Here is a 107714-nt window from a genome sequence, read left to right on the forward strand (position 1 = left end):
TGTTTGGTATAAAACTTTTGCCTTAATTGGCCTTCGTCAAGGTGGTCGGGATTAACTTGAATCTCGGCTTGATTACCTAATAGCTGTAATAGCATGCCTTTTGATATTAAATAATTGCCTAAACTTGATTTTACAATGACTTCTTTGCCTATGGCTTCTTGTAAGCGTGGCATAGGGAGGCTCGGATGGCTAATTGGTTTTAAGCCCTCAGCTGAGGTAAATAAGTTTATGCAATGCTCTTTAGCGGCAACAATACTTTCGTTTTTACTTTTAATTACATCAACATTATTTAAAAAATGAATTAGTGCTTGGTTAGCCCGATCAAACTCTGCTGATACGTCATCTATATTGCGGGCGGTTGCCCATTTGCGCACAACTATATATTCGTTTTTTTTAACACGAATTAAGCTTATTGAAGCTCCGGTCATTCTGCTATTCCACTCAATGCGGTAGCAATCAGTTCCTAAGCTGTGAAGCAACACGCTCATGCTTCCAAAATCCTTTGTACTTTCATCAATCAAGCTCATTTTCGATCCCTCACTTGCAAGTTACAAGGAGTGTATAAACGATTACTTAAGTAATAAATCATCCATATTCTTAATCGCTCTAGGAAAATGGCTTATATAAATTTTGGATTTAGTGGCTTGCAAGTTAATAACTAATATTACAAACAAAAAATCGAGTGGTTTAGCTAACTGCTAATAATTAATTTGTAAGTGATTTATAGCTTATTTATAAGCCCAGGCATCGGTTATTGTTACTTGGCAATTGTTATAACTAGCCGCTTGTTTTTGCGCAATACCTCTTACTCTAAAGTTTGTTGAGTCATTAGGAAGTATAATTAGGTCTTCGTCGGTTATTGATAGCGTATCGACTAGCGTGTTTTGATCTGTTAGAAAATCGACCTTAAACTTTATATTTTTAAACGAAAAGTTTGACTCGTTTTTTACCTGCCCTATGCATGCAACATACAATGCATCGTTTTCATTTTTAGTATGAATTTGGCTAACATTAGCGATTAAGTTTTTTTGTGCTTGATCTTCAAGCCCTGCTACATAAATATTTTGATAAAAAATAAACCCAAAAATACCAACAATACTAAGCGCTAATGCACCAATAATAATGGGGTTGTTTTCTAAGTTAGAGTATTTGGCTTGAAGTGAGGTGCATTGCGGACATTTTTTAGCCCGTGAATCTATAGTGCTAAAGCACATAATGCATTCTTTAGTGTGTTGCACCTTTTCCATTACAATAAGCATCCTTGTTAAGTATTAAATGTTAAGTATTGCTGGCTTTAAAGTATTTTACTTTACTCGTACCTAGTAACCCCGTAAACACATATAGCTTAAAAAAGTAACTATTTTATAAAGCAACGCAAATAACTGTATATAAACACAGTGTTTGCAGTTTTGGTATTTAAACCCGCATATGCAGCCGATACTAAATTAAAAAGTGCTTATGAAAAAATAGCCCGCATAAAATTATGCGGGCTATTTAATTTAGGGTTAAATACGTTTATTTAAATATATTATTGTTCTAGTAATGTTAGTGATACATCGTCCACATAAAAGTCAGCTGTGATCTCGTTTGATTCAACATAAAGTAAAGCGACACTTTCTTGTGTTGTGATTGAATGCGTGTAGGTACCTGACAACTGTACCCAACTACCCGCGCTTACTGTTGTAACGGGCGTGAGTTCAAGATACTCAGTGCTAGCGTGCTCTATTTGTAGGGTTAGTTTTACCCCTGGTGAAACAGTGCTGGTATCGTCAGATAACTTAATCCATGCAGACACATTATATGTTTCATCTGCTGTAAATAAGCCTTTAACATCTTTTTGAATACCATTCCAAGTTTCAGTTCGCCCTTGTACTAAAGCACTATTACTGCCAGTGTGAGCTTGGGTTGCATCTAGGGTTATGCTTGCACTTCCGCGCGCTTGCCATGAATCAAGCCCAGCTTCAAAGTCACCATTGGTGAGCAGTTCTGATGAAGGTGTTGGCTCTACTACTTCAATTAGCTCTTTTAATGCATTTGCAAAACCTTGTAACGCTGGCTTAGCTGTATAGTCGTTAAAAAATAAAAGTGGCCATTCTGTAGTAGGCTCTGGCCAGTTTTGTAACCAGCTATCTTCGTCAATTACACCCCAAATAGTTATGCCGCCGCGTTGATCTTCAGGGACAGTTTCTAAATAGGTTTTAACAATATTGTAGTAGTACTGCTTTTGTTCATCCGCTCTTTCACTTGTTAGGTAAGTTAAAGGAATGCCACCTTCGTTGTTCATTCGAACATCTAATTCGGTAATTTTAACTTTAATTTTAGGGCGAATATCGACCACTTTTTGAAGATGAGCTTGTATTGTAGAAATATCAGGGCTGTTGAGTGAAATATGAGATTGAAAACCTATGCCATCAATAGGCACGCCATTATTTTGAAAATCGTTAACCATAGATATAACGGCATCTAATTTGTCGGCGTTCCAAATCAGGTTGTAATCGTTGTAGTATAAATCTGCATCGGGATCGGCAGCTCTTGCGGCTTTATAGGCTAGCGGTAAAAATTCAGCACCTATGTTTTCAAACCACACCGATTCATCGGCACTGTCACTTGTGGTTTTTTCGCCACGGTATTTACCATTTTCCATAAACGCTTCGTTAACTACATCCCAACTCACTACGGTATCGTTAGTGCCTTCTTCTTCAAAATGAGTGGCTATTTGTGTTATGTGATCTTCCATCATTGTTATCCAGGCGGCTTTATCCCCTTGAAAACTTTGCATCCACGGTGCTATTTGTGAGTGCCACACAAAAACATGGCCATGCACGGTGAGTGAGTTGTCTTTTGCGTAGTTTACAAGCTCATCAGAATCATCATAAAAAAATTCGCCTTGGGTAGGTTGTAAATAGGTAGGCTTCATAATGTTTTCGGCAGATAGTTGATTAAAGTGTTGTTCAATAATCGTTTTAATTTCTGGTCTATCTATTATGCTGTTACCAAAATCGCCCGCTGGCACAGCAACACCTATGTTAAAGTTAGGTGCTAAAGCTTTTAAACTTTGTGCTGTTACTTCGCTGTATTGCACATCAGGTATTTCTTCTGCTGGTACATCGTCTAAAATAAAGCCTGAAAATTCGTCTAGGTAAATAGACTTGTTAATGTTTTCTTCTTTTGAAAAGTGAATTGCTAATCTAACTAATGAGTCAGCTTCGGCAGTAGCAGCTGTTAATGTTATTTTTTGCCACTCGCCTGTTAGCGTTTCTTTTACTAGGCTAAGCTGGCCATAATCTGGAGCGGGTGTTTGTATCCAAAAATCGGCACTGGTTCCCTCTTCCCCTTTGGCCCAAACACTAAACTCGTAATTTTTACCGCCAGTGACAGGAATGTCCTCATAAGCTATTTCAATACCCCAAGGGTTATCACCTAATGTATTAACAGTAACCTGAACCGCTTTAGTGCCTTTGTAAGCATTAACGCCTTCTTCTGATTCGATTACTTCTATTGTTGAAGAAGCACTTGATTCTTGATCGGGCCTAAATACCCAATTTCCAACTGGTGTTGTTTGCCCTGCCGCGTCTTCTTCAAAGCTACCATTTATTATTTCAGCCGCTTCTGGGGCGTCAGGTAATGGCGTTTCTGGCACTACAACTTCAGGTGTTTGTACTTCTGGCACCTCGGCGTCGTTATTATTCCCTCCGCACGCCATTAATAGTGACACTAAGGTCACTAACCCGGTGTTACGAAAAATCGATTTTTTCATTTTTTATTCCTTAGACTAAAGCAATAAATGAGTCGTTTAGCAAAATGTTATAATCGTCATCTCAGTGAGTAAAAATGATGGAATATTTTACATCACTTCAAATATACTTTTATCCACAATGACTACAACTAATTTAATTAAACAAATACTCATCTATTTTTATTATTGTAATATCTCATCAAATTTTAATGTCTCTCTTGTGATAAACCACAAAGATAAATTAAAAACCAATGAGTTATAGTTAAGGTTTAAATTAAATTTTTACTGTTCAATATTGTGTGTGTGAATATATCATCATTAAATTAACCTAAAACCAACATTGTTATAGTCTAATTTACAATAACTATCAAGGTTAAAATTCACTCAGTTTTTTATTAGATATAATGGCTTAATAGTAAAATGGATACTTTTACTGAGGTGCTTAGTGGGCTTTGTTATGTAAGCTAATAATAAATCAGAAGGTAAATACAATAAAAAATAAAAGGGGTTACCGCTTAGCTAAACCATGCAATTTATAGCTTTAATGATATGAATATAAGCGAATTGGTATAAAACAAAAAGCCAGCGATTAAGCTGGCTTATAGGTTTGCTAATTACGTTATTTAGCTAATTATTTACGTAGTGCGTCGATTCGTGCATCAAGCGGCGGGTGCGATGAAAACAATTCAGCCATGCCTTTGCCACTTGCAATACCAAAGGCCATCATTGAGCCTTCTAATTGCGAAGGATGGTTTTGCTTTAATCGCTCAAGGGCTGATCGCATTTTGTCAGCACCAACTAGTTTTGCTGCGCCGCTGTCGGCTGCAAACTCACGTTTACGGCTGTAACTTGCAACTACTATGCTTGCTAGTACACCAAATAATACTTGGAATAACATATCGAATAAGAAGTATGTCCAGCTACTGCCACCCTCTTCTTCATCGCTATTAATAAAGTTATCTACTATGCCTGCCAGTACTTTTGCGGCAAATATTACAAAGGTGTTTACCACGCCTTGTATTAGCGTAAGCGTTACCATGTCGCCGTTAGCAATATGCGATACTTCGTGGGCAAGTACGGCTTCGGCTTGATCTTTGGTCATGTTGTGCATTAAGCCTGTGCTTACTGCCACTAACGAGTTGTTTTTACTTGGACCTGTTGCAAATGCGTTCATTTCTGGGCTGTCGTAAATAGCCACTTCTGGCATTTTAATACCTGCTTTTTGTGCTTGCGCAGATACCGTTTGTACAAGCCAATGTTCGGTTTCGTTTCGAGGCTGCGTAATTACATGCGCGCCTGTTGATTTTTTAGCGATCCATTTCGACATAAATAACGAAATAAACGATCCACCAAAACCAAATACGGTGGCTATAAGTAAAATTCCGCCTAGGCTACGATGGCTTAAGCCCAGCGCGCTCATGATTATTGAAAGCACTACACCTAATACCAACATAACCGCTAGGTTAGTTAATAAAAACAAAAATACACGTTTCATATTGTCCTCACAAAAATAGGTTTGATCACCGAACATAAAATTAAATTAGGTTAAAGCAATCACTGCGTTATGACACACTATGTCATAACGTTAGCGCTATTTTGTGACAAACTATGTCATAACACAAGTGTTATTTATGTGTTTATTGATAATTTTTTTAGGAAGAGTTTTACAGCAAATTTAAATATGAAGTTTCTTTATAAATCAGCTTATTACAAGCTATGATTTAGCTCTGCCATATCAATTGGAAATCCACGCTCGTGTGCCAATATGCGTGCAACTTTGCCAATTTTGTCGCTGCTATTATGTTTAAGGTACGACCATTGATGGGTACTGCGGTGATGATTTACAGCAGTATCGCTGCTTATTATTCCCAATTTTATAAATTCACCCACTATCTGATCTGCCGCTATTAACGTTGACGATGCTTTAACATTTTCGGCCCGCGCATAATTAATATGCGAATATAAACTTACATCGGCTACGCGCAAAGTGTCGTCATCACCTGGGATTTGTTGCCCGCCAAACAAGGCATTATTTTGTTTATTAGCAGTTTTAAACGCAGGTACAAACTCGGCTACATAATCAATTGCTGTTTGGGTACGTGTTTGCAATGCTGCTTTGTCCCACCCATCTTTAATATAATGCAGGTATTTATTGGGGAGTTTAGGTTGTGCGCTCATTGGCGTTGCATCAGCTAACCCATCATTAAACAATGTAATGTTGTTAGTCATGCCATGTATTTGAAAATATCCGTTAGGGTAAGGCGTCAGCTGCGCCATACCTTCTGGCGTACCACGGTTACCATAAATAATTATTTCGGGTATTTGCCCACCAGCACCTTGCCAATGAGTAATGTAAGAGGCTTTAAATTCGACCATGCGTTTTACATCTACCCCAACCAGGTCGTCAATAATACCGGTTTGAAAACCACACGCATTAATAAGGTAATCTACCTCAATGGTTTGTGTATCGACTTGTGTATCGGTTTGAGTATCAGGTTGTTCATCAAGGCTTGGCTCTGATTGGTATTCAATGCGCCACTTAAGTGTTTGCTTATCATTATTGGTATTTATAACTGGCGATACATTTTTAACACTGGTGCTTGTTAAAACGTGAGCGTGTTTGTACTGTGCAAGTGCTAGTTGTGCACTGGCCGATAAACGAAATATATTCCAACCATATTCTTGTGCAACAATAAGCGGAAACTTTAGCTTATTTAAATCTAAATGCTTAGCCACGGGTATCATCCACTCATCTAACGACGTGGGCTTCGCTACTTGTTTTTGCTTAGCAAGCTTTAGCATTTGCTCATAACTATATAACTGATAATAATGCTCTGGCTCGCCTAATACTTTGTTAGCGCTGTCTTGCTCTACAAGCTCGCTATAGGCTTTTACTAATTTATTTAAACGCGGAAATAAGTCCTCGGGTGAGTCGTCATCGCGCTTAGGCACTGCAAATACTGTAGGGCGAACATCGATGGTGTGAGGATAAAGGCGAGCAATATCTATACATTGCTTAAGTAAATCTATGCAGTCTTCGTCGGGTATTTCACGGTATAAGTTGCCACCTGCATGCAAATGGCACATTGGAGGGCCATCAATTAACGACTTTTTCTTTTCAAGTACATAAGTTTCTAACCCTAACGCAGCAAGTCTAATGGCTATTGTGGCGCCAGCTGTGCCTCCACCTATTATACCTACGCGTTTTTTAGGTAAGCCATAGTTTAGTGCTTTTGGCTCAGCGCTTACGTGCGCATCTGGGGCGTAGTTTTCAATAAATGGGTGCGTCATATAGTCGTTATGTCCTTAGTAACATTGTCTTTAAGCAAGCTATGTATTTATAAACGTTTATATGTGTACTAAGGCTGACTATTTCAAGATTTACCTAACAAAGTAGCTTTTTTAAAACCGCTTAAGTGTTTATAGATAACGCACTAAGCAAGCTTTTGTATATTTGTAACTTAGGAGTTTGCTCGCTGTATGGGCTTATGGCAAGTATTGGAAACGGTAAACGTGCTTTAAGTGAATCAAGGTTTGCTTGGTACTCGTCCATGTTTTTATCGACTTGGTTTGCAATCCAACCAACGCAGTTTATTCCCATACTTTGCATATGCGCAGCGGTTAGTAACGCATGATTTAAGCAACCTAGCTTCATACCAACAACCAGTATTACCGGTAGTTGCTCTGCTTTAACCCAGTCGTATAAATACTCCGTATTGTTAATAGGTAACGCCCAGCCACCAGCACCTTCGGTAAGTATGTAATTAGCGCCCTGCTGTTTTACATCATTATAAGCATCACTTAGTTTATCAATAGTAATACTAACCCCAACTTGCTCAGCGGCTATGTGCGGCGCAATAGGTGGCGCAAACGCAAACGGATTTACTACGTCGTATTTAGCGCTGACTGTTGCGCTTTCCATTAGTATTAGAGCATCAGCATTTACTAGTTGATCGAATGCCATTTCGCAGCCAGCAGCAAGGGGTTTAAAGCCAATGGCTTGTTTTTTGTGTTGGGCAAGTAACTTTAATAGCAAACTGGTAACGTGGGTTTTTCCGGCATCGGTGTCGGTGCCTGTTATAAAAAATTCTTTCATGCGTTGCCTTTAATGTCTTTGGGCTTATTTAGTGTTTTTCTAATGATAACAGCACCACATGATAAGACACACATGCTTTGTTATTTATAAGCGGATACGCACTGCATACTTTTTGTAGCGCCGATTTAGTAAGTAACCCCTGGCGTGTATTGGTATGATTTTGCGTAGTTGCACCTATAGCTTTAATTGAGGCAATAGCTTTTAAAGGTGTTGTGTATTCATCGGTGTAAATACGTTTTTGAGCGCTGTTAATAGTAAACCCTGCTTTTTGGACTGATTGGTTTATATGCAACTCACTATTAAAGGTATTTATGTGGCTGTTAGAATCAAGCGCTGCAAAGGCTGTTTTTATTTCGTTAAGTGAGCCCTCTACCACAGTGCTTATATACGCCTGCCCGCCTGGTTTTAATATGTTGTAAAGTGATTGCATTAAAGCCGAAAAATTAGCAGACCACTGCACTGCAAAGTTACTGTAAATAACATCAACACTGTTTGCTTGTAGCGGTAAGTTATCCATATCGGCGCATATTTTTGGTGCGGTTAAATTACTACTTTGCAGCATGCTTATGCTCAAATCCATGGCAATAACGCTTGCAAACATACTTTGTAAGGTATGTGTATTAACAAGCGGGCCTGCGCCTAAATCAACACAAAGCTTATTTTTATTAAAGCCTGGTTTTATGAGTGAAAATAGATCGCTCGCAGCATGTTTTTGTACATTTGCATGGGTGTTATAACGCGCTGCCGCTTTTGAAAACTTACTTTGGGTGGACTTTTTAAGCTCCTTGCTTAAATCCTTGTTTAACTCTATATCCAATTCGCTACTTACTAGGCACGGTTTTACAAGTTGTGTTTGCACTAGATCTGTTTTTAATACTGGCTGAGCAGTCATGCTATTGCACCTACTAAATGCTTAACTAAGTGCGTTATGTCTTGCTCGGTATGTGCGGCGGTTAAAGTAATGCGTAAACGTGAGGTGTTATTTGCAACCGTCGGCGGCCTAATTGCAGTAAGCCAAATACCCTGTTGTTTAAGTTTATCTGCCGCTTGCAACGTTTGCTCAGCACAGCCTAATACTATGGGTTGTATGGCGGTGTTTGATTCCATTACAGCAATATTGTGAGTTTTAGCGAGTTGCTTAAATAATGCAATATTGGCATTTAGCTTATCGCGTTTATAATCAGCTGTTTTTATGCTTTTAATACGCGCAAGTGTGTGACTTGCCATAAGCGGCGACATAGCGGTTGAATACGTGTAATCGCGATTAAATTGCAGCATGTAATCAATAAACTGTTTACTGCCTAATACACAGGCGCCACTACTAGCCACTGCTTTACCAAAGGTAATGACTAATATATCTGGCAGCGTTTGAGTAATAAACGCTTCGCAACTGCCCAAACCGGTTTTGCCTAATGCACCAAAGCCGTGTGCGTCGTCAATCATTAGCCATGCGTTGTGCTGTTTTGCAAGTGCGAGTAATTCTTTAAGAGGCGCGGTATCGCCATCCATCGAAAATACGCCTTCGCTTATAATTAGCTTGTTTTGCGCTTTTGATTTTTCGAGCCGTGAACGTAAATGGTTCATGTCGTTGTGATTAAAACGCACTAATGCCGCGTTAGAGTGCATAGCCCCGTCAATCAAGCTTGCATGATTTAACTTATCTTGAAAAATAGCGCTGTTTTGCGCAGCCGCTTTATCTTGAAACAACGCTTTAATTACGCTGCTATTAGCGCTAAATCCTGAGTTAAATAGCATGCCTGCACCATAACCAAGTTGCTCACACATATAGTGTTCAAGCGCTTTTTGCTGCGCCTGATAACCTGTCACTAATGCGGAGCTGTGGCTGCCTAATGCTTGGGAGTCATTAATATTAACAGCCACATCTCCAAAGCCTAAGTAATCATTACTGGCAAAATTAAGATAGGTTTTATTATTAACCGTTATGGTGCGCGCTGTTGCATGTTGCACTACGTGGCGCTTACGAAGTAACGCATCTTGCAGGCGAGCCTGCAGATGCGCATTTATAAAATCAAAAGGCATTGATATAAGCCTACGCTTCGTAAAACAATTCAGAGGTTGCTTTGTCGGCTACTTGCGATGAAAGCGAGGCTTCTACTGCTTCGTCTGAATAGTCATGACGCGTTTCGGGGTTCATGCCTAGTTTTTTGATGAGGTTCATATCGGCATCAGCGTCTGGGTTTTCGGTGGTAAGAAGTTTGTCGCCATAAAATATTGAGTTAGCGCCTGCAAAAAAGCACATTGACTGCATTTGCTCGTTCATGGCATTACGCCCTGCCGATAAACGCACATAGCTGTGTGGCATCATAATACGTGCTGTTGCTATGGTACGTATAAATTCAAAGTGATCTAAATCTTCTGCGTTTTCAAGCGGTGTGCCTTTAACTTTAACCAGCATATTAATAGGTACGCTTTCTGGTTGTTGTGGCAAGTTAGCTAGTTGCATAAGTAACCCATAACGGTCGCTTGCTTGTTCGCCCATACCGACTATTCCGCCTGAGCATACTTTCATACCGGCATCGCGTACGTGGTCAATGGTATTTAATCTATCTTGAAAAGTACGGGTTGATATAATTTGCTCGTAATACTCAGGTGACGTGTCGAGATTGTGATTGTAGTAATCAAGCCCAGCGTCGCGAAGTTCATGAGCTTTTTCGTTTGTGAGTTTACCCAGCGTCATACAGGTTTCTAACCCTAGCTCTTTTACTTCTTTAACCATTTGCGAAATGTATGGCATGTCTCTGTCTTTTGGATCTGACCATGCAGCGCCCATACAAAAACGGGTAGCGCCTTTTTGTTTTGCAAGGCGTGCTTGCTCTACTACTTTTTCTACTTCTATTAAGCGCTCACGTTCTAGATCGGTTCGGTAATGGCCCGACTGCGGGCAGTACTTACAATCTTCTGGGCAAGCGCCTGTTTTAATTGATAACAACGTAGAAATTTGCACTTCATTTGGGTTGAAGTTAGCACGGTGAACCGATGCGGCTTTAAAAAGTAAATCGTTAAATGGCATTTCAAATAATGCTTTAACTTCAGCGTGGGTCCAATCGTGACGAACAGGTGCAAGTTCCATAATACTCTCTTATTTTTTCTCAGTGGTGATATTGGCTTAGTCTACGAGTTGAAGTAACATTGTCAACGAAGCCCACCAAGTTAAAGTTTACATATGATTAAAAAGAATACGATTGACCTTGATTTTGATCGTGACCACATTTGGCATCCATATACATCTATGACTAAGCCAATTCCGGTATACCCCGTTACACATGCTAATCACAATATTATTCACCTAGAAACTGGCGAGCAATTAATCGATGGCATGGCCTCGTGGTGGAGCGCAATACATGGCTATAATCACCCTGTTATAAATAGCGCCATGATTGAGCAAATTAATAATATGAGCCACATTATGTTTGGCGGTATTACGCATAACAGCGCGGTAGAGCTTTGCAAAAAAATAGTAAATATAACGCCGCCTAGTTTAACTAAAGTGTTTTTAGCCGACAGCGGATCGGTAAGTGTTGAAGTAGCAATAAAAATGGCGCTGCAATATTGGTTGAGCCAAGGTATTACTACAAAACAAAAATTAATGACGCCTTACAAGGGCTACCATGGCGACACCTTTGCAGCCATGAGCGTATGCGACCCCGTTAACTCAATGCATAGTTTATATTCAGGCTTTTTACCTGAGCATGTATTTGTACCCGCACCGGTTAGTAAATTTGATAGCGAGTTTAACCAAGCTGAAGCCCAAGAGCTTAAGGAATACTTTAAAGCAAACCACAGCCAAGTAGCCGCCTTTATAATTGAGCCTATTGTACAAAACGCGGGGGGGATGAACTTTTATCACCCCGATTATTTAGCCTGCGTGCGTAAATTTTGCACCCAATATAACGTACTGCTAATTTGCGACGAAATAGCCACAGGCTTTGGCCGTACAGGTAAATTATTTGCTGTAGAGCACGCCAATATAGAGCCCGATATAATGTGTATTGGTAAAGCATTAACTGGCGGCTCAATGACGCTATCGGCCACTATAACAAGTGATAAAATAGCCATTGGCATAAGCGAAGGCGAAGCAGGTGTTTTAATGCACGGCCCCACTTTTATGGGTAACCCGCTTGCCTGTGCTGCGGCCTGCGCAAGTATTGATTTATTACTTGAGCAAAACTGGCAACATCGAATAAAGCAAATAAACACCCAGCTACAACAACTTAATAAATGCAGTGAACTAGATGCGGTTGCCAATGTGCGTACCTTAGGTGCAATAGGCGTTGTTGAACTAAACGAGGCTGCTGGCAATGTTGATGTTGCTAAAATTCAGGCTTATTTTGTAGAGCAAGGTGTATGGATACGTCCATTCGGTAAACTAATTTACCTTATGCCACCGTATATAAGTGACGATGCAAGTATAAAAACACTGTGTGATGCCATTTATAATGCCATTAAAGGCAAGCATTACGCTTAATAGTCGGTCTCAATAACTAATCCTAATACAGGTTATAGCGCTATTTACTGTAACCTACCGCTACATTTAGTGTTTTTATCTATTAAGCGAGTTTGTGGTTATTGATCTCGTTAACTATTAGCTATATGATAATGTCTATCATTTACAATTACCTTTTTGGACTTCTTTGCTATGAAATTACTATTTAAACCAGCCAAAACTTTAGGTGCAAGCCTTTTACTAGCCTCGGCGTTTATGGCTCAACCAGTATTAGCTAACGGCCCTATTGGCGAGCATGTTAATCATCTTCAAGCTAACCTTAAAAGTTACGCAGAAGAAGTAGAATGGATGGTAGGCAAAGTTGATACCATGGTAAGCGACTACGACACTAAAGGCGCAAAAGCTGTAAAAACTGATGATTTAATTGAATACTGGGAGTCAGTTAAGTTTCACAGCGCAATAGAAACTAACTTCGTACCGGTATACGCTTCTATTTGGCAGGGTCTTTATGGCGTAAAAATGGCCATTGATAATAAACAGCCTGCTGAGGAAGTTCGTAAACAACAAAAAGCGATGAACATAGCCTTGTGGCAAGGCCTTGGGGCTGTTAAGCTTGCTGCAAAATTCCAGCAAAAAGGCTTGTTAGACACTGTAAAAGCAACCGCTACGAAAGAAATGACACAAAGTGCCACAATTGATGAAATTAAGCACAAATTAGACCGTGTAGTAGCTAAATTTGCTGAGCGTTTACAAGACGAAGCAACTGAAATTGTTCACGATACTTATCTACACCTGTTTGAAGGCGTTGAAGGTACACTTATTGAGCAAGACGCTAACCTAGTTGAAGTGCTGGAAAAAGACTTTAACGTAACACTGCCACTAGCAATTAAAAACAGCAAAAGCGTAGATGAAGTACGCGATGTGATCAGTGATATGCAAACAAAATTAGACCGCGCTAAGGTTTTAATAGAAAAAGCCGAAAAAGCCCGTAAGGATGTATTTTAAGTGAAGCGTAGGACCTTTATTCAAGGCCTAGCTGCGTTAGGGGTGGTTGGCTCATTGCCACTGTCTCTTTCTCGTGCGCTAGCCGCTGATATAGCAAACCCAGTTTCTGTTGACGATTTACCAAAGCTTAAAGGCGAGTTAACCCTTTATTTAGGCCGAGGCGAAGGTGGTTTGTATGAAAACGTATTGCAAGCAATCCAGAAAAAAAATCCAGACTTTAAACTCGGTATACGCCGAGGTCCTACTGCTGCTTTAGCAAATACGATTGTTGCAGAAGCTAAAGCCGGCGTTCGCCGCGCTGATTTATTTTGGGCGGTTGATTCAGGCGCAATTGGTTTAGTAACCGATGCAGGCCTTGCACAACCTATCCCAGGTGATTTATCTGCTCAGTTACAACCACAGTTTAGATATAAAGAGTGGGCTCCAGTAACTGGCCGTATTCGTACATTGCCATATAACACGTCGCGTTTAACTAAAGATCAAATTCCAACAAGTATTATGGAAATTGCCGACAGCGATTTAAGTATTGGCTGGGCACCCGCCTACGCTTCTTTTCAATCGTTTGTAACCGCAATGCGAATTTTAGAAGGCGATGACAAAACCGCTAAGTGGCTTAAAAAGATTCAAAAACGTGCTAAAACATACGCCGGCGAGCTAGGTGTTGTTATGGGCGTTGAGCGCGGTGAAGTTGATATTGGTTTTGCAAATCACTATTACACTTTGCGTTTAAAATCAGGTAAGCCTGATGCCAAGCTAGATTTAGCATTTACACAAAATGATGCGGGCTGTTTAGTAAATGCGTCGGGTGTATTAGCGCTTAACGACGATCCGCTTGCTACTAACTTTATGCGTTACTTACTAAGTAAAGAAGTACAAGGTTACTTAGCCAGTGAAGCGTACGAAATTCCGTTAGTAAATGGTATTACCCAACCTGAGGGTTTACCGTCACTTGCTAATATTTCCCCACCTAAAGTAGATTTAACACAGCTTGCTGATTTACGCCCTACTATAGATTTGATGCGTAGCAGCGGCGTATTGTAATGAGAATACCTGCCTCTTATCCAATGGCGCTGCTTGCAGCGCTTGTTGCGCTAACCCCTGTTTATGTATTAATTGTGCTTGCAAGTGATGCAAGCTCAGTGTTTGACACCCACAATCTTCAAATTTTAGGTAACACGTTATCGTTAATGGGTTTAACGGTACTCGGATCTATTTTAATTGGTGTGCCACTGGCGTTTATTAGCGCGTATGTGCATTTGCCATTTAAAAAACTCTGGCTAGTTGTATTTGCGGCGCCGCTGGCAATCCCCAGTTATATTGGCGCGTTTACACTTTATGCTGCTTTTGGCCCCGGTGGCGAAATAAACACCTTAACAGGAATAGAAACACCATCAATGTATGGCCTAACAGGCGCTGCAATTGTGATGACGCTTTATACTTTCCCGTTTGTAATGATGACAACTCGCTCATCCCTACTAAGCCTTGATGCAAGCATGGTTAATGCTGCACGAACGCTGGGTATGTCGATGACGCAAAGTATATTTAAAGTTATATTACCGCGCGTAGTTAACGGTATTGCAGCAGGCTCTTTGTTAGTCGCCCTTTATACATTATCAGACTTTGGCACGCCCGCAATGATGCGCTTAGATACGTTTACCCGCGTAATTTACGTTGAATACAACGCTTTTGCGTTAGGGCGCGCAGCCATGCTTTCGCTTCAGCTAATGGTTATTGTTGGCTTTTTACTTTTAGTTGAATCACAAATAAAAACAGCCCCTGAGCGCCAAGGTCGCCCGTTAATTTTATTCCCAAGCAGACTACAGTTAAGTGCAATATTTATTACGTTTGCACCTGTTTTACTACTCGCTATTGGCTTGCCTTTGGCTATATTTTCGCTTTGGTTAGCTCGTGATGGTTTTAGCTCATTTGATTTTAATATTGCGTGGAACTCTACGTATGCATCGGGTATTGCGGCAATTGTAGCCGTTATCGTTGCGATCCCCGTTGCACATGCCGCACTGAGTGGAAAAGCGGGTCGTATAATGGAGCGTGTTACTTACTTTGGTTTTGGTATTCCGGGTATAGTAATGGGCACAGCGCTTGTTTACGGTGGATTGCAGTTGCCGTTTTTATACCAAACACTAGGACTGCTTATTATTGCTTATATGCTGCGGTTTTTACCACTTGCTGTAGGCTCTGTTAGAACAAGCACCGAACACTTAGATCCAAGCTTAGTAAAGTCTGCGCGCGTATTAGGGGCAAGCCCACGTGAAGTATTTACTCGTATAACACTGCCTTTAACTATGCGCGGTATTATCGCCGGTGCAGCACTGGTATTTTTAGAGTCAATGCGCGAACTCGAAGCCACGCTACTACTTGGCCCAACAGGGTTTGAAACCCTCTCTACATATTTATGGCGTGTATACGAAGCGGGCTATTTTGGTCGCGCTGCTATTCCTGGATTATTGTTAGTAGTGATATCTGCCTGCGGGTTAGCTATTATGATGTCTGGCGAAAAACGCAACCAGTTTGAACATTAAGGATTTAAGAAACAATGCTATCTGTAAGTCAGTTGTCTATAGATTATGGCAGTAACCGCGTAGTAAGCGATTTAAACTTATCGCTGGGTGAAAACGAAATCCTTATGCTTGTAGGGCCAACAGGTTGCGGTAAAAGTACAATTTTACAAGCCCTTGCTGGCCTTATACCTATTAGCGAAGGCGAAATAAACACGGGTAAATGGCGCGCTACACCCAAATTAACAATACCTCCTGAAAAACGCAGTGTAGGTATGGTATTTCAAGATTTTGCGTTATTTCCGCACTTAACCGTACAGCAAAACATTTGCTTTAGATTAAAAGATACAGCCCCTGCTGAGTATTGGATAAACCTACTTGGACTGAGCGATTTTAGAGATAAAAAACCAGCTACGCTTTCTGGCGGACAAAAGCAACGTGTTGCACTTGCGCGCACCCTTGCCCACCAACCTGATTTTGTATTGCTTGATGAGCCGCTTTCAAACTTAGATGCCGCCCTTAAAGACATGCTTCGTTGGGATATTAGAAACGCACTTAAAGCAGCTGGCGTACCGGCGATTTGGGTAACACACGACCAAGAAGAAGCACTCTCAGTTGGCGATCGTGTTGGTGTACTTAAAGGCGGCAAAATTCAGCAAATCGATACACCCGAGCGCTGCTTTAGTACCCCAAATAATCGCTTTGTGGCACGCTTTTTAGGTGAAGCCAGCTTTATTAGCGGCCAATTTAGCCAAGGACAAGCCACTACCTCAATTGGTAATGCTCCCGCTCATGGCGTTGACTGTGAAAGTGGCGACGTTGATGTACTACTTCGACCAGACGATGTGTTACTTGTACAAAGCAGTGTTGGCAATAACGGCGAAGTAATTTGGGTACGTTTTGAAGGTGGCAGCCGCTTGTGTGCTGTAAAACTTGCGTGCTCTACGGTTGTAACTAGCCGAGTAAGCCATGAAGTTGTTGTAAACCCTGGCGACGAAGTGCATGTATCACTAAGTACCTCGCACCCATTAGCGGTTTATAAATCTATAGACTGATTAAAATATTGATGTAGGCATTAATTTAAACATTAATACCTACATCAATACTTACTATTTAGACCCAAAATTCAGTTTAAATACGTTCCCCGTTAAAACCCTATTTCGCTTAAAACTAATACTTTTTACCTTTAAAAAGCTCACTATAGCCAATAAACAACAATAATATGCATGTTAAATTATGAACCTCTTGCTATTAATCAGCTGTTGCTGTTTACTGAACAAAGATTAATGTTAAATAGTTCCTCTCAGATATCACTTATCAGGTTACGCCTTTTATATTAGTTAAAACCACACACAAACATTAAAACACATTATTAAGCATTGCTTTTAGCTAACGAATTATAAAAATAAAGCTATATTCAAGCATTGCTGAACCTTAATTATCCTTTAAACGTTTATAAAGTTGTTCAGCCCTTAATGGTACAAAGGATCTAGATAGTGAATAAAATAAGTACCAAGAAAGAACTGTTAGAATACTCCGAAAGTATTGTAAACACGGTTCGAGAACCACTGATTGTTTTAGACCAACATTTAAGAGTAGTTACAGCAAGCCGCTCATTTTATGAGTTTTTTCGCGCTAATCACAAAGACACAGTCGGGAAACTAATATACAACCTTGGTAATAATCAATGGAACATTCCTAAGCTTCGAGAATTATTAGAAACCATATTGCCTCAAAAAACGAGCTTTGATGATTATAAAGTTGAGCACAATTTTAAAACAATTGGTTGGCGTACAATGCTGCTCAACGCAAGGCAAATTAAACGTACTCAGTCAAAAGATCGTATTATTTTATTGTCTATCGAGGACATTACTGAACGTAACGCAATTCAAGAAGGACTCGTAAAAGCGAATAAAGAGCTAGAAGTGCTAACGAGTGACTTGGAAAGTGCTGCTCGAGTTAAGTCAGAGTTTTTAGCAAATATGTCGCATGAACTGAGAACCCCGCTTAATTCTATTAATGGTTTTTCTGAGGTACTCTACGACGAAACATTTGGCACTTTAAATGACAAACAAAAACAGTATGTTAAAAATGTATTGGTGAGCGGCAAACATTTACTGTTACTTATTAATGAAATACTGGATATGGCAAAGATTGAAGCAGGCAAAATGAGTCTAACCATCTCTCATTTGCCGATACGCCAAGTATTGCACGAAATTACAGGGCTTACAGCAGATACAGCTAACCAGAAAAAATTGAATATGTGTCTTGATATTGCTGATGACTTGCCACCAATTGAAGCTGACTCCCTTAAGGTTAAACAGATACTTTATAATTTGCTTTCAAATGCAGTGAAGTTTACACCCGATGAGGGTCAAATTGGCGTTAAAACACGACATACTGATACAGAAATAGAAATAATAATTTGGGATACGGGTATAGGTATTGCTGCTGAAAATATGGAAAAAATATTTGAAGGCTTTTTTCGCATAGAAACCCCCTACTCTAGATTGACAGAAGGTACAGGACTTGGACTGCCTATTGCAAAAAGTCTAGTAAAGTTGCATGGAGGCGAATTTGTTATTGAATCTGAAGGTGTTAATAAAGGCACATCGGTTCGTATAACTTTGCCAATTAAACAAAAATCTGTGGTAAAGCATAATGAAATCCAAAATAGTTATAGTTGATGATAATGCAAATAATCTATTGCTAGAGGAAGATCTTTTACTCATGGCAAATTTTGAAGTATTTACTGCTATGAATGCAAAAGATGCGCTTTTGACAATAAAGCGTGAGACTCCTAAAATTATTATATTAGATGTTCAACTCCCAGATATGTCTGGGACAGAAGTTGCTAAAATTTTGCGAGGTGAAAAAGAAACGGCAAATATCCCTATTGTTTTTGTTACGGCTTCTGTTTTACCCGCTGATATAGACCAATTACTGTGTATACCTAACAGTGCTTATATTTCTAAACCTATAGATACACGCACATTCGCCCAACAAATAAGTTTATACATAAAGTAATAACCGATTAGGTTTAAACTTTAACACACAGGAAAGTCTAATGAAAGATGATGCTTTAATTTTGGTTGTAGATGACAACCTACAAAATATTGAACTTATGCAAGCTTATCTTGAACCCAAGGGATATAAAACAGTTACAGCAACTAGTGGGCAAGAAGCATTAGACATTTTGGCACAACAACCAATCGATCTTATTTTACTTGATATTATGATGCCGGGTATGAACGGCTTTGAAGTAACGCGCCGTGTTAGAGAAGATGCTCTATTAAAGCTATTACCTATCGTACTTATTACTGCTTTAAGAGAGACAAAAGAGCGAGTTAAAGGGATTGATGCTGGTTGCGATGATTTTATTACAAAACCTGTAGACAAAAACGAATTGTTATCGCGTGTTAAATCCCTTCTTAAAATTAAAGACTATAACGATTTAAGAACAAATTATCAGAGACAATTAGAAGCTGAAGTAGCCCAAAGAACGCAATCTTTAAAACAAGCAATGCAAAGCCTAAAAAACGCATCGCTTGAGACAATAAATAGATTAACCAAAGCTGCTGAATATAAAGATGAAGAAACAGGTGCACATATTCAACGAATGAGCTTATATTCTGAAGCCGTCGCGCGTAGTGTTGGATTAGATGAAACAACAGTTGAAAATATTTTATTTTCAGCATCTATGCATGACCTTGGTAAAATCTCAACGCCTGACCATATTTTGCTAAAAGCGGGTCAATTAGATGCCGCAGAATGGGAAATAATGAAACAGCATACTGTTGTAGGCGCTAATATACTTTCAGGCTCTGATTCTGAAGTTATTAAACTAGGTGAAATTATTGCCCGCTCACATCACGAAAAATGGGACGGCTCTGGTTATCCTGATGGCTTAAAAGGGAATGACATCCCTATTGCTGCACGCGTGGTTGCTATTGCTGACGTATTTGATGCCCTTTCATCTAAGCGCCCTTATAAAAAGTCATTTTCACAAGAGAAAACATTTGCCATTATTAAAGAAGGAAGCGGTAATCACTTTGATCCCGCAGTAGTGGATGCTTTTTTTGCAGTTCAAGAAGAGATTTTAGCAATTAAACAAAAGTATGCTGAAAAGTAACATGTCCATAATTAATTAGAGAAAACCCAATGAACGGACCAAACCCCAATAATCCTTCACCAATGGAAGGTTTTCCTCAAGTAGGTTTTTATATTTGACGATAGAACAATAAATACGCTGCTAGATATAGCTTGGTGAGATTGGAGCAATGAAAAAATCACTGCTCATTTAGATGCTATAACTCAAAATAATTTAGACGTGCTGCCTAAAATTTAGCACTACCACTCAAACATGTAGGCCATTTTGCTTATTGTTTTAAGCGGGACATTATGCGAGTTACGTTTAGCATATAAGTGCTGCATTGATTTGTCTTTCACTTCACCCACTATCACTTCTTTTACTTGATAACCTAAAGCAACAGCAGCTTGAGTGTAAGCTATAAATTCCCACTTTTTAATATTGGTGTTATCTACAATTACCAATGGCATACCTTGAGCAAGTGCATTTATAAAGCGCGCTAAATTTAAATTATGAAATTGCGACAATTTAAATTTATCGAAATGATATTCGCCCTGCTCATTAATAAAGTAATCATCAGTTGAGCAGATTAGGTATTGGCTTTCGTCAACTCCACCTAATTCGTCAGCAAGGCTTTGCGCGTAGTAAGACTTACCGCTTCCTGGTAGTCCTCGTAAAATAAAAACTTGTTTCATAGCATCGATTTTTTAAGTGTGAATAAATAGTAATTTGATTTGTTTGTTAATAATGCCACAAAATCATTAAGTTTAAGAGCAACAAATCATAATAGTAGTAATTAAACTCTAAAAACTGTTTAAAAATAAACCGCATGCATAAAAACTTTTAAAGAGTTGCCCACAATAGTTTTTTTATTCAACTTTACTAGGTAAGATACAGGGTTCAAGTGCAGCGCCGTTTATGTGCAATTTATGCCCGAGTGCTGCGCACAGTTAAAATAAAATAGTTAGGCAACTTATATCATTGGAGTGAAGATGAGCCATTTAGCGATTTCAGAGCTATTAAAAGGCAATGTTGCGGTAGACAGCCAAGTAACAATTAAGGGCTGGATCCGTACTCGCCGCGATTCAAAAGCAGGAATTTCATTTTTAGCCGTTCATGACGGTTCGTGTTTTGATCCTATTCAAGCGGTAGTTCCTAATTCACTGAATAATTATGATGAAGTTACTAGCTTAACAGCCGGTTGTTCTGTGTCGGTTACTGGTGTTTTAGTACAATCTGCTGGTCAAGGTCAATCTTACGAAATTCAAGCTAATACAGTGACTGTATTAGGTTGGGTAGAAAACCCAGATTCATACCCAATGTCGGCAAAGCGCCACAGCATTGAGTACTTACGTGAGCACGCTCACCTTCGCCCTCGTACAAATATGATTGGCGCGGTAACTCGTGTACGTAACTGTTTAGCACAAGCTATTCACCGTTTTTACCACGAGCAAGGCTTTTACTGGATCAGCACGCCAATTATTACGGCAAGTGACTGTGAAGGTGCTGGCGAAATGTTCCGTGTATCTACGCTTGATATGCAAAACTTACCGCTTACAGACAAAGGCGAAGTTGATTACAGCGAAGATTTCTTCGGTAAAGAAGCATTCCTTACTGTATCTGGCCAGTTAAATGGCGAAACTTACGCTTCTGCAATGTCAAAAATTTACACGTTTGGCCCAACATTCCGTGCAGAAAATTCAAATACATCACGCCACCTTGCAGAATTTTGGATGGTAGAGCCTGAAGTTGCGTTTGCTGATTTAGAAGACATCGCAAAACTTGCTGAAAATATGCTTAAGTATGTGTTTAAAGCCGTACTTGAAGAGCGCCGTGATGACATGGAATTTTTTGCACAACGTGTAGAAAAAACCGCAATTACTCGCTTAGAAGAATTTGTAGATAAAGACTTTGCCCAAGTTGATTACACCGACGCTGTAGAAATTCTTAAAACGTGTGGTAAAAAGTTTGAGTACGCTGTTGAATGGGGTGTAGATTTACAGTCTGAGCACGAGCGTTACTTAGCAGAAGAGCACTTTAAAGCACCAGTAGTTATTAAAAACTACCCGCGCGACATTAAAGCATTTTACATGCGCCAAAACGAAGACGGTAAAACCGTTGCCGCAATGGACGTAGTAGCGCCTGGTATTGGTGAGATCATTGGTGGTTCACAACGTGAAGAGCGCCTTGATGTACTTGATGCTCGCCTTGAAGAAATGGGCTTAAACAAAGAAGATTACAGCTGGTACCGCGATTTACGTAAATACGGTAGTGTGCCACATTCAGGCTTTGGTTTAGGCTTTGAACGCTTGGTTGCTTATGTAACAGGTATGGGTAACGTACGTGACGTTATTGCCTTCCCTCGTACTAAAGGCAGCGCAACTTACTAATACTAAGTTAGCCGTTTCTAAATACTAAAAACCAGCCAATTGGCTGGTTTTTTTGTGTCTTTAATTTACCGAATAAAAAAGCCGCAGCACTCAAAGAGCACCACGGCTTTCAACCAGAATAAATTTTAGTTAACAGCTATAAAGCATTTTCTAACTGTGGCAGTACTTCAAATAAATCAGCCACTAAACCGTAATCAGCAACTTGAAAAATAGGTGCGTCTGGGTCTTTATTAATTGCGACGATTACTTTTGAGTCTTTCATACCGGCTAAATGCTGTATAGCACCGCTAATACCTACCGCTATATATAAGTTAGGCGCTACAATTTTACCTGTTTGCCCTACTTGCATATCGTTAGGTACAAAGCCTGCGTCAACTGCGGCGCGCGATGCACCAATGGCTGCACCTAGTTTATCGGCAATGCCATTAAGTAGTGCGAAGTTTTCACCATTTTGCATACCACGACCACCTGATATAACAACGGTGGCTGCTGTAAGCTCTGGGCGTTCTGATTCGGTTTGTTCAACACTTACAAAGCTACTTAATTGCGAATCAGATACTGTATCAATGCTTGTTACAGCGGCTGCTGATTGCTCGCCTTGTAAATCAAAGCTACTTGCACGCACGGTAATTACTTTTTTGCTATCGAGTGACTTAACCGTTGCGATTGCATTACCTGCATAAATAGGACGTTTAAATGTATCTGCGTCCACTACTGCGATAATTTCAGAAATTTGTGCAACATCTAATAACGCAGCAACACGTGGCATAAAGTTTTTACCAGTTGTAGTGGCACTTGCCACAATGTGGCTGTAGGTGTCGCTAAGAGATAGAACTAAATCGGTCATGCTCTCAGCTAACTGATGCTCATACACGCTGTTATCGGCAACTAAAACATTAGCTACGCCATCAATGCTAGCAACTTGTGAGCTCATTGCACTTAGGCTTTTACCTGCAATAAGTACATCAACAGGAAAACCCATTTTTAGTGCGGCGTTAATTGTTTTTGAGGTTTCTGGTTTTAAAGCACCATTGTCGTGCTCTGCAATTACGAGTGTTTTCATTTAAATCACCTTTGCCTCTGTTTTTAATTTTTCTACAAGCTGTGCAACGTCTTCAACAATAATTCCTGCTGTGCGTTTAGCTGGCTCTTCTACACTTACTGATTGAATGCGCGGTGTTAAATCGACACCAAGCGAATCAGCAGCTATTACTTGAAGCGGCTTACGTTTGGCTTTCATAATATTTGGCAGTGATGCGTAACGAGGCTCGTTTAAGCGTAAATCAGTTGTAACAACCGCCGGTAAATTAAGTGCTACCGTTTGCAGGCCCCCATCAACTTCGCGGGTCACGTTTACTTTGCCATTTTCAATAACAACCTTGGATGCAAATGTACCCTGCCCACGATTAGTAAGCGCAGCAAGCATTTGACCTGTTTGATTATTATCTGAATCGATTGACTGTTTACCTAAAATTATAAGTTCAGGAGATTCTTGATCTACAATTTTAGCGAGTAGCTTTGCAATATGGAGTGACTCGAGCTTTTCATCGGTTTCGATGTGAATGGCTTTGTCGGCACCCAGTGCTAGTGCTGTGCGTAATTGCTCTTGCGATGCTTTAGGACCAATAGTAACAGCAACAACTTCATTGGCTGTACCGGCTTCTTTAAGGCGGATTGCTTCTTCTATAGCAATTTCACAAAACGGGTTCATTGCCATTTTTACGTTGGTTAAATCCACGTCGCTGTTATCACTTTTAACGCGTGCTTTTACGTTGTAATCAATCACTCTTTTTATTGGTACGAGAACTTTCATAGGAACTCCATAATTATTTAAACCTACAAGGTAACGTGCACGTCAACTTATTTATTTTATGAAATTAGACTACTTCCTGTTGACGTAAACGTCAACCTAAAATAACCTTTAACTATTCACAGTCTGTAACGTTTAATTTGCAAGGTTAAAAATAGGCTGTACACCTTATTTAAATGCGTAGTAAACATTCGAATAAGTCCGTCATAGATAAAGAGGTTATTATGGTCGAACGGGAAACCATGGAATTTGATGTAGTAATTGTTGGCGCTGGCCCTGCGGGGCTTTCAAGTGCAATTAAACTCGCGCAACTAGCACAAGAAAAACAACAAGAGTGCATGATTTGCGTAGTCGAAAAAGGTTCCGAAGTAGGCGCACATGTACTCTCTGGTGCTGTTTTTGAAACCAAAGCTTTGGATGAACTGCTACCAAATTGGCAAGAGCTTGGCGCACCGGTTACAACCAAAGTAACTAACGATGAAATTTATTGGTTTAATAACGAGCAAAAAGCGACATCAATCCCCCACTTTGCTACGCCAAAAACATTTCATAATGATGGTAACTACATTGTATCTATGGGTAATGTATGTCGATGGCTTGCTGAGCAAGCTGAAAGCTTAGGCGTAGAGATATTCCCGGGGTTTAGTGCTCACTCTTTAATAATTGAAGATAAAGCAGTAAAAGGGATTATTACTGGCGATATGGGTGTCGACAAAGACGGTAATGAAAAAGACGGTTACATGCCAGGTATGGAGCTTCGTGCAAAATACACTATATTTGCAGAAGGCTGCCGAGGTCATTTAGGTAAGCAGCTAATTAATGAGTTTGCACTTGATGCAGATTCATCGCCGCAGCATTACGGTTTAGGCTTTAAAGAAATTTGGCAAATTGATGAAAGTAAGCATGAGCTTGGCAAAGTTGTTCATGGTACAGGTTGGCCACTTAGCGGCGATACTAATGGTGGTGCATTTATGTATCACAGTGAAAACAACCAAGTTGTTGTTGGATTGATTATTGATTTAAATTACTCGAACCCACATTTAAGCCCGTTCGATGAGTTTCAGCGAATGAAGCACCATCCAGTATTTAAAAACGTACTAGAAGGTGGCGAACGTATTGCTTACGGCGCACGTGCTATTGCTAAAGGTGGCTTGCATTCATTACCAAAAATGCATTTTGCGGGTGGCTTAATTATAGGGTGCGATGCAGGCACACTTAATTTTGCAAAAATTAAAGGTAATCACACTGCAATGAAATCGGGAGTGGTTGCCGCTGAGGTTATTTTTGAAGCATTGCAAAATGAGTTGGCAAATACCGATTTAACTCATTATCAAACTGCGTTTGAGCAATCGTGGGCATATAAAGAGTTATATCAATCTCGTAACTTTGGCCCTGCAATGCACAAGCTCGGTAAGTTTGTAGGTGGTGCGTATAACACGCTTGATCAAAATATTTTTAATGGCGGTTTACCATTTACATTTAAAGATAATACGCCCGATCACTCGACCCTTGTTGATGCTAACGCTGCTGACAAAATAGCGTACCCAAAACCAGATGGACACCTTAGCTTTGATAAACTCTCAAGTGTGTTTTTATCAAATACTAACCACGAAGAATCACAGCCTTGTCATTTAAAGCTCAAAGATGCGTCAATTCCTATTAACGTAAATCTAGTTAAATTTGATGAACCCGCACAGCGTTATTGCCCTGCTGGCGTTTACGAAGTACAAGAAATAGCAGGCAATAAAGAGTTTGTTATTAACGCCCAAAACTGTGTGCACTGTAAAACCTGCGATATTAAAGACCCAAGCCAAAACATTACCTGGGTAACCCCAGAAGGTGCTGGTGGGCCAAACTACCCTAATATGTAACTAAATTATGCGTTATATACACATATAGTCACTTTTTTTACATATAAATTATAAACATATCCTAAATTGCAGGGGCTTCGGCCCCTTTTTTACGTTATGCTAATAGTAGTTTTAATAATAAGAGTGTTATCTATGCCGTCGTCAAAAGTTGTTTTTCGTTTTTTAGCAGAGCCTACCGATGTTAATTTTGGTGGTAAAGTTCATGGTGGAGCAGTCATGAAATGGATTGACCAAGCAGGCTATGCATGTGCTGCGGGTTGGAGTGGTCACTACTGCGTAACGGTTTCGGTTGCGGGTGTAAAATTTAGACGCCCAATTCTAGTAGGTCAAATAGTCGAAGTAGAAGCTAAAATTGCCCATACGGGTAGAAGTAGCATGCAAATATTTATACAAGTGCGTTGTGGCGATCCAAAAACACAAAATATGGTTGAAACAAATCATTGTGTTATCAGCTTTATTGCAATGGATGAAACGGGTTACCCAATAGAAGTGCCTTCGTTTAAAGCTGTAACAGAAGAAGATATTAAATTAGAAAATTACGCTATAAAAATGAAAGAAATAGCAATTGAAACAGAAAACTTGCTTCATACAGTGTAATTACTAGTTTAAATAAAGTCAGGCTATGTAAAAAACTCATTATACTTTGTAAAAGATACAACTTATTTTAGAGCACTCAATTACACAAAAGTTCACTTTGATTATAAAACACGCTAAACACCGTAAAAACCAATACAAAAGAATTAATTAAGGCGTGTTTTTAATTCATTTTAATATTGGCACGCTCGCTGCAAGTAGATAATTGAAGTTTGATTAATGAAATCAAGCATTTGATTATTTTTTGTAAAGGAGCTATTCAATGATTAAAACACTTTCTCTTTCAGCTATTGCACTAGCAACACTGGGTTTTAACTCTGCAGCACACGCTGACATTTCTGATTTCGATTCCCCACGTATTTATACTGGTATCGGTTACGGTCAATATTCTTTTGAATTTGAAGACAGTGATAACGACACTGACTTTGACGACGATGCACAAATGCTTAAGGGTTACGTTGGTGCACAATTTAACGAGTACTTAAGCTTAGAGCTTGCTTATCAAAACTTTGATGAAGTAAGTGATATAGACAGCAAAGCTGAAATTGATGGCGTATCGCTTGCCGCACGTTTGGGCTACCCTATAACAGAAAGCTTTTCTGTGTATGCAAAAGGCGGTTGGCTTGAATGGGATGCAGATTACACACAAGATTTACCAGTAGGTGGCGTATCAGCGTCTACAGATGGTGGTGATGCATTTTACGGCGCTGGTATTGAATACGCGCTTACAACAAATGTACAGTTTCGTTTAGAGTATGAGCGTTATAAACTTGATGACGACATTGACCCAGATATGGATGTAGCGTCTGTATCAGTTCAATACATGTTTTAATTAGTCTTTAGCATGTATAAAAGGTAAGCCCAAGGGCTTACCTTTTTTGTTTTAGGCTCTTTTTAAATATTAATATAAACCAATAAGTCTAATAAAAAACTTTAAACCGTTTGGTCTATAATGCCAAGTGCATTAAATAATTGTTCTATTGTAGCACTAAGAAAATAGCGCAATAACAAGGCAAAATTATAATATATAGTTGTTATCACTAATCGCTCCCTGCATTGCTCTACCTCCTGCATCCATGCAGTCAACTTTGAATAATTTTTAACGAAGTAAGTGCGCTATTTAATGCAGTAGAATAATCATATTTTTAATAAAATTGGTATACGCAATAAACTTGCTTACATTAATGCCATAAATGCTAAATGCGGGTAGAATAGCGCTCTATTTTATTTGTACCCGAGTACTATGAGCGATTATACCATTTCGGCTATTGGCCACATTCAATCTCCTTATAAACAAAAGTTTGCTATACCTAGGCAACCACGTTTAGTGCCACAAGCTAAAGCAAAGCTTATATTTGCCCCCGATTTTAATCGCGAAGAGTTTGTACGTGGTTTAGATGAATTTACTCATATTTGGTTATTATTTCGTTTTCATGAAACAGCCGATAAAGGTTATTCTGCCATGGTGCGCCCGCCTCGTTTAGGTGGCAATGAGCGAAAAGGTGTATTTGCGACCCGCGCTACATTCAGACCAAACGCAATTGGAATGAGCGCCGTAAAACTTGAAGGTATTGAATATAAAAACGGACAACTTAGCTTATTACTCGCTGGTATTGATTTACTTGATGGCACACCGATTATTGACATAAAACCGTATTTGCCGTATTCAGACTCTATGCCGGATGCAAGTGCTGGATTTGCTGACACGCGCCCAGAAACACAAATGACGGTTGAATTTAGCCCTCAAGCAATTGAGTTTGTTAATGCGCAAACACAATACCCAGATTTACATGATTTTATTGCCAATGTTTTAAAACAAGATCCTCGCCCTGCATATAAAAAACAAAAAGACGGCGAGCAGAGCTATGGTATGACTCTGTATAATTATAATATTCGCTGGCAAGTCAATGGCGAGCATAACGTAGTAACAAGCATAGAAAAAAACTAAATAACTCAGTTAGCGCTTTAGTGTAAAAGCATCCGCTGGTAAACTTAAGCTCTATTAAAAGAATATAATTACTCTATTTCGGAAAAAACATGCGTACAAGCCAATATATACTCGCAACACTTAAAGAAACGCCATCAGATGCTGAAATCGTATCGCATCAGTTAATGCTTAGAGCCGGTATGATCCGCCGCGTCGCTTCGGGTTTATACACTTGGTTACCCTCTGGTTTACGCGTGCTACGTAAAGTAGAAAACATTGTACGTGAAGAGATGGACAAAGCGGGTGCAATTGAAATGCTAATGCCTGTTATTCAACCGGCTGATTTGTGGGAAGAATCTGGTCGTTGGAATGAATTTGGTCCTGAGCTTATGCGCTTTACAGACCGTCATAACCGTACGTTTGCACTTGGTCCAACACACGAAGAAGTAATAACTGATTTCGTACGTAAAGAAATAAGCAGCTACAAGCAATTACCAGTTACTTTATACCAAGTACAAACTAAAGTACGCGACGAACGTCGTCCTCGTTTTGGTGTAATGCGTGCTCGTGAATTTACAATGAAAGATGCCTACTCTTTTCACTTAAGTGAAGAGTGTTTAGATGCGACTTATCAAGCGATGCACAAAGCATATTGTAATATTTTTGAGCGTTTAGGCCTTGATTACCGCCCTGTTATAGCCGATACAGGCTCTATTGGTGGTAGCGTATCGCACGAGTTTCATGTACTTGCTGAGTCGGGCGAAGATGCAATTGCATTTAGTGACGGCAGTGATTACGCCGCTAATATTGAAAAAGCAGAAGCACTGGCACCAAGCGAGCCTCGCCCTGAAGCATCAAAAGAGCTTAAAGCGTTTCCAACTCCTGACGCTAAAACGATTAACGAGCTTAAAAAACACTACGGAGTTAAGCCACATCGCGGTGTTAAAACGTTAATTGTTTATGGTACGCCTGATGAAAACGAAGTACGCGGTTTAGTAGCCTTAGTACTGCGTGGCGATCACGAATTAAATGAACTAAAAGCTGAAAAGCACCCATTAGTAGACTCTCCGCTTGAAATGGCAACAGAGACAGATATTGTTGCTGCTATTGGCGCAAAACCTGGCTCATTAGGCCCTGTCGGCTTATCTATGCCTATTATTGTTGATAGAGCAGCTAACATACTTGCTGATTTTGTTGCCGGTGCAAATAAAGACGACGAGCATTACAGCGGTATTAACTGGGATCGTGACGTAACTGATTACGAAGTTGCTGATATTCGTAATATTGTTGAAGGCGATATGAGCCCATGTGGCCAAGGCGTTTTACAAATTAAACGTGGTATTGAGGTAGGTCATATTTTCCAACTTGGCACTAAATACTCAGAAGCGATGAAAGCGGGTGTATTAAACGAAGGTGGTAAAAACCAAACCATGACTATGGGTTGTTACGGTATTGGTGTTTCACGTATTGTTGCTGCTGCTATTGAGCAGAACAACGATCAATACGGGATCATTTGGCCAAAATCAATCGCGCCATTCGATTTAGCAATTGTTCCAATGAACATGCACAAATCGCATCGTATTCCTGATATTGCAAATAACCTTTACCAAGGTTTAAAAGATGCTGGTCTTGATGTGTTATTTGATGACCGTAAAGAGCGCCCAGGTGTTATGTTTAACGATATGGAACTAATTGGTGTGCCATTTACGCTAGTAATTGGTGAGCGTAACCTTGACGAAAACAAAGTTGAGCTTAAAAACCGCCGTACAGGTGAAAAGCTAATGATTGATATCGATACAGCAATTGATGCAATTAAAGCAGCCGTTAAAGGTTAAGCTAAAAATACTTATAAGTAATTTTAAAACCGCTTTTTAAAAGCGGTTTTTTTATACCTAAATTTTATGTGTGTTATTTGGCTTTAGTATTACTGTCGTATAATTGTCATTTTTATTCCCTAAAGTATTTAACCTGAACTCTGGATAATAAATCTATCTCGAGCAGCTATTTTCAGCGCTAACTGCGTTGAATTTACTTGCAATAGGCTCGCTATTGACGCGTAAATTCGCCTTGTTTTCACTGAAAATCTCTGGCTAGAGAAAGTAAATTTAAATATCACCATGATTCAATACCTTAGTAAATCTCTTAACCAGAGTTCAGGTTATTTAACTATTACACTCGATACTTTAGGGAATGAAAATGAGTAATGGCGCAAACACTAAGAAGCAACACTACCCTACTATTTGGATATCTGATGTTCATTTAGGTTACAAAGACTGTAAAGCAGATTACTTACTCGATTTTTTAAACTCGGTAGAATCCGACACACTTTATTTAGTGGGTGATATTATTGATTTATGGTCAATGAAACGTCAGTTTTATTGGCACCCTTCGCATTATCAAGTATTAAGCTCTATACAAAAAAAAGCAGCTAGCGGTACACGCGTCATTTATATTCCCGGTAATCATGACGAAACGTTTAGAAACTATATAAATCAAACGTTATTTGGTATTGAAATCCACCAGCAGTTTATCCACACCACTAAAGCTAATAAACGTTTTTTACTCGTACACGGTGATGACTTTGATTCCGCGACACGCTATAACAAACTTATTAGTATCGCGGGTGATGCAGGGTACGACTTTTTATTATTTTTAAACCGCTGGACCAATCGTATTCGAAAGCTATTTGGTGGTAATTACTACTCGCTTGCATCATGGATAAAAGCTCGCGTACACAAAGCACGTGAAGCGATTAAAGCCTTCGAAGATACCGCAATTCATGAAGCTAAAAAACAAAACGTAGACGGTATTATTTGTGGACACATTCATCATCCCAAAATAAAAGTAGATGACGGAATTATGTATTGTAACGATGGAGACTGGATTGAGAGTTGTACGGCGCTGGTAGAGCAGCAAGATGGAAAAATTGAATTACTACATTGGTCAGACACACAAACCGTACTCGATAGCGCCGACATAACAAAGTTAAATATATCAACGGATGCTAAACCAAAAAAATCAGCTGCATAAGCAGCTGATTCTCAATTAATAACTATTAACTTAGCCAGGTGATTAACTTATCTTTTAGCGTTCGTGGCTTGATTGGTTTAGTAATATAGTCGTTCATGCCTGCAGTTAAACAACGTTCTCTATCACCTTCCATCGCGCTTGCTGTCATAGCAATAATAGGTATGTAAGTGTAGTCTACCCCGGCCTTACTATTTCTGATTTCACTTGTTGTATCGTAGCCGTTTAAATTAGGCATTTGGCAATCCATTAAAATAACATCAAAAGCTTGCTCTGTGTTTTCTCTCAATGCTTCTAATGCTTCTACACCGTCTGATGCACAGGTGATTTTTACTTTTGTACGTTTTAAAATCGCCTTAGCAACTTCAATGTTTATCATATTATCGTCTACTAATAATATATGATAAGCAGATAGGTCTGGCTCTACTTGTTCTTCTGTTAAGCCTTTTGGTGGCGCTATAATGCAATCATTACTGGCACCAAATAAGCTGGCTAACTTATAGCTAAATTGATCTTGGGTAAGCGGTTTATTTAGAATGTGGCTACCCTCAGGTAATATCATTTTAGTCGGTTTATCGGTCACCATGTCGCGTAAAATTAAGACGTACTTTTTATTAAACTGTTTACAGTAATCAATTAACGTATCAATTTGAGGATGCTCATCATCAATCAATAATAAGTCAGCCTCAAACTCTTTATGCTCACTAAAGTAGTCGAGTCTTACAATGTTTTCTGCATTTACTTTACAGGTTAGTAGCAATAAATCGCACACGTTTTTATAAACGTTATCGCGCGCTATTAATGCCGCTACGTTAATACTTGTAGCAAGCTCAATACCTGTGTTTAGTTTTTTCTCTTGTGCTACATGTAGCTCAACTGTTGCGGTAAAGGTACTACCAGCACCCTTTTCACTTATAACCGTAATATTACCACCCATTAACTGAGCAAGTTTTTTACATATAGATAAGCCTAAGCCTGTACCACCAAAATGACGGGTTGTACTTGAATCTTCTTGTGTAAACACTTCAAATAGTTTGTCTATGTTCTCTGGCGCTATACCAATTCCGGTATCTTTTATTGTAAAGCTCATTAATAACTTTGAGTCGGTAATGTACTTGGAGCCGACAGTTAAACTTACTTCACCTCGGTGGGTAAATTTAAATGCATTATTAACTAAGTTAATTAAAATTTGTTTTAGTCGATGGCTGTCGCCAATAACCATTCTATCTACTACATCTTTTGTATCTAAGAATACTTCAAGACCTTTGCGCTGGCCCTGTAACGCTAAAGAGCTAATCATATCGCTACATACTGTAACAACATCAAATGTATGATTATCAATATCAAGCTTACCCGCTTCTATTTTAGAAAAATCGAGAATATCGTTAATCAGGTTCATCAGAGAGTTAGCACTGCTATTAGCTAATTTTAAGTAATGGTATTGTTGTTCACTTAAGCCATCTTCTTTGAGCATTTCAAGCATACCCAAAACGCCATTCATCGGTGTACGTATTTCGTGAGATATATTTGCTACAAAGTCACTTTTTGCTTGGCTCGCTGCTAATGCTTGATCAATTGCGCGCTCTAGCTCAACAGTCCTTTGTGAGACTTTTAGCTCTAAAGTACTGTTTAAGCCTTCAAGCTCTGATTGAGTATTTTTTAATGAGCTAATATTTCTTAAAATAGCTGCTACCTGATAACGGTTATTGTAGACATCAAAAATACTACTGAGAGTAATTGAAAAGTATTGTTTGTTGCCGTAACCATCTGTGTAGATAGCTTCAAACGGCATTTTTGATCCGTTTGAAATAGTCTCTTCTATACAGTTATTATCGGCTTCATTTAAGTTAAATAAAGAAACAAAGTCAGGGCTAGTGCCTGAGATTGAATTACCGAAAACCTCTTTAGCTGTATTATTAAAGTGAACAATTTCGCCGTTTTGCTCAATTGTAAAAATAGCATCCAAAGAATTTTCTATTACTTTATTGTTTTGCTCTTTTAGAGAATTAATTAACAACTTACGGTTTATAAAACGTTGGTATAAAAAGGCAATAACTAAAAATACGCTAAAGAATACCACTAGCATTGCAATAAAGTTTTGACGCCTTTCGTTCACCTTTGCAAACAACGTTTTAGTATCAACACTTACACCAAGCTCTAAAGGTAACATCGCAATATCACCATCAAGCGAAATACGCTTTTTTAACGTGTAAGCAATTGGGTAATTACTTAGCGGTAAAGTGCCTTGCTCTGCCATTGTGCTTGCAGTGGAAAATTCTTCAGTCCATGTTTTTGCTTTATTAAATTCAAAACCGAAGCGTAATTGAGAGTTTGGATGATATAAAAATTCACCTTCATTATTCATTAGGTAAATTTGTGTTCCTTGTGGAGATTCAACCGTTAAACTTTTTATTAATTTATCAGCAAAGTAGTTAGTGACTAATATTGCAAAAATTTTATTTTTTTCATCAAAAACAGGCTTAGCTACACGAAAAGTACTTATATAAGGTTCTTGTATCTGCCCATTTTCACGGTTGTAGTTAATAGGAGAAATATAAACACTTTTATTATCGAGCATACTCGCTTTTATCATGTAATCGCGTTGGCCTTTCTTTTGTAATTGCAGACCTTGCAGTCGATTAATTTCTCCAAGTTGGTTTCTATCAACCCTGACAACTTCTTGCCCACCATCTGCGAGAATAATATAGCGAGCCTGAAGTATGCTGTCGTCTGTGCGCATAAAACCACTAAAAATACTCGCTAAGCGCTCTTCCCAAACGTCAATGTGCGTGCCTAACAAGGGATCTATTTTCTTGTTTTCAGTGGCGCGAGTAATGCCTTTAATCGGGGGCGTTGCGTCTAAAAAGCGAATAGCGGTAACACTATCTTTAAGATGGTTTTTTAGTGAAAGGCTTTTTGTTTCAAGCTCACGTTTTAATTCTATTTGGGCTGAATTATAAACATCACTTCTTACTTTTTGGTCAAACAAATACAGAGATGGTAAAGCTATAAGAACAAATATTATTGTTGCAACGAGCATTAGTCTATTATTTTTTGTCACATTCAAAAAATTATTCTTTTTCAACATTTACCTTCACCATAAATTTTTATTGTTATTAGTATAGAGCATTAACGAAAGAATTGGACCATCTAACTAATCGGTTATCGTTATAATTTTTATAATAAAAAGACTAAATCATTAGTTTTATTTAGAGCACTCTCTCTATATGAATTATAAATGAATGAGAGTACCCATATCGACTTACACAGACTATAAAATAGTTGTTTCAACCAATCATCCCTTTAAAATATAAAAGGTAGCCAATGCTACCTTTTATATTTTTTCAGAATGCTAAATCTATATAATTATCTAAATAATACATCTTCTCGGTTAAACCATTTAACACAAAATGCTAGTAACGCACCTGCAATAAGTGCGGTTGCTAAAAATATTAGCCCTACAAAGGTATAATCAACTGTGCCTTTAATTATGTCTTTAATGGCTAATGCAACGTTTGTTACCGGGATAAACGCGGTTTTAGCAGTCAATTCCATATTTGGCATTATTGAAATAATGATAGGGAAAAATACGACCATACTTAAAGGCTGCATATAATTTTGTGCCTCTTTAAATGTACGCGCATAAATTGAGATAGCTAACGCTAAAGAAGAGAATATGGCAGCCAGCGGAAGTAAAAGTAAAAAAATCATCAGTAAATCACTAACCGCTAGCGTACCGAAGGCCGTTTTAATGAAATCTAAGTCAGCAAATGCTAATGCAACTGCAACCCAACACCCCATACTCACAATCGTAATAGTGGTTGATGCAATAGAGGTAGTAAGTAATGTTATAAATTTACCGAGCACCAATTCTGTACGTGTAATGGGTGTTAGTAGGAGTGTTTCTAGCGTGCCGCGCTCTTTTTCGCCGGCACCTAAATCTATTGCTGGGTAAGTAGCCCCCATTAAAACCAATGGGATAAGTAAATAAGGTAAATAGGCGCCTATTTTTTCACCTAGGTTTTCACGTTTATCGGCTGTATCTACTTTAACAACTTCAATAGGGTCAAGAATAGCTTTATGCGCAGACCTTTCTATCCCAAAGCTTTTTAACTTATCAGCTTGCAGTACGTCACTGTATTCCTGAGCAAGTTCTTTAACCCGATCGAATAAATAGTTTATTGATTTAGCATCGTTAAATACAACTTGCCATTTGCTTTGCTCACCATTGTCGAGAGTTTTTACGGCATTACTTGGCAAGTAAATCCCCATATCTATGTCGCCGGCGGTAACACCTGCTTTGAGATCTTCTATTGTATTAAAGGTTTTACTGCCATTATAAAGTTCAAAGCTTTTATGGTAAAACACTTTGTCAGTAAATTCTTGTGCATATTCGCCGTTAATAATTACGTATGTATTTACTTTTTGATCGGCGTCAAGTGCAGCTTGGGTGCCAATAAAAGCAACAATAGCAAATATTATCGGGAAAATAAGTACTGGCAGCAACACAACAAACATAAGGGTTTTTTTGTCGCGAAGGAGCTCTTTTAATTCCTTTTTATATACTTCAAACATCATGTTTCTCCGTTAATATGTTCATAAACGCTTGATTAAGCTCATCACTATTACCTGCTTGTTTAAATTCATCTACTGTTCCGTCAAAGCAGCTAATACCTTCGTTAATTACAGCGACTCGGTCACATAAAAGTGCAACTTCATCTAAATGATGGGTCGAAAAAATAACAGGTGTACCTTGCGCCTTTAAGCCCTTAATAAATTGAATAACGGTTTGCGTGGTCATTATATCTAGACCCGTTGTTGGCTCATCAAGTACAACAACTGCTGGGCGATGCACAACAGCACGCGCTATATTTGCTTTTTGCTTCATACCTGTTGATAGGTTTTCTGCGCGTTTATCTACAAACTTATGCATATCAAGCAATGTAAATAGCTCATCACAACGCGATGCAATATCGCTTTTGCTCATACCGTGGAGCTTTGCAAAATACTCTATGTTTTCTTTTACAGTTAAGCGGCCATACAAACCGGTAGAGCCCGATAAAAAACCGATAGACTTACGTCCCAGTAGCGGTTTTTTTACAATGTCGTTTCCGGCAATTGTTATTGAGCCTTCATCGGGCTTTAACGCGGTTGAAATCATTCTAAGTGTAGTCGTTTTACCCGCACCATTTGGGCCTAGCAACCCAAGTACTTCACCCTTTGCGCAGCTAAAACTCACATCTCGTACTGAGTGAAAATAATCTTTATCTTCACGAGGGTCGATGTCGTCTATTTTATTTTTTTTGTGATCTTTAGTTAGCTTAAATTTCTTTTTAAGCCCAGCAACTTCTATCATGTTCGTATCCTTCGTTTCGCTCTAAAATAATCTGTATTGTTGTAAAAAGAGTCGTCTTTGTTTTCGTCATGCCAGCCAGGCACACCTAATAAAGGCAGTGGTGAAAGCAGTTTGTTATCGGCTAAGCAGTTATCTGTATTAATCATCTCATAAAGGGCTTGGTCTAGGTACTGATATTGAGTAACTAAATCTTTACAAAATATTTCATCCGGTACACAAACAAACAATGCTTTACCCGTTAAACCTATATAAGGTTTGGTAAGCATTTCGTAATTTGCATGACCAAACATAAAAGGTTTTATTGTTTTACCCCACTCATGCTTGTGTTCAACAAATGCTGTTTTCCATTGATGATCGCAAAGCCACTGCTGCCATTTACTCTCACTTATAGCTAATACAACACCACATTCATCAAAGAGCGTTAATGCATTACGATGCTTAGTACGCTTTTGCAAACCATGCTCAGCTATATCTTGTACATGCCGCTGGTTTATAAGCGCTTTAGTTTTAGGAAATAAACACCAAATAAAGCCACCAAATAAGTCATGCCAATTCTCACTGCGTGTAGGTACAACACCCGTTTCAAAAATAACTTGTTCGTAATAACGATCGCCAAAATCTACTTTTGCATCATCTTTAAAAGTAATAGGTATATTATTCGCATTAATAGCGGTTAAAAATGGAGAAAACCACTGAGGCACCGGCCAATCTGTTAGTTCGTTAACTTTAAACAGCTCACGTAAATGCGCAAATGCACCTGTTTCTAGACTACTGATTTGCCACTGCTCGGGGGGAGTAAAACGCTTCATTTAAACCTTTAACAATTTATGCCTATAATTTACGAGAAGTTTACCGCAAAAACTGGTTCTACTTAATAGAAGTTAATATACTAATCACAACTTAAAACAAAAAAAGAGCTGACATGAAACATTATTTCTCTCTCACACTCCTCGCTACCGCTGTTTTAGCAGGTTGCGCAACAACAAGTATTACACCTACTGATATAACAAATGGTTATAACAGTATTCAAGCTGATGAACTGGCTAAACATGTAAAAGTACTCGCATCAGACGAATTTGGTGGTCGTGCTCCTTCATCACCTGGCGAAAAGCTAACGCTTGATTATTTAACTGCGCAGTTTAAAGCTTTAGGTTTAAAACCAGGTAACGGCGACAGTTACTTACAAGAAGTGCCATTGGTTTCTTTAGAAGCTGATTCGAACATGGTGCTTAGTATTGGTGGTAAAGACTACCAATACAAAAAAGACATGGTTATGGGTAGCAGCCGAATTAGCGCACAAGAAGGCATAGAAAATTCTGAACTTGTATTTGTGGGCTACGGCGTTAATGCACCTGAATACAATTGGAATGATTACGAAGGTTTAGACGTTAAGGGCAAAACAGTTGTAATGCTGGTTAACGATCCGGGTTTTGCAACAAAAGACCCTGCTTTATTTACTGGCGACGCAATGACCTATTATGGGCGTTGGACATACAAATACGAAGAAGCGAGTCGCCGTGGTGCCGCAGGTGCAATTATTATTCATGAAACAGCACCTGCATCTTACCCGTGGTCAGTAGTTGAAAACTCGTGGAGCGGCGAGCAGTTTGGTTTTCAAAAAGAAAACAACAATATGGACCGCGTAGCCGTTGAAGGCTGGGTTACAACTGACGTAGCAAAAGAGCTTTTTACTAAAGCAGGATTAGATTTCGATACTGCGAAAGAAAACGCAGCTAAAGGTGCTTACCATGTTGATATGGGCGATTTAACTGCTTCTGTTAATATTAAAAATACGATTAAAAAATCGGTGTCGTATAACTTTATCGCCACTTTACCAGGAAGCGAGCAACCAGATGAGCATGTTATTTACTCGGCTCATTGGGATCACTTAGGTACAGACAAAACACGTAAAGGTGATCAAATTTATAACGGTGCTCACGACAATGCAACGGGTACCGCTGGGCTAATTGAAGTAGCTGAAGCCTTTACTAAATTACCAAAGCACCCTAGCCGCTCAATGACATTTTTAGCGGTAACTGCTGAAGAGCAAGGCTTATTAGGTTCTAAATACTATGCGGCAAATCCAGTGATTGCAGCGAATAAAACAGTCGCTAACATAAACATGGATAGCTTAAATTTATTAGGCAAAGTAAAAGACATGAATGTGGTTGGTATTGGTAAATCACAAATGGATGAGTTTTTAGAAGCTGCGGCTAAAGAGCAAGGCAGAACAATATCAGGCGATCCTAAACCGTCATCTGGTGGCTATTACCGCTCTGATCACTTTGCATTTGCAAATATGGGTATTCCAGCCATGTACGCAGGTGGCGGCACAGTGGCTGCTGATGAAGAAACGGCTAATTACCGTAAACGTATGAGTTTAGTACTTCGCGGTTGTTACCATCAACCATGTGACCGTTACCGTGATGAATGGGATTTATCGGGTGCTGTTCAAGACTTACAATTATTTTATAAAGTAGGTTTTGATATTTCTGAAACAGAACAGTGGCCAACGTGGAATACAAACTCTGAATTTCAGCGTAAGTAGCCCAATTTAATCACAGCCTTTAATTCAAATTTAAACTAACTTAGATTTGGCTATCGAAATACTCAAACAGAGTAATCGATTTAAATAGATGCAAATGATATTGATTATCATTTAATTAGAATATACAGTGTGACCTAGTTAATTTATTAGGTCGCATTGTATGATTTCACTCCCTCACATTGGTTTTATTACTCCTGCCTCAAAACGATTTTTGAGCCAAAATAAACGCTTACTGCTGCCTTTATTTATTTTAACTTGCCTTGCAATACCGCAATTACGCGAAATAACAATGACCGCACTAAGTGATGCATTTTTTCAAGTGAGTGTGTTTGTTGCTGCTACCCTTTTAATTTATTACTACGCTATAGAACACTTACCTCAATTAGAGCTTAGTTATTTAAGTGCCAAGTCCCCTATTTTAGAAATTAGCTTTGCAGCGGTTTTAGGTGCATTACCTGGCTGTGGTGGGGCTATTATTGTGGTTACTCAATTTACAAAAGGCCAAGCAAGCTTTGGTGCTATTGTTGCGGTGCTAACAGCTACAATGGGAGATGCAGCATTTTTATTACTTGCTACCCGCCCTACTGAAGGCTTGTTAATTATGGGGATAGGGTTAGTTGTGGGTACATTCAGTGGTTTACTGGTTAATACAATACACAAAAAAGACTTTTTACGCCCAACAGCGCAAGAACAAAAGCACCAAATTAAAATACTTTCAACTAACATTATTAAAATCAGTAGACCGGTTTGGATGGTAGCAATTATCCCAAGCCTTATAATTGCCTTTTTGATTGCGTTTAATGTTGATTTTTCACAGTTTGGTTCAAGCACAAGCACTGTAATTACGCTATTTGGTGCGGTAATGGCTTTATTTATTGTTAGTATTTGGGCGCTTTCGTCAAGAGGTGAAAGCTATCAAGAAGTAACGTCAGAAGACGATGCATGTAACCCCCCTTCTAAAATAATAAAAGTATTACAAGATACCCATTTTGTAACGGCATGGGTTGTAGCCTCTTTTATGCTATTTGAGATTTTGGTTAACATTGCAGGACTTGATTTAAAAACGTGGTTTGTACATTACGCCTATTTAGCCCCATTAATTGCAGTGCTTATTGGATTTTTACCCGGCTGTGGCCCGCAAATAATTGTTACAACGCTTTATATTCAAGGCATTATTCCCTTTAGTGCTTTAGCAGGAAACGCAATTTCTAACGATGGTGATGCGTTATTTCCAGCAATAGCAATGGCGCCCAAAGCTGCAGTTATAGCTACACTTTATACGTCTATTCCCGCATTAATAGTTGGTTATGGGTTGTATTTTTTTGCTGAAATTTAAAAGAATGAGAAATAAAAAAACAAAAAAGCTCAGCAATTGCTGAGCTTTTAACATGTTAAGTTATTCTTACTTATACAGTAGTTGGTTCTACTGCTAATTCTTTTGGATTTGGACCAAAATCGTTTTCACCTTCGTGCGAATCTTGCGCAAGAAAAACAATTAAAACAATCCAACCAATGACTGGCACTAACCAAAGTAGCTGCCACCAGCCTGAACGGCCTGTGTCATGTAGACGACGAGCACCAATACTTAAGCCAGGAATAAATAGCGCTAAGCTATAAATAGAGCTTACGAACATTGTGTCTGTAATACCATCTATAACACCTGTCAAAAGCGAAAAAATAAAATTAATTAGCATAAACATCCAAAATGCTTTACGACGATTACGGCCTGAAAAATCTGCGTAGCTACGCAACGCGTTCATATAGTGTTCCATAAAATTTCCTTAGTGTTATTTTTTATATTCCCTAACGGGGTTAATCCAATTACTTTTTAGTAACATTTGTATCTTAATTAAAAACAGCTGATATTAAAACAAAAAACCAGCTAAAAGCTGGTTTTTATTACATATTAACAATTTAGCTATTAACTCATAGCCATCATCATTGCCGATGGGTTTTCTAAGTACGATTTCCATAGGTTATTAAAGCGAGCAATAGTGCCCCCATCAATAACGCGATGATCGCCAGACCAGCTCACTTGCATAATAGCTTTACTCACAACCTGCCCACTTTCATCAAAACGCGGTAGATGCTGCAGTTTACCTAACGCAACAATAGCCACTTCTGGTTTATTAATTATAGGGGTCGCAATAGTGCCGCCAATAGCACCAATGTTAGAGATGCTAATTGTCCCACCTTTTAAATCATCGGGTGCAACACGGCCTTCTCGCGCTGAATGAGTTAAGCGGGTTAAATCATTTGCCACATCAACAATGCTTTTACTCTGGCACGATTTAATATTAGGCACTAACAAGCCAATTTTTGAATCAACCGCTATACCGATATTATGATCGTTATAATAGGTAAGCTCTGAGCATTCATCGTTCACTTTAGAATTAAGTACAGGGTACTCTTTCATTGCTAGCGAGAGTGCTTTTACAAAAAATGGCATCATGGTGAGCTTAACGCCTTGTGCTTTGTACTGCTCTTTTAAAGCGCTACGCAAAGCTATAAGCTGTGTTAAGTCTATTTCATCACTAAACGTAAAGTGCGGAATAGTTGAAACCGAAGCTACCATTTGCTTGGCCATGGCCGCTTTAATGCCTTTAATTTGCTCTACTCGTACGCCACCGCTTTGATTCTGTGTTTGGTTTTGTACTGCACTTTGAGAAGCATCGCTATTAAGCGGTGAAGTATCAATAGTATTTGGCACTTCGCCTTTTACAAACTCTTCAATATCTTGCTTGTAAATACGTCCATTTTTACCACTACCTGGTACACAGGTTAAATCAACATCTAGTTCACGTGCTTTACGACGAACCGCAGGTGATGCAACCGCTTTTTGATTGATAACTTTAGCAGCTTGCTGCGTTTTAACAGGGGCAACTTTTTCAGCGACGGCATTAGTTTGAGCCTTTACGACCGCTTGGTTTATATCAACATTTGGTTTTGCTGCACTGCCTGCAATTGTCATTTGAAACAACGGGCTATGTACTTTTGCTATTTCACCTTTCTGGTAATATAGTTTTTTTACTGTGCCTGTATATTTTGCCGGAATTTGTACTAATGCTTTGTCGGTCATTACGTCACAAACCGCTTGGTCTTCTTCTATTTCGTCGCCTTCAGCAACTAACCAATCAACAATCTCACACTCAACAATACCTTCACCAATATCCGGTAATATAAAGTCCTCAACCACATCAGCTGCATCATTAGTTTTATTTTCAGCTTGTACTGGCTCTTGTACTACTTCATTGCTAATGCTTTCACCTGCTACATCCATAGCGAATAAAGGGGCATGTACTTTAGCAATCTCACCTTTTAGATAATATAGCTTTGAAATAACGCCATCATGCACTGCCGGAATTTGTACTAATGCTTTGTCTGTCATAACATCGCAAATTGGCTGATCCTCAGATACGGTATCGCCTTCTTGTACTAGCCATTCAACTACTTCGCATTCAACAATGCCTTCACCAATATCGGGTAATATAAAATCTTTAGCCATGGTAACCCCTAAAAATCCATTGATTGTTTAATTGCAGCCAACACTTTTAGTGCATCCGGTACATATTCTTTTTCAAGTGCCAGCGGGTATGGCGTATCTAGACCACATACACGTAAAATTGGCGACTCTAAATGCAAGAAACACTCTTGTTGTATTGTTGCGGCTATTTCTGCACCAAAGCCATTGGTTATAGGCGCTTCATGACTCACGATTAAACGGCCGGTTTTAATAACCGATTTAGCAATCGTTTCAACATCCCATGGTAAAATACTACGAAGATCTATTACTTCACAGCTTATACCTTGCTCGGTTGCTTGCTTTGCTGCATCTTCAATAATCTCCATTTGAGCACCCCACGCTAAAAGCGTAATATCGGCACCCTCTTGTACTACTTCAGCCGTGCCTAATTCAATACTATAATCTTCTTCTGGCACTTCACCAATTGATGCACGATATAAACGCTTAGGCTCAAAAAATATGACCGGGTTATCGTCTTTAATTGATGCACGTAATAAACCTTTAGCTTGATAAGGGTTACGCGGTACAACTACTTTCAAACCCGGTGTGTGCGCAAAATACGCTTCGGGTGATTGTGAATGGTATAAACCACCAGCAATACCGCCACCATAAGGTGTACGAATAGTTAAGTTACCCACATTAAATTCATTACCACTGCGATAACGAAATTTAGCGGCTTCATTTACTATTTGATCAAACGCTGGGAAAATATAATCAGCAAATTGAATTTCTGCCAATGCAGGCGCACCATAAGCAGCTAAACCATTAGCAAAACCTAAAATACCTTGCTCGGTTAAAGGCGTATTAAAAACACGATGTTTACCGTACTTCTCTTGCAAGCCCGATGTTGCTCTAAATACACCACCAAAGTAACCAACATCTTCACCAAAAATACAGGCTTGAGGGTGTTCATTCATCGTAATATCGAGAGCAGAGTTAATTGCGTGGAGCATGTTCATTTTAGCCATTACTTAATTCTCCCTGCGGTTACTGGGTAAGCATCTGGATGCTGTTTTATATGTTCTTTTAATTGCTCGTACTGGCGTTGCAATAATGGAATTGGTGTATTGTAAACGTCTGATACCAGTTCTTCTAAAGCGGGCTTTGCAACAACTTCAGCACGTTTAAGCGCGGCTAAAATTTCTTCACGAATCGACTCTTTTGCTTTTATATCGTCTTCTTCGTTTAACCAGTCTTGCTTGACCAGCCATTTTCTAAATTTATCAATAGGACACGTTTGATGATTCGCTTCTTCATCTTTAGAGCGATAACCACTTGGATCGTCTGACGTAGAGTGCGCACCTAAACGATAAGCAATCGATTCAATAAGTACAGGTTCACCTTGTGTTGAGGCTATTTCGCGTGCTTTTTTAGTTGCCGCATAAACAGCAAGTGCATCTGTGCCATCAACACGAATTGTTTTAATGCCATAACCCACACCACGCGAGGCAATACCATCGCCTTTAAATTGCTCATCAGCAGGGGTTGATATTGCATAGCCGTTATTACGTGCAAAAAATATAACCGGCGCTCTGTGAACAGCGGCCATATTTAAACCGGCATGAAAGTCACCTTCAGATGCAGCACCTTCACCAAAGTAACAAATAGTCACATTATCAATTGTGCTGGCAAGCTCGCCTGTTTTAACGTCGATGTGCTTTATTTTTTGGCCATATGCATAACCCGTTGCCTGTGGTATTTGCGTACCCAATGGCGATGAAATCGTCATGTAGTTTAGCGCTTTAGAACCATAATGAATTGGCATTTGACGACCTTTGCCTAAATCCAATTCATTTGAAAACATTTGGTTCATAAATTGATCAAGCGTAAAGCCACGATAATGCAGGGCTGCCTGTTCACGATATTGAGCCATGATCATATCGTCTTGATCAAGTGCAGCAGCAGAGGCTGTAACTGCGGCTTCTTCGCCTAGGCATTGCATATAAAAACTAACACGGCCTTGGCGCTGCGCGCCTTGCATACGTTCATCTAACAAACGTATAAAACGCATTGTTTCATATAACTTAATAGCGGTATGTTTTGAAATGTCAGGTGCGGTTGCACTAGGATGAATGTCGCCGTCCTCAGTTAAAATACTAAGGGTTGGAATATTAAGCGCTTGACCATCAATAAATTCAAGCTCGTGGTTAATATTCAGCGATACGTTATTTGGATTACTCATAACCTACCTTCTTTTGTTGTCGATAAAACAGTGCCCCTTTAAATTATTATTGTGGGTGATTGTTGCTGGTTAAACTTTGCAACATCTGCACTATCTTTAATTAAAGCTGCCAACACTTTACGTTAACGTAAAGTGTTATTCAACAGATCTAGGACGAAACAAAAGCAAATACTGGTTAAATAAGTGGCAAGTTAACGATACGGTTACTTTAATTAATAGTAATCATATAGTTAACTTTAAGTTACCAGTGGTCTGATGAGTTAAATTAGACGAAATTGCTATCAATATCCATTGGAATAACAGTAAGGAGTGCTCTTTGCCCTAATGCTACGCTCGCATTTGGAAAAATAATAGCCTCTCCTTCAACGTCAGCGTAAATCGCTGTATCACCGTCGGTTGCAAGTAGTTCACCTTTCGCAAAGCCAGTAAAGTTCTCGGCATCGTCAGAAAAAGGAAAGCTAAAATCGTTCTGCGTTCTATTTATTGTGCGATGGACAGCAAACAATTCAAAATCGTTTGCATTAAATTCAGGGTATTTAACTTCATTTTGACTAATTAATGCAGTTAAGGTTTGCTTTGTTTTTTCAAAGCGAGCCATATCGTTTTGACCAAATGGCTTAACTTGACCCAGCTCTACCGTAAAAGAATCAGCACCGTGTATAAATGACGAATAATAGCTAAATGTTGTTGCAGGAGATTTCATCATAAGCACGGTATTTACACCACAACTCAATAAAAATTGTAGCTGCGACTTTTTCCATGGCTTACCATGTAAAAATGGATACACAGCAAATTTTTCGTTTTTAGAGCCTCTAATTGCAGTGTGTAAGTCGTAATGACATCGGCTACTGCCTTGCTCGCCACGTGTATAAAAATCGCTTACGTATTGCTCAAGCTTTGCAGCGCGGTTTCGCTCATTATTCATTGGTACACCTTCAACTGTATGGTGACCATTAAATAATCTATTTAAGTTTTCTTCTACAAAACGCAGGCCAATATTAATTGATTGTGGATTACCGTAAATAAACAAAACACGCTGCTTAAGTATCAGCTCGCCTTTTATAATTTGTTTAATAAGTGCATCACAAATTTCAATTGGCGCAGTTTCGTTACCGTGTACAGCGCTTGAATAAACTACATCTTTTGACGTTATAACAGCAGGTTGAAACTCAATGACTCCGGTATCGTGTATATTTACACGAGTCCCATTATCTAAAACAAACTCACCTGCATCTAAATGCCATTCGTTGTCACGACTAAGCGTTAAAAAATCGCCTGTTTGTTTTAATTCATTTAAGTAAGATGGATTGGCTGACATATAATAAGCCCTTTAAAAATAATGTGAGAGTAGACTCTTATGCATATATTTTTATAAATACACAAGGTATAGAAACGAAAACGGCTGAATAAATCAGCCGTTTTAAAATTATTAGATTAAGTTAGCTTATAACTGAATCTACAAGCTTTTTAGCTTCTTTTTCAAGTAACGCTAAATGCTCTTCACCTTTAAATGATTCAAGGTATATTTTATAAATATCTTCAGTACCTGATGGACGCGCTGCAAACCAGCCATTCTCAGTGACCACTTTTAAACCACCAATGGCGGCATCGTTACCTGGTGCATGAGTCAATTTTTGCAAAATAGGCTCGCCAGCAAGTGTATCTGCTTTAACATCAGAAGCACTCAATGCTTTTAAACGTGATTTTTGACCGCTTGTGGCTGGTGCATCTAGGCGTTTATAAATTGGAGAACCAAACTCTTGTTCTAATTCTTTATAAAGCGCTGATGGTGTTTTACCTGTCACAGCAAGTATTTCTGCAGCGAGTAGACCCATAATGAAGCCGTCTTTATCTGTACACCATACAGAGCCATCAAAACGTAAGAATGCAGCACCTGCGCTTTCTTCGCCACCAAAGGCAAGCTTGCCTTTGCTTAAGCCTTCAACAAACCATTTAAAGCCTACTGGTACTTCTTTAACCTTACGGTTGTTACGAGCAGCTACTTTGTCGATCATAGAGCTAGAAACCAATGTTTTACCAATTTCTACGGTTTCATTCCAATCACGGTGTTTAAGTAAGTAATCGATTGCCACTGCTAAAAAGTGGTTTGGATTCATTAAGCCGTCTGGCGTTACAATACCGTGACGATCGTAGTCAGGGTCGTTACCAATAGACACATCAAAATCATCTTTTAGTGCAATAAGATTTGCCATTGAATAAGGTGATGAACAATCCATACGAATTTTGCCATCTTTATCAAGTGGCATAAAAGCAAAACGTGGATCAACAACATCATTAACTACGGTTAAATCTAAATTATATTTTTTTGCAATGACTGGCCAAAAATTAATACCTGAACCACCTAGTGGATCGATACCAATTTTAATACCTGCATCGCTAATTGCTTTTAAATTAACGATATTTGCTAAGTCATCAATATAAGGAGTCATTAAATCTTCGTAGCGAATAAAACCAGAACGCGATGCTTTAGCGAATGGAAATAACTCAACTTCAACTAAATCTTCTAATAAAAGTTGATTAGCTCTGTCTTCAATCCATTTAGTGACGTCGGTATCAGCTGGTCCGCCATTAGGTGGGTTGTATTTAAAGCCACCATCTTCAGGAGGGTTATGCGAAGGCGTAACAACAATCCCGTCTGCTAATTCATTTGGGTGTAGCTTATTGTGGCTCACTATGGCATGGCTGATAACTGGCGTTGGTGTAAAATCACCGTCTTCTTGCGTTATCACTTGCACTTCGTTAGCAACTAATACTTCAATTGCTGAGTTAAATGCGGCTTCACTCAATGCGTGTGTGTCTTTGCCTAAAAATAACGGACCAAATATGTCATTTTGTTTTCTGTAATCACAAATAGCCTGAGTAATCGCTAGAATGTGTGACTCGTTAAATTTAACATCGTAAGAACAACCACGGTGCCCTGAGGTACCAAAGGCAACACAATGCTCTGGATTTTGTTCAAGATCAGGTTCATTTAAGTAATACGCAGATACTAATTTAGGTACGTTAACCAGTGCCGATTGTGGAGCAGTTTTGCCTGCGCCTGAGTGAATAGCCATTATATTTCCTTACAGGTAATCGCGAATTTTTTCAGCTTGCTCTGCACTATATCCAAGGCAAAGAGCCACTTCATGAAGCATCATTTTTTTACGCGTTGTATTAGAATTAGTCATAACCCAATATTCACTATCGGTTATGTTCTTAGGATTCATACTACTACCGCTATTTACTAAAGCTTCTTTACTAGTAGCAAAGTAAACACGGTCACGCCCTTTTATGTCTAATACCGCAGAAAAATCAGTTTTATGTGTGCGGTAAAATGCACTTAAAATAAACAAAAAGCGTCCAACAACACCTTTTTGCATTGCCAGCTCTTCTTTATTTAATACATTAAAAACATTATCGCTTTTTTGCTTCACAGATGCGTGAGCTACAGGCGTTTGTTTTTTTGAAGTCTCAGCAGCAGATGGCTCTGAGCTTTTTAATGTGGCGGTAGACGTAGTCGCAGTTTGATTATTTTGAGTTAATTCTACGTTTGCGGTTTGAATTTTTTCGCCGCTCAGATTTAATAAACGACGTAAAATAGTGGATGCACTTTCACCAATACTTTGCGTATTGCTAGCAATATATTGATATAACTCGTCGTCTATGTCGATTTGTTTCATGTTCTTCCTGTCATTACGGGTCACATTTTTTTCTCCCGTGTGATTATACCCAAACCAATCAGAAATGCGAGTTACAACAAGCACTCCCGTAAACATATTAATATTTACCTCATTGTTGTTGATTTAACAAACAAAAGCCCAATTTAATAAATAGTCGCTGTATTTTTTGCTTTTTAGAGCAATGCTCGGCAAACTATGGCGAAATTTTCAGGAGGCGGGTATGCAGTTAAATTACAAGCAACAAGGGCAAGGTCCTAATGTTATTTTGATACATGGGCTTTTTGGATCATTAGAAAACCTAAATGTAATAGCAAAACCATTAAGTGAACACTTTACTGTTATTAACGTTGATTTACGTAACCACGGGCTTTCTCCTCATAGTGATGAAATGAACTACCCGGCAATGGCACAAGATATTGTTGAGTTATTAGCACATTTGAACATAGATAAAGCACATTTAGTTGGGCACTCTATGGGTGGTAAAGTGGCAATGGAATTAGCGCTTACACATCCTGAACTTGTAAATAAGCTTGTTGTACTTGATATAGCACCTGTTAGTTACCCTGCTCGGCACACAAAAATATTACAAGCATTAAAAGCAGTTTCAGCACAATCAATTGACGATAGAAAACAAGCTGATGCTCTAATGCAGCCTTACATAGAAGAACTGGGAGTTCGACAGTTTCTACTTAAAAGCCTCGCTAAAAATGAGGAAGGTCATTTTGCATGGCGATTTAATTTAAATGTGCTTGACGAAAAATATTCTACAATCACATCCAATGTTAATGAAAACAATTCTTGTTTATGCGATACTCTTTTCATTAAAGGTAATGATTCTGACTATATTTTGCCCGAGCATCGTACTGCAATTAAAGCTCGCTTTAAAAATACTAAGGCTAAAATAATTCATGGCGCAGGCCATTGGCTTCATGCTCAAAAGCCACTTGCTGTAAATAAAGCGATAAACGACTTTTTAACTGCGGTTTAAAGCAATTTTAATCGCGTGTTTTTGATTTTGCGCACTAAATATATGAATAATTATATGCTATAGTACGCGCCGTTTAATTTAAAGGTTATACGTTGATGGTCAGTCAGTTAATTAACGAATTTGATACCCTAGGGTTGTATTTTGGCTTAGCCGGTATTTTCATATTCATCGGCATGGCAATTAAAGACGTACTAAAAAGTGGCAATGTGCCTAAGTTCGGACAATACATTGTCTGGGGCGTGCTCTTTTTAGGTTGTTCAGGCTTTATTGCTAAAGGTCTTATTCAAGTATTTTGGCAAGGCGCAGGTGTAGGTTAAGCATGGCGAAGTCAGAAACAGATAGAACTACACTCGATTTATTTGAATACGAAAAACGCCCAGGCAGACCTAAAACCAATCCCCTTTCACGGGATATGCAGTTAAAGGTAAATAAACGTAATCAAATAAAAAGAGATAAAGCACGTGGTTTAAAGCGTGTTGAATTTAAAGTTTCATCGCAGTTATATCAAGCATTGAGTGATATGGCAGATGCACAAAATATTAGCCGCAGTGCGCTGATTGAAACGATTTTACAAGAAAGATTGGCTATTGATACATAAAAGGTTTTAAATCCATGGCAAGTGTAGGCATTTTTTTCGGAAGTGACACAGGTAACACAGAACACGTAGCAAAAATGATCCAAAAAGAATTGGGTAAAAAGCTAGTGGCTGTTCATGATATTGCAAAAAGCTCTAAAGAAGAGATTGCTGAATTTGATTTAATCTTATTCGGTATCCCTACTTGGTACTACGGTGAAGCACAATGTGACTGGGATGACTTTTTTCCAGAACTTGAAGAAGTAGACTTTGAAGGTAAACTTGTTGCTATTTTTGGTTGTGGAGACCAAGAAGATTACGCTGAGTACTTTTTAGATGCGATGGGCATGATCAACGATATCGTTACTGAACGTGGCGCTATTGTTGTTGGTCATTGGCCGAGCGAAAGCTATGACTTTGAAGCATCTAAAGGCATGGCTGATGATAAGCATTTTGTAGGTTTGGGTATCGACGAAGACCGTCAACCAGAGCTTACAGAACAACGTGTTAAAGCATGGTCTGCTCAAGTATATGAAGAGATGTGTTTAAGTGAATTAGCTGACTAATTTACTGCATATATCGCTAGCTGTTTAAATAATTATCAAACAGTTAGCGTTTTAAGCTTTAGTGGCAATATAAATCAATTGTTCTTTGCACTTAACGCTTAGGCACGTTATCCTGTTTGTTGCTAATGTGTCGTGTACATCTTTGCAAGATGTCTAGTATAACCAAATAAAATTGAGACAGATTTAATGACTGATCATAACTTGGAACTTAAAAAAGCCGGTTTAAAAGTAACTTTACCGCGTATTAAAATATTAGAGATTTTACAATCTCCAGATAACCAACACATCAGTGCTGAAGATGTTTACAAAATTCTTTTGGATCTAGGTGAAGAAATTGGTCTTGCAACTGTATATCGCGTACTTAACCAATTTGATGATGCGGGTATTGTAAGCCGTCATCACTTTGAAGGTGGCAAATCAGTATTTGAACTTTCAGGAAGCACACACCACGATCATTTAGTATGTTTGAAGTGTGGCAAAGTGGTAGAGTTTGAAGATGAGATGATTGAACGTCGTCAACTTGAAATTTCTGAAGAAAATGGTATTACACTTACAAACCATTCTTTATATTTATACGGTGAGTGTAATGATAAAGCAGCGTGTAAAGAATTTAGCGACGCTAACAGCTAATACCGCTTTTAAAAGCAATAAAAAACCTGCTAAGTGCAGGTTTTTTTGTGTCTAAAATACGCTTGTAATGAATACACCCAGTAAAAACTGGGGATATTAAACCTGAACTCTGGTTAAGAGATTTACCAACGTATTGAATCATGGTGATATTTAAATTTATTTTCTCTAGCCAGAGATTTTAAGTGAAAACAAGGCGAATTCACGCGTCAATAGCTGGCCTATTGCAAGTAAATTCAACGCAGTTAGCGCTGAAAATAGCTGCTCGAGATAGATTTATTATCCAGAGTTCAGGTTTTTTAGATATTACTTATTGAGTTTTAGACCATGAATCACGAAGACCCACTGTTTGGTTAAATACAACGTTCTCTGATTTAGAATCACGAGAGAAATAACCTGTACGCTCAAACTGAAAGCCCTGCTCTGCTTGTGAATTAGCAAGCGATGGCTCTAATTTAGCGTTTGATAAAACAACCAGTGACTCAGGATTTAATGTTGTTTCAAACTCATCAGCGGCTGCTGGGTTTGGAACACTAAACAAACGGTCATATAAACGAACTTCTGCCGTAATAGACTCTGGTGCTGAAACCCAGTGAATAACACCTTTTACTTTACGACCATCACTTGGGTTTTTACCAAGTGTTTCGCTGTCGTATGTACAGAAGATAGTTGTGATTTCACCATTTTCGTCTTTTTCAACACGCTGTGCTTTAATAACATAAGCACCACGTAAGCGTACTTCTTTATCAAGCACTAAACGTTTAAACTTGTTATTCGCTTCTTCTTTAAAGTCTTCTCGTTCTATATAGATTTCACGAGTAAATGGTACATCACGACGACCCATTTCTTCTTTATTTGGGTGGTTAGCCACAGATAAAACCTCAACCTTGTCTGCATCGTAGTTTTCAATAACAACTTTAACAGGATCGAGTACGGCCATTGCACGTGGTGCATTTTCGTTTAGATCTTCACGGATACATGCTTCAAGCATACCCATTTCAACCATATTCTCTTGTTTTGTTACACCAATGCGCAAACAAAACTCACGGATTGAACCTGGTGTATAACCACGGCGACGTAGGCCTGCAATTGTAGGCATGCGTGGGTCATCCCACCCTTCTACATGGTTATTTACCACTAAATCGCTTAGCTTACGCTTAGACATAATTGTGTATTCAAGATTTAAACGTGAAAACTCAATTTGCTGTGGGTGACACTCTAAACTAATGTTATCAAGTACCCAGTCGTACAAACGACGGTTATCTTGAAACTCGAGTGTGCATAATGAATGTGTAATACCTTCGAGTGCATCAGAAATACAGTGCGTGAAGTCATACATTGGGTAAATGCACCACTTGTCTGCTGTTTGATGATGATGAGCAAAACGTACGCGATAAATAATTGGATCGCGAAGCACCATAAATGAGCTAGCCATATCAATTTTAGCACGCAGGACACATTCGCCTTCTTTGAATTCGCCAGCACGCATTTTTTCAAATAACGCTAGGTTTTCTTCAACTGATGTATCTCTGTACGGGCTATTTTTACCTGGCTCTTTCAATGTACCACGGTATTGGCGTGCTTCGTCTGCTGTTAAAAAACAAACGTACGCTAAGCCTTTATTTATAAGCTCAACAGCGTAACCATATAAAGTATCAAAATAGTTAGAAGAATACTTTATATCGCCATCCCAGTTAAAACCTAACCACTGTACGTCTTCTTTTATAGAATTAACGTAGTTAATGTCTTCTTTTTCTGGGTTTGTATCGTCAAAACGTAAGTTACATAAACCGTTATAATCTTTTGCGATGCCAAAATTTAAACAAATTGATTTGGCATGACCAATATGCAAAAAGCCATTTGGTTCAGGTGGAAAACGTGTATGCGTTGTTGCATGCTTTTTACTTGCTAAGTCTTCATCAATTCGGGTTCTAATAAAGTTACTTGGGCGATTCTCAATTTCCGCCATAGGAGTGCAGTCCTCTAAATATTACGTAATAACAAAACTAATGCATTATTACAAAAACATACACTAACATACAGCACTAGATTAAGGTTTATTTTTGATATTGCTTAACTTTAATTCAGCTGAACCATTGTTTATGAATAAAATTTGTTTTAACGCAATATTTAAGTCATCTAAACAGTTTATAGTAGGTAAATAACCTACATTATAAGGATTTAAAGATGGCGACACTTAATCAACATCGTGTATATATTCCAACTAATGCACGCGCTAACCACTACCTTTTAGCTGAAATAACCCCTAATCACGATTTTTATAAAAGCTTTAGTGATATAAATTGCTGCTATAAACGTATTGCACGCCAGCTGTTTGCTTCTTGTGATGAGTACGAGCTTTATAATGTGCACTTATTAGCGAATGATAAACTACCCGTTGTAAGATTTAATGATGAGTCTTATCAATTAGAAACAGATAAACAAATGCTCTTTTTTTATAATCCCCGTTATCACGAAGCGCATAAGATTTATTACACTGAAGGTACACCGAGTAAAAAAATACGCATTCTATTTTTAGCAACAGGCGATGATTTACGAGCCAATTCTGCAGAATTTCATAATAAAGTACAAAAAGTGTTAGACACTTTACAAGGACAACTCTTAATAAATCAGCCCCAGTTTAAACTACGCGACCATCAACACTTAACGTATGACCTATTTGCTAAAGAAAAAGGCAACAAGGAAAGCTATGGTTACAAATTAAGAAGTCTCTACCCTCGCTACCAATCAAGACAATGCAGCATACCCAATGATTATGCAGAGATGACTTACGCCACTTTTACTATACCGGTTTCGCGCGCTATTAAAACGCAGTTTCAAACACTAATGAACACAAACGATTATGCTAAATTTTATGACTACTTTGCTTATGCATTTATACGTGCGTGTCAAAATAATAACTTAAACCATGGCGCTATGGTTGCTAACGGTGCAACGCCTATTATACGCAACAGTAAAATAGATAAAAGTGAAGGCAATGATGAACTTCAAAAGTTAAGTTTTGATATTGAATCTAATGAAAATCAAATTAAGCACTTTTATGAAGCAAGTAAATTAGTAGAAACGCTGCATTTTGTAGTGGTCGCAACGCAGCAGGATAAACATGAAATGGGCTACGGTCGATTTATGAACCAAGTAGAAAAAACAATCCATACTCTGTGTAATGAACTGGCTATAAATAAACAACGCCAAGACTTATCTGTACGTTTTTTCCAGCATATTAGTTACCCGTTCTAAATTTTCATCTAATGACAAAAAGGCCCGCATATGCGGGCCTTTTTAAAGAAAAACAAGCGATTACCAGCCTGTTTTCTCTTTAAGTGCTTTACCGATATCAGCAAGTGAACGTACAGTTTTTACGCCCGCAGCTTCTAATGCAGCAAATTTCTCATCAGCAGTACCTTTACCGCCGGCAATGATTGCGCCAGCGTGACCCATACGCTTACCTTCTGGTGCAGTAACACCAGCAATGTAAGATACTACAGGTTTAGTAACGTTAGCTTTGATGTACTCTGCAGCTTCTTCTTCTGCAGTACCACCAATTTCACCAATCATTACGATTGCTTCAGTTTGTGGATCTTTTTCGAACATTTCTAGAACGTCGATAAAGTTAGTACCTGGAATTGGATCACCACCAATACCAACACACGTAGACTGACCAAAACCAGCATCAGTAGTTTGCTTAACTGCTTCGTACGTTAAAGTACCAGAGCGAGAAACAATACCTACTTTACCAGGTTTGTGGATATGACCAGGCATGATACCAATCTTAGTTTGACCAGGAGTAATAACACCTGGGCAGTTAGGACCGATCATACGAGTACCTGTTTGATCTAGTTTGATTTTAACATCAACCATATCAAGTGTAGGGATACCTTCAGTAATACAAACTATTAGCTCGATGCCAGCATCGATAGCTTCTAAGATTGCATCTTTACAGAAAGGAGCTGGTACGTAGATAACTGAAGCAGTTGCGCCAGTTTCTTTTACAGCATCACGAACTGTGTTGAATACAGGAAGACCAAGGTGCGTTTGACCGCCTTTACCTGGGCTAACACCACCAACCATTTGTGTACCGTACTCAAGCGCTTGCTCTGAGTGGAAAGTACCTTGGCCACCAGTGAAACCTTGACAGATAACTTTTGTATCTTTATTGATTAATACAGACATTATTTGCCCTCCGCAGCAGCAACAACTTTTTCAGCAGCGTCTGTTAGTGATTCAGCAGCAATGATATCTAGACCAGAGTTCTTAAGAACTTCACGACCTAATTCAGCATTAGTACCTTCTAAACGTACAACTACTGGTACGGTTACGCCAACTTCTTTAACTGCGCCAATGATGCCTTCAGCAATCATGTCACAACGAACGATGCCGCCAAAGATGTTTACTAAAACAGCTTTAACATTGTCGTCAGAAAGAATGATTTTGAATGCTTCAGAAACACGTTCTTTAGTAGCACCGCCACCAACATCCAAGAAGTTAGCCGGCTTGCCACCGTGTAGGTTTACGATGTCCATAGTACCCATTGCTAGGCCTGCACCGTTAACCATACAACCAACATTACCGTCTAGAGCAACGTAGTTAAGCTCGAAGCTTGCTGCGTGTGCTTCACGAGCATCTTCTTGAGATGGATCGTGGAATTCACGGATTTTAGGTTGACGGTAAAGTGCATTACCATCAATACCGATTTTGCCGTCAAGACAGTGAAGGTTGCCTTCGTCTGTAATTACTAACGGGTTGATTTCAAGTAATGCGAAATCAAAATCAGTGAACATTTTACCAAGACCCATAAAGATCTTAACAAACTGTTTCATTTGTACTGGGTTAAGACCCAATTTGAAACCTAGTTCACGTGCTTGGTAAGCTTGAGGACCTACTAACGGGTCGATCTCTGCTTTGTGGATAAGCTCTGGTGTTTCTTCAGCAACAGTTTCAATTTCAACGCCGCCTTCAGTAGACGCCATGAAAACTACTTTACGAGATGCACGGTCAACTACTGCACCTAGGTACAATTCGTTAGCAATGTCAGTACAGCTTTCTACTAAAATTTTAGCTACTGGCTGGCCTTTCTCGTCTGTTTGGTAAGTAACTAGGTTTTTACCTAACCAGTTAGCTGCAAACGCTTTTACTTCTTCGATAGTTTTAACTAGCTTTACACCGCCAGCTTTACCACGTCCACCTGCGTGAACCTGAGTTTTAACAACCCACATATCGCCGCCAATTTTTTCAGCAGCTGCAGCAGCTTCTTCAGGTGTATCGCAAGCGTAACCTGTAGAAACGGGTAAACCATATTCGGCAAAAAGTTGTTTTGCCTGATACTCATGCAAATTCATGATGCTTTATCCAATTTTTTATACTAAAAGAGCTGAATATTTTTTCAAATAAACAACTATCCCAAATTGCGCACCTAGTATAGATCCCAAGGCTTAACATGAAAACCCCAGTACGACCAAAGGCGCAAAAAAAAAGCTGTGAATGTTCATTCACAGCTTACATTTCATACAACTAGATTAAACATCTAGCAATAAGCGAGTTGGATCTTCAAGTAACTCTTTAATAGTCACTAAGAAACCAACAGATTCTTTACCATCAATGATACGGTGGTCATAAGAAAGTGCTAAATACATCATAGGTAGTATTTCAACTTTACCATTTACAGCCATCGGACGGTCTTGGATTTTATGCATACCCAAGATTGAAGACTGTGGCAAGTTAATGATAGGTGTAGATAGCAATGAACCAAATACGCCACCATTAGTAATAGTGAAATTACCACCCGTCATATCAGCAAGCGTAAGCTTACCATCACGACCTTTAAGTGCTAGCTCACGAATACCTTTTTCGATTTCAGCAACAGATAGTTTGTCACAATCTTTAAGTACTGGAGTAACTAAGCCACGTGGAGTAGATACTGCAATGCTGATATCGAAATAGTTATGGTAAACAATATCGTCACCATCAATTGATGCATTTACATCTGGGAAACGCTTAAGAGCTTCAGTTACCGCTTTCACATAGAAAGACATGAAACCTAAACGAATGCCGTGACGCTTTTCAAACGTTTCTTGGTACTGCTTACGAAGGCTCATGATTGGTCCCATGTTCACTTCGTTGAATGTAGTTAACATTGCAGTTGAGTTTTTAGCTTCAAGAAGGCGTGTCGCAATCGTTTTACGTAAACGAGTCATAGGTACACGTTTTTGAGTACGATCGCCCATTGGTGCTGCAGGAGCAGAAGCTTCTGCTTTTTTAGCCGCTGGCGCTGGTGCTTTTAAGAAAGTATCAACGTCTTCTTTAGTTACACGACCATTTTTACCCGTGCCTTTAATTTTAGAAGCGTCTAGGCCTTTCTCAGCAATTAAACGACGAACTGATGGTGTTAACACATCTGAACTTTCGCTTGAATCTGCTGCTGGCGCTGCGTCTGCTTTTGCAGCTGGAGCCGCTGGTGCACCGCCTGCTTTAACCGAACCAATTACTTGCTCGCCTAATACAGTATCGCCTTCGCCGTGAATGATATCACCCATGATGCCATCTTCTTGAGCTACTACTTCAAGAACAACTTTATCTGTTTCAATATCTACCAAGTTTTGGTCGCGTGTTACCGCGTCACCTGGTTGTACATGCCATGTAGCAATTGTTGCGTCTGCAACTGATTCTGGAAGTACAGGTACTTTAATATCCACTTCTTTACCTTCTGATGCTGGTGCTGATTGCGCCACTGGCGCGTCTTCTGATTTAGCTGGTGCTGATTCTTCTTTAGTTGAACCTTCACTTGCTGGCGCTGCATCAGCATCACCAAGTAAACCCATAACTTGGTCGCCAAGTACGGTTGCACCTTCTTCTTGTGATATTTCTGTTATTACACCGTCATGCTGTGCAACAACTTCTAAAACCACTTTATCTGTTTCAATGTCTACTAAGTTTTGATCGCGAGTTACTTTGTCGCCAACACTTACATGCCATGTAGCAACGGTAGCATCTGCAACCGACTCAGGAAGAACAGGAACTTTAATTTCTGTGCTCATTGCTTATCCTTTATTTTCTATAGTAAGCGCGTCGGCAACGAGCGCTTGTTGTTCTTTAGTATGTACTGACATGTAACCACACGCTGGTGATGCAGACGCTTTACGTCCTGCATATTTTAATTTAGCACCTTGTGGGATTGCATCAATAAAGTGATGTTGTGAACAGTACCATGCACCTTGGTTTTGTGGCTCTTCTTGACACCATACAAAATCAGTTACGTGTTGGTAGCGCTCTATAATTGTTTGCATTTCATCGTGTGGGAACGGGTATAACTGTTCAACACGTACAATTGCAATATTATCTTGCTCAAGCTTACGACGTTCTTGTAGTAACTCGTAGTAAACTTTACCGCTACAAAATACAACGCGCTCTACTTTCTCAGGGTTAATATCATCAACTTCGTCGATCATATTATGGAAAACACCTTCAGAAAGTTCTTCAAGTGATGAAGTAGCAAGCGGATGACGAAGTAGTGACTTAGGCGTCATAACAATCAGAGGACGACGAAGTGGTCGAACTGATTGACGACGAAGCATGGCGTAAACTTGCGCCGGCGTTGAAGGAACACACACTTGCATGTTGTGATCAGCACATAGTTGCAAGAAACGCTCTAAGCGTGCTGAACTATGCTCTGGGCCTTGGCCTTCATAGCCGTGCGGTAGCAAAATCGTAAGACCACATAAACGGCCCCATTTTTGCTCACCAGAACTTAAGAATTGGTCAAATACAACCTGTGCACCATTGGCGAAATCACCGAACTGCGCTTCCCAAAGTATTAATGAAGTAGGCTCTGCTGTTGCATAACCATATTCAAAAGCTACTACAGCTTCCTCAGAAAGAACCGAATCAAATACTTGGAAAGTACCTTGACCTTCACTTAAATTCTGTAAAGGTGTGTAAGTTGCACCATCGGATTGACTGTGAACTACAGCATGACGATGGAAGAATGTACCACGACCTGAATCTTGACCCGTCAAACGGATGTCAGTACCTTCAGTTGCAATTGTTGCATAGGCAAGTGTTTCTGCCATACCCCAATCGAGTGGTTTTTCACCCGTGGCCATTAGCTTACGATCGTCATAAATCTTTTTAACACGAGACTGTGCTTTATATTGCTCAGGGTAGGAAGCAATTTTCTCACCGAGAGCTTTAAGCTTTTCTACAGAAACGCTAGCATCGTAATCAACATTCCATTCATGGCCGACATATTTAGCCCAATCAGAAGAATGTGATGTCTCTGGTTGTATTTCTGAAACTACACAATTCCCCTCGTCTAACGCATCACGGTACTCATCAGCAAGTGCTTTTATTTCTTGCTCAGAAAATGTGCCCTCTGCTATAAGTTGATCTGCATAGATTAAACGTGGTACTGGGTGTTTTTTAATTTTTTGGTACATTAAAGGCTGAGTTGCATTAGGCTCATCAGCTTCATTGTGACCATGGCGACGGTAACAAACTAAATCGATTACTACGTCGCGCTTAAACTGGTTTCTAAAATCAAGTGCAAGTTGAGTTACAAATGCAACTGCTTCAGGATCATCAGAGTTTACATGGAAAATTGGCGACTGAACCATTTTAGCAATGTCAGTACAGTAATCTGTAGAACGTACATCGTCTTGCTTAGAGGTTGTAAAACCTACTTGGTTGTTGACAACAATACGAATACTACCACCACAACTAAACGCGTTAGTCTGTGACATATTAAACGTTTCTTGTACAACACCTTGTCCAGCAATAGCAGAATCACCATGTATTGTAATTGGTAATGCTTTAATACCAGAGCTATCACCTAAGCGATCAAGACGAGCACGTACAGAGCCCATAACTACTGGATTTACGATTTCTAGGTGAGATGGGTTAAACGCAAGCGCCATATGAACATTGCCACCTTTGGTAGCAAAATCAGACGAATAACCCATGTGATATTTAACATCACCAGAACTTAGCGTTTCTTTATGTATACCAGCAAATTCATCAAATAATTCTGATGGGTTTTTACCAAGTACATTAACTAAAACGTTTAAACGACCACGGTGAGCCATACCAATAACAGCTTCTTGTTGGCCGCTTTCACCAGCGCGGTGAATAAGCTCTTTAAGCATTGGAACTAACGCATCGCCACCTTCAAGTGAAAAGCGCTTAGCACCAGGGAACTTAGACCCTAAATATTTTTCTAGACCATCTGCTGCAGTAAGCCCTTTAAGGATACGTAGCTTTTCATCTTTTGAGAATTTAGGCCTAGACTGGACAGATTCTAGACGTTGTTGTAACCAACGTTTTTCCTCTGTTGATGTGATGTGCATATACTCAGCGCCAATTGAACCACAATATGTAGTTTTTAGTGCTTGGTATAGTTCACCTAAAGGCATAGTATCGCGCCCTACGGCAAACGATCCTACGTTAAACTCGCGGTCAAAATCACTTGAAGATAGGTCGTGGTACTCTAGCTCTAAATCTCGTACACGCTCTCGTTGCCAAATACCTAATGGATCTAGGTTTGCATTTTGGTGCCCACGAAAACGGAAAGCATTAATAAGTTGTAGAACTTTAACCTGTTTAAGGTCACCGCCACTACCCTCTGCTACCACTACTTCTCTATGCTTGTTTTTTGCAAGCTGTGCAAACTGTGCTCGAACCTCTGAATGTTTTACTTCAACATCCACACCATCAACTTTAGGTAATTGTTCAAACACTTCTCGCCATTCGTCTGGCACAGAAGTCGCATCGTCTAAATACGCTTCATAAAGCTCTTCTACATAAGCAACGTTGCCGCCGTTTAAATGTGAAGATTCTAGCCATGCCTTCATCACACCTTCGTGCATTTATAAGCCCTTTTTTTTAGCGCAGAAATTAATAGTTATTATAACAAGATGGCTAATATAATTTAATATTAGCCATCTTACCTTTACTAAGCTATCAAACCGCTCGGTTTAGTAACATAGATTTGATTTGTCCAATTGCTTTGGTCGGATTAAGACCCTTAGGACAAACGCTAACACAGTTCATGATACTGTGACAACGGAACACACTGAACGCATCGTCTAAATCCGCTAAACGTTCTTCAGTTGCTGTATCTCGGCTATCAGCCAAGAAACGGTAAGCATGAAGAAGGCCTGCTGGACCAATGAACTTGTCTGGATTCCACCAGAACGAAGGACACGATGTTGAACAACATGCACACAAAATACACTCATAAAGCCCATCTAATTTATCACGTTCTTCAATAGTTTGAAGACGTTCGCCTGCTGCAGGCTGATCATTAATTAAATAAGGTTTAACTTTTTCGTACTGAGTGTAGAACTGACTCATGTCAATAACAAGGTCACGAACCACAGGTAAACCTGGTAATGGACGTACTACGATTTTACCTTTGCCATTTTTTTGTAGCGTGGATAAAGGAGTAATACATGCTAAACCATTTTTACCATTCATGTTAACACCATCAGATCCACACACACCTTCACGGCATGAACGACGGAAAGATAATGTAGGATCTTGTTCTTTTAGAAGAATAAGTGCATCCAACACCATCATGTCGTGACCTTCCTCTGTTTGCAAGGTGTATTCTTGCATACGAGGAGCGTTGTCAACATCTGGATTATAACGATAAACTGAAAATTGTACTTGTGCCATCGTCTATCTCCTAGTAAACACGTGCTTTAGGTGGGAAAGCTTCACGCGTTTTAGGCGCATAGTTTACATCACGCTTACTCATTTCATCCGTTACAGGATTGAATACTGAGTGACATAACCAGTTTTCGTCATCACGATCTGGGTAGTCAAAGCGAGAATGTGCACCACGGCTTTCTGTACGGAAGTTTGCAGCTACTGCAGTCGAGTAAGCTGTTTCCATTAAGTTGTCTAGTTCAAGACATTCGATACGCTGCGTATTGAAGTCTGATGATTTATCATCAAGACGAGCATGTTGCAGACGTTCGCGAATTTCTTTAAGTTCTTGAAGACCTGCAGCCATTGAGTCACCTTCACGGAATACCGAGAAGTTAAGCTGCATACATTGTTGTAGGTCTTTTTTGATTTGAACTGGATCTTCACCTTGGCCAGCCGTTGAATTTTCCCAACGATTGTAACGTGCAAGAGACGCTTCTAAGTCTGATTCTGAAGCAGCTTTAGATATTTCAACGTCATTTAGGTACTTACCTAAGAAGTTACCCGCAGCACGACCAAACACAACTAAATCAAGTAATGAGTTACCACCTAAGCGGTTTGCACCGTGTACAGATACACATGCAATCTCACCTACTGCAAATAAACCTTGAACTACTGTTTCGTTGCCTTGAGCATCGATTTGTAGCGCTTGTCCATTTACATTAGTAGGAACACCACCCATCATATAATGACAAGTTGGAATTACTGGAATTGGCTCTTTTGCAGGGTCAACGTGAGCAAATGTTTTAGCAAGGTCACATACGCCAGGAAGACGTAAGTTAAGTGTTTCTTCACCCAAATGGTCAAGTTTTAACTTAAGATGTGGACCCCAAGGACCATCACAACCACGACCTTCACGGATTTCAGTCATCATTGAACGTGCAACAACGTCGCGAGACGCTAAGTCTTTTGCGTTTGGTGCGTAACGTTCCATGAAGCGTTCGCCATCTTTATTTAAAAGATAACCGCCTTCACCACGACAACCTTCAGTTACTAGCGTACCAGCACCTGCGATACCCGTTGGGTGGAACTGCCACATTTCCATGTCTTGCATAGAAATACCAGCACGTGTTGCCATACCAACACCGTCACCAGTGTTAATGTGAGCATTAGTGGTTGATGCAAATATACGACCTGCACCACCAGTAGCTAATACAACAGCTTTAGATTTGAAGAAGGTAACTTCACCTGTCTCAATCTCAATTGCAGTACACCCTACTACATCACCATTATCGTTTTTAACTAGATCAAGTGCATACCATTCAGAGAATACATTTGTTTTGTTTTTAACGTTTTGTTGATATAGAAGGTGTAATAAAGCATGACCAGTACGGTCAGCAGCTGCTGCAGTACGTGCGGCTTGTTCACCACCAAAGTTTTTCGATTGACCACCGAAAGGACGTTGGTAAACACGGCCATTTTCAAAACGAGAAAATGGTAAACCCATGTTTTCTAATTCGGTAATAGCTTCTGGGCCAGTTTGACACATGTATTCAATAGCGTCTTGGTCACCGATAAAATCGGAACCTTTAACGGTATCGTACATATGCCATTCCCAGTTATCTTCGTGTGAATTACCAAGCGCAACCGTAATACCGCCTTGAGCAGATACAGTGTGTGAGCGCGTTGGAAATACTTTAGATATTAATGCACACGTTTTGCCAGATTCTGTAATTGCTAAAGCAGCGCGCATACCTGCACCACCTGCACCAATTACTACGGCGTCAAATTCACGAACAGAATATTTCACTTAAACACCCCATAATACGATTAGACCAATAGCTACGTAAGCAACGGCCATTAGGTTTAATACAAAACCTAAAACTGCACGAAGCTTTGCGCACTTAACATAGTCTGTAAGAACTTGCCAAAGGCCAATGCGGGTATGAACCATAATGCAAACAAGGGTAATTAACGTAAACCCTTTCATTGCTAGGTTAGAGAAGAGGCCTGTCCAGGCTTCGAAAGTGACTTCTGGCGTCGCTAAAAAATAGCCGATAATAAAAATCGCGTAAGCGCTGATTATTAATGCCGTGGTACGTAAAGATACGAAATCTTGTACACCATCACGTTTTAGAGTTGCTTGATTTAAAACCATATCCACACCCCTGCCAATACGGCAAACACAACACCAAGAGCCATTGAAACTTTAGCGCTGAGGTTACCTGATTCAAGTTCTTCCCAATGTCCCATATCCATAATCATATGACGGATACCACCAATAAGGTGATAACCTAATACAGAAACAGTGCCCCAAGCTATAAATTTGGCAATGAATCCGTTAAACAGACCCTTGACGAATTCAAAACTTTCAGCTGAAGAGAGAGACTCAGACCAAGCCCAAATGACAAACGTTAAAGCAAAAAATAATGCAACACCGGTGACGCGGTGAAAAATTGAAGCTTTAGCCGTTGCCGGCATAGATATAGTTGTTAGATCTAGATTTACAGGTCTTTGCTTTTTCACAGTTACTTGCCCATCTTTGCTCACAGTGGAGCTCATCTACTTGTTTTTCTAAAAACCCACCAAATATTACTGATGGAACTATCAAAATAAACGTACCAAAACAATTAAAGTTCACAAACCTGTAAATTTTAAGCTGTTAAGAATATGTTTACCCAAATACAATACGGTTTAAAACCACCGTTAGTATATATACCCACAGGGCTTTTTACAATTCTTGTTTATTTAGAGATGTTTGCGAATTAGCCAATAGTATTATATTTAATTAATACCGAATATTTATTATACATATATGCATAATGTTTATAAAAATTGACTTTAACCCCCTCTTTCACGTTAAAATGAGAAGATGTGCTTAAAACAGATTTCAGAACTTTAAAATCTAAAAATCAGAATAGATATCTTAATAGGAGATACATAACGATGGCAGATAAAAAAGCCACAGTCCAAATTGATGGACTAGATCCAATCGAACTTCCAATTTATCAAGGCACTGCTGGCCAAGATGTAATCGACGTACGTACGTTAGGTTCACACGGTCACTTTACTTATGACCCAGGTTTCATGTCGACTGGTTCTTGTGAATCTGCAATCACCTATATTGATGGTGGTAAAGGTGTACTACTTCACCGTGGTTACCCAATTGAGCAATTAGCTGAAGACTCAAATTACATTGAACTTTGTTACTTACTTTTAAATGGTGAGTTACCTTCTAAAGAACAATATGAAGTTTTTAAGAATGAAATCACTACAAGCACTATGCTTGACGAGAAGATTGCTAACTTTTTCCAAGGTTTCCGCTTTGACGCTCACCCAATGGCAATGCTTTGTGGCGTAGTAGGTGCATTATCATCTTTCTATCATGAAGACCTTGATATTACTGATGCTGAACAACGTAAAACAAGCGCAGTTAAGCTTGTTGCTAAGTTACCAACAATCGCGGCAATGGCTTATAAAACAAATATCGGCCAACCGTTTGTATACCCACGTAACGATTTAAGCTACGCAGAAAACTTCTTACACATGATGTTCTCTGTACCTGCTGAAGAATATAAAGTTAATCCTGTAACTGCAAAAGCAATGGATAAAATCTTTATGCTTCATGCAGATCATGAACAAAATGCATCAACTTCAACAGTTCGTCTTGCTGGTTCATCTGGTGCTAACCCGTATGCATGTATTGCAGCTGGTATTGCATCTTTATGGGGCCCTGCTCACGGCGGCGCTAATGAAGCATGTTTAAACATGTTAGAAGAGATTGGCTCTGTTGACCGTATTGATGAATACGTAGCTAAAGCTAAAGATAAAGCTGACCCGTTCCGCCTTATGGGCTTTGGACACCGTGTTTACAAAAACTTTGACCCACGCGCTACAGTAATGCGTCAAACGTGTCACGAAGTTTTAGCTGAGCTGAATATCCAAGATCCACTTCTTGATATTGCTATGAAGCTTGAGCAAATTGCGCTTGAAGACCCATACTTTGTAGAGAAAAAACTATACCCTAATGTAGATTTCTACTCTGGTATTATCTTAAAAGCGATTGGTATTCCAACAAGCATGTTCACTGTAATCTTTGCAATGGCACGTACTGTTGGTTGGATCACTCACTGGGATGAGATGCTATCTCAACCTGGTCATAAGATCAGCCGCCCTCGTCAACTTTATACTGGTTACACTCAACGTGACTACGTATCAACTGACAAGCGTTAATTAACGTTGGTTAGTTTAAAAAGGCCGCATTTTGCGGCCTTTTTTATTAACAACACTTGAGAATTATCATAAACCGATTACAATTCCTGCCTTAAAAACACTATGTAGATGAGCCATGCTTGCTTTAAAGTTTGATATAAATAAAATTAGAAACGACTTCCCAACATTAAATCAAACAATAAACGGCTGCCCGCTTGTTTATTTAGACTCAGCAGCAACCTCACAAAAGCCTCAATCAGTTATAGATACAATTACTGAATTCTATACGTTTCAAAACGCTAATGTACACCGTGGACGCCATACGCTTAGCGAGCAAGCAACTTATTCATATGAACAAGTACGGGATAAAACTGCACAGTATTTCAATGTATTTAGTAAAGAGATTGTATGGACTAAAGGCGCTACAGAAGCCATTAACTTGGTCGCTAACGGATTAAAAAAGCGCTTAAATGAAAGTCATACCATAATGATATCTCCGCTTGAGCATCATGCAAACATAGTGCCTTGGCAAATAGTGAGTCAACAAACGGGTGCTAAATTAATAGCGCTTCCACTAAATAAAAATGGCACGCTGAACACTAAAGAATGCTGTGAATTTATAAAAGAAACAAAACCTGCCCTATTAGCTATTACACAAGCATCTAACACACTGGGTAATATCACCCATTTAAAACCACTAATTAGAGCTGCAAAAGACGTCAATTCTCTTGTTTTAGTCGATGGTGCACAAGGTGCACTGCATTTAAAACCCGATTTACGTGAATTAAACTGTGACTTTTATGTCTGCTCAAGCCATAAAATGCTCGGCCCAACAGGATTAGGTGTGCTTTATGGTCGATATGAGCAATTAAATACCCTTGAGATTTACCAATCAGGTGGGGAAATGATCGATAAAGTGTACTTAACTCACAGTACTTATCGTCCTGCGCCTGCAAAATTTGAAACTGGAACACCAAATATCTCTGGAGTTTTAGGCTTTGGTGCCGCATTAGACTATTTAAATGAATTAGATCACGCAAAAATTCAGCAATATGAGCAAAAATTGTTTAGTTATGCAGCTCAAAAATTGGTAAAGGTTGATGGTATTACAATATACAGCAACCTATCTGACAATATTGGTACACTCTGTTTCAACTTAAATGATGAACATCCTTATGATTTGGCAACTTTACTTGACGGGTACGGGGTTGCAGTAAGGAGTGGACACCATTGTACACAGCCATTAATGACACATTTAGGGCTTAATGGAACGCTAAGAGCGAGCTTTTGTTTTTATAATACCTATGAAGATGTAGATATATTCATTGATTCACTTAAAAAATGTATCGCTTTACTGGACTAAACGTCACTTTAATAGAATTAATTAGGATAACTCATGACAAATACGTTTAACAAAGTCACAGAATCTATAAAAAATGCGCCCGCTTGGCAGCAAAAATATCGTGAGATAATGCTTTTAGGAAAAACTTTACCTGTTTTAGCTGATGTTTTGAAAACTGATGATGCACTTGTACCTGGCTGTGAAAGCAAAGTATGGATGTTTGTTGAATTTGATTTAACAGAAAATACACTTGTTGTAATTGGTGACTCAGATACACGTATAGTAAAAGGATTATTAGCCATTATTTTAGCGCTTTACAATGGCCTCACACCAGAGCAAGTAGTGAATAAAAATGCGTATGAAGAATTTGAAAAGCTCGGCCTTATAAGCCACTTAAGCGCATCACGTGGTAATGGTATTAAAGCCATGGTTGATAAAATACAAACCATGGCACAACAAAAGCTTAGTTAGCAAAAACTAAGCTTGCGAGCGTTGTTTTTTATCTAGATATTTACGCACCGCTTTTGCCGCAACAAAAAAGCCAAAGCTTCCTGTGATCATAGTCACAGATCCAAAACCATTATTACAATCCATATTCATCGAGCCATCAGCACTTTGCTTTGCATGACATACACTGCCATCGCTTCCTGGGTAAACCAGTTGCTCTGTTGAGTAAACACAATCAATATTAAACTTACGTTTAGGATTATTACTAAAATTATACTGCTTACGCAAAATATAACGTACTTTTGCAAGCAATGGGTCTTGCGTAGTTTTAGCTACATCACCAAAAGTTATTTGGCTAGGATCTGTTTGCCCGCCAGCACCACCAGTTGTAATTATAGGTAGTTTATTACGTTTACAGTGAGCAATTAATGCTGCTTTTTCTTTAACTGCATCAATACAATCAATCACATAATCAAAACCTTGAATATGCTCTTGAATATTATCAAGCGTAATAAAGTCATCTATTACATTAACTTGGCACTGTGGATTAATAAGCTCGCAGCGCACTTTCATTGCATCTACTTTAGCTCGACCAATAGTGCCCGTTAACGCATGAATTTGTCTATTGACGTTAGTCGCGCAAATATCATCCAAATCAATCAATGTTATTTTACCAACACCAGTACGTGCAAGTGCTTCTGCTGTCCAGCTCCCTACACCACCAATCCCTACTACACAAAAATGTGCTTCTTGAAGCCAATCAAACTGTTGATGACCATATAAACGTTTAATACCACCAAAACGTATATCTGTAACTTTTTCGCTCATTTACCAATCCAGTTGCCATGGCGATTGCCATGCTTGAAAATCTTGATGTTTAATTAACGCCAAATACTCATCACCATTATCGGGTAATAAAGTTAGCTGTATTTGTTCACCTTGCCATAAAAAGCTCAATGCATATCCATGTAAATAGGTACGATTTGATGGCGTGCCTGAATACATTGCATCGCCTAAAATAGCAGAGCCAATACTTTTTAGTGCCACTCTTAATTGATGCGTCTTTCCTGAATAAGGCTTTAAAATATACCCTCTAAATCCCGGCTTATAACTTAGCGAATAAAATCGGGTGATTGCAGGGTTAAGCTTACTCGTTAGTAACTTAAACGAGCCACGGCGAGATTTAGCCATATCGCCTTTGATCCACCCCTGCTTCTTTTTTGGTTTAGCGTCACTAATCGCTAAATAAAATTTAGCAATCGCATGCTCAGTAAACATAACAGTAAAGCTGGCCGCAGCGGCTTTGTTTCGCGCTAAAATAATCAGCCCTGATGTCACTTTATCTAAACGATGAACGGCATAAAGCTTTTGCGATAATTGTTGTTCGGCTAACACAACAAAGCCGGGGCCATCTTCTGAATGAAAATTAAGACCCGCTGGCTTTTCTAAAATATAAAAATCGTTATGTGTATAAACAACGTTTAATATCTTACTTACTTGCTCACTCACACGTTTTTACTTTTAATATGCGCTATCACTTTAGCTAAGTCATCGGGCGTATCGACACCTGCATGAGGGGCTATTTGAGCTTGCTCTATTTTGATTTTATAACCATGATACAACACACGTAACTGCTCAAGCGATTCAAGTAGCTCAAGTGGCGATACGCTCAATTCTATATATTGTTTAATAAAACCCGCTCTGTACGCATAAATACCTACGTGGCGCTGAAATGGCGCTAAATTAAGAGCACTGCTGTCATTCATCATTGTGCTTCTATCAAACGGAATACTTGCACGAGAAAAATACAGCGCATTTTTATTGATATCGCTAACCACTTTAACGGCATTAGGATTAAATACTTCATCACGCTCTTCAATAGCAACACTTAACGTTGCCATTGGTGCTGTTGAATCACTTAATAGTGCAGCAACTTGGGATACATTTTCTGGCGCAAGTAAGGGCTCATCGCCTTGTACATTAACCACAATTGTATTGCTGTCGAGTTCAAGTAAATCAACTACTTCGGCTAAACGCTCAGTACCCGATTGGTGATCTTCGCGAGTCATTACAACATCACTAGTAAATAAACGTACTGCATCAAACACTTTTTGATGATCGGTTGCTATAACCACTTTACTTGCACCTGATAAACATGCTTTTTCGTAAACATGTTGAACCATTGGCTTACCGCAAATATCAGCAAGCGGCTTACCAGGTAGTCGGGTTGATGCAAAACGTGCAGGAATTACAACTACGAATTCCACTTTTCAACCTCTTCTAAAGATAACTCACGTGCTTCGTTTTCAAGCAATACTGGAATATCATCTTGAACGGGGTAAGCAAGCTTAGCTGCAGTACTAATTAGTTCGTTGTTTTCTCTATCAAAGCGTAATTTACCCTTACAAACTGGGCAGGCAATTATCTCGAGTAATTTTGTATCAAAGGCCATTGAGTATTCCTTTTTCTTTTAATAATGAATTTAATGTGTTTATTACGCTATCGGAAGGCTCTGCATCTACAGGTAAATAATACCAATTAGGTTTTGCAAAGGACTTACATTTAACCGCGTCTTTTTCGGTCATTATAATGCAATCATCACCAAACTGAATAAAATCATCTGCTGTATAAGCATAATGATCTCTAAAATGATGAGTCGACAATAGCTTAATATTTTGTGCTTCTAATGAGTCTTCAAACCGTTTAGGGTTCCCAATTGCACTTATTGCATGTGCGTGAGTTACCGTATGTTTTGCATCATCACCTGAATTAACTAAGCGAAGGTTACTTACTTGCAGCACATAGCTATTATTAGCCTCACCGCCATTTTCAATTACTATATCAACACTTTGTAAGCGTTTAGTTGTTTCGCGTAGTGGCCCTGCGGGCATAACAAAACCATTACCAAAGCGGCGTTCACTATCAACAATACAACACTCAATGCTACGAGGCATTTTATAATGCTGCATCCCATCATCAGAAATAATGACATCTAGCGTATAATTTTTTTCTAATAAATCGATATTATGCTGTCTATTAGGGCCAACTGCTATTGGGCACTTTAAACGATGGTATAAAAGCACAGGCTCATCTCCAGCCTGTTGGGCGTCAACAACTGAAGTGACTAACAGCGGGTAATTATCTGATTGCCCACCATAACCTCTACTAATAATACCCACTGATAAACCTTGCTCGGTCAAATACTCATACAACCACAAAACAAAAGGTGTTTTACCATTGCCGCCTACGCTTATATTGCCGACTACAATAACAGGCGTTTTGCACTCAAAAGGTTTAAGTATTTTAGCGCTGTACAAGAGTTTTCGAAATGACGATACAACCCAAAACAAAGCACTTAATGGTAATAACAGTAAAGTAATTAGACCAAATGGTTTATACCAGCTTTGCTCTATTTTGCTCACGCCTGATCACCAAACTGCATTTTGCAAAGTGCTGAATAAGTACCGTCATTTGCTAATAAGCTACTATGATCGCCACTTTCTATCACACGACCGTTATCAATAACATAAATTCGGTCACTGTTTTCAATAGTAGATAAGCGATGTGCTATAACAATAGAGGTTTTATCTTTCATTAGCGTTTCTAACGCTTGCTGAATAAGCTTTTCTGATTCGGTATCAAGTGCTGATGTTGCCTCATCTAAAATCAAAATAGGTGCATCTTTTAATATTGCACGCGCTATCGCTATTCGCTGGCGTTGACCACCTGAGAGCATTACCCCATTTTCGCCTACCATGGTGTTTAATTGCTCTGGCAAGTCTTTAACAAATTCCCACACGTGCGCTTGTTTGGCAACTTGTTCTAACTCTTCAACAGACACATCGTGCTTTATGCCATAACAAATATTGTTAGCAATCGTGTCGTTAAATAACACAACCTGCTGAGAGACTAAAGCAAATTGGCGACGCAGATCAGTTAATTTATAGTCCTGCAGTGCTATGCCATCAAGTAAAATTTCACTCGGTAACTCTAAGTCATAGTAGCGTGGTAACAAGTTAGAAATTGTCGACTTACCTGAGCCTGAGCGCCCAACTAAAGCAATACTTTCACCCGCCTCAATCGTTAGCGACAAATCGTTTAATACGGCTTCATCTTTCGTTGGGTACTTAAAGGTTACGTTCTTAACTTCAATTAAACCTTTAACTTTATCAACCGAAACAGTGCCTGTATCTTTTTCCATTTCTTCGTCTAAAACTAAAAATATACTTTGCGCTGCAGAGATACCACGTTGCATATCACTATTCACATTGGCAAGTTGTTTTAGCGGGCGAAGTAACATCATCATTGAGGCAATTAATGCCATGAAGTCACCAGATGTAATCGTATCAATCATTGATGGCAACGACACCGCCCACAAAATAACTGCCATGGCACTTGCCGCTAAAATTTGAATTATAGACACACTAAGCGCTTTAGTTGCGTCCATTTTGATACGTTGCTGACGATTATGATTATTAATTTTCGAGAAGTGATTAATCTCTTGATCTTGACCACCAAAACCATGAATAACTTTATGCCCGCTCAGCATTTGTTCTGAGCTACGGGTAACTTGCCCCATGGCAGATTGAATGTTTTTAGAAATGTGGCGAAAACGTTTAGAGACGACGGCGACAATAATAGCAACAAGTGGGATGATCACTAAAAATATCAGTGATAGTTGCCAACTGGTATAGAACATTACCGCAAGTAAAAATACAACAAATGCCCCTTCACGTACAACTATTAGCAAGGCTTTAGTAATCGCTTGTTGAACCTGTTCTGTATCAAATGTGATTTTTGAAATTAAATCGCCTGTTGAGTTTTTGTCATGAAAAGAAACGGGTAAGTGCAGTATGTGCTCAAATAACTCTTGGCGTAAAGAACGTACAACTTGGGAGCCTACATAACTTAAGCAGTAAGAAGACATAAAGTTAAAAACACCACGCCCTAGAACTAACGCGATAACGACAAAAGGAGCGTACTTTAAAACTTCTGTATTACGCTGGTTCAAACCTTGATCAATAAACGGCTTCATTAATTGAATAAATAAAGCATCCATTGCTGAATAGCCTATCATCCCAATAATTGCGACAAATGCGACGCTTTTGTAGGTGCCAACATATGAGACAAGACGTTTATAAATTTGTGTAGTACTTTGATCCATAACACTCTCTAAATACAGTAACAATCTGTATTGTATCCTCCGATGAGATAAAACTAAACGTCAATCTTTGATAAACCAGTAACTTTCATGCCCTCTTGCTGTTTCTATAGACAAATTCTTTGCATAAAATTTAATACTAATTTGCCCTTCAACGCCTGTCGTAAATTGCTGAGCGTTTATTTGGTTATAACGTTCGACGACAAGAGGCTTGGGGAATTCCCATTGCCCTTTATAGGCACTTGAATGAATGACTACTTGGGGAGCAACGTTATTTATAAAATTAACACTTGATGATGTATCGCTACCATGATGCGGGCTTAACATTACTGTACTTTTCAACGATTTATTATCCGCTAATAGCGATGCTTCACGCGCCTTTGATATATCACCGGTAAGTAACACGCTATGAGTATTGTCTGATACCCTAACAACGCATGAATCATCATTTTCATTTCCAAACCCTTTTGTACTAAAGCTTTGTACTTTTAATCCAGCAAAATCAATGTTTATGACTTCACATACATTATGTGTATTTTTAGGATGAAATTGTTGTAATGTTTCACCAAAGCCAGCATCTAAGAAATGTTGTAATCCTCCAGCGTGATCATTATCTTCATGACTTAGAATCGCCGTTTTCACTGTTAAATTATTTGCTTTAATATAAGGCAATAAAATACTTCGCGTACGGCTAAAGCGATTGAAATAACTGGGGCCAAAATCATAAATAAGCACTTGTTTATCTTTTTCAATTAATGCCATAAGTCCATGCCCAACATCAAATACATGTAGTTGCCACTTAGACTTTTCTGTTAGCCAATAATTTAATAAAAGCGTTATTGCTGGAATAAAAGCGAGCCATTTATAAGGAAGAAAATAAACCATCAACATAATAATATAAGTAAAAACGACAAATATTGAGTCAATTCTGCCAGTCGTTATCCACCTTAACGATTCTGGTATTTCATTAAGCAATTTAAATAGCGCATATAAGCCTGTATCAAACAGGTTTATTAAAATACTTATATCTAAGAAAATACTCAGTAATGTAAAAACAATTAAAAAAGGTAAGATAATGATTGAAAGCAGCGGTATAGCAATTAAGTTTATTATCAAACCTGCAATACTTACCCCATTAAAAAAATAGAGTGAAAGTGGCAATAAACCAATAAATAACGCTATTTGAATAACAAACAGTGAAATAACTTTGTTTTTTATGCGAGTGTTTAATATTGGTAATTTATTAATAACTGTAAAAATGATAGCAACCGCTAAAAATGAAAAGTAGAGACCTGGATTGAGTAAATTAAATGGGTTAACAATAAGAACAATAACCAAGGCAAATAAAATGCTCCGCCAACGCAGCGGCTGCTTAGCAAGAAAATACAATAATAAATAACAACCCAGCATGATAAGCGCTCGCGTTGCCGATACTAAAAAGTCACTTAAGTACACATAAACCAAGGCTACTAAAAATCCGCATGAACTGTAATAAAGAGTCAGGTTGAATGATTGCCCGATCGAAGAATTAATTTTTTCAAAAATGAATCGAGTAAATAGATAACCGAAGCTAAAAATCAAACCAATATGTAACCCCGATATAGCAAGTAAATGACTTAGCCCAAGAGATTGCATTAATTGTTTATCAGCGTAGCTCATCAAAGATTTTTCACCGCTAAGCAATGCATAATAGAGCCACTGTAATTTTGTATCCGTATAAGTGTTTTTAAGGAAGTGCTGATAATCTAAAATTATGCTTTGTTTGTCGCTATTTATAATATTAAGATTTTTATTAAGCACTTTACCTTTAAATAATATTCTACTTATAAAAGCATAACGTTCATTATCAAATACATTAAAATTTTTATTACTACGAAAATGTTTTAAATGAATTAAAGCAGAAAATTCATCACCTACTATTAAAGGCTGTGCAGAATTAACACTGAGCATTGCTTTGGGTGCTCTAAAATCCGAAAAATTACTCCCTTCTAATGCCACTATTTTAACTTTAATATATTGAGGTTTTTTTGTCAGAAATAACCTCTTCAACAATTAATGTAGAATCAAGTGCATACTTTTCATCCGGTTTTGGTATTTCAAAACTATAAAAAACGTAAAAATGCAGACCAACGAAGCAAATTGCACAAATAAAGCCTAACAATACATTTAAAAACGGCTTAAAATAAGCGCTCACTATAACAATGAAAATTGTAAATACTGTAAATTCGAGAGTTTGATAATAAAATACGGTTGCTATACAGCCAATTACAAACCCAAGACTTATCCACACTGATGTAAATGGTTGCTTTAAATGGCTAAAAAAACGATCCAAAGATTTTTACCTGATCCAAATAAAATTAGACATCATAAATCACTAAGAATATTTGGACGCCTTTTACAAGACGCAAATCTTTGGCATTTAAATAGACGTTCTGCTCGAGGTGCATTTGCAGTCGGGTTATTTTTTGCTTTCATCCCTGTTCCTTTTCAAATGGTTTTAGCAGCAGCCGGCGCTATATTATTTAGAGTTAATTTACCTATCTCAGTAGCATTAGTATGGCTTACAAACCCTCTAACTATGCCACCTATTTTTTATGGCTCATACTTAGTGGGTACATTAATACTTAATCAGCCTGAGCAACACTTTGTATTTGAAGCTAGTTGGTCTTGGTTTCTAGAGAGCATAGAAACTATTGGCCCTGCATTTTTACTAGGTTCGTTAGTATGTGCTTCTATTGCATCAATTATCGGCTATTTTGGTATTGATATTATTTGGCGCCGCTCTGTTAAAAAAGCATGGTTATCGCGAAATAATTAGTAGCGTTAAAGCTAAATAATAATTATAAGATTCATGGCAATCCTAATCTTATAAAATATTATAGACGAAAAAAAACCAACTTTATTAAGTTGGTTTTTTATAATCAATATTAGTAAACTTTAAAAGCGAAATATACGTCTTAAGCCAACTAATGGTAATAGCAATAATGTATACCAAGGAAAGCTAGCAGAGTTACGTTCATAAACCTCTGCTTCTACTGGAGCACAGTTTTCTACTTCACCGTTTGCAATTGGCGTTAACTTAACTGCAACTGCAATACTTTCGTATTCAATTTCACCATTGATATCAGTTACAACACCGCCTAAAGAATCAAGTTTTTCAACTGTCTTAGTCGCAGTACCAAATATTTCATTATTTTCATTAATAGCTGTTGCTTCGGCCATTGAGTAAGCGTAGTCAGTTTCGCCATCAGTGTCATAACAAGGCAGTAAATCATTTAGATTAGTGATTTTGTCTTCACCAATTTTGTAAATAAAGGCTTCTTTAAGTCGTGAGCTATCAGAAACACCTACTTCCCCTTCGCCTACAATATATCCTTGATTATTTATATCGTTGCCATAAGAACTTGAGCTTGAAAAATAATCAGTTGGGAAAACTGTATTACCCGTTTCGATGTCATGATAAAAGAATTTACTTCTTCTTGAACCTTCAATAAATTTAACTGCATTACCTGTAATGACGTCGTTATCATTTATTGCTACTGAACTACCAGAAATCCAATCATCTGCTTGGTCTATAAAATCGGTTACAGCCCCATCTTTAAAATAGACTGGCATTGTAATTATAGCATCATCATTTTTGTAATAACGTGTATTAGAAGAGCCTACAATTGTACCGTTGTTATTCACTGCTAAAGCAGTACTTGTAAATGCGTCATCTTCCGTTTCACCTTCATCAGGTGTCAGTGCCATACCAAGCTCTTCAACAGACGTGATATTAAGTGATTCATCAAGTTCCCATTTAACAGCGCGCTTATTAAATAAGCCTCGTGTAATATTTGTATTTAACAAGTTGATACATACTGACGTAGGTTCGTCTTCATTATCACAGTTATCATCAATATTATCTTGTCTGTCATCTGGAATGCTTGTAGACATATTACCTACAACGGTATAACCACTGTTAGTTTTAACAATATCGTTAGCGCGGCTTGTGCCACCGTATTCATTAAACTCAGGCTCTAACTCAACACTTACACTGCCATCAGCGCTTATTACAATTCCACGTTCTATAAATTCATGAGTAAACCACGTTTCTGCATCATCTTCGCCATCAGGTGTAAAAGATACTTTATCGTATGGGGCACTACCCCAACCGACTGTAACGCCATCTTCACTTACTGCATTTAAAAGATTGATAGTAGAACGAGTTAATCCATCATAATCAACAGAAGCTATATCAAAAATCGGTTGTTCAGTAATCTCTGATTCGTTAAATTTAATCCCAACTAAAGAACTCATTTTTTGATATTCAAAGTTAGACGGAATTCCTAAATTCGAATTTGCCAAAAAACTAACCATAAAAGCGTGAGCATCAGGATTAGTGCTTACGGCATCATTATTTTCAATGTCATCAAGTGTGAAAGTAATTTCTTTATCACTTAATTCATATGCTGCTTCTGTGCTGTCGTAAGCACTTTCAATAACATTTTCAGTAAAATCTATATAGCTGGTATCAATAGGTAAATTGTATAAACCATTTGCGAAACCAATAATATGCCCGCTTTCGCTTACATCTGTTACATAAGAATATTTGGCGTCTTCAAGAGTCTCTAATTCACTTAACTGGTACGTCGCACTTGTTGCTGAAGTGCTTAATGTCGCTAAAATACTGGCAGCGAGTAATTTATATTTCATTTTAGTCCTTACTACTGATTCTGTAATTCTTCAAGTTCTTCCCAGCGCTCAAGCGCAGCTTCAAGGTCAGACTCAAGTTGTGCCAAATGGTTCAATGCTTTAGTTGTTACATCACTCTCTTGTTTAAAAAAGTCTGAGTCACTAACTACAGCTTGTTGAGCTTCAATTTCAGCTTCTAGTTTTTCCATTTTATTCGGTAGTTGCTCTAATTCAAGTTTTAATTTGTAAGAGAGTTTATTTGTTTTAGCTGCAGGTTTAGCAACTGGAGCGACTACTTTTTCAACTTTTTTTACTAGTTGCTGCGGCGTTTTTTTTTCTTGTTCAGCTAAATAGTTAACGTAAGCCTCATAGTCGCTATAGCCACCTACAATATCTGTAACTTTACCGTTACCTTCAAACGCCCATACACTTGAACATGTATTATCAATAAATTCACGGTCATGGCTTACAATCAGCACTGTACCTTGATATTGATTAATGATGTCCTCTAGTAACTCTAACGTTTCAATGTCTAAGTCATTTGTTGGCTCATCGAGAACAAGGATATTAGACGGCTTTAAAAACAATTTAGCTAATAGTAATCTGTTTTTTTCACCACCAGAGAGTGCTTTAACAGGGGTTCGAGCACGTGCTGGCGGGAATAAAAAGTCTTGTAAATAACCTAAAACATGGCGTGAACGACCGCCCATCATTACTTCTTGTTTACCTTCGGCGACGTTATCTTGAACTGTTGCTTCTTCATCAAGCTTTTCACGATATTGGTCAAAGTAAGCAAATTCTAAATTAACACCTTGCTTAGTTATGCCGCTATCTGGTTCTAAATCACCAAACATTAGTTTTAACAGTGTTGTTTTACCAATACCATTTGGGCCTACTAGACCGATTCTGTCACCGCGCATTACCAGTGTAGAAAAATCATCCGCAATAACTTTGTCTTTAAATGCATGACAAAGATGTTGAGCTTCAAATACTAACTTACCAGAGCGATCTGCTGTTTCAATATTGAAATCAGTTTTACCTACTTGATCCACACGTTGCTTACGCTCTGTACGAAGCTGCTTTAACTCACGAACTCGCCCTTCGTTACGCGTTCTTCGCGCTTTAACACCTTGTCGGATCCACGTTTCTTCTTCTGCTAAACGCTTATCAAACAATGCATTTTGCGCTTCTTCTACTTTTAAATCATGGGCTTTTTGCTCTAAGTACGTAGCGTAATCACCAGGGTACGAAATAAGCTTACCACGGTCTAAATCTAAAATACGCGTAGCAACAGCGCGAATAAACGCACGGTCATGCGATATAAATACGATTCCGCCTTTAAACTCTTTTAAAAATTGCTCAAGCCACATGACGCTTGCCATGTCTAAATGGTTTGTTGGCTCATCAAGTAATAATAAATCAGGCTCACTGACAAGTGCACGTGCAAGTGCTACTTTACGTAACCAACCACCAGAAAGAGACTCAAGTTTAGCTTCTGGCGTTAATTCTAATTGTGTTAGCACTAATTGAATTCGGCTATCAAAGCGCCAGCCATCGGCCGCTTCTAATTGATTTGATAAACGTTCAAGCTTGTTTAATAACTTATCAGTACACACTGTTTGCAACTCATTACTTACATGATGAAAATCAATTAGTAAGTTTGCAATCTCAGGCATACCTTGCGCAACGTAATCAAATACAGTGCCATTTGCGCCTTTTGGTGGATCTTGTTCTAAACGAGAAATTCTAATCCCGCCTAGCTGATTTATTTCACCATCATCTAATACAACTTCGCCATCAAGCACTTTTAATAGAGTTGACTTACCCGCGCCATTTCGACCAACAACACACACTCTTTCGCCACTTTCTATAACGGCATCTGCTTTGTTAAGCAAAGCATGCGTACCAAAAGCAAGTTGTGCTTTTAAAATTCTAATTAAATCCATAGTTCTTATTTGCTCTTATTCTGCTTGTGCTAAAAATTCGCGCACAGTGTGTAAAGTAAAAGGCCAAAATAATTGCTCGCCTTTTTCACTTTTTAATACAGGAATAGTAATTTGATACTCAGCTATAAGCTGCTCATCAGTCATAATATCGATTAGTAATAACTCACTCGTATTACTAAGTACCTCAGTGATAAGTTGCTCAGCTTGCTCGCACAAGTGGCAACCATCAGTGTGGTATAAAACCCATTTAGCCATGTGTAATTAACCAGCTATTATGGATTTTTTTATTACGTTTAAAGTCTGGTGATAACGTTTTATCTGAAATATTAATGGCTTTTAAACCTAAACCAATCAGACCAACTTCATCTATCACAAAACCACGTTTGTTATTAGAGAAAATTAAGGTACCTGATGGGCTTAAAATCTTTTTAACCCACGTTAATAATTTAATGTGATCGCTCTGTACATCAAACGCGTCTTTCATACGTTTTGAGTTTGAAAACGTTGGAGGATCTAAAAATATCAAATCATATTGTGCTGTCGCGTGCTCTAACCATTTTAAACAATCAGCTTGTTCAAAACGGTATCGTGTATTACTAATACCATTTAAATCAAAGTTATCTTGGCCCCATTTTAAGTAGGTCTTTGATAAATCGACTGTAGTAATGGCTTTAGCACCACCAAGAGCAGCATGTACAGAAGCTGTACCTGTGTATGCAAAAAGGTTTAAGAAACGTTTATCTTTAGCATTTTCTTGAATATAACGGCGCATTAAGCGATGGTCTAAAAACAAGCCTGTGTCTAAGTAGTCAAATAAATTAACTTTGAACTTAGCACCAAACTCTTCAACAACCATAGTACGGTTTTGTTTAGACATAGCGGTGTATTGATCTTCGCCCTTCTGCTTTTTACGTACTTTTACAGCAATGTTTTCAGGTGAAATCTCAAGCTGTTGAGCCGTTAAACTTATTACGTCTTGCAGGCGTTTTTCTGATGTTTTTTCATCAATTTCTTTAGGCGCTGCATATTCAAAAATTACAGCAGAGTCACCATAAATATCTACAGCAACATTGTATTCAGGGATATCCGCTTCATAGACGCGATAAGCATCTATTTTATTTTGTTTAAGCCAGTTTTTTAAGCCTTGTTTATTCTTTTTCAATCTATTTGCAAATGACGTTGACCCTTCAAAATTGAGTGCTTTTTTGTCATCTGTGGTCAAACTTACTTGCTTATCATCTAATTGATATAAGTTAAGTTCTACATCAAGCGGGCCATTTTTAAATTTATAACGCTTAAGGCGCACAAGTTTTAAAAGTTTAAATAAGCTCTCGTCCATACCCAATAAGGCAAGTTTCCAGTGATTGAAGTGCTTTTTAAAGCCAACGCCTAAATTACGGTGTAAATCAACAAGCTCAGCCATAGAGCCAATACGCTCACCATAAGGTAAGTTTGAAATTACAACACCCGGTAATTTTGCAACAGCTGTAAGCTTAGTTGCATCACTTTGCTTAAACTTAATCACGTCGTCAAGCTCTGCACGTTTAGCATTATCAATTGCTTTACTTAATACTTGCTCATCGTAATCGTGGCCAATTAACCACAATTTAGGATCAGTAATATTAGCGAGTAACTCTTCTTTAAGCTCTTTAAACTTAGCGGCTCTAAAACTGGGTAAACGCTCAAAAGCAAAACCTTCACGGAATAATCCTGGCGCTTCGTTTCGCGCCATACCGGCAGCTTCTATCAAAATAGTACCCGCACCACAACATGGATCGAATAAAGGCTGTTTTACATTTTCAAGCCAGCCACTTCGCTTAATTAATGCAGCAGCTAAGTGCTCTTTAATTGGCGCTTTACCTTGGCCTTGGCGGTAACCACGTTCTGACAAACGAGGACCTGAATAGTCAATATACATCGATACGCCGTAACGATTTAATCGTGCAACTACGCGCACGTTAGCATCTTGCTTATCAACGTTAGGACGTTGCTCGTATAAATCATTAAAATAGTCAACAATCGCATCTTTGATTACAAGACCCGAAAATTGCGTGTTTTTTAATGAGTCATTGGTACCGTTGAAGTCGACAGCGAATGTTTGCGTAGGTCCAAACCATTCTTGCCAAGGTTGCGAGCGCGCAAAATTATACAGGCTATTTTTGTCATCTACGCCTTCTTTTTCTTCAATAAGCATAAGCACACGCGTTGCAAAACGAGTTGATAAACAAACCTTTTGCGCAAGTAATGAGTCAGCCTCAAAACGAACAGAACCAACAGTTTGCTTAGACACGGTTGCGCCAAGTTCTGTTAGTTCATCAACCAATAAATTTTCGATTCCGATAGAAGTAAGTGCGATAAATTGCAAAGTAATAACCCTTAATAGCTAATTGCGCAGGATTATAACATAGGTTGGGCGACAAACACGCCATAAAGACACGCTTAAGGCTTAAATTTGGTTAGGCGGTTTGACTTTGATATTGCTGATTTAGAATGGGGTGTACTCGATTATTCAAAATACGGATTACTTCAAATTGCGCTAAAGATAAGTTTTCGTCTAATTTAAAGGTTTCACTTAAATTCAAACAAATAGATGCATCAGGACAATGCTCTACAATTAAAAAATCACCTGACTGCGCTTTAGATGTTAATTTTACTATTGCCTCTACGCTTGGCTCTGTCCCTGTGTATTCTTCAAAAAACCAACTTTTTGCTAAAACGGGTTTTAAGTGATACTTAACAGCAGTTGCATTTAATGATATTTGACAAATTTGAGCCGCAGACCACAATTCAAATCCATCCAGATAATTATAAACTTGTTCGTAAAATGCAGCATCTTCGAGACTAAAACGTGGATTTTTAAAAACAGAATCGGTGAGCTGTCTTAACTTATAAGGCGTGCATAATTGCATGTCGTCATTTAAATCAAGTAACAAACGATTTTTATCAGGACAAGTAATCCACTGCCATTGCTTTGATGCTTGTAACATTTACTCCTCCTTGGGTATATTGAATAATTATTGCTCAGAGTATAACCGCTTTTGACCACTTTTAAAATGTTTGCTTAGAACATTTAGCTAACGATCAAAAGCTTAGATAACTGATCCTTATAAGCCGTTAACGATCGACTTTACCAATTGTGGACCTTTGTAGATGAACCCAGTATAAACCTGAACTAAATTTGCGCCTGCATCTAACTTTTCTTTTGCAGATGTAGCATCATCAATACCGCCGACTCCGATGATTGGTAGCTTACCTTGTGTTAAGCGTTTTAGTTCACTTACTACCTCTGTAGAGCGCATTCTAACAGGGTGACCTGATAAACCGCCCGCCTCTTGTGCATATTGCTGCCCCATGACTGCGGCTCGTTCAAGCGTTGTGTTTGTGGCAATTACACCATCAATTTTATTATTTAAAAGTGATTCACTTACTTGCTCTATTTGTATTTGATCGAGATCCGGTGCAATTTTTACAAGCATAGGAACTTGCTTATTATGCTTTGCAATTAAATCTAACTGTTCATTTTTAAGACTTTGCAACAAATCGTCAAGTGCAGCACCATATTGTAAATCACGAAGCCCTGGGGTATTTGGTGATGAAATATTTACCGTAATGTATGAGGCATGCTCAAATACTTTACGCATACAATGAATATAGTCATCTTTACCTTGCTCGTTAGGTGTATCTTTATTTTTACCAATATTGATACCGAGTATGTCACTGTACTTTGCTGCTTTTACATTTTCGACTAAATTATCAACACCTTTATTATTAAAACCCATACGGTTAATAATTGCGTTTGACTCTGGAAGTCTAAAAATACGTGGCTTATCATTACCAACTTGAGGACGCGGTGTAACCGTTCCAACTTCAATAAAACCAAATCCCATTTGGCTAAATGCATCTATACATTCTGCATTTTTATCCAGGCCAGCGGCAAGCCCTACTGGGTTTTTAAATTCAAGACCTAAAAAGTTTACGGGTTTATCTGAAACACTTTGTGACCAAGCTATATTTAGAGGCGTATTAGCAAAACGACGAAGATTATTAAGTGCAAACTCATGCGCCCACTCCGCATCACGGGTAAACATAAAACGGCGAGCTAAATCATAAAACATCAATATAATCCTCTTTTTAAATTTCAGACAAAAAAATACCTCAGACAAGGCTGAGGTATTGTATAACAATTTTAACAATCAGTTATTTATTTACTAAACAAATAACTGATTAAAGCTAAATTATTTTCCTGATGTATCACAGTTGTGACTTAATAACATAAGTTCACGAAGTGCAACTGAGAACTTAGCAAAGTCATGGCTTTGTGATGTTTTAAACTCAGCCAACATTTGTTTCCAACGCTGAAGTAATAAATCTTGGCTATCCATCCACTCATCTATTTGGCTATCAACATCGCTCTCGTCACCTTCAAAGCTATTTAGCACCACTTCAGATAACGTACGTTGCTGCCAATCAAGCTCTTCACGGTAAGATGAACGAGCAAGTGCTTGCCAATGATTTGCTACTGGTTGCTTAGTTATTTGCTCTAAGAACCAATGCAGACCCATTCTCGCGCCTAGTTTAAAGTAAGTATTCGATACCATCGAAATACTCTTACCTGAATTATTAGCAACCTCAGCTAAATCCATCACAGAGAATAAGCTTGATAACGAAACAATACGCTTAGCTATATCTGCAGGAACGCCGGCATCAATTAACTTATTAGCTTCAATTACAATACGGTCATTTTCTTTTTCAATCATGTATGTATTTAAATTATCGCTTAAATCTTTAAACGTTGGCGCAAAGAATTCAATTCCTTGTTCAATCGTTTGTGACTTATTACGATGACGTAAGAACCAACGCGTAGTACGGCGAACAGTACGACGAAGTTGGTAAAGCATTTCAGTTTGTACCGCTGCTGGTATTTTATTATCCAGTGCGCTGATAGAAGACCATGTATCACGCATTTCAAATATTTCGCTAGCAATTGAGTAACACATTGCAATTTCAGCTTCGTTGGCACCGGTTTCTTCATGCATACGTACCATGAAGTTTAAACCCATATCATTAACGATACTGTTAGCAAGTTTAGTTGCAATAATTTCTTTACGAAGTGGATGGTTGTTCATCGCATCGTTAAACTTCTCACGTAGAGGACGTGGGAATGACTTCACAAGCAATTGGCGATAGTAAGGGTTTTCAGTAATTTCATCACTTACTAAAGACTCTTTTAATACCATTTTTGCGTAAGACACTAGCACTGAAAGCTCAGGGCGAGTTAAGTCTTTACCTGCGGCTGCACGTTCTGCCAATTCTTCATCGCTTGGAATAAACTCAATAGCACGGTTTAACTTGCCATCTTTTTCAAGTGCATGAATAAAGCGAATCTTTTCTTTAAGCGTTGAAGTACCTTTAGACTGCGTAATTGAAATAGTATGTGTTTGACGGTAACAGTCTTTTAATACTAATTCAGATACTTCATCTGTCATTGAATAAAGTAGCTCATCACGTTGTTTACGTGTTAAGTCACCTTCAGCAACCAAGCCATTAAGTAAAATCTTAATGTTAACTTCGTTATCTGAACAGGCAACGCCCCCTACGTTATCAATAAAGTCAGTATTAACACGACCACCCTTAGCTGCAAATTCAACACGACCTAATTGAGTTGCACCTAAGTTACCGCCCTCACCAATTATTTTAGCGCCTAAATCTCTACCATTGATACGTAGTGCATCGTTTGCACGATCCCCTACATCTGCATCAGTTTCTTTAGAGTTTTTAATGTATGTACCAATACCGCCATTCCACAGTAAATCGAACTCCATCATCAATGAAGCTTTCATTAACTCATTTGGGGTCATACTTGCTTTTTTAGTACCCAACATTTTTTTCATTTCTGGGCTAAGCGTAATTGATTTAGCAGCGCGAGAGAAAACACCACCACCGGCAGAAATTAACTCTTTATTGTAATCTTCCCACGATGAACGCGGCATATTAAATAAACGTTCGCGCTCTGGGTAAGAAGTAGCAGCATCTGGGTTCGGATCAACAAAAATGTGCATATGGTTAAAGGCAACTTGTAACCGAATATGCTTAGATAACAACATACCATTACCGAATACATCACCAGCCATATCGCCTATAGCTACCACTGTAAAGTCAGTCGTTTGACAATCGATATCCATTTCACGGAAATGTCGTTTAACTGACTCCCATGCGCCTTTAGCTGTAATACCCATTTTCTTATGATCGTAACCAACCGAGCCACCTGATGCGAATGCATCACCTAGCCAGAAATTGTATTCATTAGCTATGCCGTTTGCGATATCAGAGAAAGTAGCGGTTCCTTTATCGGCTGCAACCACTAAGTAAGCATCATCTTCATCGTGGCGAACAACATCACGAGCTGGGACTACTTCACCGCGCTCTATGTTATCTGTAATATCTAGAAGACCACGGATAAAGATTTTGTAACACTCTTGGCCTTCTTTTATAAACGCTTCGCGCTCACTAGGTAATTGTTTACATACAAAACCACCTTTAGAACCAACAGGTACAATTACTGTATTTTTAACTTGTTGCGCTTTAACTAAGCCAAGTACTTCAGTACGGAAGTCTTCACGACGGTCAGACCAACGCAGACCACCACGCGCTACTTTACCGTAACGTAAATGCACACCTTCAACGCGCGGAGAATAAACAAAAATCTCAAACGCAGGAAGTGGAAGTGGTACATCAGGAATTAAGCTAGGCTGTATTTTAAACGAAACATAAGACTTAAACTGACCTGCATCATCTTTTTGGAAATAGTTAGTACGTAGCGTCGCAACAATCATATCTACGTATAAACGTATAATACGGTCATCATCAAGGTTTGCTACATTTTCAAGTTCTAAGTAAATTTGCGTACTTAACTTTTCAAGTGTTTTAGCACTTGCTGGGCTCTTAACTGAGAACTTTTTAGCAAATAAATTAACAATTTGCGCTGCAATGTTTGGATAATTTGCAAATGTGCTTTCAATGTAACTTTGTGAGAACGTTACACCAATTTGACGCATGTACTTAGCGTAAGCACGTAAAATAGAGGCTTCGCGGCCAGTTAGGCCACCCATTAACACTAAACGGTTAAAACCATCATTTTCAAGGCGGTTGCCCCACACATTTGTTAATGCAGCGCGAAAACGTGCTGAAATTTTATCAAAGTCTGCCATCCCTTTGCTGTCAATAAGCATCGAGAAATCCATGATCCAGTTAATACGACCATCGCTAGTTTTAACTGAATATGGTGTTTCACCAACAACGCGCAGACCAAAGTTTTCAAGCATTGGCATAACATCAGATAAGTGAATTGGCTCATCTTTATGGAATAAGCTTAATCGTACAATATTACTGTTTGCTTCTTCTTGAGGACGGTAGAACAGCATTTCTAGCTTGTTTTCATCGCTAAGTAGTTCTAACTTTTCGATATCAACAACCGCAGCACTTGGAAGCACTTCGTCTTTGTATGAGCGTGCAAACGCATTACAGTATTTACGATTTAAATCGTTACCACGTGCTTCACCCGCAGACTCTAAAAGTGCAGATTGAAGTTTATCTTCCCACGTACGTGCAGCTTCTACTAAATTGTTTTCGATGTCTTTCACGTTATATTCGATCTTGTTGTCGGTCACACGAACGGTGTAATGAGTACGCGCCAGTGTTGACTCAGAGAAATAAGTAGTAAATTCGACTTTATCGTCAGAATTAAATGCATTAGCTAATATATCTTGCGTTTCACGGCGAAGAGCCGTGTTATAGCGTTCGCGAGGAACATAAACCATGCAAGATAAAAAGCGACCATACGCATCTTTACGTACAAACAAGCGACACATATCGCGCTCTTGTACTTGTAAAACACCCATAGCAACTTCAAGTAGCTCACTTTCGCGCGCTTGAACTAGCTCGTCACGTGGGTAGGTTTCTAAAATATTTAAAACAGCTTTGTAAGCGTGTGTACCTTTAGCAAAATCACACATTTCCATAATGCGGTTAATTTTACTTTTTAAAACAGGCACATCAGTAGCACTATTATTGTAAAAGCTTGATGAGAACAAACCAATAAAGCGGTCTTCACCAATTACATTGCCTTCATCGTCAAAACGCTTAATACCTACGTAATCAATGTAGGCTGGACGGTGAACGCGAGAAACAGAGTTTGTTTTTGTCAAGATCAGTAGGTTGCTGCTGCGTGCTTCTTGGCGAGCAACTTCTGGTAATTCTGATAATAATCGTGTGTGTTCTTCAGTAGAGTTTTTCATCAAGCCAAGGCTTGATTCCATTTTACCTTTTAATTGGTAATCACCTTGAACTGGGCTTAGCTCATATTCTCGGTAACCCATTAGGGTAAAGTTATCTTTCGCTAACCAATCTAAAAACTCAGTTGTTTCTGAAACTTCTTCTGTCGTTTTATTATGATGACGTTTAGGTAACTCTTTGGTTACTGCAATCAATTTTTTACGAATTGGCTGCCAATCATCAACAGCAACTGATACATCAACAAGAACCGACTCTAACTCTTTCTTGAAAGACTCAATCACAGAAGAATCTGTTTGACGGTCAATTTCAATAAAAAATACTGTTTTAGTAGATGAGGATTCTTGCTCTGCTTTTAAATTTGATAATCCAGAAATTTTGGCGTTTTCATCGCGCTTAATTTTTAATGGGCAGTGAAGTAATAAGTGAGAGGCGATATTTTCACGAGTCATGGCCATACGAACAGAATCAACTAAAAACGGCATGTCTTTAGTAATAATCTCTACGATTGTATGTGATGACTGCCAGCCATCTTTTGCCACTTCAGGGTTGAAAACGCGGATAACAGCGTCGTCGGTAGTATTTTTTTCTAGCGAGTTCCAAAGGCTTAATGCTGCGCCATATAGGTCACTATCGTTGCGGTTTGCCAAATCCTCTTTAGACATATTGCTGTACAAGGCTTTGGCGAATTTCTCAACGAGTAACACATTATCAGCGCGAACTTTTTTCTGGATCAGCTTGCAGACATTATCTAGGATAACCGAGGCTTGGCCTTCATTTCGTGTCATTGTATGTTCCTTAATCTATTACTGCTCAGGAGCAGGAATTTGTACAGCTATTCATTAGCGTGGAGTCAATTAAATTCTAACCCTTTTACAGCTAATAAACAGCCTTTTCGATGAAAACATTTTAAGCATTTCAGCTATTTGGTCATCTATTCACAAATTGTAGATATAAATGGCCTTTACAGGCCATTTAGGAGCAAAATTATTCACATTATTTTTTCTGGTCAGTCCAGAGAAGGCTACCAATAGCGGGTAATAACAACACTGCACCTAACATATTTACTAAAAACATGAAGGTTAACAGTATACCCATATCAACTTGGAATTTAAGATCTGAGAATATCCACGTACTCACACCAATCGCAAGTGTAATACCGGTAAATAGAACCGCACTTCCACGTTCAACAAGCGCATTTCGATAAGCAACACTTAATGGTACATTTTGCTTAAGCTGCCCCATCATCGACGACAGTATATAAATGCCGTAATCGACCCCAATACCCACTCCTAGAGCAATAACTGGCAAAGTAGAAACGGTTAAGCCTATTTCTAATTGCACCATAAGTGCTTGTGCAAGTGTTGATACGATATAAAGCGGCAATACCACTGCAATCGTTGCTTTTACGCTTCTAAAGCTCATTAAACATAAAATGATAACGGCACCATAAACATAAAGCATCATTGGTATTTGCGCTTCTGCAACTGATTCATTAGTGGCTGCCATTACACCAACAGGTCCTGACGCTAACTTAAATGCTAATTTATCAGTGCCCTCTTCTTGCGCAAATTGCTTAACACTCTTAATTACAGTATCGATAGTTTGTGCTTTATGATCATCTAAAAATATAATCACTGGCATAACTGAACAATCACCGTTAAGTAAACCTGTACTAGTTTCAACTCGAGACGTTGACTGCACTAAACTTGCTGAATTTCGTGGCAAGCTTTGCCATTTCAAATTGCCTTCGTTGTAGCCTGCGTTAACCGATTGAGCTACAGAGCTCAAACTTACAGCAGACTGCACACCTGCTACATTCTCTACTTTGTATTGAAAACGGCTTATACGCTCCATCACATCATGCTCAGTACATGCTGCAGGATACGCTTCTACAATTACCTTTAAGATATCAGACGAGATAGTGTACTTGTCTGATATTAAAAACGTGTCTTGATTATAACGAGCATCTTGATGCAGTGATGGCGCGCCTGCATGTAAGTCACCTATACGCATTTTATCTGCTTGCCAGTAACCTAAAGCAAATAGAACAAGGGTAAAACCAATAATCATTTTAGCTACTTTAGGATCAGTCGCTTTAACAAGTAAGTCACGGATTTTATCAAGCATGTTTGGTTTTGCTGCATCACCAGATTGAATATGTACACTGTTTTCAAAGTTCATGTACGAAGCCCAAACTGGCAATAAGATTAAATTAGTAAATATAATTACTGCTACACCTAAACTCGCTGTAATGGCAAGTTCACGGATAATACCAATATCGATGGTAAGTAATGTTAAGAAGCCTACGGTGTCTGAAAGCAGTGCAATACCGCCTGGCACTAATAAAGCCCTAAAACTTGACTGACAACAAATACGTGTTGTTTTACCTTCACCTACTTTTTTACCAATCGCATTTATCATCTGCACACCATGGCTTACACCAATAGCAAATACTAAAAACGGTACCAAAATAGACATAGGATCAAGGCCAAAACCTAAACTTGAAAGCAGGCCTAATTGCCAAATAACAGCAATAATGGAACATGCAATAGGCAAAATAGTCAGCTTTAAACTGCCACAAAATAGCCAGACCATAATAAAGGTAAAAGCGATAGCAATGGCAAAAAATACAACCACCCCTTTTGCACCTTCCGCTATATCACCAGCCATTTTTGCAAAGCCAATAATATGAATACTTACTTTGTCCGTACTTAAAGGCTCTCTTAAATCACTTTCTAGCTTTTGTGCAAAAGCTAATGTGTCTAATTTTTGTTGTGTTTGAGGATCAGTTTCTAAAAGTTGAGCAGTTACCATTGCACACGAATAATCGCTGGCAATCATACGTCCTACAACTTTTGCTTTTTCAATGTTTTCCTTTACTACACCTAAACCACGCTTATCTGCTTTAAAGTTAGCAGGAATAATTGGGCCACCGGCAAAGCCATCCTCCACTACTTCAACAAAGCGAGCACTGGGTGAAAATATTGAGTTAACTAATGGACGATTTACGCCAGGAATGAAATAAAGCTGATCGTGAACCGCTTTTAATTGAGTAAAGAACTCTGGATTAAATATATCACCGCTGTCATCACACACTGAAATCAAAATACTGTTTGCACCACCAAACTGCTTTTCATGCTTGGTATACACTTTCATATAATCGTGGTTTAACGGGATATTTTTATTAAACGATGCATCTAATTGAATTTGAGTCGCTTTGAATACAAGTAAACAGGTTATAAGTGCAAAACTTATAAGCATAATTAAGCGATGTCTAAAAATCGCCTTTTCAATAAAATCGAGTAGTTTATGCATTAAGGGGTTAACTCCTTCACTTTAATGCCATCTTCTGTAGCCATGATCAGCCTGTTATCTAAAATTACACCATCAAGAATCGCTTTACCGTCAGCAAGCTGCTCGTGGGTGAGTAACCCATCTTGAAGATGAAAAATAACGCCACTGTTGGCAAGCATAAGCCATTGTTTGTTATTATAATTAATGATGTTGTTGATCGTCGCTGTTTTAACATTTTCGAAATGCTGCCACTGCTGTTCACCATTTTGCTTTGCAAAAACATTACCTCGAAGCCCTGCCACAATTTCTTGTGTGCTATCTGATGCAACTGCAAAGAATGAACCAGGATAAATTTCTTCTATCCTTTGCCAAGTTTGACCATCATCAATGCTTCTGGCCATCAAGCCCATCTCACCAACCAGCATTAAACCATTATCTGTTTTTTCGATTCGATTAAAGTGCGGTAAAATTGAAGCAGTTTCCGCTTCGTATCCTTCGGGGTCATTTTCTTTTAAATCGTTCAAGTAATCACGATCATCACTAAATAATAGCGAATCTAAAAAGCGTTTTTGCCAATGTTTACCACCATCGGTGGTTTGATAAAACATGCCATATGCGCCCACTGCAAAACCTTTTAAATCATCTTCAAATAGAATATCTAAACATGGTTTGTCTAATTTTGGTTGTGCTTGTTGTAGTTGCCAATTAACACCACCGTCAGTAGTATTTATTATTGTTGCATCGTGGCCACACGCCCATCCATTATTTTCATTACTAAAATCAACGGCAGTTAATAGCACTTGAGTTGGGACTAGCTCAGCTTGTTGCCATTTATCACCCGAGATACTTTTAATAACAGTACCGTGTTTACCTACTGCAATTAGACCATTGCCTGTGTTGGTTATGTCGGTGAGTAAGGTTTTAGCTGCATTTGTTGCACTGATTGCATTGTTAGGGGCTTCTTGTGCAACACTCGCACCGCTTATTATCAGGCTGGCATATACCAAATACTTCATAAATTTTAATCGCCTTGTACGAGAGAGTTGTTTGTCTTTTTACTGGGGAAAGCGTTGCGCGCTGTAAGACAAACGCGATGAGAAAGGAAAAGGCACTTAACAAATTGTTAAGTGCCTAGTTTAATACTATCTACCTGCGCGACGTAAAGCGCTTGAAGTAAATTCGTTATCGTTAAATGACTGTGAAAAATCGTACATTTTTTCTTGGTTATCTAAACCAATTGCTAAATAACGACGAGAATTCAAATCATGATAAACCTCAAGCGTACTCCACTGTGTAGGTACTTCGTAGTAGTTAAGGCCATAAGCCATTGCTACACGGTAAAGTTGGTCGCGGTTATCATAAATATCAGTAACCTGTACTTGCCAGCTATCTTCATCGATGTAAAACACACGTTTTTTATAGATATGACGTGTATCATCTTTTAAGTTAGCTTCAACAACCCAAACACGGTGTTTTTCGTAACGTGTATGTTCTGGATTAATATGGCCAGGCATTAAAATATCATCGTACTCTAGCTTATCACTATGAAGTTTATAGCTGTTATAAGGTATATATAACTCTTGCTTACCTTTTAGTGTCCAGTTGTAACGATTTGGCGAGCCATTAAACATATCAAAATCATCGGTAGTACGCAGGCTATCTGCAGCTGTGCCTGGTGCATCATATGCAACATTAGGTGCACGACGAACGCGGCGTTGTCCCGAGTTATAAGTCCATGCTTGGCGCGGCGTTAATATTTGATCCATTGTTTCATGAACTAATAATGCAGTACCCGCTAAACGAGCTGGTTCTGTAACGCTTTGTTTAAACTTAAACAAAATATTTGAGTCTTGCAGCTCTGCTGGTGTTGCACTAGGGTCTGAGTATTTAACTAATAACTGCTCATCAAAGCCAACATAGTTATAAGAACCAGATGCAGTCGGTGCAGCTTGACCACCAAAACGCTCAATAGACTGGCCACGGTAACGTAATAAGTGATTCCAAATTGCCTCTAAACCCGTTTTAGGAATAGGGAAAGGAATACCAATCGCCGTATTTTTAATACCGTTACCGCCTTCTATTAATTCAGCAGTCGATGCAAACTTTTTAGTCGCATCATACACAAACTGAGGGTAAGACGCAGAACGGCGTGTTTCATACACTGGCATTTTAAATGTGTCTGGGTATGCTTCAAATAAAGCAATTTGACCCGGACTTAAATTAGCTTTGTACTTTTCAATATTACTTTTATCAATAGTGAAAAGCACTTTATCAGCTGTAAATGGGTCAAGGTGATGCATACCAGCTTCATAACCTGCTGGTGCAGAAGTAATGCCATTATTCCATGCTGGAATAGAGCCATCAGCATTAGCTGCTTTTTCTGCGCCCATTGGCGTTAAGTTTTGACCTAATTGAGCAACTTCATCAGCGTTTAATTTAGCTAAAGCTGCGCTGCTTGCAAACAAGCTACAAAAAGCTGTAGCGATGAGGGTAGGTTTTTTAATCATAATAATGTTACCCCTAAATAGAATATTTTAAGTTAAAAGAAACGTAATCGCGATCTGAGAAAGTATTAATATCGCCGCCGCCCCAAAACGAGTTATAGCTCACATCAAGTGACCACGCATTTTGGTAGTTAAAGTTCATGGTTGCACCCAAAGATTTACGGTCTTCAATAAATAAGAACATAGGGTCTGGTGTATTACCATTTACGTCATGAGAAAATACAAAACGTGGAGAGAAGTTAATACCTTTGTAAAGGTTAAAATAATCACCTTTAGCAATTAGGCGGTAACCCCAAGAAGATGCTGTGGCGAATGATTTTTCTTCAGCGCCATTTGATAAACCAAGTTGCAATGTTGAATAATCAGTAGTACCTGGGCCTGTAATTGTGCCACTACGGCCAGTACCGGATACATTTAAACGCATTTCGTCATATTCTGGCATGTTATGAATTTTTACAGCACCCACTTCACCAACAACAGCCCAACTATCAGCCCCTAATGAAGGTCCAAATAAGTGAGTAGCCGTGAATTGAATTTGTGATGTATCACGTTCAATATAACCCTTGGCAACTTCACCCGCTCCAACAGAGCTTATAGCATCGCCAAAACTCATTTGCGAAATACCCGCAAAATCAGGACGAATACCGGCAAGCGCCAATTGCTCAGGCATAGCTGTGTAAAGTAACTCTACGTCATCAATTTGCAGTGGTTCATCTTGACGAAACGCAAACTCACCCGCAAAGGCTGTTTCACCAATAGTGGTGTTAAAACTTAAACCATATAGTTTAATATCTTCTGGGTAGTCGTTTTCAGCTTTAGAAAAAGCGGTTAAATCAGCAACATTATCTGACGTAATTTCTGTCGTCATGATCATCGCTAAATCTTGGGCAATTGCAGCTTGTGAAAAGTTTGATACGCGACCAGATATAAGCGGACGACGGCTATGGTAATTCACATGATAGAGTGCAATTTCAGTATCATTAAATTCAGGTAAAAACACACCTAAACGTAAACCATACTGGCCGCCATCTTCAGGTTCTGTTTTACCATTATCTCCTTTACCTTTTAACGCAACCTTAGTTGGGTAAGCAAGATACATTTGGGCTAATAAAGCGCTTCCTTCAGCACTTGAAGGATCAATACCTTGAGCAGCTGCTGCTAATGCAAAATCAGATGTTAGGTTATTTAAACTATCCGTTAAAAAAGCAACATCAATATCAGGATTAGACGTAAAGCCTAATTGAACATTCTGCTGATAACCATTTTCTGCTGCAAAGTCATTAGTAGAAAAGTATGTACCTGCTGCTGGTAAACGTGTTTCTTGCCATTGATATTGGTAGAAACCTTCAAGCGTAATGTTCTCAGTAATTCCGAGCGATGCCCAAAGCATACCGATTGGTATAAATGCTTCTTTTAGCTCAGCGCCAGGTGCTTTTAATCGATCTATATCAACTGGGTTTACGTTAATACCATGAGATATAAGCGTACTTTCACCCCAGTTAACTACTTGCTGGCCTAAACGGACAGATAAAGGGTTATTACCATCATTTAAATCAAAATCGGCCCATACAAACGCGTCTAATAAACGTATGTCGGCACAACTTTGTGCTTTGGTGTCTTTATCGTCACATGGATCAACACCCTGCCCTGATGTAGGATTTGAATATGCATGATTGCCATCCATCAACGCAAAGTCATAAAAATACATGAAGCGAGTGAACAAACCGTAGTTATCTTTGTTTATTGAAAGGTCGTGTGTGCCCTTCAATAGTTTTGAGAAGGAGTCACCACTATCAAAATTTAAATTACCCGCATCACCATTGTTTGAGTAAGAGCCCGGTTGTGCCCATACATCTTGTGATGAGTAAATAGTATTACTTAGCGCTGGGTTGTATCCTGTCCAATCAAATGCTGGGTTATTACTTTTGCCAATTAGGTTAAAGTCTCTGTCTTCTACGCGAACACTTTGCCCATATGAAAAGGTTGAATCGAAGGTAATATCAAAACCTCCAGCTTCAAATGTTACAGCTTGAGTACTTGCTGCAGATAAACCTAAACTAGCGGCTGCTAAACCTATAGCGATTCTATTTTTAACAAAAAGCGATCTTCTTATCATTTTGGTTCCCCCCTGTCGCGGGTCATTTTGTGTGATCAAGTTATTGTTTTTAGTGTAATCATAACGATAGAAGCGAATCAGTAAAATTACAAATACTCGCTCTAATCTGTCATATACTTCTTATTCTGGTTAACGCTTACGTATTGGTAAGACGTCGTACCAGATAATTTATACACGTAATTTAACAATAGGACAAATTGAAATTAACAAAAATACAATATTTTTATGTATATATAACATAAAAACCGAGTGTCAGGCCACTCGCTCTAGGCGGATGAACTTGTTTTCGGGGGTTAATAAGAGTCTAAAACGGCCACGTACACCCAAGCTCGAAATGAAGGGCCTCAAATGCGTAGCAGCAAAACGAATTGTTTTACCGCCATCCTCTACAACTTGTAAAGAGCTAAAACGGCCATGGTAGTAATCCATGCACTCGTTATAGCTCAATCTTAAGGTAAAATAATACTCAATCATTTATGCGAGCGCTTTTTCAACCTTTTCATACAAGTCAGCACTTAGGCCATCTAAGTTGGCTAAGCGCTGTAATTGCAGTTTCATTGCTTGTGAGCGTACATCATCGTAACGCTTCCACGACATAAACGGTGTTAGCATACGCGATGCATTTTGTGGATTAATTGCATTAAGTTTTATTAATAAATCACCTAATAACGCATAGCCTTGAGCATCTGCTCGATGAAATTGTGCTGTATTAAAGTGGCTAAAACTTCCTACAAGTGCACGTACACGGTTAGGATTTGAAAAATCAAAACACGGGTGTTCGTAAAGTGCCTTAATATCATCTATAGCAGTACTGCCTGATTGCATAGCTTGCAGTGCAAACCACTTATCCATGACTAAAACATCATGACGCCACTGACTATCAAAATGACTCAAAAGCTCATCTCTAACAGGGTGTGAAGCTTTTACCACAGCGCTTAGGGCACCAAGTACATTAGTCATATTAGTCGAGCTTGCAGCTTCTTGAATAAAGGTTACAGCTTCTGGACTTTGTGTTTTAGCAAGGTAGTGCAGACATATTTGCTTTAAAGCACGATTCGCAACAGCGCTTGCACTTATACTGCCATCATCTTCAAGAGATTCGTAACAACAAAGCAGCTCATCAGCAAGTTCATCAGCAATTTGTTGCTCAAACTTTTCTGTTATTTCAATAATGTCATCTACAGGTATTACATCAAATTCAGCAGCTAACGTGTCAAAACTCGGCAATTTAAACAGCTCTGCAATTAAAGCTAAATCGCCCTCTTTGGTGTTTATAAGTACACGTAGCGCATTTATAATTTCGCTGCTTAATACGCTATTCGTTGCATCGGTGATTTGAGATTTAATCGCCTTAATGAATAGCTGCTGTTGTGCATCCCAACGTGAAAAATCACTGCGCGCAAAACGCATAATATGCAATAGTTCGGGCTCTGTTGTTTGCTGGTTTAAAATACAAGGAGCAGAAAAGTCTTCGAGTAAAACCGCAACAGGCTTTTCTAAAATATTATCAAAGCTAAATGTTTGAGTCGCATTAGTTACATCGAGTACATGATCTAGCTTTTTACCTTTATATTGCAGAGCAATACTTTGTCCATTGGCATCAAGTAGTTCAATAGCAAAAGGTATATGAAGCTTTTTATTCTCTGGCTGATTAGCTGGCGCTGTTTGCTCGATTGTCAAAGTGTATGTATTTGAGCTGCTATCAAATTCTTGAATTGCATTTAAACGCGGTGTACCTGATTGGCTGTACCATTGTTTAAATTGCTCTAAATCAACACCTGATGCATCGCTCATCGCACTTACAAAGTCATCACATGTAACTGCTTGCCCATCGTGGCGCTCAAAGTAAAGCGTCATCCCTTTTTGAAAGTTAGTTTCACCCAGTAATGTGTGCATCATACGGATAACTTCAGCACCTTTATCGTATACAGTTACTGTATAAAAGTTATTCATTTCAATAACTTTCTCAGGGCGAATTGGGTGAGCCATAGGGCCTGCATCTTCGCTAAACTGATGCGTACGCATAACTTTGACCGCATCAATTCGGTTAAGTGCACGAGAGCCTAAATCACTACTGAACTCTTGGTCTCTAAATACAGTTAACCCTTCTTTTAGCGATAACTGAAACCAATCTCTACAAGTAACTCGGTTACCTGTCCAGTTATGAAAGTACTCATGCCCTACAATGGATTCAATCGTATGGTAGTCTTTATCTGTGGCTGTTTCTTGATTAGCTAATACGCATTTACTGTTAAAAACGTTTAGCCCTTTATTTTCCATCGCGCCCATGTTGAAAAAATCGACGGCTACAATCATATAAATATCAAGGTCATACTCTAAATTAAAGCGTTCTTCATCCCACTGCATTGCCTTTTTGAGTGAGGCAATAGCATGGGGTGTTTTAGATAAATTACCTTTATCAACAAACAATGCTAATTCTACATCTCTGCCGCTTTTAGTCGTGTACGTATCTTTTAAAACATCAAAATCGCCCGCTACAAGTGCAAATAAATAGCTCGGCTTTTTAAATGGGTCTTGCCATTTCACAAAATGACGACCATCTTGTGTTTCACCACTGTCTACTTGATTACCATTAGAAAGAAGTTGTAGATACTTTTTATCGGCAATAATAGTTACATCAAACGTGGCAAGTACATCAGGGCGATCCATGTAATAGGTGATCTTTCTAAAACCCTGCGCTTCACACTGTGTACAATACGCACCGCCAGATAAATACAAACCCTCTAAAGAAGTATTCGTCTCAGGCGATATCTCGGTCACAATACTTAATTGGCAACTATCCGGTAGGTTATTAATTATTAGCTGCTCGCCAATAATTTCATAATCAGTTATATCAACCGTATCAATAGATAAAGACAGTAAGCGTAAATCAATACCATCAAGCACTAAAGGTGCTTTTTTATCACCAACACGCGTAAGCGTTAGCAAAGAGCTTACTTTGGTTGATAATGGCTGTAAGTCAAAGGTTAGCTCTGTGTGGTCAATTAAAAAATCAGGAGCTTTATAGTCTTTAAGATATTGTGCTTGAGGTTTACTTGATTCAGTCATAGATACTCCAAAACAGCTCCTTTTAAGTTAAAAGGAGCTGTTTAAAATTAGGCGGATTGTTTTGGCTTAATACGTAAAATTTTAATGCCCAAGTAGGCATAAACCACCGCTAAAACAGGGTTAATTAAGTTAAAGAAAGCGTAGAGTGCATAATCAAAAGGATTTATTAGTAAAACGCTTTGCATATAAGCGCCACACGTGTTCCATGGAATTAGTGGGCTGGTAATTGTACCGCCATCTTCCAATGTACGAGATAAGTTAACCGGCTTCAAACCACGTTTTTCATATTCATCTTTAAACATACGACCAGGTACAACAATTGCAATATATTGATCGGCCGCTATCACGTTAGTACCAATACACGTTGCTATTGTTGCCGCAATTAACGATCCCGTACTTTTAGCTATTTTAAGTATGCTTTTAACAAAAATATCCAAAAGGCCTGTTTTTTCCATAATGGCACCAAACATCAGTGCAGTCATAATAAGCCATGTGGTTGTAAGCATTCCGGACATACCGCCACCACTGAGTAGGGAGTCCATTTTGTCATCGCCTGTACTTATGCTAAAACCATCAAAAAACGTCGTCCAAACAAGCTTAAAATAGCCAACTAGCTGCCCTTGAGAAACATCAATTTGGCTAGCAATTAAATCAGATTGAAACAACATGGCCCAAACAGCGCCCACAACAGCACCGATAGAGATAGCAGGAAAGGCTGGCATTTTTTTAATCGCTAAAACTAAAAGTACAATTAGCGGGATTAGCATTTCAAAACCAATATTAAAGTTTTGCTGTAAAATAGCCGTTATTTCATCAATGCGCCCCGCTTCGCTTGAAGCAGTTGCGTTAAAGCCCATGAATATAAATATAATTAGTGCAATTACAAAACTTGGTACTGTCGTCCACAGCATATGTTGAATATGCTCAAATAAATCAGCGCCTACAACTGCTGGCGCTAAATTGGTTGTTTCAGACAGCGGGCTTAGCTTATCACCAAAGTACGCGCCAGATATAACAGCGCCTGCTGTAACTGTTTGTTCAAGTCCAAGACCCGTTGCAACGCCTAATAAAGCAACACCTATCGTAGCGGCAGTAGTCCAAGAACTACCTATACTCATAGCTACAATGCCACAAATTAAACAACTCGCTGCATAAAACCAACTTGGGTTTATAACTTGCAAGCCATAATAAATTAAAGTTGGTACAGTTCCAGAAAGTAGCCAAGTGCCAATTAACGCACCTACCATAAGTAAAATTAGGATAGCGCCAAGTGAAAGCGTTATACCTTCGATCATAGCTTGTTCTAATTTTTTCCATGTATAACCGTTTTTAAGCCCAATTAAAGCCGCTGCAAAAGTAGCAAATAAAAGTGCAATTTGGTTAGGGCCTGATGAAGAGTTATCACCAAATAAGTAAACTGCAGCACCAAGTAAACAAATTAATACAGAGATAGGAATTAATGCATCAAAAAACGAGGCGGGCTTGATTGGTTTGTCATCCAATAGCTTCAAAGTAGAGACTCCTAGACACACTTACTGTGTGTTTAATTATTATTTTTAGCACGTAAAGCGCATTAATTGAGCATGATTGATCTAGCTCAACTTTATGTAATCAAATATTATAACAATTTAGTAAATTTTAGGTAGTAAAAAAGGCGCTAAAGCGCCTTTTTTATAGAAGTAAAACCAGTTGTTACTTCTTAGCTATACGACCATAATTAATATAATCTTGAGTAATTAATGCAGCTTCTTCCAAAAATGGGTCAAGCTCTTCAATTACTTCAGGTAAATCGTCTAAGTTTTCTACCGGATCTTTACCTAAACGCTTAAGACGTTCGTTAGTACGTACAAGTGCACGTGCTTCACCTTCATCTTTTTCTTTAATACGCGTAGCTTCAACTAAAGAGATAGTTTTACGGTCTTTCTCTTCGTTGTATAAGGTAATGTCATTAAATACATAACCAAATTCTGGTTCTGATTTAATTCGTACTTCGTGTTGTTTCTCAAGGTACGTAATAATAGGTGTTAAATTACCTAATTTTTTGTATTTCGCTTTAACAATGCTGTCCCAAGGAAGTGCATTATCTTGCTTACTTTCGCCCCACTCTGCAGGATCAATTGCTGATGGAAACGAAATATCAGGGATCACACCTTTATGTTGCGTACTACCACCGTTAATACGATAAAACTTAGCAATCGTATATTGTACGCTACCCAGCGCATTATCGTATAAATCGTAAGCGCGGCCTAAGCCTTTGTGCTGCTGTACTGTACCTTTACCAAAAGTTTGCTCGCCAATAATAACTGCACGACCATAATCTTGCATAGCTGCTGCAAATATTTCAGAAGCAGAGGCACTGTAACGGTCAACTAAAACAGTTAAAGGACCGTCGTAATAAGTTATACCATCACGATCTTTTTGCTCTTCAATACGGTTATTTAAGGTATGAATTTGAACAACTGGACCTTGGTCAAAAAACAAACCAGACAATTGTGTTGCTTCATATAAAGAACCACCACCATTTTGGCGTAAGTCGATAATAATACCATCAACTTTTTCTTCTTTAAGCTTAGCCAGCTCAACTTTTACATCTTTCGAAAGATTATTGTAAAAGCCTGGAATTTCAATCACGCCAACTTTACTTGTTAAATCAGAGTATTTGGCTTCAAATACTTCTGATTTAGCCGCTCTATCTTCAAGTCGAATTTTATCACGCGTGATTTCAACAACTTTAGGTGCGCCGTGAGCGTCAACACCTTTTAAATACTGTAGACGTACTTTAGTCCCTTTAGGACCTTTAATTAAATCAACTACGTCATCTAAACGCCAGCCAATTACGTCTACAAATTCTTCGCCATCTTGGGCAACACCAATAATGCGGTCATCAGCTTTAATTTGATCTGTTTTATCTGCAGGGCCTCCTGGCACTAAGCTGCGAATAACAGTGTAGTCTTCATCTGGGCTTAGTACGGCACCAATGCCCTCAAGCTCTAAGTCCATATCCATTTTGAATTGCTCTGCACGACGTGGCGATAAATAAGACGTATGCGCCTCAATACTACGTGCTAGCGAATTCATAACAATTTGAAAAGCATCTTCTGAATTAGATTGTACTAAACGTTTTTCTGCATTTTTATAGCGTTTGGTCAGCACTTCTTTAATGCCTTCCCAATCTTTACCCGTCATTTTTAAACGCAGTGCGTCGTACTTTACACGCTCACGCCAAATTTCATCAAGCTCAGCTTGTGACACAGGCCATGCTGAATCTTCACGGTCAAAAAAGTATTCATCTTCTTTATCAAACGTCATTTCTTTTTCAAGTAAAGTAAGTGAATACTCGTAACGTTCAAAACGGCGTTTAAGACTTAAGTTAAAAATATCAAACGTAAAGTCTAATTTACCGGTAGTAATAGCGTTATCAAAGTCATCACGATATTGCTCAAAAGAAGCGATATCGCTGGCTAAGAAAACGCTTTTATTAAAATCAAGGGATTCGATATAACGATCGTACACTTTACTAGAAAGCTCATCGTTAAATCGAACCGGTGTATAGTGTGAACGAGCAAATAAGCTGGCCACTCGTTTGCTAGCAGTACCATGTTGACTCTCTTGCTTAAGCTGGGGTAAATCGTCAATTGTAACGGCTTCTACAGCAGCAAATAATGAACCTGAAAACAGGGCAGCAACTAACGGAATGAGCGTAAACTTTTTACTCATACACAACTCCTTAATTTATTTACAACTTAAACGATGTATAAGCTGTCAGCTTTGGTTTTAACTTGCATACCTGTCACTAATTCAACATGAACGTCATCTTTGTTCACTTCAGTGATTACTGCATTTACAAGTGCTTGGCCAAGTTTAACCTTAACCTTATTATTAACCTTGACCTCAGTTGCTGGTAAAGGTTCAATTTTTCCTGAACGTTTAACTGGCGCTGCTTTAGCAGGTTTGTTAGCTGCAGGTGCGTTTTTATCGCCTGCTTTGCTAGCATGGGCTGGTTTTTTCTTGAAAGATTTAGAATCAGAATCTTGGCGAGGACGCTGTTGTTTTTTGCGTTTTGCCATTTTAGCGCGGCTTTCTTCCAATGCTTTTTGTGCATGGTCGATATGCTCTTGCTCAACTTTTTCACCTTGATTACCATCAAGATCAATACGAAACTCTGACTTTGTCACAGCTTCTAAATAACGCCAATTAGACGTGTATTTTCTAAGCGCTTGACGAACTTGAGTCTTACTTACTTTTTCAGACCCTTCAATACGCTCAGCAATATCTTTAAAAATACCTACTTTAAGCGGCTTGATGCCATCTTTTTGTTTAAAACATTGTGGGAATTCTTGATATAAAAATTCCAACACTTCATTAATATCTTTTAGCTTGTTTGTGGTTTCCATTTTAGAACCTATTTTTCACATCTTTTCATCAAGGGACGAATCGACGTAGTGTGTTACCCAGTCGACCAACTCTTCGAAATCGGCTTCTATTACAGCCATATCACCCCGAAGGTGTTCCCAAATACCATTAATTGTTTCATCAATAAATTCACATTCTGAATCATCTGGAAGACGATCCCATGCAATATGAATTAAATCATTGAGCGTTTCCGCTACATGCTCTTCTTCGCCTTCCCAGTCGCCAACATCTTGCACAGCAAATAGGTAGTCTTGAACATTTAGCAAATCTTTCATTACAGGCTCGCCTCTAAGCATTTCACTAATGCTTCAAGGCCAGCTTTATCATCAGCATCAAATCGGCCAATACTTGGACTATCAATGTCTAGTACTGCGAATACTTTACCATGTTTCATGATAGGTACAACTACTTCAGAGTTAGACGCTGCATCGCAGGCTATATGCCCGTCAAAAGCGTGAACATCTTCAATTAATTGTGTTTCAGCGGTTGCCGCAGCTGTTCCACATACCCCTTTCCCAACGGGAATACGGATGCATGCAGGATTACCTTGAAACGGACCAAGTACTAATTCAGTAGGAGAATCCATAAAGTAAAAGCCCGCCCAATTTACATCTTCTAAAGAGGTAAATAACAGCGCGCTTATGTTTGCCAAATTGGCAATTACATTAGATTCACCAGCTATCAGCGATTCAGTTTGCTTAACTAATGACTGGTAAAAATCGTGCTTTTGCATACCAAACTACTTCTTATTAAACATACAGTAGCTAAAGGTACTCTTTGTCGTGAAAAATTGGAACCTTTTGGAGGTAAAAAAAAGGAAATCGCACCGTTTATCAGCGTGCTTGGTTAATAATGCTGCGATTATTTTTTTACCGATTTGCGAAGACCAAATAAAAACAGTCCGGCTGCAAATGCTGACATAACACTATTAATCAAAAATATCTCGCCAGTTGAGGCACTTAATAAGTAACTAAATATAGCGCCACCTAACAAACCAAGCGTTAATACACCTGAATAATTAACTTTAGAATACTTAAACATTAGTAAATACCCTGGCACAACAAAGGCCGCCATCGTTAAGCCTACAATATGTGCATTTGAGATAGCAGTCATCAACAGTTGAAAAAATACGGATAAGAAATCACCCTGTAGCGTTAGTGCATAATACAATCCTAACAAGCTGCCAATAATTACCGGGGACAATAATGAAAGCGCGACGCTTTTTGCGAGTTGATGTTTCATCTAATAATCCTTAATACAGAGTATAAATTTTAATGTATTAAGCATGCACCAAGATCTAAAGCTTAGAAATAGAGACTATGGTCGTAATTTATGATTAAAAATAAACCTTATTGCAGTATGAGCCTATTAATAAATTAATAGGCTCATACGTTTGGGTCATACTTATCAAAGTGCTTATAACTGAGCTATTTTATTTGATAACTCAAAGTGGCGAGATGTTACTATTTCCTCTAGCACTGCCAATCTTTTGTTCAACATCGCTGTTTGTTCCTCTAATTTTGTTATCTTATTATTATTCAGTCCTTTAAATTTTGCTTGCGCTGCCATTATTGTAGTTTTATAGGTGAAATAACGTTTAGTAATAGTAAGAATCAAAAAGGGTGAGCTAAATATAGTTATTACAATAAATAGTTCTAGCATGGTCGTTTCCCAATCAATTTAAGTTAGCTTGTTGCGTATAAAGACCACTTTTAGTGCATTGAAATAATTTTGATAATGTAACTTCGCGCTGCTTTCCTCGTCGAATTAGCATCTCAACATACACAATACTTAACACAATGGCTGTTGCTTTAAACAAGTTACCTTGTAGATCACCTACTGCGCCACCCGACATACCAAATATTCCGTAAGCTGCATTCATAAAAATATGCATCCACATAGGAAACCAAATACGATAACCACATTCACAATATAGCCACGCAAACCATGTACCTGCTACAGTAGTGATCGCAACCGCCATCAATGCAGAAATCGCATCATTACCTTGATAAATATGACCCAGGCCAAATATTACTGAACTAATTAATGCCGCAGGCACAAAGCCCCATCTACAATATTTAAATAAAACACCAAACAATGCAGCCCTAAAAATTAGCTCTTCAAAAAAACCCGCATAAACTGAGCCGGTGATTATTGCTGGTATTGATAGGTTAAGTTCATCACTCAAAAATCCATAACCTATTGCCATAGGAGCACAACAAATAATTGCTGCGAGTGCATAGTTAATAAAACCAGAAGAATTAAGCCCTATAGATTCAAAAGGCTCACTTTGTTTAAACAAAATAATAGCCGCAATAACTAACGGTCCATATAAAAAAGTATATTTAGCGGGGGTAAATAAAATGCCAGTTAGATTATCAAGTTCAGACAACCAGCTAGACCAACCTTCTCCCCAAAACTGCCTCATTACATAGTGGCAAAATACAAATATAGAAATTATTACAAGTGCCTTGATAGCGTATTTCATATCTACTTTCCTCGTTAAGTTGTAAATTTCAACTTAATCTTGGCAATAGTAAAAATACAAAGCGACTTATTAGGTCTCAATTACAAGACGAGGTATAAAGCCCATGTTTTAGGGGGGATTAACATGTTTTTGGGATTAATGACAAAGCATCTTTTATTACTTTTACATAAGAACGAGACACCGGTATTTTAATATCAATTGTATGCAGCGATAATTGCAACCCTCCAGCATTACCACTGTAGTGCTGAATGTTTTGCAGGTTGACCGCATAAGAACGGTGGCATCGTAATATAATTGTATTTTCTGGAAGCTGCTTTAATAAACCGCTAAGAGATACACGTAATAGTTTACGTGAAGTTGAAGCTCCTTCCTGTATTGTTATTTCACAATAGTTGTCTGAAGATTTAATAAATAAAATATGGTGATGAGCCGTGTTAATTTCGTCGTTTTTATTATCGCCTTTAAGAGTAATTGTCTTTAATTCAACTTCTCTCAACTGCTCTTGAGCGACGCTAACTGTACTTGGCTTAGTTAAATCTATTACATGCCTATTTACCACAAGTAAAAAAATAAGAGGAAATACACCAATACAAAAAATATACCCTACAAAAAGTAATTGATTCTGCCAATGCCAAGACCCAAGTACAGCAACCACAAAATACCCATGATTGAATAACGCAGTAATTAAAATATATGTGACAGGAATAATAATTAAACGGCTTAATTTACTTAGCTTAAACTTAAGTAACACTATTTCTATGAAACCTGACAATAGCAAAGCACAAAAGGTTACTAACCCATAGCCAAAAAGCCGCAGAAACTTGTAAGACTCGGTATCGCTTGAAGTGCCAAAAGGTTGAAATACAAAAAGTACAAAAAGCGCTATAAACGAAAACATGACGGCACGATATACAACTAACTTTCTCGAATCTAGATCATCTTTGAGCCACAACATCCTATTTTGCATACCTTTAATCCACCAATGTTTAAAAATAGCACACATTAATATGTGCATTCCAACTCATTTAAAATTTTTTGTGATGGTAGTTTTATTAAAAACAAAAAAAGGAAGAGAACATCAACGTTATTTAACAGCAGAAGGTGGTGTGTGAGCAATTCTATCTGCTTTTAAGATTTTACTAATGAGAGATAAAACATGTAATACCAATTCGCTTAATTAAGTGGTCTATTTTTGAGGGCGGAAAAACGTGTTGATAGCTAGGCAAAAAATCCGCTATTAGTTGTTCTAAATGAGAATTTTTTAATGCAGGGAGCGACACGTTTAGCCCCGCAAAATGATTAAGTATTATTGCGGATTGGTATAAGTGCACTGATTTTGTTCCAAACACAAAAAAGCCCGCTAAATTAGCGGGCTATTTTGTTATATGGTGGAGAGATAGGGATTTGAACCCTAGATGGGCTATAAACCCATGCCGGTTTTCAAGACCGGTGCATTCGACCACTCTGCCATCTCTCCGATACTGCTAAGTTAAAAGTAAGAGTGTACTAATAACTATTTAAAT

88 protein-coding genes and 1 tRNA gene (1 of these 89 only partly in view) are annotated in these 107714 nt (G+C 38.6%); 27 read left to right on the plus strand and 62 right to left on the minus strand.

Features of this window, described 5'->3' with window-relative positions:
• The 9 genes from P20429_RS01545 to bioB form a co-directional block, all read right to left on the minus strand.
• Nucleotides 1–527 carry the 5' portion of a hypothetical protein gene (locus P20429_RS01545; RefSeq protein WP_007586777.1) on the minus strand. The gene continues 16 nt to the left of window position 1, outside the view, so 527 of the gene's 543 nt are visible here — the first part of the coding sequence; it begins with the start codon at nucleotides 525–527; the stop codon falls past the left edge of the window.
• A gap of 201 nt (nucleotides 528–728) precedes the next feature.
• Nucleotides 729–1247 carry a hypothetical protein gene (locus P20429_RS01540; protein ID WP_007586779.1) on the minus strand — a complete coding sequence of 173 codons (519 nt, stop codon included), beginning with the start codon at nucleotides 1245–1247 and terminating at the stop codon, nucleotides 729–731.
• Nucleotides 1248–1528: 281 nt separating this feature from the next.
• Nucleotides 1529–3757, minus strand: coding sequence for an endo-1,4-beta-xylanase (locus P20429_RS01535; RefSeq protein ID WP_007586782.1), 2229 nt, complete (start codon nucleotides 3755–3757; stop codon nucleotides 1529–1531).
• A 610-nt stretch (nucleotides 3758–4367) separates the two neighbouring features.
• A complete protein-coding gene (gene htpX, locus P20429_RS01530) occupies nucleotides 4368–5231 on the minus strand; it encodes a protease HtpX (protein ID WP_007586783.1) in 864 nt (287 codons plus the stop codon).
• Nucleotides 5232–5443: 212 nt separating this feature from the next.
• The gene (locus tag P20429_RS01525) at nucleotides 5444–7027 is read right to left on the minus strand and encodes an FAD-dependent oxidoreductase (protein WP_007586784.1); all 1584 of its coding nucleotides are present in this window, start codon (nucleotides 7025–7027) and stop codon (nucleotides 5444–5446) included.
• A gap of 121 nt (nucleotides 7028–7148) precedes the next feature.
• Nucleotides 7149–7832 carry a dethiobiotin synthase gene (gene bioD / locus P20429_RS01520; protein ID WP_007586785.1) on the minus strand — a complete coding sequence of 228 codons (684 nt, stop codon included), beginning with the start codon at nucleotides 7830–7832 and terminating at the stop codon, nucleotides 7149–7151.
• 28 nt (nucleotides 7833–7860) lie between these two features.
• Entirely contained in the window at nucleotides 7861–8724 is an 864-nt protein-coding gene (locus tag P20429_RS01515) for a methyltransferase domain-containing protein (RefSeq protein WP_007586786.1), read from the minus strand.
• Nucleotides 8721–9872 (minus strand): 8-amino-7-oxononanoate synthase, encoded by a 1152-nt coding sequence (locus tag P20429_RS01510; protein ID WP_007586787.1) that lies wholly within the window; start codon nucleotides 9870–9872, stop codon nucleotides 8721–8723. The genes P20429_RS01515 and P20429_RS01510 overlap by 4 nt, the downstream gene beginning before the upstream one ends.
• 10 nt (nucleotides 9873–9882) lie before the next feature.
• Nucleotides 9883–10923: a biotin synthase BioB gene (gene bioB / locus P20429_RS01505; protein WP_007586788.1), complete on the minus strand. Its 1041-nt coding sequence runs from the start codon at nucleotides 10921–10923 to the stop codon at nucleotides 9883–9885.
• A 93-nt stretch (nucleotides 10924–11016) separates the two neighbouring features.
• Here bioB and bioA point away from each other — a divergent pair, with 93 nt between their 5' ends.
• From bioA to P20429_RS01465, 8 genes are all read left to right on the plus strand, one after another.
• Nucleotides 11017–12318, plus strand: a complete 1302-nt coding sequence (gene bioA / locus P20429_RS01500) for an adenosylmethionine--8-amino-7-oxononanoate transaminase (protein WP_007586789.1) — start codon at nucleotides 11017–11019, stop codon at nucleotides 12316–12318.
• Between the two features lie 171 nt (nucleotides 12319–12489).
• The gene (locus P20429_RS01495) at nucleotides 12490–13302 is read left to right on the plus strand and encodes a hypothetical protein (protein ID WP_007586790.1); all 813 of its coding nucleotides are present in this window, start codon (nucleotides 12490–12492) and stop codon (nucleotides 13300–13302) included.
• Complete coding sequence (locus P20429_RS01490) at nucleotides 13303–14343, plus strand: extracellular solute-binding protein (protein WP_007586791.1); 1041 nt, start codon at nucleotides 13303–13305, stop codon at nucleotides 14341–14343.
• Complete coding sequence (locus tag P20429_RS01485; protein WP_007586792.1) at nucleotides 14343–15842, plus strand: iron ABC transporter permease; 1500 nt, start codon at nucleotides 14343–14345, stop codon at nucleotides 15840–15842. The genes P20429_RS01490 and P20429_RS01485 overlap by 1 nt, the downstream gene beginning before the upstream one ends.
• 14 nt (nucleotides 15843–15856) lie before the next feature.
• The gene (locus P20429_RS01480) at nucleotides 15857–16873 is read left to right on the plus strand and encodes an ABC transporter ATP-binding protein (protein WP_007586793.1); all 1017 of its coding nucleotides are present in this window, start codon (nucleotides 15857–15859) and stop codon (nucleotides 16871–16873) included.
• A gap of 441 nt (nucleotides 16874–17314) precedes the next feature.
• Nucleotides 17315–18505: a HAMP domain-containing sensor histidine kinase gene (locus tag P20429_RS01475; RefSeq protein ID WP_007586794.1), complete on the plus strand. Its 1191-nt coding sequence runs from the start codon at nucleotides 17315–17317 to the stop codon at nucleotides 18503–18505.
• Entirely contained in the window at nucleotides 18480–18845 is a 366-nt protein-coding gene (locus P20429_RS01470; RefSeq protein WP_033027168.1) for a response regulator, read from the plus strand. The genes P20429_RS01475 and P20429_RS01470 overlap by 26 nt, the downstream gene beginning before the upstream one ends.
• A gap of 40 nt (nucleotides 18846–18885) precedes the next feature.
• Entirely contained in the window at nucleotides 18886–19950 is a 1065-nt protein-coding gene (locus tag P20429_RS01465) for an HD domain-containing phosphohydrolase (RefSeq protein ID WP_007586796.1), read from the plus strand.
• 218 nt (nucleotides 19951–20168) lie between these two features.
• Here the strand turns inward: P20429_RS01465 and P20429_RS01460 are convergent, their stop codons facing one another.
• Nucleotides 20169–20603, minus strand: a complete 435-nt coding sequence (locus P20429_RS01460) for an ATP-binding protein (protein ID WP_007586798.1) — start codon at nucleotides 20601–20603, stop codon at nucleotides 20169–20171.
• 297 nt (nucleotides 20604–20900) lie between these two features.
• On the opposite strand from P20429_RS01460, the gene asnS reads away from it, so the two are divergent.
• Complete coding sequence (gene asnS / locus P20429_RS01455) at nucleotides 20901–22298, plus strand: asparagine--tRNA ligase (RefSeq protein WP_007586801.1); 1398 nt, start codon at nucleotides 20901–20903, stop codon at nucleotides 22296–22298.
• A 136-nt stretch (nucleotides 22299–22434) separates the two neighbouring features.
• Here the strand turns inward: asnS and P20429_RS01450 are convergent, their stop codons facing one another.
• Nucleotides 22435–23361 (minus strand): electron transfer flavoprotein subunit alpha/FixB family protein, encoded by a 927-nt coding sequence (locus P20429_RS01450; protein ID WP_007586803.1) that lies wholly within the window; start codon nucleotides 23359–23361, stop codon nucleotides 22435–22437.
• Nucleotides 23362–24111 carry an electron transfer flavoprotein subunit beta/FixA family protein gene (locus P20429_RS01445; RefSeq protein ID WP_007586804.1) on the minus strand — a complete coding sequence of 250 codons (750 nt, stop codon included), beginning with the start codon at nucleotides 24109–24111 and terminating at the stop codon, nucleotides 23362–23364. It abuts the gene before it with no gap.
• Nucleotides 24112–24332: 221 nt separating this feature from the next.
• Between P20429_RS01445 and P20429_RS01440 the strand changes: the two genes are divergently transcribed.
• The 6 genes from P20429_RS01440 to P20429_RS01415 all read left to right on the plus strand — a co-directional run bounded on the left by P20429_RS01440 (nucleotide 24333) and on the right by P20429_RS01415 (nucleotide 31530).
• Complete coding sequence (locus P20429_RS01440; RefSeq protein WP_033027170.1) at nucleotides 24333–25979, plus strand: electron transfer flavoprotein-ubiquinone oxidoreductase; 1647 nt, start codon at nucleotides 24333–24335, stop codon at nucleotides 25977–25979.
• Nucleotides 25980–26111: 132 nt separating this feature from the next.
• Nucleotides 26112–26576 (plus strand): acyl-CoA thioesterase, encoded by a 465-nt coding sequence (locus P20429_RS01435; RefSeq protein ID WP_007586808.1) that lies wholly within the window; start codon nucleotides 26112–26114, stop codon nucleotides 26574–26576.
• 259 nt (nucleotides 26577–26835) lie between these two features.
• A complete protein-coding gene (locus P20429_RS01430; protein WP_007586810.1) occupies nucleotides 26836–27405 on the plus strand; it encodes an outer membrane beta-barrel protein in 570 nt (189 codons plus the stop codon).
• Between the two features lie 411 nt (nucleotides 27406–27816).
• A complete protein-coding gene (gene tsaA, locus P20429_RS01425) occupies nucleotides 27817–28521 on the plus strand; it encodes a tRNA (N6-threonylcarbamoyladenosine(37)-N6)-methyltransferase TrmO (protein ID WP_007586811.1) in 705 nt (234 codons plus the stop codon).
• An 89-nt stretch (nucleotides 28522–28610) separates the two neighbouring features.
• A complete protein-coding gene (locus P20429_RS01420; RefSeq protein ID WP_007586812.1) occupies nucleotides 28611–30335 on the plus strand; it encodes a proline--tRNA ligase in 1725 nt (574 codons plus the stop codon).
• A 361-nt stretch (nucleotides 30336–30696) separates the two neighbouring features.
• Entirely contained in the window at nucleotides 30697–31530 is an 834-nt protein-coding gene (locus P20429_RS01415) for a UDP-2,3-diacylglucosamine diphosphatase (RefSeq protein ID WP_007586813.1), read from the plus strand.
• 25 nt (nucleotides 31531–31555) lie between these two features.
• On the opposite strand, the gene P20429_RS01410 is transcribed toward P20429_RS01415, so the two are convergent.
• The 4 genes from P20429_RS01410 to P20429_RS01395 all read right to left on the minus strand — a co-directional run bounded on the left by P20429_RS01410 (nucleotide 31556) and on the right by P20429_RS01395 (nucleotide 37692).
• Nucleotides 31556–34567, minus strand: a complete 3012-nt coding sequence (locus P20429_RS01410) for an ATP-binding protein (RefSeq protein WP_033027172.1) — start codon at nucleotides 34565–34567, stop codon at nucleotides 31556–31558.
• Nucleotides 34568–34893: 326 nt separating this feature from the next.
• On the minus strand, nucleotides 34894–36102 hold the full coding sequence (locus P20429_RS01405; protein ID WP_007586822.1) for an ABC transporter permease: 1209 nt from the start codon (nucleotides 36100–36102) through the stop codon (nucleotides 34894–34896).
• Nucleotides 36095–36883: an ABC transporter ATP-binding protein gene (locus P20429_RS01400; RefSeq protein ID WP_007586825.1), complete on the minus strand. Its 789-nt coding sequence runs from the start codon at nucleotides 36881–36883 to the stop codon at nucleotides 36095–36097. The genes P20429_RS01405 and P20429_RS01400 overlap by 8 nt, the downstream gene beginning before the upstream one ends.
• Complete coding sequence (locus P20429_RS01395; RefSeq protein ID WP_007586827.1) at nucleotides 36880–37692, minus strand: DUF3025 domain-containing protein; 813 nt, start codon at nucleotides 37690–37692, stop codon at nucleotides 36880–36882. Before P20429_RS01395 ends, P20429_RS01400 begins: the two co-directional genes overlap by 4 nt.
• A gap of 113 nt (nucleotides 37693–37805) precedes the next feature.
• Between P20429_RS01395 and P20429_RS01390 the strand changes: the two genes are divergently transcribed.
• Together P20429_RS01390 and P20429_RS01385 are read left to right on the plus strand one after the other, a co-directional pair.
• Nucleotides 37806–39431: a M28 family metallopeptidase gene (locus tag P20429_RS01390; protein WP_007586829.1), complete on the plus strand. Its 1626-nt coding sequence runs from the start codon at nucleotides 37806–37808 to the stop codon at nucleotides 39429–39431.
• 160 nt (nucleotides 39432–39591) lie between these two features.
• The gene (locus P20429_RS01385) at nucleotides 39592–40767 is read left to right on the plus strand and encodes a putative manganese transporter (protein ID WP_007586835.1); all 1176 of its coding nucleotides are present in this window, start codon (nucleotides 39592–39594) and stop codon (nucleotides 40765–40767) included.
• A 70-nt stretch (nucleotides 40768–40837) separates the two neighbouring features.
• Here the strand turns inward: P20429_RS01385 and P20429_RS01380 are convergent, their stop codons facing one another.
• The 7 genes from P20429_RS01380 to seqA all read right to left on the minus strand — a co-directional run bounded on the left by P20429_RS01380 (nucleotide 40838) and on the right by seqA (nucleotide 48819).
• Nucleotides 40838–41203 (minus strand): DUF805 domain-containing protein, encoded by a 366-nt coding sequence (locus tag P20429_RS01380; protein WP_007586837.1) that lies wholly within the window; start codon nucleotides 41201–41203, stop codon nucleotides 40838–40840.
• A gap of 149 nt (nucleotides 41204–41352) precedes the next feature.
• Complete coding sequence (locus tag P20429_RS01375; RefSeq protein WP_007586839.1) at nucleotides 41353–42936, minus strand: dihydrolipoyllysine-residue acetyltransferase; 1584 nt, start codon at nucleotides 42934–42936, stop codon at nucleotides 41353–41355.
• Between the two features lie 8 nt (nucleotides 42937–42944).
• Nucleotides 42945–43922: an alpha-ketoacid dehydrogenase subunit beta gene (locus tag P20429_RS01370; RefSeq protein WP_007586846.1), complete on the minus strand. Its 978-nt coding sequence runs from the start codon at nucleotides 43920–43922 to the stop codon at nucleotides 42945–42947.
• Complete coding sequence (locus tag P20429_RS01365; protein WP_007586848.1) at nucleotides 43922–45136, minus strand: thiamine pyrophosphate-dependent dehydrogenase E1 component subunit alpha; 1215 nt, start codon at nucleotides 45134–45136, stop codon at nucleotides 43922–43924. The genes P20429_RS01370 and P20429_RS01365 overlap by 1 nt, the downstream gene beginning before the upstream one ends.
• A 265-nt stretch (nucleotides 45137–45401) precedes the next feature.
• Entirely contained in the window at nucleotides 45402–46454 is a 1053-nt protein-coding gene (gene astE / locus P20429_RS01360; protein WP_007586849.1) for a succinylglutamate desuccinylase, read from the minus strand.
• A 121-nt stretch (nucleotides 46455–46575) separates the two neighbouring features.
• On the minus strand, nucleotides 46576–48213 hold the full coding sequence (gene pgm, locus P20429_RS01355) for a phosphoglucomutase (alpha-D-glucose-1,6-bisphosphate-dependent) (RefSeq protein WP_007586850.1): 1638 nt from the start codon (nucleotides 48211–48213) through the stop codon (nucleotides 46576–46578).
• 9 nt (nucleotides 48214–48222) lie between these two features.
• A complete protein-coding gene (gene seqA / locus P20429_RS01350; protein WP_007586852.1) occupies nucleotides 48223–48819 on the minus strand; it encodes a replication initiation negative regulator SeqA in 597 nt (198 codons plus the stop codon).
• A gap of 220 nt (nucleotides 48820–49039) precedes the next feature.
• Between seqA and P20429_RS01345 the strand changes: the two genes are divergently transcribed.
• The 5 genes from P20429_RS01345 to fur all read left to right on the plus strand — a co-directional run bounded on the left by P20429_RS01345 (nucleotide 49040) and on the right by fur (nucleotide 51577).
• Nucleotides 49040–49807: an alpha/beta fold hydrolase gene (locus P20429_RS01345; protein ID WP_007586854.1), complete on the plus strand. Its 768-nt coding sequence runs from the start codon at nucleotides 49040–49042 to the stop codon at nucleotides 49805–49807.
• 95 nt (nucleotides 49808–49902) lie between these two features.
• Nucleotides 49903–50124: a DUF2788 domain-containing protein gene (locus P20429_RS01340; RefSeq protein ID WP_002962930.1), complete on the plus strand. Its 222-nt coding sequence runs from the start codon at nucleotides 49903–49905 to the stop codon at nucleotides 50122–50124.
• A gap of 2 nt (nucleotides 50125–50126) precedes the next feature.
• Nucleotides 50127–50405 carry a LexA regulated protein gene (ybfE, locus tag P20429_RS01335; RefSeq protein ID WP_002962928.1) on the plus strand — a complete coding sequence of 93 codons (279 nt, stop codon included), beginning with the start codon at nucleotides 50127–50129 and terminating at the stop codon, nucleotides 50403–50405.
• A 14-nt stretch (nucleotides 50406–50419) separates the two neighbouring features.
• Complete coding sequence (gene fldA / locus P20429_RS01330; protein ID WP_007586856.1) at nucleotides 50420–50947, plus strand: flavodoxin FldA; 528 nt, start codon at nucleotides 50420–50422, stop codon at nucleotides 50945–50947.
• 186 nt (nucleotides 50948–51133) lie between these two features.
• A complete protein-coding gene (gene fur / locus P20429_RS01325; RefSeq protein ID WP_007586857.1) occupies nucleotides 51134–51577 on the plus strand; it encodes a ferric iron uptake transcriptional regulator in 444 nt (147 codons plus the stop codon).
• 307 nt (nucleotides 51578–51884) lie between these two features.
• Here the strand turns inward: fur and glnS are convergent, their stop codons facing one another.
• Nucleotides 51885–53543 (minus strand): glutamine--tRNA ligase, encoded by a 1659-nt coding sequence (glnS, locus tag P20429_RS01320; RefSeq protein WP_007586859.1) that lies wholly within the window; start codon nucleotides 53541–53543, stop codon nucleotides 51885–51887.
• A 218-nt stretch (nucleotides 53544–53761) separates the two neighbouring features.
• Here glnS and P20429_RS01315 point away from each other — a divergent pair, with 218 nt between their 5' ends.
• On the plus strand, nucleotides 53762–54832 hold the full coding sequence (locus tag P20429_RS01315; protein WP_007586863.1) for a DUF3083 family protein: 1071 nt from the start codon (nucleotides 53762–53764) through the stop codon (nucleotides 54830–54832).
• Between the two features lie 60 nt (nucleotides 54833–54892).
• Here P20429_RS01315 and sucD read toward each other — a convergent pair whose 3' ends face one another.
• The 8 genes from sucD to sdhC all read right to left on the minus strand — a co-directional run bounded on the left by sucD (nucleotide 54893) and on the right by sdhC (nucleotide 64759).
• A complete protein-coding gene (gene sucD / locus P20429_RS01310; protein ID WP_007586864.1) occupies nucleotides 54893–55765 on the minus strand; it encodes a succinate--CoA ligase subunit alpha in 873 nt (290 codons plus the stop codon).
• A complete protein-coding gene (gene sucC / locus P20429_RS01305; protein WP_007586870.1) occupies nucleotides 55765–56931 on the minus strand; it encodes an ADP-forming succinate--CoA ligase subunit beta in 1167 nt (388 codons plus the stop codon). Before sucC ends, sucD begins: the two co-directional genes overlap by 1 nt.
• Nucleotides 56932–57108: 177 nt before the next feature.
• On the minus strand, nucleotides 57109–58626 hold the full coding sequence (gene odhB, locus P20429_RS01300) for a 2-oxoglutarate dehydrogenase complex dihydrolipoyllysine-residue succinyltransferase (RefSeq protein WP_007586871.1): 1518 nt from the start codon (nucleotides 58624–58626) through the stop codon (nucleotides 57109–57111).
• A gap of 3 nt (nucleotides 58627–58629) precedes the next feature.
• Nucleotides 58630–61449 carry a 2-oxoglutarate dehydrogenase E1 component gene (sucA, locus tag P20429_RS01295; RefSeq protein ID WP_007586872.1) on the minus strand — a complete coding sequence of 940 codons (2820 nt, stop codon included), beginning with the start codon at nucleotides 61447–61449 and terminating at the stop codon, nucleotides 58630–58632.
• A gap of 94 nt (nucleotides 61450–61543) precedes the next feature.
• The gene (locus P20429_RS01290) at nucleotides 61544–62260 is read right to left on the minus strand and encodes a succinate dehydrogenase iron-sulfur subunit (protein ID WP_007375751.1); all 717 of its coding nucleotides are present in this window, start codon (nucleotides 62258–62260) and stop codon (nucleotides 61544–61546) included.
• A gap of 10 nt (nucleotides 62261–62270) precedes the next feature.
• Nucleotides 62271–64043: a succinate dehydrogenase flavoprotein subunit gene (sdhA, locus tag P20429_RS01285; RefSeq protein WP_007375750.1), complete on the minus strand. Its 1773-nt coding sequence runs from the start codon at nucleotides 64041–64043 to the stop codon at nucleotides 62271–62273.
• Complete coding sequence (gene sdhD / locus P20429_RS01280; protein WP_007586873.1) at nucleotides 64044–64391, minus strand: succinate dehydrogenase, hydrophobic membrane anchor protein; 348 nt, start codon at nucleotides 64389–64391, stop codon at nucleotides 64044–64046.
• Complete coding sequence (gene sdhC / locus P20429_RS01275) at nucleotides 64382–64759, minus strand: succinate dehydrogenase, cytochrome b556 subunit (RefSeq protein WP_076914908.1); 378 nt, start codon at nucleotides 64757–64759, stop codon at nucleotides 64382–64384. Before sdhC ends, sdhD begins: the two co-directional genes overlap by 10 nt.
• Nucleotides 64760–65179: 420 nt before the next feature.
• On the opposite strand from sdhC, the gene P20429_RS01270 reads away from it, so the two are divergent.
• From P20429_RS01270 to P20429_RS01260, 3 genes are all read left to right on the plus strand, one after another.
• Nucleotides 65180–66466: a citrate synthase gene (locus P20429_RS01270; RefSeq protein WP_007586875.1), complete on the plus strand. Its 1287-nt coding sequence runs from the start codon at nucleotides 65180–65182 to the stop codon at nucleotides 66464–66466.
• A gap of 115 nt (nucleotides 66467–66581) precedes the next feature.
• On the plus strand, nucleotides 66582–67808 hold the full coding sequence (locus tag P20429_RS01265) for a SufS family cysteine desulfurase (protein ID WP_007586877.1): 1227 nt from the start codon (nucleotides 66582–66584) through the stop codon (nucleotides 67806–67808).
• Between the two features lie 33 nt (nucleotides 67809–67841).
• The gene (locus tag P20429_RS01260; RefSeq protein WP_007586879.1) at nucleotides 67842–68258 is read left to right on the plus strand and encodes a SufE family protein; all 417 of its coding nucleotides are present in this window, start codon (nucleotides 67842–67844) and stop codon (nucleotides 68256–68258) included.
• Nucleotides 68259–68264: 6 nt separating this feature from the next.
• On the opposite strand, the gene tcdA is transcribed toward P20429_RS01260, so the two are convergent.
• From tcdA to P20429_RS01225, 7 genes are read right to left on the minus strand one after another with little or no spacing between them, the layout of a single operon-like run.
• Complete coding sequence (tcdA, locus tag P20429_RS01255) at nucleotides 68265–69062, minus strand: tRNA cyclic N6-threonylcarbamoyladenosine(37) synthase TcdA (protein WP_007586881.1); 798 nt, start codon at nucleotides 69060–69062, stop codon at nucleotides 68265–68267.
• Entirely contained in the window at nucleotides 69063–69743 is a 681-nt protein-coding gene (locus tag P20429_RS01250) for a TIGR01621 family pseudouridine synthase (RefSeq protein WP_007586883.1), read from the minus strand.
• Nucleotides 69740–70501 carry a 3-deoxy-manno-octulosonate cytidylyltransferase gene (gene kdsB, locus P20429_RS01245; RefSeq protein WP_007586885.1) on the minus strand — a complete coding sequence of 254 codons (762 nt, stop codon included), beginning with the start codon at nucleotides 70499–70501 and terminating at the stop codon, nucleotides 69740–69742. Before kdsB ends, P20429_RS01250 begins: the two co-directional genes overlap by 4 nt.
• On the minus strand, nucleotides 70489–70686 hold the full coding sequence (locus P20429_RS01240) for a Trm112 family protein (RefSeq protein ID WP_002961789.1): 198 nt from the start codon (nucleotides 70684–70686) through the stop codon (nucleotides 70489–70491). The genes kdsB and P20429_RS01240 overlap by 13 nt, the downstream gene beginning before the upstream one ends.
• Nucleotides 70676–71656 carry a tetraacyldisaccharide 4'-kinase gene (gene lpxK / locus P20429_RS01235; protein WP_007586888.1) on the minus strand — a complete coding sequence of 327 codons (981 nt, stop codon included), beginning with the start codon at nucleotides 71654–71656 and terminating at the stop codon, nucleotides 70676–70678. Before lpxK ends, P20429_RS01240 begins: the two co-directional genes overlap by 11 nt.
• Nucleotides 71653–73398: a lipid A export permease/ATP-binding protein MsbA gene (gene msbA, locus P20429_RS01230; protein WP_033027175.1), complete on the minus strand. Its 1746-nt coding sequence runs from the start codon at nucleotides 73396–73398 to the stop codon at nucleotides 71653–71655. The genes lpxK and msbA overlap by 4 nt, the downstream gene beginning before the upstream one ends.
• Before the next feature lie 60 nt (nucleotides 73399–73458).
• Nucleotides 73459–75393: a DNA internalization-related competence protein ComEC/Rec2 gene (locus P20429_RS01225; protein WP_007586891.1), complete on the minus strand. Its 1935-nt coding sequence runs from the start codon at nucleotides 75391–75393 to the stop codon at nucleotides 73459–73461.
• Between the two features lie 313 nt (nucleotides 75394–75706).
• Between P20429_RS01225 and P20429_RS01220 the strand changes: the two genes are divergently transcribed.
• Nucleotides 75707–76213, plus strand: a complete 507-nt coding sequence (locus tag P20429_RS01220; protein WP_007586895.1) for a DUF2062 domain-containing protein — start codon at nucleotides 75707–75709, stop codon at nucleotides 76211–76213.
• A gap of 119 nt (nucleotides 76214–76332) precedes the next feature.
• On the opposite strand, the gene P20429_RS01215 is transcribed toward P20429_RS01220, so the two are convergent.
• The 23 genes from P20429_RS01215 to P20429_RS01115 all read right to left on the minus strand — a co-directional run bounded on the left by P20429_RS01215 (nucleotide 76333) and on the right by P20429_RS01115 (nucleotide 107668).
• Nucleotides 76333–78090: a DUF3466 family protein gene (locus P20429_RS01215; RefSeq protein ID WP_007586896.1), complete on the minus strand. Its 1758-nt coding sequence runs from the start codon at nucleotides 78088–78090 to the stop codon at nucleotides 76333–76335.
• Nucleotides 78091–78101: 11 nt separating this feature from the next.
• On the minus strand, nucleotides 78102–80015 hold the full coding sequence (locus tag P20429_RS01210) for an ABC transporter ATP-binding protein (RefSeq protein ID WP_007586897.1): 1914 nt from the start codon (nucleotides 80013–80015) through the stop codon (nucleotides 78102–78104).
• Nucleotides 80016–80030: 15 nt separating this feature from the next.
• Nucleotides 80031–80270, minus strand: coding sequence for a glutaredoxin family protein (locus tag P20429_RS01205; RefSeq protein WP_007586898.1), 240 nt, complete (start codon nucleotides 80268–80270; stop codon nucleotides 80031–80033).
• The gene (gene rlmKL, locus P20429_RS01200; protein ID WP_007586899.1) at nucleotides 80263–82380 is read right to left on the minus strand and encodes a bifunctional 23S rRNA (guanine(2069)-N(7))-methyltransferase RlmK/23S rRNA (guanine(2445)-N(2))-methyltransferase RlmL; all 2118 of its coding nucleotides are present in this window, start codon (nucleotides 82378–82380) and stop codon (nucleotides 80263–80265) included. Before rlmKL ends, P20429_RS01205 begins: the two co-directional genes overlap by 8 nt.
• A gap of 91 nt (nucleotides 82381–82471) precedes the next feature.
• Nucleotides 82472–83002 carry a cell division protein ZapC gene (locus P20429_RS01195; protein ID WP_007586900.1) on the minus strand — a complete coding sequence of 177 codons (531 nt, stop codon included), beginning with the start codon at nucleotides 83000–83002 and terminating at the stop codon, nucleotides 82472–82474.
• A 117-nt stretch (nucleotides 83003–83119) separates the two neighbouring features.
• The gene (gene pyrD / locus P20429_RS01190; protein ID WP_007586901.1) at nucleotides 83120–84130 is read right to left on the minus strand and encodes a quinone-dependent dihydroorotate dehydrogenase; all 1011 of its coding nucleotides are present in this window, start codon (nucleotides 84128–84130) and stop codon (nucleotides 83120–83122) included.
• 120 nt (nucleotides 84131–84250) lie between these two features.
• The gene (locus P20429_RS01185; RefSeq protein ID WP_033027177.1) at nucleotides 84251–89092 is read right to left on the minus strand and encodes an NAD-glutamate dehydrogenase; all 4842 of its coding nucleotides are present in this window, start codon (nucleotides 89090–89092) and stop codon (nucleotides 84251–84253) included.
• A gap of 208 nt (nucleotides 89093–89300) precedes the next feature.
• A complete protein-coding gene (locus tag P20429_RS01180) occupies nucleotides 89301–91622 on the minus strand; it encodes an RND family transporter (protein WP_007586903.1) in 2322 nt (773 codons plus the stop codon).
• Nucleotides 91622–92617 carry a YCF48-related protein gene (locus P20429_RS01175; protein ID WP_007586906.1) on the minus strand — a complete coding sequence of 332 codons (996 nt, stop codon included), beginning with the start codon at nucleotides 92615–92617 and terminating at the stop codon, nucleotides 91622–91624. The genes P20429_RS01180 and P20429_RS01175 overlap by 1 nt, the downstream gene beginning before the upstream one ends.
• Nucleotides 92618–92743: 126 nt before the next feature.
• Nucleotides 92744–94108 carry a DUF1329 domain-containing protein gene (locus P20429_RS01170; protein ID WP_007586908.1) on the minus strand — a complete coding sequence of 455 codons (1365 nt, stop codon included), beginning with the start codon at nucleotides 94106–94108 and terminating at the stop codon, nucleotides 92744–92746.
• 13 nt (nucleotides 94109–94121) lie between these two features.
• Entirely contained in the window at nucleotides 94122–96221 is a 2100-nt protein-coding gene (locus P20429_RS01165; RefSeq protein WP_007586910.1) for a DUF1302 domain-containing protein, read from the minus strand.
• A 252-nt stretch (nucleotides 96222–96473) separates the two neighbouring features.
• Nucleotides 96474–96695, minus strand: a complete 222-nt coding sequence (locus P20429_RS19960) for a DUF2835 family protein (protein WP_010552655.1) — start codon at nucleotides 96693–96695, stop codon at nucleotides 96474–96476.
• Entirely contained in the window at nucleotides 96696–99290 is a 2595-nt protein-coding gene (gene pepN, locus P20429_RS01160) for an aminopeptidase N (protein WP_007586911.1), read from the minus strand.
• Between the two features lie 47 nt (nucleotides 99291–99337).
• A complete protein-coding gene (gene nhaC / locus P20429_RS01155; RefSeq protein WP_007586912.1) occupies nucleotides 99338–100801 on the minus strand; it encodes a Na+/H+ antiporter NhaC in 1464 nt (487 codons plus the stop codon).
• 181 nt (nucleotides 100802–100982) lie between these two features.
• Nucleotides 100983–103007: a carboxy terminal-processing peptidase gene (gene prc, locus P20429_RS01150; RefSeq protein ID WP_007586913.1), complete on the minus strand. Its 2025-nt coding sequence runs from the start codon at nucleotides 103005–103007 to the stop codon at nucleotides 100983–100985.
• Between the two features lie 26 nt (nucleotides 103008–103033).
• Nucleotides 103034–103684, minus strand: coding sequence for an RNA chaperone ProQ (gene proQ, locus P20429_RS01145; RefSeq protein ID WP_007586916.1), 651 nt, complete (start codon nucleotides 103682–103684; stop codon nucleotides 103034–103036).
• A 15-nt stretch (nucleotides 103685–103699) separates the two neighbouring features.
• Nucleotides 103700–103978: a hypothetical protein gene (locus P20429_RS01140; protein WP_002961910.1), complete on the minus strand. Its 279-nt coding sequence runs from the start codon at nucleotides 103976–103978 to the stop codon at nucleotides 103700–103702.
• Nucleotides 103978–104436: a GAF domain-containing protein gene (locus tag P20429_RS01135; protein WP_007586917.1), complete on the minus strand. Its 459-nt coding sequence runs from the start codon at nucleotides 104434–104436 to the stop codon at nucleotides 103978–103980. The genes P20429_RS01140 and P20429_RS01135 overlap by 1 nt, the downstream gene beginning before the upstream one ends.
• A 128-nt stretch (nucleotides 104437–104564) precedes the next feature.
• Complete coding sequence (locus P20429_RS01130) at nucleotides 104565–104945, minus strand: hypothetical protein (protein WP_007586920.1); 381 nt, start codon at nucleotides 104943–104945, stop codon at nucleotides 104565–104567.
• Nucleotides 104946–105119: 174 nt separating this feature from the next.
• A complete protein-coding gene (locus tag P20429_RS19965) occupies nucleotides 105120–105365 on the minus strand; it encodes a hypothetical protein (protein ID WP_033027179.1) in 246 nt (81 codons plus the stop codon).
• A gap of 13 nt (nucleotides 105366–105378) precedes the next feature.
• Entirely contained in the window at nucleotides 105379–106191 is an 813-nt protein-coding gene (locus tag P20429_RS01125; protein WP_007586924.1) for a CPBP family intramembrane glutamic endopeptidase, read from the minus strand.
• Between the two features lie 118 nt (nucleotides 106192–106309).
• On the minus strand, nucleotides 106310–107206 hold the full coding sequence (locus tag P20429_RS01120) for a LytTR family DNA-binding domain-containing protein (protein ID WP_007586925.1): 897 nt from the start codon (nucleotides 107204–107206) through the stop codon (nucleotides 106310–106312).
• Between the two features lie 371 nt (nucleotides 107207–107577).
• Nucleotides 107578–107668 (minus strand) — tRNA-Ser (locus tag P20429_RS01115).
• Nucleotides 107669–107714 lie beyond the last annotated feature (46 nt).

The organism is Pseudoalteromonas sp. BSi20429 (assembly GCF_000238895.1).
GTDB classification, from domain to species: Bacteria; Pseudomonadota; Gammaproteobacteria; order Enterobacterales; family Alteromonadaceae; genus Pseudoalteromonas; species Pseudoalteromonas arctica.

What these genes read in the sequence shown, in the direction of transcription:
- P20429_RS01540 (WP_007586779.1), bottom strand. Translation starts at nt 1,247, where the DNA reads ATGGAAAAGGTGCAACACACTAAAGAATGCATTATGTGCTTTAGCACT.
- P20429_RS01535 (WP_007586782.1), bottom strand. Translation starts at nt 3,757, where the DNA reads ATGAAAAAATCGATTTTTCGTAACACCGGGTTAGTGACCTTAGTGTCA.
- htpX (WP_007586783.1), bottom strand. Translation starts at nt 5,231, where the DNA reads ATGAAACGTGTATTTTTGTTTTTATTAACTAACCTAGCGGTTATGTTG.
- P20429_RS01525 (WP_007586784.1), bottom strand. Translation starts at nt 7,027, where the DNA reads ATGACGCACCCATTTATTGAAAACTACGCCCCAGATGCGCACGTAAGC.
- bioD (WP_007586785.1), bottom strand. Translation starts at nt 7,832, where the DNA reads ATGAAAGAATTTTTTATAACAGGCACCGACACCGATGCCGGAAAAACC.
- P20429_RS01515 (WP_007586786.1), bottom strand. Translation starts at nt 8,724, where the DNA reads ATGACTGCTCAGCCAGTATTAAAAACAGATCTAGTGCAAACACAACTT.
- P20429_RS01510 (WP_007586787.1), bottom strand. Translation starts at nt 9,872, where the DNA reads ATGCCTTTTGATTTTATAAATGCGCATCTGCAGGCTCGCCTGCAAGAT.
- bioB (WP_007586788.1), bottom strand. Translation starts at nt 10,923, where the DNA reads ATGGAACTTGCACCTGTTCGTCACGATTGGACCCACGCTGAAGTTAAA.
- bioA (WP_007586789.1), top strand. Translation starts at nt 11,017, where the DNA reads ATGATTAAAAAGAATACGATTGACCTTGATTTTGATCGTGACCACATT.
- P20429_RS01495 (WP_007586790.1), top strand. Translation starts at nt 12,490, where the DNA reads ATGAAATTACTATTTAAACCAGCCAAAACTTTAGGTGCAAGCCTTTTA.
- P20429_RS01485 (WP_007586792.1), top strand. Translation starts at nt 14,343, where the DNA reads ATGAGAATACCTGCCTCTTATCCAATGGCGCTGCTTGCAGCGCTTGTT.
- P20429_RS01480 (WP_007586793.1), top strand. Translation starts at nt 15,857, where the DNA reads ATGCTATCTGTAAGTCAGTTGTCTATAGATTATGGCAGTAACCGCGTA.
- P20429_RS01470 (WP_033027168.1), top strand. Translation starts at nt 18,480, where the DNA reads ATGAAATCCAAAATAGTTATAGTTGATGATAATGCAAATAATCTATTG.
- P20429_RS01465 (WP_007586796.1), top strand. Translation starts at nt 18,886, where the DNA reads ATGAAAGATGATGCTTTAATTTTGGTTGTAGATGACAACCTACAAAAT.
- P20429_RS01460 (WP_007586798.1), bottom strand. Translation starts at nt 20,603, where the DNA reads ATGAAACAAGTTTTTATTTTACGAGGACTACCAGGAAGCGGTAAGTCT.
- asnS (WP_007586801.1), top strand. Translation starts at nt 20,901, where the DNA reads ATGAGCCATTTAGCGATTTCAGAGCTATTAAAAGGCAATGTTGCGGTA.
- P20429_RS01450 (WP_007586803.1), bottom strand. Translation starts at nt 23,361, where the DNA reads ATGAAAACACTCGTAATTGCAGAGCACGACAATGGTGCTTTAAAACCA.
- P20429_RS01445 (WP_007586804.1), bottom strand. Translation starts at nt 24,111, where the DNA reads ATGAAAGTTCTCGTACCAATAAAAAGAGTGATTGATTACAACGTAAAA.
- P20429_RS01440 (WP_033027170.1), top strand. Translation starts at nt 24,333, where the DNA reads ATGGTCGAACGGGAAACCATGGAATTTGATGTAGTAATTGTTGGCGCT.
- P20429_RS01435 (WP_007586808.1), top strand. Translation starts at nt 26,112, where the DNA reads ATGCCGTCGTCAAAAGTTGTTTTTCGTTTTTTAGCAGAGCCTACCGAT.
- P20429_RS01430 (WP_007586810.1), top strand. Translation starts at nt 26,836, where the DNA reads ATGATTAAAACACTTTCTCTTTCAGCTATTGCACTAGCAACACTGGGT.
- tsaA (WP_007586811.1), top strand. Translation starts at nt 27,817, where the DNA reads ATGAGCGATTATACCATTTCGGCTATTGGCCACATTCAATCTCCTTAT.
- P20429_RS01420 (WP_007586812.1), top strand. Translation starts at nt 28,611, where the DNA reads ATGCGTACAAGCCAATATATACTCGCAACACTTAAAGAAACGCCATCA.
- P20429_RS01415 (WP_007586813.1), top strand. Translation starts at nt 30,697, where the DNA reads ATGAGTAATGGCGCAAACACTAAGAAGCAACACTACCCTACTATTTGG.
- P20429_RS01410 (WP_033027172.1), bottom strand. Translation starts at nt 34,567, where the DNA reads ATGCTCGTTGCAACAATAATATTTGTTCTTATAGCTTTACCATCTCTG.
- P20429_RS01405 (WP_007586822.1), bottom strand. Translation starts at nt 36,102, where the DNA reads ATGTTTGAAGTATATAAAAAGGAATTAAAAGAGCTCCTTCGCGACAAA.
- P20429_RS01400 (WP_007586825.1), bottom strand. Translation starts at nt 36,883, where the DNA reads ATGATAGAAGTTGCTGGGCTTAAAAAGAAATTTAAGCTAACTAAAGAT.
- P20429_RS01395 (WP_007586827.1), bottom strand. Translation starts at nt 37,692, where the DNA reads ATGAAGCGTTTTACTCCCCCCGAGCAGTGGCAAATCAGTAGTCTAGAA.
- P20429_RS01390 (WP_007586829.1), top strand. Translation starts at nt 37,806, where the DNA reads ATGAAACATTATTTCTCTCTCACACTCCTCGCTACCGCTGTTTTAGCA.
- P20429_RS01385 (WP_007586835.1), top strand. Translation starts at nt 39,592, where the DNA reads ATGATTTCACTCCCTCACATTGGTTTTATTACTCCTGCCTCAAAACGA.
- P20429_RS01380 (WP_007586837.1), bottom strand. Translation starts at nt 41,203, where the DNA reads ATGGAACACTATATGAACGCGTTGCGTAGCTACGCAGATTTTTCAGGC.
- P20429_RS01375 (WP_007586839.1), bottom strand. Translation starts at nt 42,936, where the DNA reads ATGGCTAAAGATTTTATATTACCCGATATTGGTGAAGGCATTGTTGAA.
- P20429_RS01370 (WP_007586846.1), bottom strand. Translation starts at nt 43,922, where the DNA reads ATGGCTAAAATGAACATGCTCCACGCAATTAACTCTGCTCTCGATATT.
- P20429_RS01365 (WP_007586848.1), bottom strand. Translation starts at nt 45,136, where the DNA reads ATGAGTAATCCAAATAACGTATCGCTGAATATTAACCACGAGCTTGAA.
- astE (WP_007586849.1), bottom strand. Translation starts at nt 46,454, where the DNA reads ATGTCAGCCAATCCATCTTACTTAAATGAATTAAAACAAACAGGCGAT.
- pgm (WP_007586850.1), bottom strand. Translation starts at nt 48,213, where the DNA reads ATGGCTATTCACTCAGGCGCAGGCAAAACTGCTCCACAATCGGCACTG.
- seqA (WP_007586852.1), bottom strand. Translation starts at nt 48,819, where the DNA reads ATGAAACAAATCGACATAGACGACGAGTTATATCAATATATTGCTAGC.
- P20429_RS01345 (WP_007586854.1), top strand. Translation starts at nt 49,040, where the DNA reads ATGCAGTTAAATTACAAGCAACAAGGGCAAGGTCCTAATGTTATTTTG.
- P20429_RS01340 (WP_002962930.1), top strand. Translation starts at nt 49,903, where the DNA reads ATGGTCAGTCAGTTAATTAACGAATTTGATACCCTAGGGTTGTATTTT.
- ybfE (WP_002962928.1), top strand. Translation starts at nt 50,127, where the DNA reads ATGGCGAAGTCAGAAACAGATAGAACTACACTCGATTTATTTGAATAC.
- fldA (WP_007586856.1), top strand. Translation starts at nt 50,420, where the DNA reads ATGGCAAGTGTAGGCATTTTTTTCGGAAGTGACACAGGTAACACAGAA.
- fur (WP_007586857.1), top strand. Translation starts at nt 51,134, where the DNA reads ATGACTGATCATAACTTGGAACTTAAAAAAGCCGGTTTAAAAGTAACT.
- glnS (WP_007586859.1), bottom strand. Translation starts at nt 53,543, where the DNA reads ATGGCGGAAATTGAGAATCGCCCAAGTAACTTTATTAGAACCCGAATT.
- P20429_RS01315 (WP_007586863.1), top strand. Translation starts at nt 53,762, where the DNA reads ATGGCGACACTTAATCAACATCGTGTATATATTCCAACTAATGCACGC.
- sucD (WP_007586864.1), bottom strand. Translation starts at nt 55,765, where the DNA reads ATGTCTGTATTAATCAATAAAGATACAAAAGTTATCTGTCAAGGTTTC.
- sucC (WP_007586870.1), bottom strand. Translation starts at nt 56,931, where the DNA reads ATGAATTTGCATGAGTATCAGGCAAAACAACTTTTTGCCGAATATGGT.
- odhB (WP_007586871.1), bottom strand. Translation starts at nt 58,626, where the DNA reads ATGAGCACAGAAATTAAAGTTCCTGTTCTTCCTGAGTCGGTTGCAGAT.
- sucA (WP_007586872.1), bottom strand. Translation starts at nt 61,449, where the DNA reads ATGCACGAAGGTGTGATGAAGGCATGGCTAGAATCTTCACATTTAAAC.
- P20429_RS01290 (WP_007375751.1), bottom strand. Translation starts at nt 62,260, where the DNA reads ATGGCACAAGTACAATTTTCAGTTTATCGTTATAATCCAGATGTTGAC.
- sdhD (WP_007586873.1), bottom strand. Translation starts at nt 64,391, where the DNA reads ATGGTTTTAAATCAAGCAACTCTAAAACGTGATGGTGTACAAGATTTC.
- P20429_RS01270 (WP_007586875.1), top strand. Translation starts at nt 65,180, where the DNA reads ATGGCAGATAAAAAAGCCACAGTCCAAATTGATGGACTAGATCCAATC.
- P20429_RS01265 (WP_007586877.1), top strand. Translation starts at nt 66,582, where the DNA reads ATGCTTGCTTTAAAGTTTGATATAAATAAAATTAGAAACGACTTCCCA.
- P20429_RS01260 (WP_007586879.1), top strand. Translation starts at nt 67,842, where the DNA reads ATGACAAATACGTTTAACAAAGTCACAGAATCTATAAAAAATGCGCCC.
- tcdA (WP_007586881.1), bottom strand. Translation starts at nt 69,062, where the DNA reads ATGAGCGAAAAAGTTACAGATATACGTTTTGGTGGTATTAAACGTTTA.
- P20429_RS01240 (WP_002961789.1), bottom strand. Translation starts at nt 70,686, where the DNA reads ATGGCCTTTGATACAAAATTACTCGAGATAATTGCCTGCCCAGTTTGT.
- msbA (WP_033027175.1), bottom strand. Translation starts at nt 73,398, where the DNA reads ATGGATCAAAGTACTACACAAATTTATAAACGTCTTGTCTCATATGTT.
- P20429_RS01220 (WP_007586895.1), top strand. Translation starts at nt 75,707, where the DNA reads ATGGCTAAAAAAACGATCCAAAGATTTTTACCTGATCCAAATAAAATT.
- P20429_RS01215 (WP_007586896.1), bottom strand. Translation starts at nt 78,090, where the DNA reads ATGAAATATAAATTACTCGCTGCCAGTATTTTAGCGACATTAAGCACT.
- P20429_RS01210 (WP_007586897.1), bottom strand. Translation starts at nt 80,015, where the DNA reads ATGGATTTAATTAGAATTTTAAAAGCACAACTTGCTTTTGGTACGCAT.
- P20429_RS01205 (WP_007586898.1), bottom strand. Translation starts at nt 80,270, where the DNA reads ATGGCTAAATGGGTTTTATACCACACTGATGGTTGCCACTTGTGCGAG.
- P20429_RS01195 (WP_007586900.1), bottom strand. Translation starts at nt 83,002, where the DNA reads ATGTTACAAGCATCAAAGCAATGGCAGTGGATTACTTGTCCTGATAAA.
- pyrD (WP_007586901.1), bottom strand. Translation starts at nt 84,130, where the DNA reads ATGTTTTATGATTTAGCTCGCCGTTTTATGTTTACCCGTGATGCGGAG.
- P20429_RS01185 (WP_033027177.1), bottom strand. Translation starts at nt 89,092, where the DNA reads ATGACACGAAATGAAGGCCAAGCCTCGGTTATCCTAGATAATGTCTGC.
- P20429_RS01180 (WP_007586903.1), bottom strand. Translation starts at nt 91,622, where the DNA reads ATGCATAAACTACTCGATTTTATTGAAAAGGCGATTTTTAGACATCGC.
- P20429_RS01175 (WP_007586906.1), bottom strand. Translation starts at nt 92,617, where the DNA reads ATGAAGTATTTGGTATATGCCAGCCTGATAATAAGCGGTGCGAGTGTT.
- P20429_RS01170 (WP_007586908.1), bottom strand. Translation starts at nt 94,108, where the DNA reads ATGATTAAAAAACCTACCCTCATCGCTACAGCTTTTTGTAGCTTGTTT.
- P20429_RS01165 (WP_007586910.1), bottom strand. Translation starts at nt 96,221, where the DNA reads ATGATAAGAAGATCGCTTTTTGTTAAAAATAGAATCGCTATAGGTTTA.
- P20429_RS19960 (WP_010552655.1), bottom strand. Translation starts at nt 96,695, where the DNA reads ATGATTGAGTATTATTTTACCTTAAGATTGAGCTATAACGAGTGCATG.
- pepN (WP_007586911.1), bottom strand. Translation starts at nt 99,290, where the DNA reads ATGACTGAATCAAGTAAACCTCAAGCACAATATCTTAAAGACTATAAA.
- prc (WP_007586913.1), bottom strand. Translation starts at nt 103,007, where the DNA reads ATGAGTAAAAAGTTTACGCTCATTCCGTTAGTTGCTGCCCTGTTTTCA.
- proQ (WP_007586916.1), bottom strand. Translation starts at nt 103,684, where the DNA reads ATGGAAACCACAAACAAGCTAAAAGATATTAATGAAGTGTTGGAATTT.
- P20429_RS01140 (WP_002961910.1), bottom strand. Translation starts at nt 103,978, where the DNA reads ATGAAAGATTTGCTAAATGTTCAAGACTACCTATTTGCTGTGCAAGAT.
- P20429_RS01135 (WP_007586917.1), bottom strand. Translation starts at nt 104,436, where the DNA reads ATGCAAAAGCACGATTTTTACCAGTCATTAGTTAAGCAAACTGAATCG.
- P20429_RS01130 (WP_007586920.1), bottom strand. Translation starts at nt 104,945, where the DNA reads ATGAAACATCAACTCGCAAAAAGCGTCGCGCTTTCATTATTGTCCCCG.
- P20429_RS19965 (WP_033027179.1), bottom strand. Translation starts at nt 105,365, where the DNA reads ATGCTAGAACTATTTATTGTAATAACTATATTTAGCTCACCCTTTTTG.
- P20429_RS01125 (WP_007586924.1), bottom strand. Translation starts at nt 106,191, where the DNA reads ATGAAATACGCTATCAAGGCACTTGTAATAATTTCTATATTTGTATTT.
- P20429_RS01120 (WP_007586925.1), bottom strand. Translation starts at nt 107,206, where the DNA reads ATGCACATATTAATGTGTGCTATTTTTAAACATTGGTGGATTAAAGGT.